The organism is Halomarina halobia (genome assembly GCF_029338575.1).
GTDB classification, from domain to species: domain Archaea; phylum Halobacteriota; class Halobacteria; order Halobacteriales; family Haloarculaceae; genus Halomarina; species Halomarina halobia.
In genome coordinates this window covers 2,139,823-2,252,321 of record NZ_CP119992.1, presented here as the reverse complement: position 1 = coordinate 2,252,321, position 112,499 = coordinate 2,139,823, and the positions used below count along the sequence as shown (strand labels likewise).

The 112,499-nt window shown below is 67.6% G+C and carries 99 protein-coding genes, 9 tRNA genes, 3 rRNA genes, 4 pseudogenes and 1 CRISPR repeat array (1 of these 116 running past the window's edge); of the genes and pseudogenes, 60 read left to right on the top strand and 55 right to left on the bottom strand.

Annotation, left to right across the window (positions count from 1 at the left end; translation table 11 throughout):
• Positions 1-1,011: the 3' portion of an MFS transporter gene (locus P1K31_RS11910; RefSeq protein ID WP_276303540.1), read on the top strand. 255 nt of this gene lie to the left of the window's left edge; the window shows 1,011 of its 1,266 coding nt (coding positions 256-1,266); the start codon falls outside the window, past its left edge; its stop codon occupies positions 1,009-1,011.
• 64 nt (positions 1,012-1,075) lie between these two features.
• Positions 1,076-1,450, top strand: a complete 375-nt coding sequence (locus tag P1K31_RS11905; RefSeq protein ID WP_276303539.1) for a DUF7522 family protein — start codon at positions 1,076-1,078, stop codon at positions 1,448-1,450.
• 75 nt (positions 1,451-1,525) lie between these two features.
• On the opposite strand, the gene P1K31_RS11900 is transcribed toward P1K31_RS11905, so the two are convergent.
• The 3 genes from P1K31_RS11900 to P1K31_RS11890 all read right to left on the bottom strand — a co-directional run bounded on the left by P1K31_RS11900 (position 1,526) and on the right by P1K31_RS11890 (position 2,667).
• The gene (locus tag P1K31_RS11900; protein WP_276303538.1) at positions 1,526-1,843 is read right to left on the bottom strand and encodes a hypothetical protein; all 318 of its coding nucleotides are present in this window, start codon (positions 1,841-1,843) and stop codon (positions 1,526-1,528) included.
• A 5-nt stretch (positions 1,844-1,848) separates the two neighbouring features.
• On the bottom strand, positions 1,849-2,037 hold the full coding sequence (locus P1K31_RS11895; protein ID WP_276303537.1) for a hypothetical protein: 189 nt from the start codon (positions 2,035-2,037) through the stop codon (positions 1,849-1,851).
• A gap of 488 nt (positions 2,038-2,525) precedes the next feature.
• A tRNA-Ile gene (locus tag P1K31_RS11890) sits at positions 2,526-2,667 on the bottom strand.
• 162 nt (positions 2,668-2,829) lie between these two features.
• Between P1K31_RS11890 and P1K31_RS11885 the strand changes: the two genes are divergently transcribed.
• Positions 2,830-3,426, top strand: coding sequence for an arsinothricin resistance N-acetyltransferase ArsN1 family B (locus tag P1K31_RS11885; RefSeq protein WP_276303536.1), 597 nt, complete (start codon positions 2,830-2,832; stop codon positions 3,424-3,426).
• A 61-nt stretch (positions 3,427-3,487) separates the two neighbouring features.
• Here P1K31_RS11885 and P1K31_RS11880 read toward each other — a convergent pair.
• A tRNA-Asn gene (locus P1K31_RS11880) sits at positions 3,488-3,560 on the bottom strand.
• Positions 3,561-3,742: 182 nt separating this feature from the next.
• On the opposite strand from P1K31_RS11880, the gene cca reads away from it, so the two are divergent.
• Complete coding sequence (gene cca, locus P1K31_RS11875) at positions 3,743-5,092, top strand: CCA tRNA nucleotidyltransferase (protein ID WP_276303535.1); 1,350 nt, start codon at positions 3,743-3,745, stop codon at positions 5,090-5,092.
• Here the strand turns inward: cca and P1K31_RS11870 are convergent.
• The gene (locus P1K31_RS11870; RefSeq protein ID WP_276303534.1) at positions 5,071-6,078 is read right to left on the bottom strand and encodes a histone deacetylase family protein; all 1,008 of its coding nucleotides are present in this window, start codon (positions 6,076-6,078) and stop codon (positions 5,071-5,073) included. The two genes, cca and P1K31_RS11870, sit on opposite strands and share 22 nt — an antisense overlap.
• Positions 6,075-6,509 (bottom strand): histone-like protein, encoded by a 435-nt coding sequence (locus tag P1K31_RS11865; protein WP_276303533.1) that lies wholly within the window; start codon positions 6,507-6,509, stop codon positions 6,075-6,077. The genes P1K31_RS11870 and P1K31_RS11865 overlap by 4 nt, the downstream gene beginning before the upstream one ends.
• Positions 6,510-6,869: 360 nt before the next feature.
• Here P1K31_RS11865 and P1K31_RS11860 point away from each other — a divergent pair, with 360 nt between their 5' ends.
• Positions 6,870-7,142, top strand: coding sequence for a cupredoxin domain-containing protein (locus P1K31_RS11860; RefSeq protein ID WP_276303532.1), 273 nt, complete (start codon positions 6,870-6,872; stop codon positions 7,140-7,142).
• Positions 7,143-7,208: 66 nt separating this feature from the next.
• Positions 7,209-7,319 carry a plastocyanin/azurin family copper-binding protein gene (locus P1K31_RS21880; RefSeq protein WP_368410860.1) on the top strand — a complete coding sequence of 37 codons (111 nt, stop codon included), beginning with the start codon at positions 7,209-7,211 and terminating at the stop codon, positions 7,317-7,319.
• A 39-nt stretch (positions 7,320-7,358) separates the two neighbouring features.
• Here the strand turns inward: P1K31_RS21880 and P1K31_RS11855 are convergent, their stop codons facing one another.
• Positions 7,359-8,819 carry a single-stranded DNA binding protein gene (locus tag P1K31_RS11855; protein WP_276303531.1) on the bottom strand — a complete coding sequence of 487 codons (1,461 nt, stop codon included), beginning with the start codon at positions 8,817-8,819 and terminating at the stop codon, positions 7,359-7,361.
• A 373-nt stretch (positions 8,820-9,192) separates the two neighbouring features.
• Here P1K31_RS11855 and P1K31_RS11850 point away from each other — a divergent pair.
• Positions 9,193-9,265, top strand: a tRNA-Arg gene (locus tag P1K31_RS11850).
• A 338-nt stretch (positions 9,266-9,603) separates the two neighbouring features.
• Here the strand turns inward: P1K31_RS11850 and P1K31_RS11845 are convergent.
• Positions 9,604-9,966 carry a DUF7344 domain-containing protein gene (locus tag P1K31_RS11845; RefSeq protein WP_276303530.1) on the bottom strand — a complete coding sequence of 121 codons (363 nt, stop codon included), beginning with the start codon at positions 9,964-9,966 and terminating at the stop codon, positions 9,604-9,606.
• 413 nt (positions 9,967-10,379) lie between these two features.
• Here P1K31_RS11845 and P1K31_RS11840 point away from each other — a divergent pair, with 413 nt between their 5' ends.
• The 3 genes from P1K31_RS11840 (at position 10,380) to P1K31_RS11830 (ending at position 13,504) form a co-directional block, all read left to right on the top strand.
• Positions 10,380-10,694 carry a HalOD1 output domain-containing protein gene (locus tag P1K31_RS11840; protein ID WP_276303529.1) on the top strand — a complete coding sequence of 105 codons (315 nt, stop codon included), beginning with the start codon at positions 10,380-10,382 and terminating at the stop codon, positions 10,692-10,694.
• Positions 10,695-10,829: 135 nt separating this feature from the next.
• A complete protein-coding gene (locus tag P1K31_RS11835; RefSeq protein WP_276303528.1) occupies positions 10,830-12,827 on the top strand; it encodes a hypothetical protein in 1,998 nt (665 codons plus the stop codon).
• Between the two features lie 56 nt (positions 12,828-12,883).
• Positions 12,884-13,504, top strand: a complete 621-nt coding sequence (locus tag P1K31_RS11830) for a DUF309 domain-containing protein (protein WP_276303527.1) — start codon at positions 12,884-12,886, stop codon at positions 13,502-13,504.
• Between the two features lie 33 nt (positions 13,505-13,537).
• Here the strand turns inward: P1K31_RS11830 and azf are convergent, their stop codons facing one another.
• Positions 13,538-14,278 (bottom strand): NAD-dependent glucose-6-phosphate dehydrogenase Azf, encoded by a 741-nt coding sequence (azf, locus tag P1K31_RS11825; protein WP_276303526.1) that lies wholly within the window; start codon positions 14,276-14,278, stop codon positions 13,538-13,540.
• A 77-nt stretch (positions 14,279-14,355) separates the two neighbouring features.
• Positions 14,356-14,979 (bottom strand): translation initiation factor IF-2 subunit beta, encoded by a 624-nt coding sequence (locus tag P1K31_RS11820; RefSeq protein WP_276303525.1) that lies wholly within the window; start codon positions 14,977-14,979, stop codon positions 14,356-14,358.
• Positions 14,980-15,102: 123 nt separating this feature from the next.
• Here P1K31_RS11820 and P1K31_RS11815 point away from each other — a divergent pair, with 123 nt between their 5' ends.
• The 3 genes from P1K31_RS11815 (at position 15,103) to P1K31_RS11805 (ending at position 17,057) form a co-directional block, all read left to right on the top strand.
• Positions 15,103-15,441 (top strand): dihydroneopterin aldolase family protein, encoded by a 339-nt coding sequence (locus tag P1K31_RS11815; protein ID WP_276303524.1) that lies wholly within the window; start codon positions 15,103-15,105, stop codon positions 15,439-15,441.
• Between the two features lie 73 nt (positions 15,442-15,514).
• Positions 15,515-16,534: a DUF7544 domain-containing protein gene (locus P1K31_RS11810; RefSeq protein ID WP_276303523.1), complete on the top strand. Its 1,020-nt coding sequence runs from the start codon at positions 15,515-15,517 to the stop codon at positions 16,532-16,534.
• Positions 16,535-16,598: 64 nt separating this feature from the next.
• Positions 16,599-17,057 (top strand): DUF5790 family protein, encoded by a 459-nt coding sequence (locus tag P1K31_RS11805; RefSeq protein ID WP_276303522.1) that lies wholly within the window; start codon positions 16,599-16,601, stop codon positions 17,055-17,057.
• Positions 17,058-17,059: 2 nt separating this feature from the next.
• Here the strand turns inward: P1K31_RS11805 and P1K31_RS11800 are convergent, their stop codons facing one another.
• Complete coding sequence (locus P1K31_RS11800) at positions 17,060-17,236, bottom strand: hypothetical protein (protein WP_276303521.1); 177 nt, start codon at positions 17,234-17,236, stop codon at positions 17,060-17,062.
• Positions 17,237-17,283: 47 nt separating this feature from the next.
• Positions 17,284-18,009 carry a creatininase family protein gene (locus P1K31_RS11795; protein ID WP_276303520.1) on the bottom strand — a complete coding sequence of 242 codons (726 nt, stop codon included), beginning with the start codon at positions 18,007-18,009 and terminating at the stop codon, positions 17,284-17,286.
• A gap of 153 nt (positions 18,010-18,162) precedes the next feature.
• On the opposite strand from P1K31_RS11795, the gene P1K31_RS11790 reads away from it, so the two are divergent.
• Entirely contained in the window at positions 18,163-18,477 is a 315-nt protein-coding gene (locus tag P1K31_RS11790) for a DUF5789 family protein (protein WP_276303519.1), read from the top strand.
• Between the two features lie 202 nt (positions 18,478-18,679).
• Here the strand turns inward: P1K31_RS11790 and P1K31_RS11785 are convergent, their stop codons facing one another.
• Positions 18,680-20,614 (bottom strand): ABC transporter ATP-binding protein, encoded by a 1,935-nt coding sequence (locus tag P1K31_RS11785; protein WP_276303518.1) that lies wholly within the window; start codon positions 20,612-20,614, stop codon positions 18,680-18,682.
• Positions 20,615-20,646: 32 nt separating this feature from the next.
• Positions 20,647-21,207 (bottom strand): DUF192 domain-containing protein, encoded by a 561-nt coding sequence (locus tag P1K31_RS11780; RefSeq protein WP_276303517.1) that lies wholly within the window; start codon positions 21,205-21,207, stop codon positions 20,647-20,649.
• An 88-nt stretch (positions 21,208-21,295) separates the two neighbouring features.
• Here P1K31_RS11780 and P1K31_RS11775 point away from each other — a divergent pair.
• Together P1K31_RS11775 and P1K31_RS11770 are read left to right on the top strand one after the other, a co-directional pair.
• Positions 21,296-21,369 (top strand) — tRNA-Val (locus P1K31_RS11775).
• Positions 21,370-21,801: 432 nt separating this feature from the next.
• A complete protein-coding gene (locus P1K31_RS11770; RefSeq protein ID WP_276303516.1) occupies positions 21,802-23,124 on the top strand; it encodes a serpin family protein in 1,323 nt (440 codons plus the stop codon).
• 17 nt (positions 23,125-23,141) lie between these two features.
• Here P1K31_RS11770 and P1K31_RS11765 read toward each other — a convergent pair whose 3' ends face one another.
• Entirely contained in the window at positions 23,142-23,336 is a 195-nt protein-coding gene (locus tag P1K31_RS11765) for a hypothetical protein (protein ID WP_276303515.1), read from the bottom strand.
• 171 nt (positions 23,337-23,507) lie between these two features.
• Between P1K31_RS11765 and P1K31_RS11760 the strand changes: the two genes are divergently transcribed.
• Both P1K31_RS11760 and P1K31_RS11755 read left to right on the top strand, forming a co-directional pair.
• Positions 23,508-23,581 (top strand) — tRNA-Phe (locus P1K31_RS11760).
• 87 nt (positions 23,582-23,668) lie between these two features.
• On the top strand, positions 23,669-25,300 hold the full coding sequence (locus tag P1K31_RS11755; protein ID WP_276303514.1) for a DUF7845 domain-containing protein: 1,632 nt from the start codon (positions 23,669-23,671) through the stop codon (positions 25,298-25,300).
• Positions 25,301-25,567: 267 nt separating this feature from the next.
• Here the strand turns inward: P1K31_RS11755 and P1K31_RS11750 are convergent, their stop codons facing one another.
• On the bottom strand, positions 25,568-26,842 hold the full coding sequence (locus P1K31_RS11750) for an HNH endonuclease (protein ID WP_276303513.1): 1,275 nt from the start codon (positions 26,840-26,842) through the stop codon (positions 25,568-25,570).
• A 647-nt stretch (positions 26,843-27,489) separates the two neighbouring features.
• On the opposite strand from P1K31_RS11750, the gene P1K31_RS11745 reads away from it, so the two are divergent.
• Positions 27,490-28,149 carry a recombinase family protein gene (locus P1K31_RS11745; protein WP_276303512.1) on the top strand — a complete coding sequence of 220 codons (660 nt, stop codon included), beginning with the start codon at positions 27,490-27,492 and terminating at the stop codon, positions 28,147-28,149.
• A gap of 160 nt (positions 28,150-28,309) precedes the next feature.
• On the opposite strand, the gene P1K31_RS11740 is transcribed toward P1K31_RS11745, so the two are convergent.
• Positions 28,310-29,245: a hypothetical protein gene (locus tag P1K31_RS11740; RefSeq protein WP_276303511.1), complete on the bottom strand. Its 936-nt coding sequence runs from the start codon at positions 29,243-29,245 to the stop codon at positions 28,310-28,312.
• Between the two features lie 230 nt (positions 29,246-29,475).
• On the opposite strand from P1K31_RS11740, the gene P1K31_RS11735 reads away from it, so the two are divergent.
• Positions 29,476-30,144 carry a hypothetical protein gene (locus P1K31_RS11735; RefSeq protein WP_276303510.1) on the top strand — a complete coding sequence of 223 codons (669 nt, stop codon included), beginning with the start codon at positions 29,476-29,478 and terminating at the stop codon, positions 30,142-30,144.
• Positions 30,145-30,157: 13 nt separating this feature from the next.
• Here P1K31_RS11735 and P1K31_RS11730 read toward each other — a convergent pair whose 3' ends face one another.
• Both P1K31_RS11730 and P1K31_RS11725 read right to left on the bottom strand, forming a co-directional pair.
• Entirely contained in the window at positions 30,158-30,718 is a 561-nt protein-coding gene (locus P1K31_RS11730) for a DUF8102 family protein (protein WP_379794214.1), read from the bottom strand.
• A 998-nt stretch (positions 30,719-31,716) separates the two neighbouring features.
• A complete protein-coding gene (locus P1K31_RS11725; RefSeq protein ID WP_276303508.1) occupies positions 31,717-32,964 on the bottom strand; it encodes a site-specific integrase in 1,248 nt (415 codons plus the stop codon).
• Between the two features lie 292 nt (positions 32,965-33,256).
• Here P1K31_RS11725 and P1K31_RS11720 point away from each other — a divergent pair, with 292 nt between their 5' ends.
• From P1K31_RS11720 to lpdA, 3 genes are all read left to right on the top strand, one after another.
• Entirely contained in the window at positions 33,257-33,595 is a 339-nt protein-coding gene (locus P1K31_RS11720) for a hypothetical protein (protein ID WP_276303507.1), read from the top strand.
• A 305-nt stretch (positions 33,596-33,900) separates the two neighbouring features.
• Positions 33,901-35,358 (top strand): sulfatase-like hydrolase/transferase, encoded by a 1,458-nt coding sequence (locus P1K31_RS11715; protein ID WP_276303506.1) that lies wholly within the window; start codon positions 33,901-33,903, stop codon positions 35,356-35,358.
• Positions 35,359-35,505: 147 nt separating this feature from the next.
• Positions 35,506-36,930 (top strand): dihydrolipoyl dehydrogenase, encoded by a 1,425-nt coding sequence (gene lpdA / locus P1K31_RS11710; RefSeq protein ID WP_276303505.1) that lies wholly within the window; start codon positions 35,506-35,508, stop codon positions 36,928-36,930.
• A gap of 25 nt (positions 36,931-36,955) precedes the next feature.
• On the opposite strand, the gene P1K31_RS11705 is transcribed toward lpdA, so the two are convergent.
• On the bottom strand, positions 36,956-37,435 hold the full coding sequence (locus P1K31_RS11705; protein ID WP_276303504.1) for an SRPBCC family protein: 480 nt from the start codon (positions 37,433-37,435) through the stop codon (positions 36,956-36,958).
• 149 nt (positions 37,436-37,584) lie between these two features.
• Between P1K31_RS11705 and pheA the strand changes: the two genes are divergently transcribed.
• Both pheA and P1K31_RS11695 read left to right on the top strand, forming a co-directional pair.
• Positions 37,585-38,403, top strand: a complete 819-nt coding sequence (gene pheA / locus P1K31_RS11700; RefSeq protein ID WP_276303503.1) for a prephenate dehydratase — start codon at positions 37,585-37,587, stop codon at positions 38,401-38,403.
• 32 nt (positions 38,404-38,435) lie between these two features.
• Positions 38,436-38,849, top strand: coding sequence for an Hsp20/alpha crystallin family protein (locus tag P1K31_RS11695; protein ID WP_276303502.1), 414 nt, complete (start codon positions 38,436-38,438; stop codon positions 38,847-38,849).
• Between the two features lie 136 nt (positions 38,850-38,985).
• On the opposite strand, the gene leuS (P1K31_RS11690) is transcribed toward P1K31_RS11695, so the two are convergent.
• The gene (gene leuS, locus P1K31_RS11690; protein ID WP_276303501.1) at positions 38,986-41,775 is read right to left on the bottom strand and encodes a leucine--tRNA ligase; all 2,790 of its coding nucleotides are present in this window, start codon (positions 41,773-41,775) and stop codon (positions 38,986-38,988) included.
• 228 nt (positions 41,776-42,003) lie between these two features.
• Here leuS (P1K31_RS11690) and P1K31_RS11685 point away from each other — a divergent pair, with 228 nt between their 5' ends.
• From P1K31_RS11685 to P1K31_RS11670, 4 genes are all read left to right on the top strand, one after another.
• Positions 42,004-42,306, top strand: coding sequence for a DUF433 domain-containing protein (locus P1K31_RS11685; RefSeq protein WP_276303500.1), 303 nt, complete (start codon positions 42,004-42,006; stop codon positions 42,304-42,306).
• 163 nt (positions 42,307-42,469) lie between these two features.
• Positions 42,470-42,655, top strand: a complete 186-nt coding sequence (locus P1K31_RS11680; RefSeq protein ID WP_276303499.1) for a hypothetical protein — start codon at positions 42,470-42,472, stop codon at positions 42,653-42,655.
• A gap of 41 nt (positions 42,656-42,696) precedes the next feature.
• Complete coding sequence (gene leuS / locus P1K31_RS11675) at positions 42,697-45,621, top strand: leucine--tRNA ligase (RefSeq protein ID WP_276303498.1); 2,925 nt, start codon at positions 42,697-42,699, stop codon at positions 45,619-45,621.
• Between the two features lie 39 nt (positions 45,622-45,660).
• The gene (locus tag P1K31_RS11670) at positions 45,661-45,885 is read left to right on the top strand and encodes a DUF7535 family protein (protein WP_276303497.1); all 225 of its coding nucleotides are present in this window, start codon (positions 45,661-45,663) and stop codon (positions 45,883-45,885) included.
• Between the two features lie 47 nt (positions 45,886-45,932).
• Here the strand turns inward: P1K31_RS11670 and P1K31_RS11665 are convergent, their stop codons facing one another.
• The 9 genes from P1K31_RS11665 to P1K31_RS11625 form a co-directional block, all read right to left on the bottom strand.
• Complete coding sequence (locus P1K31_RS11665) at positions 45,933-46,988, bottom strand: ornithine cyclodeaminase family protein (protein ID WP_276303496.1); 1,056 nt, start codon at positions 46,986-46,988, stop codon at positions 45,933-45,935.
• A gap of 293 nt (positions 46,989-47,281) precedes the next feature.
• Positions 47,282-47,731: an Ig-like domain-containing protein gene (locus tag P1K31_RS11660; RefSeq protein ID WP_276303495.1), complete on the bottom strand. Its 450-nt coding sequence runs from the start codon at positions 47,729-47,731 to the stop codon at positions 47,282-47,284.
• A gap of 436 nt (positions 47,732-48,167) precedes the next feature.
• On the bottom strand, positions 48,168-49,838 hold the full coding sequence (gene thsB / locus P1K31_RS11655; protein ID WP_276303494.1) for a thermosome subunit beta: 1,671 nt from the start codon (positions 49,836-49,838) through the stop codon (positions 48,168-48,170).
• A gap of 185 nt (positions 49,839-50,023) precedes the next feature.
• On the bottom strand, positions 50,024-50,431 hold the full coding sequence (locus P1K31_RS11650) for a DUF7383 domain-containing protein (RefSeq protein ID WP_276303493.1): 408 nt from the start codon (positions 50,429-50,431) through the stop codon (positions 50,024-50,026).
• Positions 50,432-50,681: 250 nt separating this feature from the next.
• Positions 50,682-50,762 (bottom strand) — tRNA-Ser (locus tag P1K31_RS11645).
• Positions 50,763-50,888: 126 nt separating this feature from the next.
• Positions 50,889-51,089 (bottom strand): DUF7981 family protein, encoded by a 201-nt coding sequence (locus P1K31_RS11640; protein ID WP_276303492.1) that lies wholly within the window; start codon positions 51,087-51,089, stop codon positions 50,889-50,891.
• 76 nt (positions 51,090-51,165) lie between these two features.
• Positions 51,166-51,549 (bottom strand): Rid family detoxifying hydrolase, encoded by a 384-nt coding sequence (locus P1K31_RS11635; protein WP_276303491.1) that lies wholly within the window; start codon positions 51,547-51,549, stop codon positions 51,166-51,168.
• A gap of 208 nt (positions 51,550-51,757) precedes the next feature.
• Complete coding sequence (ilvA, locus tag P1K31_RS11630; RefSeq protein ID WP_276303490.1) at positions 51,758-52,969, bottom strand: threonine ammonia-lyase; 1,212 nt, start codon at positions 52,967-52,969, stop codon at positions 51,758-51,760.
• Positions 52,970-53,181: 212 nt separating this feature from the next.
• Positions 53,182-53,574, bottom strand: a complete 393-nt coding sequence (locus P1K31_RS11625) for a gamma-glutamylcyclotransferase family protein (protein ID WP_276303489.1) — start codon at positions 53,572-53,574, stop codon at positions 53,182-53,184.
• 141 nt (positions 53,575-53,715) lie between these two features.
• Here P1K31_RS11625 and P1K31_RS11620 point away from each other — a divergent pair, with 141 nt between their 5' ends.
• Positions 53,716-55,095 carry an MATE family efflux transporter gene (locus tag P1K31_RS11620; protein ID WP_276305740.1) on the top strand — a complete coding sequence of 460 codons (1,380 nt, stop codon included), beginning with the start codon at positions 53,716-53,718 and terminating at the stop codon, positions 55,093-55,095.
• A gap of 4 nt (positions 55,096-55,099) precedes the next feature.
• Here the strand turns inward: P1K31_RS11620 and P1K31_RS11615 are convergent, their stop codons facing one another.
• On the bottom strand, positions 55,100-55,621 hold the full coding sequence (locus P1K31_RS11615) for a hypothetical protein (RefSeq protein WP_276303488.1): 522 nt from the start codon (positions 55,619-55,621) through the stop codon (positions 55,100-55,102).
• Between the two features lie 222 nt (positions 55,622-55,843).
• Positions 55,844-56,977, bottom strand: a complete 1,134-nt coding sequence (citZ, locus tag P1K31_RS11610) for a citrate synthase (RefSeq protein ID WP_276303487.1) — start codon at positions 56,975-56,977, stop codon at positions 55,844-55,846.
• Positions 56,978-57,199: 222 nt separating this feature from the next.
• Between citZ and P1K31_RS11605 the strand changes: the two genes are divergently transcribed.
• Entirely contained in the window at positions 57,200-58,447 is a 1,248-nt protein-coding gene (locus tag P1K31_RS11605; RefSeq protein ID WP_276303486.1) for a potassium channel family protein, read from the top strand.
• Positions 58,448-58,513: 66 nt separating this feature from the next.
• On the opposite strand, the gene P1K31_RS11600 is transcribed toward P1K31_RS11605, so the two are convergent.
• Entirely contained in the window at positions 58,514-58,867 is a 354-nt protein-coding gene (locus tag P1K31_RS11600) for a DUF7536 family protein (protein ID WP_276303485.1), read from the bottom strand.
• Between the two features lie 112 nt (positions 58,868-58,979).
• On the opposite strand from P1K31_RS11600, the gene P1K31_RS11595 reads away from it, so the two are divergent.
• From P1K31_RS11595 to P1K31_RS11575, 5 genes are all read left to right on the top strand, one after another.
• Positions 58,980-59,936 carry a succinylglutamate desuccinylase/aspartoacylase family protein gene (locus tag P1K31_RS11595; RefSeq protein ID WP_276303484.1) on the top strand — a complete coding sequence of 319 codons (957 nt, stop codon included), beginning with the start codon at positions 58,980-58,982 and terminating at the stop codon, positions 59,934-59,936.
• Between the two features lie 474 nt (positions 59,937-60,410).
• Positions 60,411-61,463 carry a pyridoxal-phosphate dependent enzyme gene (locus P1K31_RS11590; RefSeq protein ID WP_276303483.1) on the top strand — a complete coding sequence of 351 codons (1,053 nt, stop codon included), beginning with the start codon at positions 60,411-60,413 and terminating at the stop codon, positions 61,461-61,463.
• A 381-nt stretch (positions 61,464-61,844) separates the two neighbouring features.
• Positions 61,845-63,932, top strand: coding sequence for an assimilatory nitrate reductase NasA (nasA, locus tag P1K31_RS11585; protein ID WP_276303482.1), 2,088 nt, complete (start codon positions 61,845-61,847; stop codon positions 63,930-63,932).
• Positions 63,933-63,947: 15 nt separating this feature from the next.
• Positions 63,948-65,231 carry an MFS transporter gene (locus P1K31_RS11580; protein WP_368410859.1) on the top strand — a complete coding sequence of 428 codons (1,284 nt, stop codon included), beginning with the start codon at positions 63,948-63,950 and terminating at the stop codon, positions 65,229-65,231.
• A 366-nt stretch (positions 65,232-65,597) separates the two neighbouring features.
• A complete protein-coding gene (locus tag P1K31_RS11575) occupies positions 65,598-67,361 on the top strand; it encodes a nitrite/sulfite reductase (protein ID WP_276303480.1) in 1,764 nt (587 codons plus the stop codon).
• A gap of 103 nt (positions 67,362-67,464) precedes the next feature.
• Here the strand turns inward: P1K31_RS11575 and P1K31_RS11570 are convergent, their stop codons facing one another.
• Positions 67,465-68,967: a tRNA(Ile)(2)-agmatinylcytidine synthase gene (locus P1K31_RS11570; RefSeq protein WP_276303479.1), complete on the bottom strand. Its 1,503-nt coding sequence runs from the start codon at positions 68,965-68,967 to the stop codon at positions 67,465-67,467.
• A gap of 143 nt (positions 68,968-69,110) precedes the next feature.
• Here P1K31_RS11570 and P1K31_RS11565 point away from each other — a divergent pair, with 143 nt between their 5' ends.
• Both P1K31_RS11565 and P1K31_RS11560 read left to right on the top strand, forming a co-directional pair.
• On the top strand, positions 69,111-70,076 hold the full coding sequence (locus tag P1K31_RS11565) for a transcriptional regulator (protein WP_276303478.1): 966 nt from the start codon (positions 69,111-69,113) through the stop codon (positions 70,074-70,076).
• Between the two features lie 111 nt (positions 70,077-70,187).
• Positions 70,188-70,607: a hypothetical protein gene (locus P1K31_RS11560; RefSeq protein WP_276303477.1), complete on the top strand. Its 420-nt coding sequence runs from the start codon at positions 70,188-70,190 to the stop codon at positions 70,605-70,607.
• 52 nt (positions 70,608-70,659) lie between these two features.
• On the opposite strand, the gene P1K31_RS11555 is transcribed toward P1K31_RS11560, so the two are convergent.
• The 8 genes and pseudogenes from P1K31_RS11555 to P1K31_RS11525 form a co-directional block, all read right to left on the bottom strand.
• Positions 70,660-70,938 (bottom strand): glutathione S-transferase N-terminal domain-containing protein, encoded by a 279-nt coding sequence (locus P1K31_RS11555; protein WP_276303476.1) that lies wholly within the window; start codon positions 70,936-70,938, stop codon positions 70,660-70,662.
• 137 nt (positions 70,939-71,075) lie between these two features.
• Positions 71,076-71,858: a DUF7089 family protein gene (locus P1K31_RS11550; protein WP_276303475.1), complete on the bottom strand. Its 783-nt coding sequence runs from the start codon at positions 71,856-71,858 to the stop codon at positions 71,076-71,078.
• A gap of 42 nt (positions 71,859-71,900) precedes the next feature.
• Positions 71,901-71,987 carry a hypothetical protein gene (locus tag P1K31_RS22075; RefSeq protein WP_438268320.1) on the bottom strand — a complete coding sequence of 29 codons (87 nt, stop codon included), beginning with the start codon at positions 71,985-71,987 and terminating at the stop codon, positions 71,901-71,903.
• Positions 71,988-72,367: 380 nt separating this feature from the next.
• The gene (locus P1K31_RS11545; RefSeq protein WP_276303474.1) at positions 72,368-72,991 is read right to left on the bottom strand and encodes an OapC/ArvC family zinc-ribbon domain-containing protein; all 624 of its coding nucleotides are present in this window, start codon (positions 72,989-72,991) and stop codon (positions 72,368-72,370) included.
• Positions 72,991-73,383, bottom strand: coding sequence for a DUF2073 domain-containing protein (locus tag P1K31_RS11540; RefSeq protein ID WP_276303473.1), 393 nt, complete (start codon positions 73,381-73,383; stop codon positions 72,991-72,993). The genes P1K31_RS11545 and P1K31_RS11540 overlap by 1 nt, the downstream gene beginning before the upstream one ends.
• Positions 73,384-73,387: 4 nt before the next feature.
• Positions 73,388-73,918: pseudogene (locus tag P1K31_RS11535) on the bottom strand (Era-like GTP-binding protein); the annotation flags it as partial.
• 6 nt (positions 73,919-73,924) lie between these two features.
• Positions 73,925-75,313: pseudogene (locus tag P1K31_RS11530) on the bottom strand (LAGLIDADG family homing endonuclease); the annotation flags it as partial.
• A gap of 6 nt (positions 75,314-75,319) precedes the next feature.
• Positions 75,320-75,451 (bottom strand): annotated as a pseudogene (locus tag P1K31_RS11525) (GTP-binding protein); the annotation flags it as partial.
• Between the two features lie 1,346 nt (positions 75,452-76,797).
• Here P1K31_RS11525 and P1K31_RS11520 point away from each other — a divergent pair.
• Positions 76,798-78,711: an AAA family ATPase gene (locus P1K31_RS11520; protein ID WP_276303472.1), complete on the top strand. Its 1,914-nt coding sequence runs from the start codon at positions 76,798-76,800 to the stop codon at positions 78,709-78,711.
• A gap of 232 nt (positions 78,712-78,943) precedes the next feature.
• Here P1K31_RS11520 and P1K31_RS11515 read toward each other — a convergent pair whose 3' ends face one another.
• A complete protein-coding gene (locus tag P1K31_RS11515) occupies positions 78,944-79,705 on the bottom strand; it encodes a S26 family signal peptidase (RefSeq protein ID WP_276303471.1) in 762 nt (253 codons plus the stop codon).
• Positions 79,706-79,813: 108 nt separating this feature from the next.
• Here P1K31_RS11515 and P1K31_RS11510 point away from each other — a divergent pair, with 108 nt between their 5' ends.
• The 6 genes from P1K31_RS11510 (at position 79,814) to endA (ending at position 86,775) form a co-directional block, all read left to right on the top strand.
• Positions 79,814-81,523 carry a DNA-directed DNA polymerase II small subunit gene (locus P1K31_RS11510; RefSeq protein ID WP_379794435.1) on the top strand — a complete coding sequence of 570 codons (1,710 nt, stop codon included), beginning with the start codon at positions 79,814-79,816 and terminating at the stop codon, positions 81,521-81,523.
• A 236-nt stretch (positions 81,524-81,759) separates the two neighbouring features.
• Positions 81,760-82,281, top strand: coding sequence for an orotate phosphoribosyltransferase (gene pyrE / locus P1K31_RS11505; RefSeq protein WP_276303469.1), 522 nt, complete (start codon positions 81,760-81,762; stop codon positions 82,279-82,281).
• A gap of 114 nt (positions 82,282-82,395) precedes the next feature.
• The gene (locus P1K31_RS11500; protein WP_276303468.1) at positions 82,396-83,109 is read left to right on the top strand and encodes a phosphoribosyltransferase family protein; all 714 of its coding nucleotides are present in this window, start codon (positions 82,396-82,398) and stop codon (positions 83,107-83,109) included.
• A gap of 124 nt (positions 83,110-83,233) precedes the next feature.
• Positions 83,234-84,661 (top strand): NCS2 family permease, encoded by a 1,428-nt coding sequence (locus tag P1K31_RS11495; RefSeq protein ID WP_276303467.1) that lies wholly within the window; start codon positions 83,234-83,236, stop codon positions 84,659-84,661.
• 221 nt (positions 84,662-84,882) lie between these two features.
• On the top strand, positions 84,883-85,464 hold the full coding sequence (locus P1K31_RS11490; protein WP_276303466.1) for a DUF7090 family protein: 582 nt from the start codon (positions 84,883-84,885) through the stop codon (positions 85,462-85,464).
• A gap of 261 nt (positions 85,465-85,725) precedes the next feature.
• Positions 85,726-86,775 (top strand): tRNA-intron lyase, encoded by a 1,050-nt coding sequence (endA, locus tag P1K31_RS11485; RefSeq protein WP_276303465.1) that lies wholly within the window; start codon positions 85,726-85,728, stop codon positions 86,773-86,775.
• 15 nt (positions 86,776-86,790) lie between these two features.
• On the opposite strand, the gene P1K31_RS11480 is transcribed toward endA, so the two are convergent.
• Complete coding sequence (locus P1K31_RS11480; RefSeq protein ID WP_276303464.1) at positions 86,791-87,477, bottom strand: class I SAM-dependent methyltransferase; 687 nt, start codon at positions 87,475-87,477, stop codon at positions 86,791-86,793.
• A 256-nt stretch (positions 87,478-87,733) separates the two neighbouring features.
• Between P1K31_RS11480 and P1K31_RS11475 the strand changes: the two genes are divergently transcribed.
• Positions 87,734-89,404, top strand: coding sequence for a tryptophan--tRNA ligase (locus P1K31_RS11475; RefSeq protein WP_276303463.1), 1,671 nt, complete (start codon positions 87,734-87,736; stop codon positions 89,402-89,404).
• A gap of 51 nt (positions 89,405-89,455) precedes the next feature.
• Here the strand turns inward: P1K31_RS11475 and P1K31_RS11470 are convergent, their stop codons facing one another.
• Positions 89,456-90,097: a class I SAM-dependent methyltransferase gene (locus tag P1K31_RS11470; protein WP_276303462.1), complete on the bottom strand. Its 642-nt coding sequence runs from the start codon at positions 90,095-90,097 to the stop codon at positions 89,456-89,458.
• A gap of 323 nt (positions 90,098-90,420) precedes the next feature.
• Here P1K31_RS11470 and pheS point away from each other — a divergent pair, with 323 nt between their 5' ends.
• Positions 90,421-91,926, top strand: coding sequence for a phenylalanine--tRNA ligase subunit alpha (gene pheS, locus P1K31_RS11465; protein WP_276303461.1), 1,506 nt, complete (start codon positions 90,421-90,423; stop codon positions 91,924-91,926).
• Positions 91,926-93,638, top strand: coding sequence for a phenylalanine--tRNA ligase subunit beta (gene pheT / locus P1K31_RS11460; RefSeq protein ID WP_276303460.1), 1,713 nt, complete (start codon positions 91,926-91,928; stop codon positions 93,636-93,638). The genes pheS and pheT overlap by 1 nt, the downstream gene beginning before the upstream one ends.
• A 218-nt stretch (positions 93,639-93,856) precedes the next feature.
• Here the strand turns inward: pheT and P1K31_RS11455 are convergent, their stop codons facing one another.
• The gene (locus P1K31_RS11455; protein ID WP_276303459.1) at positions 93,857-94,912 is read right to left on the bottom strand and encodes a quinone-dependent dihydroorotate dehydrogenase; all 1,056 of its coding nucleotides are present in this window, start codon (positions 94,910-94,912) and stop codon (positions 93,857-93,859) included.
• Positions 94,913-94,915: 3 nt separating this feature from the next.
• Positions 94,916-95,116 carry a hypothetical protein gene (locus P1K31_RS11450; RefSeq protein WP_254542838.1) on the bottom strand — a complete coding sequence of 67 codons (201 nt, stop codon included), beginning with the start codon at positions 95,114-95,116 and terminating at the stop codon, positions 94,916-94,918.
• A 198-nt stretch (positions 95,117-95,314) separates the two neighbouring features.
• Between P1K31_RS11450 and P1K31_RS11445 the strand changes: the two genes are divergently transcribed.
• From P1K31_RS11445 to P1K31_RS11415, 7 genes are all read left to right on the top strand, one after another.
• A complete protein-coding gene (locus P1K31_RS11445; protein ID WP_276303458.1) occupies positions 95,315-95,629 on the top strand; it encodes a non-histone chromosomal MC1 family protein in 315 nt (104 codons plus the stop codon).
• 727 nt (positions 95,630-96,356) lie between these two features.
• A 16S ribosomal RNA gene (locus P1K31_RS11440) occupies positions 96,357-97,825 on the top strand.
• Between the two features lie 95 nt (positions 97,826-97,920).
• A tRNA-Ala gene (locus P1K31_RS11435) sits at positions 97,921-97,992 on the top strand.
• 199 nt (positions 97,993-98,191) lie between these two features.
• Positions 98,192-101,128 (top strand): 23S ribosomal RNA (locus P1K31_RS11430).
• 100 nt (positions 101,129-101,228) lie between these two features.
• Positions 101,229-101,347: ribosomal RNA gene (gene rrf / locus P1K31_RS11425) — 5S ribosomal RNA — on the top strand.
• Together the 16S, 23S and 5S rRNA genes with 2 tRNA genes alongside form the textbook arrangement of a ribosomal RNA operon.
• Positions 101,348-101,539: 192 nt before the next feature.
• Positions 101,540-101,615 (top strand) — tRNA-Cys (locus P1K31_RS11420).
• Between the two features lie 263 nt (positions 101,616-101,878).
• Positions 101,879-103,015 carry a DUF8231 family protein gene (locus P1K31_RS11415; protein WP_276303457.1) on the top strand — a complete coding sequence of 379 codons (1,137 nt, stop codon included), beginning with the start codon at positions 101,879-101,881 and terminating at the stop codon, positions 103,013-103,015.
• Positions 103,016-103,251: 236 nt separating this feature from the next.
• Here P1K31_RS11415 and P1K31_RS11410 read toward each other — a convergent pair.
• Positions 103,252-103,325, bottom strand: a tRNA-Lys gene (locus P1K31_RS11410).
• Positions 103,326-103,412: 87 nt separating this feature from the next.
• Between P1K31_RS11410 and P1K31_RS11405 the strand changes: the two genes are divergently transcribed.
• Positions 103,413-104,678, top strand: a complete 1,266-nt coding sequence (locus tag P1K31_RS11405; RefSeq protein WP_276303456.1) for a M20 family metallopeptidase — start codon at positions 103,413-103,415, stop codon at positions 104,676-104,678.
• A 51-nt stretch (positions 104,679-104,729) separates the two neighbouring features.
• On the opposite strand, the gene P1K31_RS11400 is transcribed toward P1K31_RS11405, so the two are convergent.
• Complete coding sequence (locus tag P1K31_RS11400; protein ID WP_276303455.1) at positions 104,730-105,416, bottom strand: DUF7119 family protein; 687 nt, start codon at positions 105,414-105,416, stop codon at positions 104,730-104,732.
• A 48-nt stretch (positions 105,417-105,464) separates the two neighbouring features.
• A complete protein-coding gene (locus P1K31_RS11395; protein WP_276303454.1) occupies positions 105,465-105,611 on the bottom strand; it encodes a DUF8595 family protein in 147 nt (48 codons plus the stop codon).
• A 311-nt stretch (positions 105,612-105,922) separates the two neighbouring features.
• Between P1K31_RS11395 and P1K31_RS11390 the strand changes: the two genes are divergently transcribed.
• Complete coding sequence (locus P1K31_RS11390; protein WP_276303453.1) at positions 105,923-106,240, top strand: DUF8134 family protein; 318 nt, start codon at positions 105,923-105,925, stop codon at positions 106,238-106,240.
• Between the two features lie 87 nt (positions 106,241-106,327).
• A complete protein-coding gene (locus tag P1K31_RS11385) occupies positions 106,328-108,076 on the top strand; it encodes a nitrite/sulfite reductase (protein ID WP_276303452.1) in 1,749 nt (582 codons plus the stop codon).
• A 35-nt stretch (positions 108,077-108,111) separates the two neighbouring features.
• On the opposite strand, the gene P1K31_RS11380 is transcribed toward P1K31_RS11385, so the two are convergent.
• Together P1K31_RS11380 and P1K31_RS11375 are read right to left on the bottom strand one after the other, a co-directional pair.
• Entirely contained in the window at positions 108,112-108,306 is a 195-nt protein-coding gene (locus tag P1K31_RS11380) for a hypothetical protein (RefSeq protein WP_276303451.1), read from the bottom strand.
• Entirely contained in the window at positions 108,303-108,467 is a 165-nt protein-coding gene (locus tag P1K31_RS11375; protein WP_276303450.1) for a hypothetical protein, read from the bottom strand. Before P1K31_RS11375 ends, P1K31_RS11380 begins: the two co-directional genes overlap by 4 nt.
• 28 nt (positions 108,468-108,495) lie before the next feature.
• On the opposite strand from P1K31_RS11375, the gene P1K31_RS11370 reads away from it, so the two are divergent.
• Entirely contained in the window at positions 108,496-108,780 is a 285-nt protein-coding gene (locus P1K31_RS11370; protein ID WP_276303449.1) for a DUF6360 family protein, read from the top strand.
• Here P1K31_RS11370 and P1K31_RS11365 read toward each other — a convergent pair.
• Positions 108,777-109,205 carry a hypothetical protein gene (locus P1K31_RS11365; protein ID WP_276303448.1) on the bottom strand — a complete coding sequence of 143 codons (429 nt, stop codon included), beginning with the start codon at positions 109,203-109,205 and terminating at the stop codon, positions 108,777-108,779. The two genes, P1K31_RS11370 and P1K31_RS11365, sit on opposite strands and share 4 nt — an antisense overlap.
• Positions 109,206-109,345: 140 nt before the next feature.
• Positions 109,346-110,159: direct repeats of the CRISPR family, unit length 30 nt; unit sequence GTTTCAGACGAACCCTTGTGGGGTTGAAGC.
• 257 nt (positions 110,160-110,416) lie between these two features.
• Here P1K31_RS11365 and P1K31_RS11360 point away from each other — a divergent pair.
• Entirely contained in the window at positions 110,417-111,700 is a 1,284-nt protein-coding gene (locus P1K31_RS11360; protein WP_276303447.1) for an MBL fold metallo-hydrolase, read from the top strand.
• A gap of 51 nt (positions 111,701-111,751) precedes the next feature.
• Here the strand turns inward: P1K31_RS11360 and P1K31_RS11355 are convergent.
• Both P1K31_RS11355 and P1K31_RS11350 read right to left on the bottom strand, forming a co-directional pair.
• A pseudogene (locus P1K31_RS11355) lies at positions 111,752-112,048 on the bottom strand (WNWW family protein); the annotation flags it as partial.
• 40 nt (positions 112,049-112,088) lie between these two features.
• Positions 112,089-112,409: a hypothetical protein gene (locus tag P1K31_RS11350; protein ID WP_276303445.1), complete on the bottom strand. Its 321-nt coding sequence runs from the start codon at positions 112,407-112,409 to the stop codon at positions 112,089-112,091.
• Positions 112,410-112,499: the final 90 nt, after the last annotated feature.

Below are 112,499 nucleotides of genomic sequence, written 5' to 3'. Positions count from 1 at the left end.
GGCGTCGGCGTCGCTGCCTACGTCGCCTTCCGGTTCGTCTCTGGGAGCCTCGGCGTGGTCGCCGCGCGCGTCCTGCAGGGGCTCTCCGCGACCGCGACCGGCGTCCTCTCGCTGGCGCTCGTCGGCGAACTCGCGCCTCCGGACGAGCGGGCGAACCGCATCGGGCGGGCCAACGCCGCCCGGCTCGCGGCGGGCATCGGCGGCGCGCTGGGGGCCGGCTACCTCTACCAGCGGTACGGCTTCGCCGCCGTCTACGACGCGCTCGTCGCCCTCCTCGCGGTGACCTTCGTCGCCGTCCTGCTGTTCGTCGAGCCGGACAGGTCGCGCGTCCGCGGGAACCCCTTCCGCGGGCTGGCGCTCAACCGCCGCCTGTGGACGCTCACGAGCTTCCGCGCGCAGTACGCCGTGTCGGTGACGCTCGTTCGGAACTTCGTCCCGGTGTACGCGGGCCTGTCGGCCGCGAAGGGCGGCCTCGGCTACGCCGCGTTCGCCGTCGGCGCGGTCATCGTCGCGGAGAAGGTGGCGAACATGCTCTGTCAACCCTACAGCGGGGCCCTCTCCGACCGCCACGGGCGGGCGCTGTTCGTCTTCCTCGGCGGCGGCGCGTACGGCCTGGTCGCGCTCGGCGTCCCGTTCGCGCCCGCGGTCGGGGGCGCGCTCGGCCTGACGGCGACGCTCCCCTACCTCGGCGACCTCTCGGCCGCGTTTCTCCCGCTGGTGGCGCTCAACGCCCTGCTCGGCGTGGCCGACAGCGTCCGCGAGCCCGCGAGCATGGCGCTGTTCGCCGACGAGGGGACCGACGACGGGAGCGTGGCGAGCAGCTTCGGCGTGCGCGAACTCGTCTGGCGGCCCGGTAGCGTCGTCGCCCCGCTACTCGCGGGCGTGCTCATCGACTCGGTCGGCATCGACTGGGTGTTCTACCTCGGCGGAGTCGCGGCGCTGATCGCGGTCGCGACGTTCTTCGGCGCGCTCGCGCACTACCACGGGCCGCGCGCACTCAGCGAGTGGTGACGCCGCCGGGGAAAGACCGAAGCGAGAGGAGGGACTATCTCCTCGGCGCACGTATTCGCGAACCATGAGCACGCTACTCACGGAGGAACGACGCGAGACGCTAGTGAGCGCCGCCCGCACCGCCATCGGCGAGGACCTGCGCAGCCTCGTCTACTTCACGCCCGACGACTGGGAGCAACTCTACCTCAGGAGGGACCTCGAACGCGGCGCGGATCTGGAGCGCTTCGCGGACAACGAGCGCCTCGGGTTCACCGACTCCCGGACCTACGGCGAGACCGAACTCGGCGGGTACGAGTTCACCATCCGGGCGTTCTCCAAGGGCTACGTCGTCCGCGTCATCACGGACGACGAGGGTGCGTTCGCCACGACCGACGAGATACCGATCACCCTCTTCGAGGAGGTGGCGACGGCGCTCCGGAAGACGCTCGCTCAAGGGTGATCGCCGGCGACCCGAGTCGGCCCCGTGCGCTCGGAGGGTGCGTCGGCCGCGGGACCGCGGCGGTAGGAGGCCCGGTCAGTCGGTCCCGGCGTGTCGATAGTACCGGACCGTCGCGCCGCCCCGTTCGACGGTCCGGACCGCGACCTCCCCGCGATCCGCGAGCGCGTCCAGCGCGACCGCGCAGCGATCGTCGATCGGTTCCGACTGCGAGGTGACCGCCTCCGGCGTCCAGAAGACGCCGAGGACGGTGGCACCGCGGGACGCGGAGAGCGCCTGTGCGACCTCCGAGGCGGTGTACGCCGTCTCGTCGTGGTCGGCGAGGTACGCCCGAACTCGGGTCCTGAGCGAGTCTGCCGGCGTCGCCACGGTCCACTCGTCGGGATCGAGCGGCACGGCGATCACTCCCCGGGGCCGCCCCCCTCGGCCCCGGTCCGCCCGGCGGTCTCGTCGCCTTTCTCCTCCACCCGATCGCCGTGCGGCGTCGCCGCGCCGACGTCGCGTCGCGCGTTCGGGTGGTCGGTCGCCGTCGACTCGCCCGCCTCGGGTGCGCCGCCCGGGGCGATCGCTGGAGTCGTCTCGTCGGACATGCGTTACTAAACTAGTGTTCAAAATTAATAAATTGTCGTGGTTCGTGGTCCTCCGACAGCGAGACGGACCGCAGCGGTACCGATCCGTGACCGTCCCCTGCGACTCGTTGTCCCGGATTCGGCATATCGATCGTGGTGTTTCCAGTCGAAATGGAGGGATTCGGGCCTCCCGCTCGTGTCCGGATGTACGGGTTCGACGCGACCCACTCGCCGGGGCGGTAGTCCTCGAGCCACGACGCGACGACCGCGCTCACCGCGCCGGTCGTGCTACCGAGGGTGAGGAGCTGGTACCCCGACTCCGCCTTCTCGTTCGCGTCGCTCCTTGCTTCAAATCCCGCGGGGTGCAGTTCGGTCGCTCGCTGTCGCTCGCGACCCTCACATGGGCCCTGCCGGATTTGAACCTCGGTCGTTCCACTCGCTAGCGCTCGTTTCACTCCCTGTTTCAAATCGTAGCGGTGATTCGACACGGCGCTACCGCGCCGGTCTCATGGGCCCTGCCGGATTTGAACCAGCGACCGCCCGGTGTCCCATCGCACCTCCTTCGGAACCGAACGCCGGGCGTCGGCCTCATTCAACCCGAAAGGGATGAAATTATGAGCCGGGTGCTATACCAGACTAAGCTAAGGGCCCACGAAAACGAGTCATCCCCCGGACCTCTTTAGCCTACCGGGTCGAAGCCGCGAGGCGACCCCCGCAGTACCCCGGCAAGCGTCGCGCGGGGCGCAACGGGTTTGCGCCGGCGGCCGAACGGGGGGGCATGACGAGTCGAACGACGACCGGACGGAGGGGACCGTGACCGCCGCGCTCCGCCTCGCGACCGCCGCGGACGCGCCCGCCGTCCGCGCGATCTACGCGCCGTACGTCGAGGGGACGAGCGTCACGTTCGAGCGGACGCCGCCGAGCGCCGAGGAGGTGGCCGAGCGCATCGAGGGGAAACTGGAGCGCTACCCGTGGCTGGTCTGCGAGCGCGACGGCGAGGTGGTCGGGTACGCCTACGCCGGCCCGGTCCGCTCGCGGGCGGCCTACCGCTGGTCGACCGAGAGCTCGGTGTACGTCCGCGAGGACGCGAAGCGGGAGGGGGTCGCCGGGGCGCTCTATTCCGCGCTGTTCGCCCTGCTCGCCGGACAGGGTTACTGCGGCGTCTACGCCGCGGTGACGCTCCCCAATCCGGCGAGCGTCGCGTTCCACGAGGCGACGGGCTTCGAGCGGATCGGCGTCTGGGAGGCGGTCGGGTTCAAGCACGGTGCGTGGCACGACGTGGGGTGGTTCCGCCGCCCGCTGGGCGAGCGCCCCGCGGAACCCGATCCGCCGCTGTCGGTCGCGGCGGCGCGGGAACACGAGTGGTGGGACGAGGCGCTACGGACGGGCGAGGCGGAGCTACGGCGCTGAAGGAGAGAGAACGTACGCGCGTCGGTCCCGCTTCGCTCGTCGCGTGACGCGTACGGAGAAGCGCCGCCGCCAGGGCTCGAACCTGGGACAACCTCGTTAACAGCGAGGTGCTCTACCAGCTGAGCTACGGCGGCTCGCTAGGGAGTAAAGCGATTCGCCAAATAGGGCTTTCGTTTCTACGCCCGTCCGTCCGCGTGTAACCACACCGCACGGCCGGGGGCGGGGGCAGTGCCTCGACCGTCGCCGCGCGAACGGCTCGACCGCGAGCGAACGCCTCGACCGTTACCCTTTCGCCCGCACGGTGGGACCTCCACACATGGACGAGTTCGAGGCCGTCACGGAGGGGGTCGCCGCGCGCGTCGTCCCGGACGACGCCGAGCGCGAGCGCCTCGCCCGGACCGCGGCGCGGGTCGTCGCCGACGCCGAGGCGGCCGCGGCCGACCTCCCGGTGGAGGCGGACGTCGTGCAGGTCGGCTCGACGGCGCGGGGGACGTGGGTCAGCGGCGACCGCGACATCGACGTGTTCGTGCGCTTCCCACCGGATCTCCCCCGGCGCGAGCTGGAGCGCTACGGGCTGGAGGTGGGCCGCGCGGTGCTCCCGGACGGCCACGAGGAGTACGCCGAGCACCCCTACGTGAAGGGCACCAGGGGGGGGTTCGAGGTGGATCTCGTCCCCTGCTACGCCGTCGAGGACGCGACGGCGATCCAGTCGGCGGTCGACCGGACGCCGTTTCACACCGCCTACCTCGCCGAGCGCCTCGACGACGACAGCGCCGAGGAGGTCGTGCTGACCAAGGCGTTCCTGAAGGGCGTCGGCGTCTACGGGAGCGACCTCCGGACGAGGGGGTTCTCGGGCTACCTGACCGAACTGCTCGTGCTGGAGTGCGGCGGCTTCCGCGCGTTTCTCGAGGCGGTCCGCCGGTGGCACCCGCCGGTCGAACTCGACCCCGAGGGCCACGCCGCGCGCGAGTTCGACGACCCGCTGGTGGTCGTCGATCCGACCGATCCGGAGCGCAACGTCGCGGCCGTCCTCTCGGCGGGAAACGTCGCGCGGCTCGTCCACCACGCGCGGGCGTTCCTCGACGAGCCGCGCGTCGAAGCGTTCGAGCCGCGCGACCCCGACCCGCTCGACGCCGACGCGATGGCCGCCCACCTGGAGCGTCGGGGGACGACGCCCTTCGCCGTCCGCTTCCCCGCGCCCGACCTCGTGGACGACCAGCTCTACCCGCAACTCGAGAAGTCGCTCTCGGGCGTGGTCGGCGAACTCGACCGCCGCGGCTTCGACGTGCTCCGGGCGGCGACGTTCGCCGACGGGACGGCCGTCCTCTTCGTCGAGTGCGAGGTCGCGGAGCGCCCCCGGATCGCCCGCCACGAGGGACCGCCGGTGTGGGTCGATCGGCACGCGACGGGGTTCTACGGGAAGTACGCCGACGGCGACGCGTACGGGCCGTTCGTCGACGGCGAGCGCTACGTCGTCGAGCGCGAGCGCGGACGCGCCACCGCCCGCGAGTGGCTGGAGAGCGACGACCTCCTCGACGTCTCGCTCGGCGTCGCCGTGGCGGAGGCGCTGCGCGATGGCTACGAGGTGCTCGAGGGCGAGGAGACGACGGCGCTCGCGGCGGAGTTCGGCGTCGAGCTGGCGCGCTACTTCGACCCGAGGCCGTGATGGTCGCGGGCGGTCCCGACGACCGTCCGCGCCCTCTCGGTCACCTCGCCCTCCGGTTCGACGGGGTCGCGTCCCTCGAACACCTCGTGGACGGTGGCGACGCTCTCGGCGAGCGACTCGAGGCCGTAGCCGCCCTCGAGGACGAACGCGAGCGGCGCGTCGAGGTCGTCGGAGAGCGCACGGACCCGATCGGCGAGCATCGCGTAGCCCTCCGAGGAGACGCGCATTCGGGAGATGGGATCGCGCTCGTGGGCGTCGAAGCCGGCGCTCACGAGCAGCAGGTCGGGGTCGAACCGTTCGAGCGCGGGACGGAGCGCCTCGTCGACCGCGTAGGCGTACTCGACGTCACCGCTCCCCGCCGGGAGAGGGAGGTTGAGCGTCGTCCCCTCGCCGTCGTCCCGGCCGATCTCGTCCGGGTGGCCGGTCCCGGGGTAGAGGCCGCGCTCGTGGATCGAGGTGTAGTGGACGTCCCCGCGCTCGTAGAAGATGTCCTGGGTGCCGTTGCCGTGGTGGACGTCCCAGTCGAAGATCGCGGCGCGGTCCACGCGATCGAGGGCGGACTGGGCGGCGACGGCGGCGTTGTTGAAGAAGCAAAAGCCCATGGCGTCGTCGTAGACGGCGTGGTGGCCCGGCGGGCGGCCGAGCGAGAAGGGCGTGTCCCAGCCGTCGGCGCCGTCGAGCGCCTCGTGGGCGGTCCAGCGCGCGATCCCCGCGCTCGCGAGCGCGGCGTCCCACGTCGCCTCGACGGCGACCGTGTCGGGGTCCCACTGACCGCCGCCGTCCGCGCAGAACTCCCGGACGGACTCGACGTACGCGTTGTCGTGGACGGCAGAGACCTCCTCGACGGTGGCGGCGTCCGGGTCGGCGTAGGTGACGCTGTGCTGGCGGGCGAGCGCCCGCCGGATGGCGCGCAGGCGGTCGGGGCGCTCTGGGTGGCGCGGGCCAGCGTCGTGGGAGAGACAGACGTCCCGGTAGCCGAACCTCATTCGAAGTACGGTGCGAGTTCGAAGTACGTCTCGATGTCGTCCTCGATGACGGTCCGTCGGTCCGCGTGCCGGGCGAGGACCGCCGCGGCCGCGGCGACGGCGTCCGCCTCGGCTTCGAGGATGGTGGCGAGGGCGATGCGCGCGTCCATCGAGACGCGGTACCGGTCGTCGATGTCGAGCCTGGCGATCCGATCGACGGGGGCGATGGGGAGTTCGAGCGACGCCTTGTCCCCGGTCGTCCCGAAGTCCTCGGCCATCAACGTCTTGCGGCCGTCGTCGGTCGCGCGCGCGGCCGCCTCGACGGCGAGCGCCGCGCCGCGGGCCTGGATGTGACGGGCGAGCGCCTCGGCGGCGTCGGCGCTCACCCGGAGGTTACCAGCGTTCCGCCGGATGATAGCGTCGACCGGCGCGAACGGTAACTCGACACTCATACCGTGACACGGGACTGTTTCGGGCTTAAGCGTTCCGCGTCACTCCGCCGTTCGACGGCCCGCAGATCGGGGGCGGTGCGCCGGGACGACGGGTCGATCCCGCGTTCGAATCGACGACGGGATTCGGGATGACCGATCGGCCGGTACCGGCGACCGATACCGGCGGCCGAACGTCGAGAGCCCCTCGAACGGCGGCGGAGATAACCTCCGAGATGATCCCGAGATCTCGAGAATCGGACACAAGTACGTATCAGTCGTACGTGTCGTTCGAGGTGGATATCACATGCCCGCACCACGCATCACGACCCGTCGCACCGTCCTCGCCGCGTCCGCCGCGGTCGGCGGCGGTCTGCTGGCCGGTTGTCTCGGCCGCGGTTCCGAATCGAGCGATCCGTCGAACTCGTCGGGGGGCCCGACGGAAATGGAGCCGGACAGTACGTCGACTACGACGGCTGGCTCCTCGACGCGAACGGCAGGGACGGCTCCGGTAGCACCGTCGACAGGCGCGGGGAGGAGGCGGTGACCATCGAGGTCGGCGCGGGCGAGGACGGGCTGGCGTTCGATCCCGTCGCCGTCCACGTCGATCCCGGGACGAGGATCGTCTGGGAGTGGGCCGAAACGGAGATCGTCTAGGACGGAACGGAACGGGTCGGCTCGCACAACGTCGCGGCGCAGGAAGGCGCTGACTTCGCCTCGGACATCCGGTCCTCGGGCACCTTCGAGTGGACCGCTCGCCGCGGTCCACTCGTCAAATACCAGTGCGATCCCCACGCCGGCACGGGGATGCGGGGCGTCCTGGTCGTCGAGTAATCGACCCCACGCCCACTCCCGATCCGGAACCCGTCCTCCTCAGAAGACCTCGTCGGCCTCCAGGCGACCGTCCACCAGTCGCCCGCGCACCGTGATCTCCTGGCCCAGCCGGACGTCCTCGTCCGTGAGGACGGTGACCGTCTCGCTGCCGTCGTCGAGCATCACCGGTTCGCCCGTCTGGACGACCGTCCCGGTGAACTCGACGGGGCCGTCCTCCGCCTCGGCGTCGGGGGTGACATCGGCTTCGCCCCCCGTCCCGGTCTCGCCCTCCGCCTCGGCCGTGGTCGCCGCCGTCCCGTCGCCCGACCCGCCGCTCGCGAACGCGTCGAGGCCCGTCGTGCCCGCTGCCGACGCGCCGTCGTCGGCAGCGTCGGCGGAGCCGCCCCGCGAGGCGCTCGCGCTCCCCGGATCGAGGACGGAGACGGTCGAGCGCCAGCCGGCGGAGGCCTCGATGTCCTCCTGCCAGCCGTCCTTGATCTCGACGTCGGCGAACAGCACCTCGTCGCCGGGACCGACGTCGGCGTCCGCCTTCTCGCCCCACATCGCGACGCGGATGTCGCCGGTCCTGTCCTGCACGCGGACGTTGCGAACCTGTCCCTCGCTCCCGTCGTCGCGGTCGAACGTGCGCTTCGGGTCGGCCGATCGGATGACGCCCGCGATGTCGACGGTGTCGCCGAGTTCGAGGGCCTCGATGTCCGTCGTCTCGGGGACGTAGGTCACCTCCTCGTCGAGTTCCTCCACCTTCCCGCGCGAGCCGACGTGGAGTTCGAGCGCGCCGTCGCGCTCGCGGACGTATCCGTCGACGACCTCGACCGAGACGCCCTCCGCGAGTTCGGTGGCGCGGTCGGCCCGCTCGTCCCAGAGCGTCACGCGCACGCGACCTGTCTCGTCGCCGAGGACGAGGTTCGAGACGCGCCCCTCGCTCCCGTCGTCGCGGTCGAACGTCCGCACCGGTTCGGTGCCGAGCACCTTCCCGCGCACGTTCACGTCGCTCTGCCCGAGCGAGAGCGCCGCGATGGTCCCCTCCTCCGCGACGTCCACCTCGATGTCGGCGTCCTGGTCGCCCTCGACGCGGCTCGCGCTCACCTCGAGCCCGTTGTAGCCCTCCTTCGGGCGGCCCTTGATGCGCAGCACGTCGCCGGGGTCGAGTTCAGCCGCGCCCGCCGCGGCCTGCTCGTCCCAGAGCGCGACGCGCACGCGACCCGTCTCGTCCGCGACCTCGACGTTCAGCACCTGCCCCTCGCCGTCGTCGCGCTCGAAGGTGCGGACCTCGCCGACGCTCATCACCTTCCCGAGGAACTTCACCTCCTCCATGCCGGCGTCGATGTCCGCGATGCCGTTGATCTCCTCGTCGGTGAGTTCGTGCGCGACGAGCATCGCGGCGGTCTCCTCGTCCGCGAGCCCGTCCATCTGCTCGACCTTCGTCGCGACCGCCTCACGGAACTCCTCCTCCGTGATTTCCGCGTCGAGGTCACCGTAGATATCCTCGATCGTGCCCATTATCTCGGACATGGGTGCACCGCTGTTAATCCTTGTCGGTCGCGCGAACGGTCCGGCATACCGACGCTGGTCCCCCTCTCCTACTTGAAGGTTCGGCCCCGCTTCGGTACTGTTCAGATACGAGTAATCGAGTCGGACTCACCGACGTGACGACCTCGAACGCCCCCTCCCGCTCGACGGCTGCGAACCACGCTGCGCGCGCCTCGCGGCGTGCTTGCGGGTTCTCGCTCGCCGAGCGGTCGGCCCCGTTCAGTCCCACCACCCGTGGGTGCTCGTCCGGCGGCCGCTCACGGAAACACTGCCCGTGTCGACGGTCGGCACGGCGGGGGCGAACCGTAACCCACTTATCCCGAAGCGGGAAAGGAGTAGATGAGTCCTGGTAGGGTAGTGGACTATCCTCTTGGCTTGCGGAGCCAGGGACCGGAGTTCAAATCTCCGTCAGGACGCTCACTTCGCGAACCGCAGAGCGGTTCGATCGTTCGCGCCCTGACGTGCCTCACGCTCGTTTCACTCGCGTGAGACTCCGTCAGGACGTTTCTCTGCAGCGCAACACCGGCGAGCGTAGCGAGGCGGTCGCGCTGCAGGAACGGACGTGACGGAGATTTGAGCAGACGAGTCGCAGCCCGCGCAGCCGAGCACGGCGAGGCGAGCAGGACCGTCTCGGCGAGTTCGGATCACACTCGACGGTAGACGGCTCTGCAACTCCCCGCACCCGCTACATCGTCCGGACGCGAACGAAACACGCGGTGCAAACCAGTCGTGGTCGGGGAGGCCCGCGGATCGCTCAGAGGAACTCGCCGGGGAGCGCGTGAGCGTTCGCGACGAGCAAGCGAACGGCCGGTTCGATCTCCTCGAACTCCGGCCCCCGCGAGACGGTCCCCGTCTCGCGGTCCCACTCGATGACGCCGGCGTCCACCAATTTCGGCAGGTGGTTGTGGTGCAACTGGAAGGTGAGCGGGTGTGCGGACCCCTCGTCGAGCGACGGCGTCTCTCGAGGCAGGGAATCCGACGACGGAACGGGTTGGGCCTGCCCTCGCACGAGTAATCCATCGGGCACCTGAACCGAGTCGACGTCGCACAGGGCGACGAGGAGACGGCGGCGGACGTCGGCGGTCAGCAACTCGAACAGGGTCGAGACGTCAGACATACGCAAGACATACGCAGATGAGAATATCAATCTTCCCGATTGAATTAGTAGTGTGCGTTTAGATATATTTACGACAGGTGTGGTAATCAACGGACGTCGTCCGATCATCGACGCCGTGTAGGCAACCGACGACCGCGAAACCCGCCACCGGTCGAACGTGTCCCACCCTGGAACGTGTCGCCGGCGAATCGGACGCGTACCCCTTCGAGTGCGTCGGCGCGACCTGAAACGCCGTCGGGCCGCCTCTCCGCTGGCGCAGCACCGCCGACGGCGATCTCGCCGGTCGTACGTTATATCCGATGGACGCGGTGTGCCAACGACCGACACTGTTTATCACGGGTCGTAGCCTAGTCGGTAGGGTAGCGACGGGGACGTGCGCGGCGCGGAGCGTCGCCGGACGCTCTCAGCCGAATATGCCGTCCACCGACGACCCCCCGGATCCTCTCCCGGCCGTGTATACGGCGTCGTACGATCCCGGCGAGACGCCCCCCAGCGTCGCCCTCGTGTTGGCCGTCGCGGAGGTCGAGGGCGTCGACCCGCTCGAACTGAACGACTCGCTGTACGCGTCCGTCGATCCCGAGTGCCTCGACGGTCTCCTGCGCCCGCGATTCGACGGGACGCTCCGCCTCGACGGGCACGTGTCGTTCCGGTGTTGCGGATACCACGTAACCGTCGCCGGTGACGGGAGCATCACCGTGTCGTCCGCCGGGTGCGGGTGCCCGGAGTAGCGCGACGCGCACGCCGAGCGACGCGGCCGTCGACGGCCGTGTCCCGGACTAGCACGCCGGCGGACAGGTTCATACGGACGGAGTAAGTACCACACCCGTAACGAATGCGACCGACGGAACGCGCGGGGGACGACGATGGCTGACGGCGAGGACGGCGGCGTCTCGCGCCGACGGATGCTCATCGGCGCGGGCGGCGTCCTCGGCGCGAGCGTCGCGAGCGGGTACGCCGCCTACCGCTGGGCGGACGACCGGCCGTCGATGGACGGCTGGGCGGACGTGCCGTACCCCGACGCGGGGCCCGCCGAGTCGCGGACCGACTTCCTGTGGGCCGAGAGCCCGCTCTGGTCCGACGAGCGCCTGCGGCGGAACATGTACGCGTTCGCGCGTCAGCACGACCTGGCGGTGGTGCTGGCCGCCGCCGCCGCGCAGCTCGACGGCGGGAAGCGGGTCGCCCCCGCGCTCCGACAGGCCCGCGAGACGGGCCTCGAGGCGTGGGTGAACGTGGGCGTCCTCAAGCGCATCGACGCCGAGACGTTCGCGACGAACCCCAGGGAGCGCCAGCGCCACCTCGACGGGCTGCGGGCGGTCGCGGAGCGCTACCGCGAGTTCGCGCCCGGCGGGAAGCTCGTGATCTGGCAGGAGGCGCCCGTCGGCGGGGAGTGGATCCCCGGCGGGGCGTGGAACAGCCGCTCGGTCGACAACCTCTCGAAGTACGGCCCGGACATCTTCACCGCCCAGCGGCGGGCGATCAAGGGCGTGAGCGAGGACCTGGACGTGGGGATCTTCCTGCACTTCCCCTACGTCATCGAGTCGCGCCAGCCGGAGGTGTTCGCGGGGCTGATGGACGACCTCCGCTCCCGCGACGCGATGCCGGACTTCGTGTTCACCGACTTCTACCGGGGCTGGTACGAGAAGGACGCCGGACCCGAGGTGGCGAACGACGCCGTCCGCAGCCTGATCGCTAACTCCCGACGGTACTCCGGCGACCGACCGGTCTACTACCTCGGCGAGAGCCACACCATCGACCCGCAGTACACGCCGAGCAAGCAGGCGATGCGGCTCGACCTCAGGGCGTCCGTCGGCGCGGGGGCCGACGGCGTCGGCTGGTACGCCCGGACGCAGTACACCCCGACGAAACTGGGGTTCGATCCGTTCGTCCCCAACCGCGCCGACCCCGGGTCGCTCGACGACGGGCTCCCGGCCGACACGATCACCGTCGCGCGGGACCGCTACTTCTACGCCTGGGCGGCGACGTTCGCCCGCGACCCGGCGTACGCCCCCGACCGCCGGTTCGACCTCTGGCTCGACGGGCGGGACGCGGGGTTCATGGAGTACGGCCTCTGGCTCGACGGCGGCGACGGCTGGGAGTTCGTCGGCGACTTCGGCGGCTACCACCCGCAAGCGCAGCCGCACGTGGACCCCGACGGCCGCCACGCGAGTGTCTTCCGGGCGCTCGACGCCGAACGGTTCCTCGACGGCGGCCCGCTCCGGGTCCGGATCGAACCGCGCGGCGACGGTGGTGCCCGCCTCGACCGCGTGGTCGCCGTCCCGTTCGACCTCGGGGCGTACTGCACCGAGCGGGAGGCGACGCGATTGCTGGCGGAGGCGGACCTGGAACCGTACAGCCGCGTCTTCGACCGGGAGACGCGGCGGCTTGACGGCGAGACGGAGTTCGAGCTCGCCGTCCGCTCCGACGCGCCCGAGCCGCTCGACGAACTCGTCGCCCCGGCGGTCAGCGGGGTGCGCCGGGCGGTGGCGCGCGCAGAGCGCGGGGACTCGTTCGACGCCGGGGCGTACGTCGATCTCTGGCTCCGGGGACGGGGGCTCGGCGACCTCGACGCCGAGACGGCCGCCGACCGACTGCTCGACGGCCTCCCACCGGCGGGCGTCGCGTCGACCGACCGCGCGGCGCTCCTGTTCGGCGTCGAGCGCGACCGGTTCTTCGCCGACGGGCGCGCGAAGGCGATGCGGGCCCTCCTCGACCGCGGCGACGGGGAACCGGGGATCGAGGTCGCCTACGCCCTGCCCTACTTCGGCAGCGGCAACCTGCCCGCGCCGTCGCACGCCGCCCGGCTGATGGACCGCCAGCACGGCGAGGTGGCGAACTTCAGCGTCGTCTGGCAGGAGCGCTGACGGGACGACGGGCCGCGACGGGAAGACACATCGGGCTGGACGCGAAACGAAGGGGCATGGACGGCGTCGAGTGCCACCTCCGCGCGGGGGTCGCGATCTACAACGCGGGCGAGTACCACGCCGCCCACGACGCGTGGGAGGAGCCGTGGCTCGAACTCGATGCCGGCCCGGAGCGGGACTTCCTGCAGGGGCTCATCCAGTTCACCGCCGCCGTCCACCACGCCGTCGAGGGGAACGCTGCCGGAGCGACGGGCCTCGCGGCGAGCGCCCGCGGGTACCTCGACGGCCTCGGCGCGGCGTTCCAGGGCGTCGCGCTCGACCCCGTCCGCGCCTACCTGCGCGACCTCGAGGTCGACCCGACGCTCGTTGAGCGCAACCCTCCGCTTCGACTGGAGATCGAGGGGCGCACGCTCGGACCCGCCGACCTCGACTTCGAGGAGTCGGTCGTCGCGGCGCGGATCCTCGCCGAGGAGCACGGCTTCGACCCCGAACTGATCGACCGGGCCGCCCGCTACGGCCGCGCGGACCTCGACGCGGGCCGGGCGACGAGCCCCTTCGTGTCGCTGGTGATGGACTTCGCGCGGGGGCGCAACCGCGGACTGGTCTACCGACGGCTCTCGGAGCACGCGGCGAAGCGGGACCACGAGGAGCGGGACGTGAACGGGCTGTTCGGGTGACGACTGCCAATCGGCGACAGACGACTAGACCGCTCAGTCGTGTTCGGCGGAGTTGTCCTGCGGGTCGTAGCCCAGCACCTCGCGGGCGCGCTCGATGGAGTAGTACTTGCGGTCGTTGTCCGAGATGCCGTAGACGATCTCGTAGCCGTAGTCGGCGGTGAGACAGCAGTCGAAGAGGTGCGCGCAGTCGCGGTAGGAGAGCCACATCGCCTGCCCGCGCTCGTAGTCGATCGGCGGGTGGCCCTTTGTCAGGTTACCGATGCGGACGCAGACCACCGAGAGGTCGTACACGTCGTGGAAGTACCGCCCGAGGGTCTCGCCGGCGGCCTTGCTTACGCCGTAGACGTTCTTCGGGCGGGGGAGTTCAGTTCCGTCGAGCACGAACTCGGATTCGGTCCGGTAGATGTGCGGATCGCGGCCGAACTCGTACGCGCCGACGGCGTGGTTCGAGGAGGCGAAGACGAACTTCTCGACGCCCGCGTCGGCCGCCGCCTGCATGACGGTGTGGGTCCCGTCGATGTTGTTCGCGAGGACGCTGTCCCACGGGGCCTCGGGGCGGGGGTCCCCGGCGAGGTGGACGACCGCGCCGACGCCCGCCATCGCCTCGCGGACGGCGTCCCCGTCGGTGATGTCCGCGACGACGTACTCGTGGTCGGGTTCCTCCGTGGGCGGGTTGTGATCGAGCAGTCGCCACGCGTATCGCTCGCCGATGCCACCGAGGATGGCGCGGCCGACGCGACCGGCGGCCCCCGTGAGTAAGACCGGGTCGTCCATTCAGGAGGAGAGAGGGGTAACCCGATCAAGAATCACGCGGTTTCGCGCGGCGATGACGGAGCACGGAGCGGGCGGCGTCAGTTCTGCTTCGATTCGAGCCGGGCGAACGCGAGCGATCCGCTCACGTTCTCGATGTACGCCTCGACGACGTCGCCGCGCTGCGCGCCGGGAACGAAGATGGTGTACTCGCCGCGCTCGGCGACGCCGTCGCCCTTGCGACCGGTCGAGGTGATCTCGAGCGTGTAGGTCTGGCCCTCCTCGACGGCGTCCCGCTGCTGGGCCTGCTGCTGGGGGCTGCGCTGCTTGGAGACGGGACGGAACGCGCCGCAGGCGTCGCAGCGGAGCATCGGCGTCCGATCCTCGGTGACGAGGCGGGTGTCGGGGAGACCGCACTCGCCACAGAGGACGTACGTCTCGACGTACTTCTCGACGCTCTCGTCGAAGTCGCGCCCGGAGAACGTCCCGTTGTACCGGCCGACGCCGTCCTCGAGCTTGCCGTTGGTCCCGAGGTCGCGCTGGACGAAGCGGTGGAGGTGGTCGGGATCGCGCGAGACGGTGTCCGCGATCTCGGAGAGATTGGTCAGCCGGGTGAACGCCCCGTCCTTCTGTGCGTGCGCGTCCGGAACGCTCAGCCGTTCGCCGCTGGTGTCGATGTCGGGGACGTTGTCCATGGCTCGATCGAGACTCGATTCGTAATCCATGGGTGAAAGGAGGTGACTCGCGCCTAAACCGGTTACGAGATGTGTCTCGCCATACCACCCGTCGAGACGGCCCCTCCGGGTCGAACCCGGCGGGCTTTAGTTCGACCCTCGGGGAGAGGGCGTATGGACCCCACGGAACGGGAGGTCGCCTGCTTCGAGGCGGGGATCAAGTTCGGCGCGCTCTACCACCAGTTCGCGGGAACGCCCGTCAGCCCCGAGAGCGCGGCGAGCCTCGAACGGGCCATGGAGGAGGCCATCGAGAACCAGCCGCACTGCGCGTCGGTCGACGTGGACGTCCTCGCCGAGAGGCTCGACACGAGCCACGGCTACGCCGAGTTGACCGGCGAGTACATGGAGGTGCGCATGCGCATCGAGTACGCCGACACCGTCGTCCACACGGAGATGCGCATGGAGGAGGGCTATCCGATGATGCGGGTCGTGGACGTGGTGGAGCGACCCTGATCTCGCGACGACCGGCCTCGAACGATCCCGACCGCACGAGACCGTTTTATCGTCGCACTGCCTACAGGAGAGGATGACGCTGTACGCACTGGACGACCTCGACGACGCGCTCGACGCGACGCGGTCGTTCCTCCTCCCGTTCGACGCGCGCCGGTGGCTCAAGCTCGCGCTCGTGGTCTTCTTCGTCGGCGGCCTCGGCGCGAACGTCCCGGCCGGCGGAAACGTGAACGTCGGCGACGCGTCGTCGATCGACGTCGGGGCGCTCCCGGCGCTCCCCGCGGACGTGGTGACGCTCGCCGTCGCCCTCGCGGCCGCGGTGCTCGTCGTCGCGCTCCTGTTCGCGCTCGTCGGCTCGGCGATGGAGTTCGTCCTCCTCGAGGCGCTCCGGAGCGACGAGGTCGCCGTCCGACGCGACGGGCGGCGACACCTGGGAAAGGCGCTCGGACTGTTCGGCTTCCGCCTCCTGCTCGCGCTGGTCGGCCTCGCGCTCGCCGCGCTCGCGCTCGCGCCCGTCTGGCTCGCGCTGACCGGCGGCGGAGCGTTCGACCCGCGCGCGCTGGTCGCCGGACTCGCCCTGCTGCTTCCCGTCGCGGCGTTCGTCGGCGTCGTCCTCGGCGTCGTCAACGGCTTCACGACCGTGTTCGTCGTCCCGATCATGCTCCTCGAGGATCGGGGCGTGCTGGCCGCGTGGCGGCGCTTCTGGCCGACGCTCGTCGGCGCGTGGCGGCAGTACGTCGTCTACGCCGTCGCGGCGTTCGTGCTCAACGTCGTGGGCGCGACCGCCGTCGGTATCGTCGCCGGTCTCGGCGCACTCGTCCTGTTCGTCCCGTTCGGCATCCTCGGGTGGACGCTGTTCGGGGGCGCGCTCGCCGCCGGGACGCTCTCGACGGCCGGGTGGGTCGCCCTGGCCGCCCTCCTCGTCGCGTTCGCGCTCGTCGCCGCGGCGGTCTTCGCGGTGGTGCAGGTGCCCGTCCAGACGTATCTGCGCTACTACGCGCTGTTCGTCCTCGGCGACACCGACGCCGAGCTGGACCTCATCCCCGACCGTCGCAAGACGGTGCGAAGCGGCGAGGACGCGATCCCGAGCGCCTGAGGCGCTCGTTTTCACTTTCAGTTTCGGGCGGGTGTTTATAAACCGTGCCGACGAACCCCGGGGCATGAGTCAACAGACCCTCAGCGACGACGAGCTCTTCGGCGAGGCGGCCTCCGAGATGCGCGCCGACGTCGAGGAGAGTCTCGCCGCCGCTCGCGCCGAGCTTCCGACGGCAGACGCCGTCTGGAACGTCGAGTCGGAGAACACCCTCGGCGTGCTCAACAGCCTCCGCAGCGCCCTCGACGCGGGCGAGGCCGAGGAACACCTCCGCAACGCCAAGAAGTGGTACACGATGGGCGAGCGGGCGGACGCCTTCGAGGACGCGGAGGACCTCCGTGAGGCGATCGAGCAGCTCGACGACCTGATCGCGGAGATCGACGACGCCCACGGACAGGTCGGCGAACTCGCGAGCACCATTCCGCAACTCCGCGGCGCGCTCCAGGAGGCCGAGGCCGACGGCGGAACCGACGACGCGGGAGAAGCCGAGGCCGAAGACGACGAGAGCGAGGAGGACGAGGAGTAACGCTATCGATCCAACCGACGGCCGAGACCGCCGACACCGACTGGCTCGCCGTCCGCGACGACGTAGAACGCCGCCGTGCCGTCCCGAACGCCATCCGTCGGGAGTCCGTTCGCCGAGAGCAGCGACTCGACGTAGTCGAGGTCGGCGCTCGTCGCGCGGCGGCGGGTCACGTCGGGCATGGTGTCGCGTGCGCGCCGGACCGAGATGGGTCTAATGAGCCCACCCGTTACCCGTTACGCTCCGCGCGTTCGTCGACGGCGGTCGCGACGGCGGCGAGGCGCTCCGCTGCCGCCGCGAGCAGCGCCTCGCCGTCCGCCGCGCTCCCCGCGCCCGGATCGCCGACGACGCCGTTCCCCGAGAACTCGTCGGAGTCGTAGGCGAGGTTGACGCCGGCCACCCACTCCCCCCAGCGGTCGGCGGCCCCCTCGCGCGCCGCCTCGACGCGGTCCTCGCGGACGAGGTCGGGTGCGACGTGGCGCAGGAGCGCCGTCTCCCGCGCGCCGCCGTGGCCCATCGGGAGGTCGGGGGAGCCTCCAGCGAACCACGTGAACGGGACGGCACGGGCGGTGCCGTCGCGGGTGACGCGCGCGCAGACCTCCTCGAGCGCGTCGACGTTCCCCCCGTGGCCGTTGACGACGACGACGCGGTCGAGATCGTGGTACGCGAGGCTCTCGATCACCTCACGGACGTACCGTCTGAAGGTGTCGGGCGTCACCCAGAGGGTGCCGTCGAACGAGCGGTGCTCCTCCGCGATCCCGACGGGGATCGTCGGCGCGACGACGGCGTCGCCGTCGAGGACGGCCGCGCCCGCCTCCGCGACGGCCTCGGCGGTCGTCGCGTCGGTCCCGAGCGGCGCGTGCGGTCCGTGCTGTTCCGTGCTGCCGGTCGGCAGGAACGCGAGACGCGCGTCCGCCTCGGCAACGTCGGTCCACGTCTGCTCTGCGAGTCGCATGGCTCACGGTACACTGTCGGCCGTACCGCCGTGAAGATAGCGGGCGCTCGGGGTACCGCCTCCGTTCGATGGTGGAGGACCGACCGCACGCTCGGCCGGGGGCGAAGTAGGCACAAGCCGTTTCCCGTCGGCCCGCGTTGGTCGGAACGAACCATGAGCGAGACCGACGACGACCGGACGCTTGGCGTCGACTTCGGCGACCTCGACGAGCGCCTCGAATCCCACGACTATCCGGCGGACACCTCGGATATCCGCGAGGAGTACGGAGACGCCGAGATCGGCCTCGAGGACGGTTCCACGACGCTCGGGGAGGCGCTCGAGGGGTACGAGGAGGAGTTCCAGTCCGCCGACGACGTGCGACAGGCGGTGCTCAACATGGTCGGCGGGGGGGCCGTCGGTCGGGAGCACTACTCCGACCGGGGCGACCAGGCCGAGTCGGCCCAGGACCACGAGGAGGAGTCCCTCTGAACGGACCGGCGGAGCGACGAACCGAGTGGCGAACAGGCGACACGAACCGGCGGGATTCTCGCGGGCGGTCGTGTCGCACAACCGCGGGACGCCCGCGAGCGATCGTCAGCGCACGGTGACGCTGGCCGCGTTTCCGTACATAAACGTTCGGCGAGAGGTGAGGGGCGAGAGGTGAGGGAAGTGCTCCGTCGAAGGGCGGTCGTCAGTCGTCGGCCTCTCCGGGGTCCGACTCCGTGCGCGCCTGCCGCCTGGCGGCGCGCTCGATGAACTCCTGGGGGAGTTCGTCGATCTCGCCGGCCTGGACCCCCCAGAGGTGGGCGTAGAGGCCATCTGCGGCGAGGAGGTCCTCGTGAGTGCCGCGCTCGACGACCCGGCCGTCCTCCAGCACCACGATCCCCTCGGCGTCCCTGATCGTCGAGAGGCGGTGGGCGATGGCGAACGTGGTGCGGTCCGCCGTGAGGCGGTCGAGCGAGCGCTGGATGAGCATCTCCGTCTCGGTGTCCACGTCGCTCGTCGCCTCGTCGAGGATCAGGATCTCGGGGTCCTTGAGGATCGCGCGGGCGATGGAGATGCGCTGGCGCTGGCCGCCCGAGAGCTTCACCCCGCGCTCGCCGACCATCGTGTCGTAGCCGTCGGGGAGGTTCCGGACGAAGTCGTGGGCCTCGGCGGCCCTCGCCGCCGCCACCACCGCCTCGTCGTCCGCCTCGAACGTCCCGTACGCGATGTTCTCGCGCACCGTCCCGTAGAAGAGGAACGTGTCCTGACTCACGTACCCGATGTGCCGGCGGAGGCTCCGCAGCGAGACGTCGCGGAGGTCCTGCCCGTCGATCCGGATCGCCCCCTCGTCCACGTCGTACATGCGCAGCAGGAGCTTCAGGACGGTTGACTTCCCCGCGCCCGTCGGCCCGACGAGCGCGAGCGTCTCGCCGCCCTCGACGGTGAACGAGACGTCGTCGACGATGGTCTCGCCCTCGTCGTAGCCGAACGTGACGCCGTCGTACTCGACGCGCCCGTCGTCGACCGCGAGGTCGGTGGCGTCGGGAGTCTCCCGGATGCGGGAGGGCTCGTCCATCAGCCCGAAGATGCGGGCGGCGGAGGCGTAGGCGCGCTGGTACATGTTGATGATCTGTCCGAACTGCGCCATCGGCCAGATGAACCGCTGGGTGTAGAGGATGAAGATCACGAAGTCGCCGGCCGTGAGCGCGCCCGTCAGCGGACCGGGGCCGCCGGGCGTGATGACCCAGAGCCCGCCGACGAGGAACGTGACGACGAAGCCGACGCCCGCGAGCACGCGCAGGCTCGGGAAGAACTTGATGCGCGTCTCGATGGCGTCCCAGTTGGCGTCGAAGTAGTCCTGTGAGACGTCCTCGACGCGGTCGGACTCGTAGCCCTCCGTGTTCGAGGTCTTGATGACCTGGATCCCGCCGAGGTTGTTCTCCAGCCGGGAGTTGACCCTGCCGACCGACGAGCGGACCTCGGCGTACTTCGGCTGGATCGTCCGGATGAACTGGTAGGTGAACAGCGCGATGAGGGGAACTGGCAGGAGGGCGATGAGCGCGAGCTGCCAGTTCTTTGCGAAGAGGATGACCGCGATGCCGAGCACCATCACGCCGAGGCGGAGCCCGGAGTTCATCCCGTCGTTGAGAAACCGCTCCAGGCGGTTCACGTCGTTCGAGAGCACGGACATCATCTCGCCGGTCTGCTTGTCGGCGAAGAAGTCCATGTTCAGCCGCTGCATCTGGTCGTAGGTGTCCGTCCGCACCTCGTGCTGGATGTGCTGGGCGAAGGAGTTCCACCCCCAGTTTCGCGTCCAGTGGAACGCGGCCCCGCCGAAGAAGGCGACGGCGATGATGGCGACCGAGAGCCACAGCTGGCCCGTCGGCGTCGTCGGCAACCACTCCCGCGGGACGACCCAGAGCGTGTACGGCCTGGTGTCGAAGAAGATCGCGTCGACCGCCAGTCCGAGCACCAGCGGGGGGAGCAGATCGAGGACCCGGGCGACGACGCTCGACAGCAAGCCGACGACGAAGGCGGGCCTGTTGTCGGCCCCGTATTCAAGAAAGAGTCGCTTCATCGGGTTCTCCGCCCGCTCCCGCTGCTCCTCGAACGGGTCGTCATCCTCGGCGGCAACTCCCATCGTCCCGCGTACGGGGGAGCCGGTGAAAAGTGTTAGCAGGCAGTGGTATTCCCTGACACGGCGCTCCGGTTCGACGCGTCGAGGCCCGCCCTCTCCGCGCTGACGCGGTCGCCGACCTCGACGCCGTGTCGCGTCGTCCACTCGTAGTTCACCTCGAGTACGTACTGGCCGCGGCCGGAGTAGCGGAACTCCTCGCCGTCGGCCCCCTCGGGCGGTTTCGGCGCGTGGTGGATCTCCGTGATCGTGCCGTTCGCGGAGACGAACACGATGTCGATACCGAAGTCCATCCCCCGCATGACGTAGGTGAGGTTCTGGGGCTCCTCGTGGACGAACAGCATCCCCTCGTCCTCGGGGAGCGACGACGTGTTGCTCAACCCGGTGTAGCGCTTCTGGAAGGTGTCCGCGACGCGCGCCTCGACGCTGCCGAGTTCGGTGCCGTTCTCGTCGCTGATCGTCACGGTCGTGCGGTTGTAGTCGTCCTCCGCGGGCGGGGAGACGGGCAGCGGAAGGACGCCCGCCCCGACGAGCGCGACGCCCACGAGCGAGAGGACGAGCAGCAGGCCGACGACCGTAGCGACGCGCGCTCTGCGCATGCCTGCCCATCACCTCGTGTGTGGGTAAGCGTTCCGGGGGCGGGGGCTTCGCAAGCGTTATTCTGCACGCGCCGGTGTTCTCGGGTACGGGTCCGTGGTCTAGTTGGTCATGACGCGGCCTTTACAAGGCTGAGGTCGATGGTTCGAATCCGTCCGGACCCACTATCTCTCGCGGCGAACGAACGTGAGCCGCGTGTATCGTGGACTGCGACGGATTCGAATCAGGGAGCGAACGAGGCGAAGCCGAGTGAGCGACCGTGGTTCGAATCCGTCCGGACCCACTATCTCTCGCGGCGAACGAACGTGAGCCGCGTGTATCGTGGACTGCGACGGATTCGAATCAGGGAGCGAACGAGGCGAAGCCGAGTGAGCGACCGTGGTTCGAATCCGTCCGGACCCACTCTCCTGCTGCGAGCGACAGCGAGCAGCGGAGAGTACACGCCGGCGGATTCGAAGCAGGGAGCGGCGCGAGCGTGAGCGAGCAGAGTGACTGCGGTTCGAATCCGTCCGGACCCCCTCTCCCGGCGAACTCTGACGTTCAGCCGTCGTTTGATCCTAGAGAGGGGTCTTATCTCCCGTCGTCGAGGGACGACTATGCCGACTCGCCGTACCCTCCTCGTCCGCTCGGGGGCGCTCGCCGTCGCCGGCCTCGCTGGCTGTCTGGACGGCGGCGCGCCGCCCGCCGCAGGGGCACCGACCGCCCCCGACGTGACCGCGGACGTACCCCGCGCGCCGGGGGACGCCCCTCGGAGCGACGTCGACGTGCTCGTCGCCGGGAACGCCGAGTTCGCGTGCGACCTGCTCGCCGAACTGCGCGGCGAGGAGCCGGACTCCAACCAGTTCGCCTCGCCGCACAGCGTCTCCGTCGCGCTGGCGATGACCTGGGCGGGGGCGCGCGGCCAGACGGAGCGGCAGATGGCCGACGCCCTGCGCTTCGAACTCGATCAGGAGGCGCTCCACCCGGCGTTCAACGCCCTCGGTCGGTCGATCGTGCCGGACGGGGAGACCGACGACGGCGAGACGCCGTTCCGCCTGGAGACCGCGAACGCGCTGTGGGGGCTGGCCGACTACCCCTACCGCGAGCCGTTCCTCGAAACCCTCGCGGCGCACTACGGCGCGGGGATGCACACGGTCGACTTCGTGCGGGATCCGGAGGGCGCGCGAACGCGCATCAACGAGTGGGTGAGCGCGAGAACCGAGGGAAAGATCCCCGAGCTGTTCCCGGAGGACTCGTTCGACGAGCTCACCCGGCTCGTGCTGACGAACGCCGTCTACTTCCGCGCGACGTGGGCGAAGACGTTCGATCCCGACGCGACGGGGGACGCGCCCTTCACTGCACTCGACGGATCGAGTTCGAACGTGCCGACCATGCGCCAGAGCGACCGGTTCCCGTACGCCGAGGCGGACGGCGTGCAGGTCGTCGAACTCCCCTACGTCGGCGGGGAGGTCGGGATGGCGGTGATCCTCCCGCCGACCGGCGAGTTCGAGGGGTTCGAGGCGTCGCTCGACGGGGCGCGGCTGCGCTCGCTGTTCGACTCGCTCGAAGAGACGGATGGGACGGTCGCGCTCCCGCGGTTCACCTACCGGTCGTCGTTCAGCCTCCCCGAGACGCTGCGGGCGCTCGGGATGCCGGTCGCGTTCGACCGGCGGCGGGCGGACTTCGGGGGGATGGTGGACCTCGAAGCCGCGGGCGAAAACGTCTACGTCGACGACGTGGTCCACGAGGCGTTCGTCGCGGTGGACGAGGAGGGGACCGAGGCCGCGGCGGCGACGGGCGTCGAGATGGGGGCCACGAGCGCACCGGCGGACCCCTTCGAGATGATCGTCGATCGGCCGTTCTACTTCGCGATCCGGCACCGCAGAACGGGCGCGGTGCTGTTCCTCGGGCGCGTCGTGGACGCCGCGACGGCGCAGTAGGGCGGGGGCGAGCCCCGTCAGTCGCCCGACCGCGCGAAGCGGCGACGGACGATCGCGACCAGCAGCGCGCCTCCGGCCGCCGCGAGCGCCGCGCTCCGGACGCCCGAGCGGTCGAAGCCGATCACGAGCGTCGTGACGACCGACGTGCAGACGGCCGCGAGGAGGACGAGCGTCGTCCGGAGGCTCTCGGGGAGTGACGACTCGGGGGACATACCCGAGACGGGGAGGCGCGGGGAGTTAGCCGTTGGGGTTTATACCGTCGACCGTACCGGCGCGGCGGTCGTGGACCCCGGGGGCCGCCTCGTCGAACGGTGGACGGCCGGGAGCGTATCACACCCGCGTTTCGAAACGCTTTTTCGGGTCGTCGGCCTCGGTGAGGGTGAGCCGCCTTAGCTCAGACTGGGAGAGCACTCGACTGAAGATCGAGCTGTCCCCGGTTCAAATCCGGGAGGCGGCATACCTGCCTTAGTTTAGTTCCGAACCGGAGCGGGAGCGCTGGGACGGTCAGCCCGAACTCTAGGGGAGCTGCGCGGAGGTGGTCTGCGTGGCACCGCTAATTGAACCGGCGCCGCACGAGTTCGCGGCGAATTTCCTGTTCGACGAGCGCGGGCTCAGACCGTACTTTGCGACGGATGCCGTCGTGAAGGAGTATGGCGGCTCTAAACGGGCCACATTCGACCGCAACGGTGAGTCGTGGACGGTCAAACTCTACTATCAAGACAGTAACCTCGTTCACCCTGGAGCGGAGACACACTCCGGCACGCTGTTCCATCTCGAGACGATTCGGGAGTTCCGCGTGCACGTCGAGTCGCTCGAGGACGATGCGGGACAGCGCAAGTTCAACGCACACCTCACCCCTCGCTGGCAGTGCCAGAAGGCAGAGAAAGCGACAGGGGAGGTCGTCTCAATCAATACTCCAGAAGGATTCGAGGAGGGCGTAAACGTGCGTGTTCAGGGGTCGAATATCCGGTTCACCGAGTACGCGAGTCTTCTTCAGCAGGCGTTCTTGGCAGTCGGCATCAATCGGACGTACTTCCGATCGCCGCATGAGTACAGCAACGTTCAGGACGCCGCACGATACGTTCGGTTAGAGAAATCCGAGAGCGGGCCAATTCACGCTCGGGATGGTCCCTTGGTTCAGTTGGGGCATCTTCTTGAGAGCGACCGTCAAGGCTACCGCAAACTCGTTCAGCAGGACGATGATCAACAGGGCAACAATCTACCGGGGTACTACCACACAGTCACTCTCGGGCCAGAGCGAATTCGCGAAGCATGGCCGGGTCATGAGGTTCCGAAGGAGTTCAAGCACTACTACGCACGACATGCCGCGACGCTTCCAGAGAGCGACCCACTGGCGCATCCGAAACTCGAGGTAGCATACCAGGTTTCCCGGTGGGACAGTAAGATAGGAGTGTCGCAGCAGGAACTCTCGGAGTTGGAACAAGAGCTTGATGAAGCGCTGCTTTCTGTGCTGAACGACGCTGAGATTTCGCTGCTATCCAGTGCAGGAGGGCCGTATCGCTCGGATTCGTACTTTAAGGCGGAAGTAAGCGAGCGCGACTGTGACATAATCGGTTTAGATCTCACTGCGATAAAGAGCCGCCAGGAGAGCGTCGTCGTCCGTTACTTAGCAGGAACGAACGGTCTCTCTCCTGTCGAATGGGATGCTCTTGAAACACTGGTGGCAGACGGTGGCTGCGTCTCGCCAAAAGACATTGCTGCGACGACCGGTAATCATGTAGAGAGTGTCCGGCGCGCATTACGACGAATCGACGATCTCGTACAGCGCAAGTATGGCGAAGTCGCGCTCCGATCGAGCTACATTGCGGAGCTCGTGTACGAGGCAGTCGAGGAAGCCCGTGAGAGCACTCGGAGGGCCGTAGAATTGGGAGCGCGAGCGTTGGACTCCGCAGAACGAGGAATCGATGAGCGAACGAGTGCGTGGCTCGCATGGGCGTCACGCTACTGCGAAGACGTTCGCGATACGCGAAGCGCTCGAATGGAAATTCGGCTTGGAGCAGTTAAGAACTCGCGAGAGATCTATCGGACCCTCAATCAGGGCTATCGGCTCTGGTGTGATGCGAAGCAAGATGAAACTCGGTTCAGGAGCGCACAGGTCGTGTTCGAAGTGAACGGCCGAATCAATCGGTCAGACACCTGGCGATACCTCGAATAGAGATCGCCTAGTGAGTGGCAACACTACCTTCTCATCAGTGTAGGAGCAATTCTTTCCGCTAATTGGCCCAAATTAGCTGAGAAATCTGGCATCGGTATCAGCTATCGAGAGATGTAGTCCATCCAGAGCTCTGAGAACACCACACACCCCGTTGTATTCGCTATTAGAGGTGTGCCTAAGGGCACGAAATAAAAATACTCCTCATACCCCCTCAGCACGAGGCCCGGGGGGCACTTGAGTAGAGAGATCCGGTCGGTGGCTGGCAGTCTATTCGTCCGGCTCGATCTCTGTTCGGAGTTTTTCGATCAACTCGGCGTTGTATTCGCTCCCATCGTCAGCGTGGTGGATGCGCGAATGACACGTTGGACAGATGGCTACGACCGCGTCGGGACTGTCAGCTCCATCGTCGCTGACCTGGAAGACATGGTGGACTTCAAGATACGGATTCCCGGACGGGGTCACGAACGGTGCATTTTCTTCACACCCCTCGCAGATACCGTCTGCACGGGCGAGTGCGTAGTCTTTGACCGCTCGTGAGCGCCTTCGACGGTTAGTAGTCGTGGTCGTCCTCGTAGCCGTCTCCTGGCTGGCGTCTTCGGCACGTTCGCGGAGTTCGTCGAGCGTGAGTTGAGTCTCGTTCTCGATCTCATCAGCGATCCTGTCGGCTGTGTTCTCACTCGGACCAATCGACGATTCATAATGCATATCGATTGTTGTCTGGCCCGTTGCTCCGCCTTCCGCGGCAGAACGAGCCATCGCCTGCTCGATGTATCGCTCCATACTCCCGTACCTACTGTACAAGTCACCCACACGGTGGTTGGCGACGCGGCGGAATCCAAGGGGGAATTCGTCGTCGTACCCGAGGTCGTCGTGGAGCAGCGGACTCCTGATGTTCACCTCGACTGGGTCTGTGAGGTAGAACACATGGGGCCATGAGTCGGCGGCGTCCTGCTTCAGCGTCCCCTCGTAGGGGGTCCAGAGCGCCCGGTCGAGTTCTTTGTTCGTCTCTGTCTCTTTAACGACCGCGATGTGTGAGTACGTGCGGTCACCGACGTAGAATGCGAGGACATCACCTCGCCGAACCTTCTTCCCGACGCTTGTCCCGGTTCCCCAGACACTGAGCGTACCGTTGAACTGATTGGGGATCAAGTCTCGATGCTCGTCGACATTGACGCCGTTCAGGAGGGTCTTGTCGAAGTGCTTGAGTGCCTGCTCGTTCGCAGTCGGACAGAGGAATAACTGGCGACGACCGTCTGCCGTGACATCGAATCCGCTCAGCGAGGTCTCTTCGGCGTCGGTACTCTGCCGCTCAACTGAATCGTCGAGCAAATCGAGCGTCCTTTGGACCTTCTGACGACGCTGGGAGATGCGGCGCACGTACTCGTTGACGGTGCTGCGAGAGATGCCGAGTTCCTCGGCGATCTCCGCTCGAGAGAATCCGTACTCTTCGAGCGCGAAAACGCGTGTCTCTTGCTCGCTGAGGACGGTATTTTCGGCCAGTTCGTCGATTCGCTGCTGAACAGTAGGATCTTCGACTGACATGGGCTACTTCTGTGTAGCCAAGGGCGTTATTTAAACCTACTACATATTTGTAGCCAATTGCGACAGGAGATATCTGGCTTACGGTCAAGTGAGTTGACAGAATTGTAGAACTGCAAAACCCCCTCACCACGGAGTCACTCGCCGGGGTAGTTGCTCCTCCCGAATATGCATACAACCGACTCAAACCGCGTGTACCAGAAGCATCTCGTATTCGCGAGTAGCGCGATTCAGATTCGTTTAGGTCGTAGGATCAGTTAAACTGCGAGTACTCAGAGTTAGATAGAGAAATTAGGAACCAAGAAGACGGTGAATTCAAATCAGGCCTTCTAAATTAGGGTGGAATTATACGTTCCCCAAAATAACACTTATATTTATATTTTATATGGGGATTGTTTCGAGTTCAATATTATCTTGGGTGAATCTTGCGGTGCCACCTGTCTTATATCGCTGTTTCTCCGGTATCCACTAATTACTCTGAGACTCGTTTGACTCCATAGTGATAAGATAAGTAATAACGGCGTGAATTTTGGGTAGACGGATATAATATGATTAAACGAGATATTCACGAAGATGGTACTGGGATACTACTGTAGTACCTGCCCACCCTGGGCGTAAGAGCTAGGTTTTATTAGCACGTTACTGTGGGCATGAGCGTTGCCTGCTATGTTCGGGTCTCAACCGCGAAACAAAACCTTGACCGACAATTGAACGCAACCACAGAGTACGTCCAAGAGCGACTCGGAACTGGTCTCGGCAATATCGAGTTCTATCGCGATAAAGCGACTGGAACATCGACAGTAGCCCGGTCAAGTTACCAACGTCTTATGGACGATATCGCTACTGGCGATGTAAATATCGTCGTTGCACATGAGGTGTCGCGTATTGCTCGTTCTATCTCTGATCTAGAGCGAACCGCCGATCGAATGCGTGAAGCTGGTGTAGAACTCCATATCGTCGCTGAGGGACTCGTTATCCGTCCTAGGGAGGAAGATCCCTATCAACGAGCATTATTTCAACTTCTCGGTGTATTCGCCGAGTTGGAGGCGAACATTAAGCGACAGAACATCCGTGAGGGAATTGCTGCTCGGCAAGAGTCCGATCAATACCATCACGGCCCCGCACCGCTTGGATTTGTAAAGCGAGACGGCAAGCTCGTTGAAGGAGCGAACTATCACCAAGTTATCGAGGTACTTGACCAGGTAGCCCGAGGAGACCTTAGCAAGCGGCAAGCGGCTTTAGAGCTAAATTCGTCGCGTCGTACGATTCGGCGTGCAATCGAAGAACGAGCGGAACTCTATGGGGTCTGATATTCCGAATTGAAAGGTAAATGAGGGGTGTATACACTCAAATCTCTGGATAGAGGCTCGGTTGAAACCCTCGTAGCGTGATAGGAATGGCATGTTGTATACAGGGCGCAAATTCATCATGTTCCTTTATGAGAAAAGTATTAGATATCAACTCTTCCCATTACCATTTACTATGCCCTTCTGTGCCATCTATCTCAGTCTTGTAGCGTTTGGCCGCTTCGTAAGCAGCACCAACGGATTCCGCATCGGCCACGTCTTTGGTTCCACCCTTGGCTGCCTCGCGGATCAATCTGAGACGGACCCCTAGTGCCATCACGAGGCCCAGTTTAGCTTTCCACAGACCCTTCCGTTCGGTGCGGTATAGCCTGAGCTTGATGAATGCTTCTTCGTAACTCGAAATAATTGCCAACGGAAAAACAAGTATCAGTACCCAAATTCCCAGTAATATGGGCCAAACCGCTTGGAGCGCAAAAAGTTCCCAGTCCACCGTTTGTCGCGTTGAGTACAGGATTCGGATGGTGTGAGCCAAGGTGACGATTCCAAGAATCGCAAAAAACCAAATCCTTCCCCGATGCCATGCCTCTCGCTGTTCAGGATCATCAACGATAATTGGGGCAACTAAAAAAATGAATATGAGTGGCTGTATGATCAACTCGCTCCAAAACGAAAAACTAGCAAAATTTACAATATACTCAAAAATCACTATTATACTAACTATCTTGAGGAGTTCTTGTCGAAAATATCCGAGATTCTTGGCCTCCGGAAACCCAACAAGCAATGCGAGGCCCGCCGTTACGCTCCACACCACTGTGTCCTTAGTCAGGATAGCCCGCCAGAGTCCGACCCAAGCCGAAATCAGTACAAATGACATAATCCATAGAACATAAACAATCCATATTACGGTTAATTTGGGAGAAAAAGTCATTCTAAGAACTTGATATAGACTAGACCGTATTTTCTGCTTCAACACCGCCAATACAATGATCAATACGACCATTGCAACAAGCCAAGCTATGCCTGCCAACTCTCGATTGGTAAACTCGAAACCATAAGTCGAGAGCCATGATGACATGCACGTGAGGGCGCGTTGAACCATCTCCTTGCGACTACCTCATAGAACTCACCTAGCGAGAACGCTAAAACTCTTAACCCTAATATTAACACGAATGATTGAACGATGTATGCTTTGTATTCAGTACACCCACCCCAAAGTGTCACTGGCTAATATTTTTATTAGAGTCCTTTAACCCAAAACCAATGGATTGCGTTAACTCGGTTAACGTTACTGCAAGTTAATCACTTATTCAGTCAGGGCTAAATCGAGATATGGATCGGATATGTCCGTACTGTGGTCAGGAGTGTCGTGCGCTCAAAAATCATGTTCGGCTTACTTCCGATGACGACCACGGCCCCAGTGGACAGTACCCCGAGGATTTCAACAGTAGTATCGACTCCAAGTCTTTTGACAGTAAACGCCTAAACAAAAATAACGACGACGCAGAGAATACTGTTACCGACGACACCTCCGAGACGGTAAATTGGTCTCCGAGGAATTCTGATGACCTTGAAATAAAAATCGAACGTGAAGAAGACGAATTTAGACATATCGACAGCAGAGTTGAGTCAGAAAAGCCCACTGTTGAGGAGAAGGGGTCGAGCTGGACCGGAGTTGACGAGAAAATCAGCCCAGAAAATTGCCCCGAATGTGGTGAGACGCTATCGCCTGTTCGTGAACGGTCGGAGTTCTTCACGCAGGAGGGCAAGCAAATAATGCTTGAGGACTCGGATGACTTGTGTCTCTCTTGCGGACTCATTGTTGAAGACAATGGCAATGTTATACACATTAATCGATATGGAGGCCACATGGGCAGCATGGGTGGGATGATACTCCTTGGTTTCATCGGTCTCGTTACTTTGGTGCTGAGCGCAGTAACGGAGGATAACTCTGAGGAGACTCACCAGGGGATCGAGATAGAAGAACCTCCCATACTCTAGTTACTACGTTCAATCATTCCTCTCTGTTATCCTCGGCTAGTTTACGGAAATCACTTTCATCAAATATATCACTCTCTACTAGAACACGGAATTCAGCGTCAGTGAGGTCATCGCCTCGCTTCCATCGCTCTTTCAGTTGACGAGGGTGGTATATCCTATCGTACTCGTACTGAATATCCACGTCAACGCCTACAACGAACTTCGCTGGTAAGGCATCTTCCTCACCCGATACCAAATCAGATCGGGGCTCAAAGGTGGCGATCTCAAGCGCTTCCTCTAACAAAGACTTGAAAGGGAGTCCCGCTTCGTCACAAGCGTGTTTCGATAACGCTACTCCGTTAACAAGCCCCCAATAGAGGTCGTCCCCGGCTTGTATGTCACCAAACACCTTTCGACGCTCCTCGGGTGGGAGAAATCGAATATATGGGAGATCGAGGAGCCCTCGTCTGATTCGGTCTCTTGCCCCCTTCTTGCGCTCATAGCGTGCTTGCCGAGACTCTGGAAGGACATGATGTCCTAAGTATCGACGGTCCTTCTCGGTGAGTATGCCGGATTCACGTTCAATACCTGCCATTGTCAATGCCTGTATCGTTACATACTGGTCGGAGAATATTTACATGTTTGGTACTAACGGTGAAGCGTAGGTAATAGAAAGTATGTCGACCGCAACTGAAACGCGCATTCCGGTTTCCAAGGAAACACGCGATCTCGTGAAGTCCTATAAACGAGGGGGAGAGACCTACGATGCCCTCATCCGGCAGATGGTGGCTCAGTACGATCCGTCGGAGCCGAAGATCTAATAAAGAGGGTCGATAGATGGGCCTCAAAAGCATAAGAAACGCCCCACAGGGCCAAGGTCTTGGTCGGCCGGCCCCGTGGAAGCAAGGACGCACTGTGGAAGGTGCTATCCGTGGGATAGGAGAGGACCTCCGAACAGAAAATCGTTTCGGGCGTCGTCAAGGACCTATCGTTTACATCTTCCTTAGCCGTCTGAGTTGGACTCAACCCAACAGCAACAACGACGTTGCACAACGAACACGACAATAAGGAACCAACGAGCACTGAGGCGTGGTTTACCAGCCCCACCTCGGGGACACTAAACACGGACGTGTGCGAGATGAACGGATGTCGAACCATCGAGCATCTTGCTCAATTCCGTCACAGTGGATTTAGAGCGCGAATCAGCTGCCCAACCCACCTGCTTGGTATCATTAGGCGAGAGGTGGACAATGCTTGAACGATACGGTCACGACAAACTACGGCTACTGGAGTGCCCAGCTTGTGGGGCGAACCTCCGGGGCAGTAATCCCTCCGAGCATATTGCTTCTCACATTCCCAGAGACTTCGGACTCTCACCCCGAGGTGGTGGGGAGTGAATTTGGCCGATGACCCAGACCGCTATGTCCGTGAGCACCGCGATACACTTGTCCACATTATCCGTCATGGCGATGACGAATTCGTCCGGGCCCTAGCACTCGCGGCTATCGTACGATACGGTAGTAAACCTCTTTTGGAGGAAGTTGAGCGCGATCTCCAGCGTGCCAAGGGGAAAGAACTGTGAATGTCAGCACGTCAGTCAGCACTCGCATTGACGAACGCCTGAGCGTCCGACAGGAGACCGGGATCAGCGTCGGTGAGATTGATAAGAGCCTGCATTCGTTCGAGTTCGTTCAAGAGGTCGGGGTCATCACGTGCGAGACGGAGGAGTTCCGTGCGCTTCTCTCGTTGCTCCTCTTCAATGGCTTCGACTGCCCTGTGCTCAACAGCCTGCCCGCACCAGACACAGCAGGGTTCCTCGCGGGGGGTGTCCCGATTGCAGCGGGGACAAGTCAAGGGCGCGATCGGGTCCTGCTCATCCGCTTCGACATCAAGCCCGTGAGCGCGGGCGATTTCGCGGTCGTTCGCCTCGGCAAACACAGCGATATACCGGGCAGCGACGTCGCTCCCCCGCTTCCAGCCATGATGGTTTTCGAGATGAGCCTGCGAGACGCCCTGGCTCGCGAGGTAGCTTGCACTGCTCTTTCGCATTCGAGTGAACGTGACGCTCGTATGGGAGACACCGGCTTTCCGAGCAGGCTTCTGGAGCATCTTCAGCTTCATCTGGTACGAGACGTCGACAGGGTCGTCAAGCTGGCACCACAGAGGGGCCTCACCCTCATCTGGCGCTGGATGAACGTTGAGCCACTGGCGGAGATAGGGGACGCTTGGGATGAGCGTGACCGAGCGCTGACCTGTCTTTCCGTCAACGGTGATCGAGAGACCGTATTTGTGGTCGGTGACATCGCCGACGGTGAGTTCGGTGAGTTCGCCGCTCCGCGCACCCGAATCCCATGCGACAGCGATGAGCGCCTTGTCACGGGCGAACCGAGCCTTACGGAGCATCGGCTGGACGTGTTCGTCCCAATCAAGCATCTTCGCCGGGTCCGGCATAGGGTTGTAGTTCTTCGAGGTCGTCGCCGAAATCCAATCGAGGCTTTCGGGCACCTCGTTCTCGTCGGATACACGCTTGCCGAACATCCGGAGAGCAACCCGGTAGTCCCGGTTCGATTCCTCATTCGGGTAGTTGTCGTGGATGTAGAGGACCAACTCCTCGGCAGCGGTCTTCTCTTCGAGTGCGTCGGCGAGGCCGCCAACATTCTCGGCGAGGCGTGTACAGTGGTCGAGGAGTTTGTGACGGCGATTGTCACCGTAGGTGCTCCGGAGGAGGCGCATCTCCCGATCGAACGCGAGGAGCGCCTCACGATCGGCGTCAGCGATGTCCTCGCTCGACTCGATCCGATCGAGGAGGAGTTCGAGGCGGCGGTCGACGTTGACGGTCATCCATCTATCCAATGGCATAGGAGGGATGTAAACCACCAGTGGAATCCTGGGAGGCGGCACTTTTCACTGTGAACAAATTCGTGAGCGGTGAAAAGGCGTGACCCCTCCTCGATCCGCGATCACGACCGGGCGACGTCGGACGTCGACGCTACCGTCCGTAGCCCGGTAGCCCCGAACCGGGGGCCAGTCAGTCGTGCCCCGACACCCCGAGTGCGTCGTCGTCACGCGACGCACGACTGGCGGGCGGCCACGTCGCTTACGTCCGCGCCGTTCGTAGTCACGAGCGCGAGCCATGACGGACTACGAGGTGCACGAACCCGACTATTCGGGGACGACCACCGAGGAGTGGAGCGCGCCGCGGGAGGAGGACTTCGACACCGACGACCTCTCCGAGATCGACGGCCACTTCCTCCTCTCCGCCTCGGGTTTCCCGCCGGAGGCGTTCACCGACCTGAAACTACCGGTCGTCGACCCGGACGGCGACCTCAACGAGAACGCGCTCCAGACCGCGCACGGGGGAGCCCACGGCGTCGAGGCCGTCGACGACATCGACGACGACACCGTCGAACGCGTGCGGGACCTCATAGAGGACCTCTCGCAGAGGGAGTTCGACGAAGACATCGGCGACTGAGACCCGCGAGCGTCGGCCGCGCCGGTGGGGGATCGTCTCGCCGGCGAGACGATCCCGGCCTTCACATCACCGTCCCGAACTATCACGAGGGGTAAGTAACGGCGACGGATAGCGACTGTCTTCGACGGGCGAGCGCTCCTCCGGGCGCGTTCTCGGCGCTTCGCGCCGAACCGTTCGCAGGTGCAAGGCAAAATTTGTTGCCGAGTAGCCGACTAGATTATATTATGTCACATAGTGGCACAGTTTACCGTTCCGATTCCGCGGTTCCGGCGCGGGCGCCTCGGGCGGGATCGGGGGGATGAACCGTGCGCAACGTCGTCCTCATCGTGCTCGATACGGTCCGGAAGGACGTGTACGACGAGTACGCCCCGCGACTCCGGACGGCCGCCGACGCCTCGTTCGAGCAGTGCCGCGCCGCGAGTTCGTGGAGCGCGCCGAGTCACGCGAGCATCCTCACCGGGAAGCTCCCGCACCAGCACGGCGTGCACGCCGAGGGCTTCGGCTCCGACTTCAGCTTCTCGCGGTTCGACCGGGACGACCTGTTTCTCGGGGAACTCCCCGAGCACGCGACGATCGGGCTGAGCGCCAACCCGTACGTGAGTTCGGCGTTCGACTTCGACGTCCTCTTCGACGAGTTTCACGACTTCTCGATCGGCTCGCAGGCGCAGCCGGCGCTGTTCACCGAGGGGCTCACCGTCCAGGAGTACGTGAAGCGGTCGGACCACCCGGACGCCGTGAGGCGGTACCTCGGCTTCCTCCGGGCCTGTCTCGGACACGACGAGCCGCTCAAGAGCCTCGCGAACGGCCTGTGGGTGAAGGGCGGTTCGGCGGCGACGCGGCTGCCGATCCCGGAACTCGTCGACGACGGCGCGAGGAACATCGCCGACACGGCGGTCGAGCGCGCCGCGGCGGTCGACGAGCCGTGGTTCCTCTTCGCGAACTTCATGGACGCGCACACGCCCCTGCGGAACCTCCGGCAGTACGACCAGTCGCTCCACTCGGTGCCGAACGACTGGAGCTCGACCGAGTTCAGCAAGTGGGAACTGAACGCCGACGGGGCCGCGACCGAGGAGTACACGCGCAACTACCGGCAGCTGTACGCGGCGGCGGTCGATTATCTCGACCGCGTCGCCTCTGACCTCGTCGGCCGACTCCGGCGCGTCACCGACCGCGAGACGACGGTCGTCGTGATCTCCGATCACGGCCACAACCTGGGCTATCCCGCGGACGACGGGCTGTTCCACCACACGAGGAGCACGACCGAGGGCGTCCTCCACACCCCGTGCGACGTGATCAACCCGCCCGCGGGCTATCCGGCCGCGGTCACCCGGTACTTCTCGCAGCTCTCCCTCGGCGACCTGCTCGTCGGCCTCGCCCGCGACGAGCCGTTCGACGAGGGGCTCGTCGACGAGCGGATCCCGGCCGAATTGATCGGCGTACTCGGGGGCGGCGAGAGTTCCATCTGGTACCAGCCCGAGGAGGACGCCGACTTCTGGAACCGGATGGTGCGGTGCGTCTACGACGGCGAGGGCACCCGGAAGTTCCAGTGGGACTCGCTGGGCGCGAGCGAGGAGTACGAACTCGATCCGGACAGGCCCTCGTGGCAGCGAAGGGTGGCGACCGGCGTCGAGATCCCGGCGGCCACGAAGGACCTCTTCGACGTGGAACTGACCGAGTACAAGGAGCGGGCGGCCGCCACCTCCCGGGAGATGGACTTCGACGCGGCCGTCGAGGAACAACTGGACGAGCTCGGTTACCTGTGACCGCTCCCCGCCGCCCCGCGGGGGGATCGGTGAGATCGGAGCCGGCCGAACCGCTCGGTACGACCGAACTGCTCCACACGATGCCACTCCGCCCTCCGTGAGGAAACCCATACAGCCTTACCCCGCGCGGCAAATACTGCTCACGTCATGGTCGTCGGAGACATCGCGACTGGAACCGAGGTCGTCGTCATCGGTGCCGGGCCGGGCGGGTACGTTGCCGCCATCCGCGCCGCGCAACTGGGCCTCGACACGACGCTGATCGAGAAGGACGCCTACGGCGGGACCTGCCTCAACTACGGCTGCATCCCCTCGAAGGCGCTGGTGACGGCGTCCGACGTCGCCCACGCCGCCCGGGAAGCCGAGGAGATGGGCATCCACGCCGACCCCGCCGTGGACATGAAGGGGATGGTGTCGTGGAAGGACGGCGTCGTCGACCAGCTCACCAGCGGCGTCGAGAAGCTCTGTAAGGCGAACGGCGTCAACCTCGTCGAGGGCACCGCGGAGTTCGCCGACGAGAACAAGGTGCGCGTCGCCCACGGCGGCGACGGCCAGGGCTCGGAGTCGATCGAGTTCGAGCACGCGATCGTCTCGACCGGCTCGCGGCCCGTCCAGATCCCGAACTTCGAGTTCGACGGCGAGTACGTCCTCTCCTCCCGGGACGCCCTCGCGCTCGACACGCTCCCGGAGAGCCTGGTCGTCGTGGGCGCGGGCTACATCGGGATGGAACTCGGCACCGTCTTCGCCAAGCTCGGCACCGACGTCACCGTCGTCGAGATGCTCGACTCGGCGCTGCCCGGCTACGAGGACGACGTGGCGCGGATCGTCCGGGACCGCGCGGAGGAACTCGGCATCGAGTTCCACTTCGGCGAGGCCGCGAAGGACTGGGAGCGCTCGGGCGACGGGATCACCGTCCGCACGGAGGACGGGGACGGCACCGTGAGCGAGTTCGGCGCGGAGAAGGTGCTCGTCGCGGTCGGGCGCACTCCGGTCACGGACACCGTGAACCTGGAGGCGGCTGGCGTCGAGACCGACGAGCGGGGGTTCGTCCCGACCGACGACCGCGCGCGGACCAACGTCGAGCACGTCTACGCCATCGGCGACGTCGCGGGCGAGCCGATGCTCGCACACAAGGCGATGAAGGAGGGACAGGTCGCCGCCGAGGTGATCGCGGGCGAGCCGTCGGCGCTCGACTACCAGTCCGTCCCGGCGGCGGTGTTCACCGACCCCGAGATCGGCACCGTCGGCATGACGGAGGCGGAGGCCGATGAGGCGGGCTTCGAGCCCGTCGTCGGCCAGATGCCAATGCGCGCGAGCGGGCGGGCGCTGACGATGAACGAGTCGGACGGCTTCGTCCGCATCGTCGCCGACGGGCCGAGCGGGTTCGTCCTCGGCGCGCAGGTCGTCGCGCCGGAGGCCTCCGAACTGATCGCCGAACTCACCCTCGCCGTCGAGATGGGCGCGACCCTGGAGGACGTCGCCGCCACCATCCACGTCCACCCGACGCTCTCGGAGGCGGTGATGGAGGCGGCCGAGAACGCGGAGGGGCAGGCGATCCACACGCTGAATCGGTAGCTCACGCCCCTCTCATCAGTCTCTCCTACTCCCCGAGGTACCCGCGCCACCGGTTCGTCTCGGCCGCGTACCGCAGTTCGGCGTTGACCCGTTCGAGCAGTTCTCCGAGGTATCCCTCGAGGTAGACGCTGTCGGCGACGTCGCCGAGCGGTCCGAGGGGCGACTCGAAGGTGTAGACGTCGCGGAGGAGCGTCCCGCCCTCCTCGCGGGGTTCGAAGAAGCGGTCGTGGAGGAGGCGCTCGAAGGGGCCCTCGACCATGCGCTCGCGGAAGTGCCGGGGGCGGCTGTACGTGACGAGCTTCATCGTGTAGGAGACGGGGACGCCGAAGAAGCGGACGCTCCAGGCGATGGAACTCCCCGGCCGCTGCAGGTCGCCGGTCACGCCCGCGGTGGCGCGGAGGTGGTACGACTGCAGGGCGTTCTCCCGGAGGGTGACGGACCGCGCGAGGTCGAACACCCGCTCCGCCGGCGCGTCGATGGGCGTCTCTAGCCGGATAGTCGTCATCGCCCGCGCGAGCCCTCCGTCGATCCGGAGGCGGCAGTCGTCGGTACCCCGATCAATGGTAAGAGAAACCGACCACGGGGGAAAAAGCGTTGCGACGCGCCGCGATCACCGCCGACGCGTTTTTACCGTCCTCTCGACAATCAGGGCGCATGAAGGCCATCACGCTCGGTCCCGAGGGGACGTACTCCCACCGGGCCGCGCGCGCGATCGCCGACGAGGTCACGTTCGCCGAGTCGGTCACCGACATCGTCGAGGCGGTCGCCGAGGGGCGCGTCGAACGCGGCGTCGTGCCGATCGAGAACAGCATCGAGGGGAGCGTCACCGAGAGCCTCGACGCGCTGGCGACCCACGACGTCGCCGTCGTCCGGGAGATCGTCACGCCGATCCGGCACGCGCTGCTCGCCCAGGGGGAGGACTTCGAGGTGGTGGCCAGCCACGCCCAGGCGCTGGCGCAGTGTCGCAGCTACCTGGAGGATAACTACCCGCACGTGGCCCGGGAGGCGGTCGCGAGCACCGCCCGCGGCGTCGAGCAGGCGCGCGAGGACCCGTCCGTCGCCGGTATCGGGCACCCCGACAACGCGTCCGAGGAGTACGGCGGGGGGCTGCGCGTACTCGCCGAGAACATCCAGGACCGCACGTCGAACGCGACGCGCTTCGTCGTCGTCGCACCCGAGACCGAGCGCAGCGACGCGGGCGGGAAGACCTCGCTCGTGGTCTATCCGAACACGAACTACCCCGGCCTGCTGTTGCGCCTGCTCGAACCGTTCGCCGAGCGGGACATCAACCTGACGCGCGTCGAGTCCCGACCCAGCGGCGAGCGCCTCGGCGACTACGTGTTCCACGTCGACGTCGCGGCGGGCCTGTACGAGGAGCGCACGCGGGAGGCCGTCGAGGTCGTCGAGGGGATCGTCGAGGACGGATGGGTCCGTCGCCTCGGGTCGTACGACACTCGGCACGTGCTGTACTAGAATTTATCCGGTATGGAGGCGTACTTCCTCGTATGCCCCGTCGAAACCCGTTCGAGGAGATCGAGCGCATGTTCGAGGAGATGAACGAGGGACTGCGCGCCTTCGACACCGGCCTCACGCAGGGCGTGCCCATCGACGTCGTCGAGACCGACGACTCGTTCGTCGTCACCGCCGACCTCCCCGGCTACGAGAAGTCGGACATCGACGTGCGACTGTCGGGGTCGACGCTCGTCGTCTCGGCGGAGCGCTCCGCCGAGGAGGAAGAGGAGGCAGAGGAGGGAAGCTACGTCCGCCGCGAGCGCACGCGAGAGTCGGTCACCCGTAGCGTCCGCCTGTCCGAGCGGGTCGATCCCTCCTCGACGAACGCGAGCTACAACAACGGCGTCCTGACGGTCACGCTCGCGAAGGAGAGCACCGACAGCGGGGAGTCGATCCCCATCGAGTGATCCCCGTCGGGCGATCAGGACAGCGCGGCGATCGCGTCCGCGGTTCGGGCGGCGAGCGCCCGCCACCCGTCGGGGCGCGCCGCGCTTCGGCGAACGCGAAACGTATTTCGACGATCTAAAGCCGACCGCCTTTCATTCAGTCGATCCGGATCGCCGGCCGGCCGGGGTGGGCCTTGCCGGCGAGGTCGTCGCTCGCGTCCCCGGCGCGGGTGACGCGAACCTCGGCGTCGAACTCCCGTTCGAGCAGCCACGCCGCGCGCCGGAGCGCCTCGTACTCCCGCTCGGGTGCCAGCGCGGGCGTGAGCGACTGTCGCTCGTCCTGGAGGTCCTGACCGTAGGACGCGGCGGCGTCCCCCTGCGCCCGGATCTCCTCGTCGCCCATGATCTCGCCGATGACGTTCGGCGCGTCGCTCTCGATCGCGATGGAGAGCGCGCGGTGCTTCCACTCGGGCGCGACGACCACCTCGATGCGCTCGGGGTCGTCGATGCCCGCCACGTCGACGATCTGGCGGACGTCGCTCCGGGTGTTCTCCACGAGGCGGCGCTCGCGTTCGTGGTCCGCCGTGTCGCGCTCGGGTTCGGGCCACGGGGCCTCGGCGACGAAGCCCTCGGCGTCGAGTTCGCGCCACAGTTCCTCGCTCACGTGCGGGGCGACCGGCGCGAGCAGCCGAACGACGGCGCGCAGGCCGCGCTCGAACGTCTCTCCGTGGGGCGGCGCGTGCTCGCGGTACCGTCGCAGCAGGCCCGCGAGCGACCGCGTCTCGCGGATCGCGGTGTTGAACGTGAGCGTCTCGAAGTCCTCGGTGGCCGCCGCGACGGTGGCGTCGATCTCGCGGGCGACGTACGCCGCGACCTCGTCGCGCTCCCCGGTCGCCTCCGCGGGATCGAACGCCTCGACAAGCTCGGCGAGCCGCTGGAGGAAGGCGTGGGCGGACTGGACGCCCTTGTCGGACCAGTCGAAGTCGCGCTCGGGCTGGGCGGCCTGGAGGGTGAACAGGCGGGCGGTGTCCGCGCCGTAGCGCTCGACGATCTCGAGCGGCGAGATGCCGTTGCCCTTGCTCTTCGACATCTTCTCGCCGTCGGCGAGCACCATCCCCTGCGTGACGAGGTTCGAGAACGGCTCGCGGTGGTCAAGCAGGTCGAGGTCCGCGAGGACCTTCGTGACGAACCGCGAGTAGAGCAGGTGCATCACGGCGTGCTCGATGCCGCCGACGTACCGATCGACGGGCATCCAGTCGTTCGCGCGCTCGACGTCGTAGGGCGCGTCGGTCGCGTCCGGCGAGACGTAGCGCAGGAAGTACCACGAGGAGTCCATGAAGGTGTCCATCGTGTCCGTCTCGCGCTCCGCCTCGCCGCCGCACTCGGGGCAGGTCGTGCGGACGAACTCGTCGACCGCGGCGATCGGGTTGCCCGTCGTGGGGACGAACTCGGGCAGCTCGACGGGCAGGTCCTCCTCCGGGACGAGGACGGGACCGCACTCCGGGCAGTGGACGACCGGGATCGGCGTCCCCCAATAGCGCTGCCGGGAGATGCCCCAGTCGCGCAGGCGGTACTGGACGTGCTCCTCCGCGCCCTTCACGTCGGCGATCAGGCGCTCGCGCGCGGCGTCGCTCTCCATGCCGGAGTACTGCCCGCTGTTCACGAGCACGCCGTCCTCGGTGTAGGCCTCGTCGGAGACGTCCGGGATCTCGATGTCCCCGGCCGATCGGGCGCGCTCGTCCGCGCGCCCGTCCGCGGGTGCGATTACCGGAACGATGTCGACGCCCTGCGCCTCCGCGAAGGCGTGGTCGCGCTCGTCGTGGCCCGGCACGCCCATCAGCGCGCCCGTGCCCACGTCCGAGAGGACGAAGTCCGCGACGAAGACGGGCACCTCGTCGCCCGTGACGGGGTTCCTCGCGGTGAGGTCGGTGCGCACGCCCTGCGGGGTGTCGCCCTCTGGGTCGGCCACCTCCTCGACGAAGCGACGTACGTCCTCGTCCTCCTCGGCGAGTTCCCGACTGATGGCGTGGCCCGGCGCGAGCGCGAAGAACGTCACGCCGTGGACCGTGTCGATGCGCGTGGTGAACACCTCCACGGGGCCGTGGTCCTCGACCGTGTCGGCTGTGCGCCGACCCGTCCCGTGGATCTCGAATTCGAGGCGAGCACCCGGCTGGCGGCCGATCCAGTTGCGCTGCATCTGCCGGACGTTGTCCGGCCAGCCGTCCAGGTCGGAGAGCGCCGCCTCGAGTTCGTCGGCGTACTCGGTGATCTTCAGGAACCACTGGTCCAGTTCCCGCGGCTCGACGGGCGTGTCGCAGCGCCAGCAGACTCCGGCGGCTTCACCGCCTCCGTGAGACCCCTCCGTCGTCTCTCCGCCCTCTACTTGCTCGTCGGCGAGCACCGTCTCGCAGGAGGGACACCAGTTGACCTCGCTGGCCTTCCGCTCCACGAGGCCGGCCTCGAAGAAGCGCTCGAAGAGCCACTGGTTCCAGCGGTAGTACTCGGGGGTGCAGGTGGCGATCTCGCGCTCCCAGTCGTAGCCGAAGCCCATCGCCTGCATCTGCTCGCGCATCCGCTCGATGCAGTCGAGCGTCCAGTCCCGGGGGTTGGTGTCGCTCGCTCGCGGCTCGTCGCCGCTCGCGTTTTCCGCGGAACTGCGTTCCGCGCTCTCTATCGCCGCGTTCTCGGCGGGCAGGCCGAAGGCGTCCCACCCCATCGGGTGGAGCACCTCCTCGCCCCGCATGCGCTCGAACCGCGCGTAGGCGTCCGTGATGGTGTAGTTCCGAACGTGGCCCATGTGCAACTCGCCGGACGTGTAGGGGAACATCCCGAGCACGTAGGTGGGGTCCTCGACGTCGTCCGGCGTGCGGTAGACCCCCGCGTCGGCCCACCGCGCCTGCCACCGCTGTTCTACCTCGGCGTGGTCGAATCCTCGTTGTTCCTGCATAGATGGAGAGGGAGTTACCTCGTCTAATCGGTCAGGGGTTCTGTAGGTTGTCATTTGGCGGTGGGGGAGTGGTAGAGAGACAAACGATGTAGCGAGAGGATTACTCATGTCCGTCTCCCGTGAACGACTACGACCCGCACGCCGTCGTAAGCGACGTGGCGCGGGCGTGGGTCGGTTCTTGACGACCCAATAACGCTTAACGACGCCCGAAGCGAACTTCGGATGGAGATGCCCCAGCAACGTGCTCGTATCGTCAAAGCGCCCGACGTAATGGGCGGTGAGCCGCGCGTCGACGGGCGGCGCATAACCGTTCCGGATATATACGAGCAGGTGGAGGGGCGAGGGCTCGAACCGCAGACGGTCGCCGACAAGTACGACCTCGACGTCGCGGGCGTGTACCGGGCGCTCGCGTACTACCGCGAACATCCAAAGGAGATGAACGAGGTCAGGGAGGGGCGTCGGGGGATCATCGAGAAGGGGAGGAAACGATCGCCAACGCCCGACGGCCTCGATTCGAATCGGGGAGAATGACAGAGCCGTCGCTCTCGGTCCTTCTGGACGAGAACGTCGAGCGGCAGGTCGTCTCGTACCTCGAACACGAGGGGCACGAGGAGAGGGGAAGCACGTCGCGGAGGCGCTCGGTGCCGGGGTCGACGACGCGACGGAAATCGCGCCGTACACCGGGGAGAACGACATGCTCATCCTGAGGAAGGACGCCGACTTCCTCGCTCTGGACGAACCGGCGCACGCCGGCGTCCTGTTCATCGTGCATCACCGCCGCTCGGCGTACGAAATCGCCTCCGCCGTCATCGCCATCGCGGAGGCATTTCCGAGCCGGGATCACCTGCGGGACGTCGTGTACATCGACGATTGGCTCTGACAGCGTCTAGTTCTTTTACGCTGGCCCGTCTCTCCTACCCCATGAGCGACTACGACCCGCACGCCGTCGAGGAGAAGTGGCGCGAGCGGTGGGCGGAGGAGGGGACCTACGAGGCCGACCCCACGGACGACCCCGATCCGACGTTCGTCACCGTCCCCTACCCCTACCCGTCGGGGGGGATGCACATCGGGCACGCCCGGACGTACACCGTGCCGGACGTGTACGCGCGCTACCGCCGCCTGCGGGGGGACACGGTGCTCTTTCCCATCGCGTGGCACGTGACCGGCACGCCGATCGTGGGGGCCGTAGAGCGCCTGAAGAGCGGCGAGGAGAAGCAGCTCTCGGTGCTCCGGGACACCTTCGGGGTGCCCGAGGAGACGCTGCGGGAGCTGGAGACGCCGATGGGGTTCGCCCGGTACTTCATCGAGAACCACTACAAGCGGAACATGAGGGCGCTTGGGCTCTCGGTCGACTGGCGTCGGGAGTTCACCACCAACGACGAGCGCTACTCGAAGTTCGTCGCCTGGCAGTACGAGACCCTGCGCGACCGCGGGTTGCTCGAGAAGGGACTCCACCCGGTGAAGTACTGCACCCGCGAGAACAACCCCGTCACGACCCACGACCTGCTGGAGGGCGAGGAGGCTGAGTTCCAGGACTACACGCTGATCGAGTTCGAGTGGGAGGCGCCCAGCGCCTCCGAGACGAGCGAGGTGGGTCGAGCGGCGGTCGTCCCGATGGCGACCCTGCGCCCGGAGACGGTGTACGGCGTGACGAACGCGTTCGTGAACCCCGACGCGGAGTACGTCCGGGCGAGCGTGGACGGCGAGCCGTGGGTCGTCTCCCGGGAGGCGGTCGAGAAGCTCCGCCTGCAGGCCCGCGAGGTGGCGGTCGAGGAGGCGTTCGCGGGCGAGCGGCTGGTCGGCGAGCGCGTCGCGAACCCCGTGACGGGCGAGGCGGTGCCCGTGCTCCCGGCGTCGTTCGTCGACCCGGACAACGCGACGGGCGTGGTGATGTCCGTCCCGGCGCACAGCCCCGACGACTGGGTGGCGCTGCGGGAGGCCAAGGCCGACGCCGAGCGGATGGCGGCCCACGGCCTCGACCCCGAGGCGGTGCGGGCGATCGAACCCCGCGCGATCCTGACCGTCGAGGGGTACGGCGAGTTCCCGGCCCGCGACGCCGTCGAGGAGCGGGGCATCGAGTCCTCGGACGACCCGCGGCTGGCGGAGGCCACCCGGGAGGTGTACAACCGCGAGTTCCACGCGGGCGTGCTCGGCGAGCAGTACGGCGAGTACGCGGGCGAGGTCGTCGAGGACGTCCGCGAGGCGCTGAAGCGGGAGTTCGTCGACCGCGGCGCGTTCGCCTCGATGTACGAGTTCACCGAGGAGGTGATCTGCCGTTGCGGCGGGGAGGTCGAGGTGGCCGAACAGGAGACGTGGTTCCTGCGGTACGACGACCCCGACTGGAAGGCGAAGGCCCACGAGGCGGTGGCCGACCTGACGGCGATCCCCGAGAACACCCGCGAGCAGTACGACCACACGATCGACTGGCTGAACGAGTGGCCCTGCATCCGCAACTACGGGCTGGGTACGCGCCTGCCCTGGGACCCCGACTTCGTCATCGAACCGCTGTCGGACTCGACGATCTACATGGCCTACTACACGATCGTCCACCGACTGCGCGATGTCCCGCCCGAGGACCTGACGCGGGAGTTCTTCGACGCGCTGTTCTACGGGAGGGGAGCCGTCGAGAATCCGGACGACCGCGCGCTCGCCCTGCGCGAGGAGTGGGACTACTGGTATCCCGTCGACGTCCGCTGTTCCGCGAACGACCTCATCGCGAACCACCTGACGTTCTACCTGTTTCACCACGCCGAACTGTTCGACCGTCCGAACTGGCCGCGGGGGATCACCATCATGGGACTCGGCCTGCTGGAGGGCGAGAAGATGTCCTCCTCGAAGGGCCACGTCGTCCTCCCGGCGGCGGCCATCGAGGAGTACGGCGCGGACACGGTCAGGTTCTTCCTGCTCAACAGCGCCGAACCGTGGCAGGACTACGACTGGCGGGCCGAGGCCGTCGGCGACGTGCGCGATCAGCTGACGCGCTTTTACGCCCGCGCGGAGGCGGTGATCGAGGCCGACGTACCCGACGAGCGTCCCGACCTGCGCGACGTCGACCGCTGGCTGCTCTCGAAGCTCGCGACGACCGTCGCGGACGTGACCCGCGCGATGGACGGCTTCGAGACGCGCACCGCGAGCCAGGCGGCCTTCTACAACTTCGAGGAGCACCTGCGGTGGTACCGCCGTCGGACGGGCTCCGGGGAGAACGGGATCGCGGATCTCGACCGCGCGGGAGCGCGCTGGACGCTCCGCGAGGTACTCCGCACCCGCCTCTGCCTGCTCGCGCCGTTCGTCCCGTTCCTGGCGAACGAACTCCACGAGCGGCTGACGGGCGAGCCGGCGACCGAGTGGCCCGCGGTGGACGAGGCGTGGCGCGACGAGCGAAGCGAGTTCCGGGAGGCGCTGATCGCCCGGCTCGTCGACGACGTACGCGACATCGTGGAGGTGACGGGCACCGACCCCGAGCGCGTCCGGATCGCCGTCGCCGACGACTGGAAGTACGACGTGTTCGACGCCGTGGCCGAGCGGGCGCTCGCGGACGACGCCGACCGCGCGACGGCCCCCGACGTCGGCGCGGTCATGGGCGAGGTGATGGAGGATCCCGACCTGCGCGAGCGCGGCGAGGCGGTGAACCGGCTCGTGGGCGACCTGGCGGAGGTGGTCCGCGGGCGCGAGGCGGCGGCGGTCGACGCCATGCGCGGGATCGACGAGCGGGCGGTCTACGCCGACGCCTCTGACTTCCTCGAACGCGAGTTCGACGCGGAGATCGAGGTGACCGTCGAGGCGGACGCCGACTTCGAGCGGGCGGGACGGGCGACGCCCTTCCGCCCCGCGATCCACATCGAGTGAGCGAACAGGGATTTATTTCCGCGCGGCGTATCGGCAAGCATGAGCCAGGACCCGAACGAACGGCAGGGCCTCGCCGCGCGGATGCGAACCGTCACGCCGGAGTACTTCGGCCGGCCGGACGCGGAGATGAGCGCCATCGGCTGGGCGCTCTTTCTCGGCATGGTGATACTGCTCGTGCCGCTGCTGCCGTTCATCGCGATCGTCTGGGTCGTCTCGAAGCTGTTCGAGCGCGGCGCGGACCGACGGGCGCGACGGCGGGAGTAGCGGAGGAGAGCGGGGACGAGCGGGACGGAAGCGAGGCCGGTCCCGCCTCACCGAACGCGCGTGTCCACGAGGTCGAACGGGTAGCCCGCGCCCGTCTCCTTCGCGTGCTCGTAGACGACGTGCGCGGTCGCGATGTCCTGGATGGCGAGGCCGGTCGAGTCGAAGACGGTGACGCCGGTGTCGGCGGTGCGCCCCGGCCGCTTCCCGACGACGATCTCGCCGATCGCGGCGTGGATGTCGTCGTCGGTCAGGACGCCACGCGAGTAGGGGACGTTGATCTCGCCGGAGTGGGTGGTCTGGGCGTGGTCGTCGATGACGAGCGTCGCGTCGAGCAGGATCTCGTCCTCGAGTTCGTGCTTGCCGGCGGCGTCCGCGCCCATCGCGTTGACGTGCGTGCGCTCGCCGACCCACTCGCGCCTCACGATGGGCTCCTCGACGGGCGTGACCGTCGAGAGGACGTCGCAGGCGGCGGCCTCCTCGACGCTCCCGGCCCGCACGTCGAAGTCGTCGCCGAATCGCTCGCGGAAGGCCGCGACCCGCTCCGCGTCGATGTCGCTCACGACGACGCGCTCGACGGGCCGGATCTCGCTTATGGCCTCTAACTGGGTGTACGACTGGACGCCCGCGCCGACGATCCCGAGCGAGGTCGCGTCCTCGACGGCGAGGTAGTCGGTGGCGACGGCGGCCGCCGCGCCCGTACGCAGGCGCGTGACGCTCGTCCCGTCCATCACGGCGAGGGGGAAGGCGTTCCGGGGGTCGGAGTAGATGATCGTGCCGAGCACGGTCGGCAGGTCGAACCGATCGGCGTTGTCGGGGTGGACGTTCACCCACTTCACCCCGGCGGCGTCCCAGTCGCCGGCCCCGTCCGAGTTCGGAACCGAGTCGGACTCGCCCGAGTGCCCGTACTCGCTCTTTCGTACGTCCAGATAGGCGGGCATCGAGCGGAAGTCCCCGTTGTACTGCGGCAGGTCGATGTAGGACTTGGCGGGCATCTGCGCGTCGCCGTGCTCGTAGGCGGCGAAGGCGTCCTCGACCGCCGCGATGACCTCGGACGTCCTCGCGTTGGCGAGGACGTCCTCCGAGTTCAACAGCAGCGTCTCCATGGCGGCAATACTTCCCCCCCGGTACTTAACGCATCTGAAGCGTTCGGCGGGGAAGTATACGACCCGGAACGCGGCCGCGAGATCCGCGAGTCCGCGTCGAGTTCGTCGTCCGCGAGGACGGCTTTACCGAGAAGTGCGTCGAGACGTACGCGCGCGCGTCGGGGGCGACGGAACCGTCCGCCACCGCGAAGCGTACCGCTACACCGACCGCGGAACGACCGAGGTGCCGCGGCCGGCGTGGCTGGACGAGGCGGCGAACGAAACCGACGGGCGGGCGATCGCGGACGACCGACTCAGGCGCGCTCGCCGAAGCCGATGACGACGCGGCCGTCCCGAACGACGACGCGCACCGTTCGTCCGCCGTCGCCGCTGAGAACGATAGCCTCCCGCCGGGGAGGACTACCGTCTACGGCGACGGCGACCGCGAAGTCCGTCATCCCCGCGGCTGCGAGCGGGAGCGTCTCAGTGTAGCGTTTCGTCGCCCCCGGGTCGAGCGTGACGTCGGCGTCGAAGAGCGACTCCCCCTCCGAGTCCGCGATTCGGAGGCGGACGGTACGGGCGACGTCGTCCGCGTTGACGAGCACGATCGCGGCGTACTCGTCGGGGCGTTCGCTCGCGAAGTCGTCACCCGAAGCGGGAGGCGAGGGGTCGGCGTCGCCCGGCGACGCGACGCAACCGGCGACCGCGAGCGCGGCCGCCGATCCCAGGCGACGGACGACGGTTCGACGGGAGGAAAGGCGCATGCCCGTCGGCTACTCGACGACCCACGATATATCTTTCCGTAGTTTAATTCACGTATTAAAAAGGGTGTTCGGATCAGTCGGGCGCGGTGTGGTACGGATCGGCGCGGCGCGAACCCATCGCAGTCGCGCGGTTCGTCGAGCGGTTCGAGGCGGAGGGGCGGTCGAGCGGTAGCTACGGCTAGGTGATCGAAAACAAAGAAGACGTGTTCGGCGGGCGGTTCACCGACGCGCTCACCGCGAGCACCGCGGAGCGGTGCGAGCGGGCCGACGACTGAGCGGAGAGCCGCGAAGCGGCTCGAAGCGAAGGAGGAGTGCTTTTGATCGAGCTTTTGCCGAGCGCAGGGCCGCTAGGCCCGAGCGCAGGGCAAAAGCTCGTTCTACATCGGCGGGCCGAACGGAGTTCGGCTGCCTATGTGAACGTCGGCTGAACCGACGTTCACATAGCACCGCCCATGCCGCCCATACCGCCCATGCCGCCCATGCCGCCGGGCGCGCCGCCCATCTCCTCGTCGTCGTCGCCGCCGGTGGACAGGTCGCCCGCGGCGATGATGTCGTCGATCTTGAGGACGAGGTTGGCGGCCTCGGTGGCCGAGGAGAGCGCCTGCTCCTTCGCGTGGGCGGGTTCGACGACGCCCGCGTCGAAGGTGTCCTCGACCTGGCCGGAGAAGACGTTGAGGCCGGCGCGGATCTGGCCGTCCTCGTGGGCCGCGCGGAGGTCGACCAGCGTGTCGATGGCGTCGAGGCCGGCGTTCTCGGCGAGGACGCGCGGGACGAGTTCGAGCGAGTCGGCGAACGCCTCGACGGCGAGCTGCTCGCGCCCCTCCACGGAGTCGGCGTAGTCGCGCAGGCGGCGGGCGAGTTCGACCTCGATGGCGCCGCCGCCGGCGAGCACGCGGCCGTCGGAGACGGTCTGGGCGACGACGTCGAGCGCGTCGGTGATGCCGCGCTCGAGTTCGTCGACGACGTGGTCGGTCGAGCCGCGCAGCAGGAGCGTCACGCCGTGGCTGTCCCCGCCCTCGACGTAGAACAGCTCGTCGGCGTCGTCGCGGCGGACGCTACCGGTGCCGAGGTCCTCCTCGGTGGCGCTGTCGAGGTCGCTGACGATGCGCGCGCCGAGGACCTCCTTCAGGAACTTGATGTCGGACTTCTTCGCGCGGCGGACGGCGAGGATGCCCTTCTTCGCGAGGTAGTGCTGGGCGAGGTCGTCGATGCCCTTCTGGCAGAAGACGACGTTCGCGCCCGTGGCCTCGATCTGCTCGACCTTCTCCTTGAGCTGGGCCTCCTCGTTGTCGAGGAACTGCTGGAGCTGGTCGGGGCTGTCGACGGAGAGCTGGGTATCGACGTCGGCCTCCTCGATCTCGATCGGCTCGTTGATGAGCATGACCCGCGCCTCCTCGACGGTGTCGGGCATGTCCGGGTGGACCGGGTCCTTGTCGATCGCCGCGCCCTGGAGGAGTTCGGACTCGCCGGCGGCGCGCCCGGTCTGGGTCTCGATCTTCACGTAGTCGAGGTCGACGACGTTCTCGCCCTCGGGGCCCTCCACGGTGACCTGCCTCACCGCGTCGACGATGAGCTGACCGAGCAGCTCCTTGTTCAGCTCCGCACCCTTGCCGGTCATGGAGGTCTCGGCGACCTTCCGCAGGAGCTCCTCGTCGTCGGTGTCGACGCGCTCGGCGATGTCGTCGACCTCCTCACGGGCCCGCTGGGACGCCAGGTGGAAGCCCTTGATGACCGCCGTCGGGTGGATGTCCTGTTCGAGCAGGTCCTGGGCGTTCTTCAGGAGTTCGCCCGCGATGGCGACCGCGGTGGTCGTGCCGTCGCCGGCCTCGTCCTCCTGGGTCTCCGCGACCTCGACGATCATCTCCGCGGTCGGGTTGTCGATGTCCATCTCCTGGAGGATGGTGACGCCGTCGTTCGTGACGGTGACGTCGCCCATCGAGGAGACGAGCATCTTGTCCATCCCCTTCGGCCCGAGGGTGGAACGTACCGCCTCGGCGACCGCCCGTGCGGCGGAGATGTTGTGGGACTGCGCGTCGCGGTCTTTCATCCGCTGGGAGTCCTCGCCGAGGATGATCATCGGCTGGCCCATGCGTTGTCGCTGGCTCATAATCGAGTCGAACGTTGTTTGTGATTCTATATAAAAGTAGGTGATCTCCGCGGAGGTGTGCTATCACGGAACAATGTACGGCAACGGAATAACCGGCCCACGAGACGTGTGTCGCGCGCGACCGACGAGGAGCGGGGAGCGGACGGGAGGCGTCCTCGGATCGTCGCGACCGCTCGGTTTAAATACTATCGGTCGTCGACCGCCGGTTCGCGCCAGTTCACCCGCACCGTCCCGACGGCGAAGTCGTCGCCGGAGTCGGCGTCCCGGCGGATCCGAATCGTGTTCTCGCCCGCACGGAGCGTCGCCCCCGTGAGCACGTCCATCCAGCACTGCCAGCCCGCGGCGGGCGGGATGTCGAATCCCGAGAGCGCCTCGCCGTTGATCAGGATCTCGTGGCCGTACGTCCCGACGTCGAACGCCTGAACCGTGACGTAGCCGTCCATCGCACCGTCGACGGGGACCGCGAACGCGCGCTCGGTGGACTCGTCGCCGACGAACTCCGCCCACGGGATCTCGAGGGCGTCCGGGTCGTCGCCGAGGTGCTCGCTGAACTCAACGAGCGCGTAGTTGCTCCGGTACCGTGGCTCGTCCATACCGAACCGAACGGGTCGAAACACATAGCGGTCGTGGATTCGACCGGTACGCCGGAATAACAGTCTGATGTTCCACACGAAACGAAGGGGTGCGATGAAACGCACCGCTCACCCGTTCGACAGTGTCAGAACGCCAGGACAGGGATTTGAACGCGCCGAGACGGTCCCTCGCTTCGCTCGGGCGTGCGCCTCGTCTGCTCAGATCCCTTCGTTTGCGATATAGACGCTCACGTCCGTTCGCGTCAAAATACGCCAGGACAGGGATTTGAACCCCGGATCCCAGAGGGAACACGCTTTCCAGGCGTGCGCCTTACCACTCGGCCATCCTGGCTCGCAGGGAATACTACCCCGCAGACTCGTTTAAGTCCTTTCGTTTGCCCCGCGACGCGCGTCGGCGGGGACCGCGGCCGAGGGCCGCCGTCCCCGCCGGAGCCGTCCAACCCGGCGGAGGCGATCCTCACGTCCGCCGGTGGAGGCGGTGTTCGGTCGCGTACGCCGCCGACGCGACGACCGCACCGACGACAGCGGCGAGCGCCAGCCTCGCGGGGAGGCCGACGGGGAGCCGCGCGACCGCGAGGTCGTACCCCTGGACGAGCACGACGAACGCCATCGCGCCCACCAGCCCCCAGAGGAGGCTCGATCGGAGCCGCGGCCTCATACTGTCGGACGTAACTTCGTGAAGATATTCGACATTCCGCGAGTCGACATTCTTCGCGGGCTTACGTCCAACAGTATCACTCCCCCAGCGACGCGACGGCCTCGATCTCGACGCCGACGCCCTTCGGGAGCGCCCCGGCCTGCACCGCGCTCCGGGCGGGCGGCTCCTCGTCGAAGAAGCCCGCGTACGTCTCGTTCATCTCCTCGAAGTCCGCGATGTCCGCGAGGAAGACCGTCGTCTTGAGCACGTCCGAGAGGTCGGCACCCGCCGCCGCGAGGACCGCCTCGACGTTCGTGAGCGCCTGCTCGGTCTGCTCGGCGATGGAGGCGTCGTCAAGCAGTTCGCCGTCGGCCGTGAGGGGGATCTGCCCCGCCGTGAACACGAGGTCGCCGGTGGTCGTCGCCTGGCTGTACGCGCCGACGGCCGCGGGCGCGTCGTCCGTGCTGATGATGCGCTTCATACCCGCCTCCTCCGTCGGGGAGAGCATAAATCCCGGCGGGGCCGAGCGCGCCGGGCGAACGCCGACAGGGTAGTTCGCTCACGACCGACCGCGACTTCGAACGCCTGTGTTCGGACGAGGACGTCCTCGTCCGTGAACCCCGTTCCGGAGGACGTACTCGCGCGGTTCGGCGGAACGGGGACGTGACGCTCGCCGGGCGGAGCGCCGCTCACACCAGCACTTCGACGGGGTAGCCCTTCGACTCCAGCGTCTCGATGAGCCGCTCGACGTGGTCGTGCCCGCGCGTCTCGAGGTCGAGTTCCACCTCCGCGGAGGACATCCCGACGTCGCGGGCGGTGCGGTCGTGCTGGATGGCGTAGATGTTCGCGCGCTCGCCGGCGATGACGCCCGCGAGGTTGCGCAGCGCGCCGGGTTCGTCCTTGAGGACGGTCTTGATGCGCAGGTAGCGCCCGCGCTGGAGGAGCCCGCGCATCAGGACGGTGGTGAGCGTGTTCGAGTCGATGTTGCCCCCCGAGATCACCGGCACGACGACCTCATCCGGTTCGTAGTCGAACTTCTCGCCGAGTACGGCCGCGAGGGGGACCGCACCGGCACCCTCGGCGAGCACCTTCGAGCGCTCGAGCAGGTAGGTGATCGCCATCGCGATCTCCGGGTCGGAGACGGTGACGACCTCGTCGACGCGCTCGCGGATGACGTCGAAGGTCATCTCGCCGGCGTGCGCGACGGCGATGCCGTCGGCGATCGTGTCCACGTCCCCACAGGAGACGACCTCGCCCTTGGTCAGCGAGTCGGCGACGCTCGACGCCCCCTCGGCCTGCACGCCGACCACGCGCACGTCGGGGTCGACCCCCTTCACCGCGGTGGCGACGCCGGCGATGAGTCCCCCGCCGCCGACGGGGACGACGACCGTGTCGACCTCGGGGAGGTCCCGTACGATCTCGAGGCCGATCGTCCCCTGTCCGGCCATCACGTCCGGGTCGTCGAAGGCGTGGAGGTAGAACCGCCCCTCCTCGCGCTCGATCTCGTGGGCGCGGTCCTGCGCGGCGTCGTAGTCGACCCCGTGGAGGACGACCCGTCCGCCGTAGCCCTCGGTCGCCTTCACCTTCGAGATGGGCGCGTTCTCGGGCATGACGATCGTCGCGTCGACGCCGGCCCGCGTGGCGGCGAGCGCGACGCCCTGGGCGTGATTGCCCGCGCTGGCGGTGACGACGCCCGCCTCGCGCTCCGCCGGCGAGAGGGTGGCGATGCGGTTGGTCGCACCCCGGATCTTGAACGCGCCGGTCCGCTGGAACTGCTCGTACTTGAGGTGGATCACCGCGCCGGTGAACTCGGAGAACGTGTGGGAGTAGTCGAGTGGGGTGCGGACGGCGGCGTCACCGATGCGCTCGCGCGCCGCGCGCACGTCGTCGAGCGACAACATATGCTCCGGCGTACCCGGTGGTGGCTGTTACGTGTTTTGAATGGCCGAGGGGGTACCCCGACCCGTGGGGAAAACACAGGTGGTACGTTCCGAACCGATTCGGAACGTGTGACGTCTGTTCGATGAGCCACGAGGGGCATAAACCCTCCCCATCCGTACTGAAAGTGAAACCACACGGCGGCAGTGGCGTTTCTCCGCCGTCAGACGTGCGACTAACGCGCGTCGTCCGCCCGCACCACCACCGGTTGCGATCGGATGAAGTCCCTGACGCGCTCGGGGAACGGCCCGTCGCTCGGCCACTCGACGGGAGCGAACAGCGCCTCCGGATCGCCCACGTACGCCCAGACCGACCCGTCGCGCGTGTCGCTCGGTACGCGGACGCGGGTGTAGAGCCTCCGGTCGACCCCCTCGTAGGCGTCGAGCGCCGTCAGGTCGGCAGTGCGAAGCAGGCGGCCCCGCGTCTCCCCACCGGGGGCGAGCGTCGGATACGTCCCGTCGACGCGGTGGAGTCCCGAGAGCGTCGCCTCGCCGAGGTACTCGTAGTCGTCGAGGACCTCGTCCGCGCGCTCGGGATCGGCCAGCGTCCCGTAGACGAACACGTCCATGCGAACCGTCGCATCCGCGAACACGTAAACCGACCGGCACGCTCAAACGGCGACCGCCCGAACCGTCGGCCCGTGCCGTTCGCGTCGAACCGCCGCGTGCTCGCCGTGTGGCGGCGCGTGTTCGACCTCTCGTGGCCGGTGATGGCCGAACAGACGTTTCGGACGCTGATGCGGACGACCGACGTCGTCGTCACCGCGACCATCTCGCCGGTCGCGGTCGCCGCCATCGGCCTCGCCGACCTCTACGCCCGCGTTCCCCTCTGGATCGGCCTCGGCATGGGCGGCGGGGCCATCGCGCTCTCCAGCCAGGACACCGGAGCGTCGGAGACGCCCCGAACCCCCGATGTAGGGGGCGACGGGGACACCGGCGCTACCGACGCCGGGGTCGCCCGCGCCGACGCGAACCGCGATCAGGCCATCAGCGCGGCGCTCCTCGTCGGCGCGCTGCTCGGCCTCCCGTTTGTCGCCTTCGGCGTCCTGTTCGGCCGCGGGGCCATCGCGCTGCTCGGCGCGCCGCCCGAGGTCGCCCGCCTCGGCGGCACCTACCTCGCGATCGTCTTCGCCACCGCCCCCGCCCGCCACGTCTCGCTCGTCGCCGCCCGCTCGCTGCAGGGGACCGGTGACACCCGGACGCCCATGTACGTTAACGTCGTCGCCAACGGGCTGAACATCGCCGGCAGCGTCGCCCTCGGGCTGGGGCTGTACGGCGCGCCCGACCTCGGCGTGGTCGGCGTCGGCCTCGCCACCGCCGCAGCGAACGTCTTCACCGCCGTCGTGCTCACGGCCGCGCTCCGCACGGGGTGGACCGACGCCGGGGTGGTCCGCCCCTCGGATCCGGTCGTCGCCCGGCAGCTCGTCGCGGTGAGCGCCCCCGCCGTCGCCGAGGGGCTCGCCTCGACGCTCGCCGAGTTCCCGCTCAACGCGATCCTCCTCGGCTTCGGGACGGAGGTGAACGCCGCCTTCCAGATCGGCCGACGGGCCTACCAGCAGGTGACCAGCCCCCTCTCGCGGGGCTACAACGTCGCGGCCAGCGTCGTCGTCGGACAGGCGCTCGGCGACGGCGACCCGATCCGGGCGCGCTTCGAGGGCTGGGCGACCGCCGCGCTCGGGCTCTGCACCGTCGGCGGCATCGGCCTCCTGCTGACCGTCGGCGCGGACGCGTTCGTCGGCGCGTTCACGGACGATCCGGAGACGGCACGGTACGCGGTCGCCTTCGCTCGCGTGTACGGCCTCACGGCGGCGTTCCTCGTCGTCTTCGTCGTGCTGCAAGGGGCGCTCCGGGGCGCGAGCGAGACGCGCGTTCCCCTCGTCGCGCGCACGTCCGGCCTCTTCGGGTTCACGGTCGGATTCACCTACCTCGCGGGCGTCGTCCTCGGCTACGGCGTCGTCGGGGCGTACGCGGGCATCGCGCTGGCGTACGTCTGGATGGCGCTCGTCCTGACGGTCAGCTTCGGACGCTCTGACTGGGCCGGGCGGGCCGCCCGGATGATGGCCGAACGGGGCAGTCTCACCGAGGACTGACCGCTCAGGCGAGCGCGGAGAGCCCGCCGATCAGGCCGACGACCGCGAGCAGGCGGACCACCGTCCCGACGAAGGCGGCGGCGGCGAACTTGAGCGGGCTCGTCTCGACCACGCTGAACGCGTAGATGAGCGCCGTGTCGGGCATCAGCGGGACCGCGAGCCCCGCGGCGAGGCCGAGGGAGCCGTGCCGGCCGACCCGCCTGACGAACGAGCGCTGGCGCTCCGCGATCCACGGCGGGACGCGCCCGTAGACGCGGACGACGGGGTTCGACCGGACCGCGCCATCGCGCACGTGGAGGGCGAGCAGACCCCCCGCGGCCTTCCCGAGGCTGCTCGCGACGATGAGCAGCGCGAGTTCGACGCGCGCGTCGAAGCCCAGGTCGAGCGGGACCGCGAGCACGACCTCGCCGGGGAAGGGGAGGACGGTCGCCACGAGCAGCGAGTAGACGAGGACGACGAGCAGTCCGAGGGGACCGGTGGAGGTCTCGAGCAGCGACTGCACCACCGGGGGGACCGTTTCGTACACGACGTGAGGGGAGTCGTCGGGCGACGTAAGCTTCTTGGCTCGACGCGGCGTTTTACTGCGCTCCCGGAGAGCGACACGCTCCGCGGTCGCTCTCGGTTCGCTGGTAAAACCTCGACCAAAACCGCTTCGGGCTCCCTGCGGTCGCCCTCGCGGCCGCTCGCGCTCCGCGCTCGCGGAATGATACCGCCGTCCTGCCCCGGCCCGATACTGCCGTCGCCGTCTCTACCGCTCGTCGGCCGGCGCGTAGTTCAGGTCCCGGTCGCCCACGTACCGGGCGCGGGGGCGGATGAGGCGGTTGTCCTCGTACTGTTCGAGGACGTGGGCGATCCAGCCGCCGACGCGGCTGACGGCGAAGATGGGGGTGTAGATGTCGATCGGGATTCCCATCTGGTAGTACGTCGAGGCGGAGTAGAAGTCCACGTTCGGCGCGAGGCCCTTCTCCTCCCGGAGGTACTCCTCGATGGCGACGCTGTAGTCGTACCACTTCACCTCGCCCGCCTCGCCGAGCGCCTTCGACTTCTCGCTCAGGATTCGCGCGCGGGGGTCCTTCACGTTGTAGACGCGGTGGCCGAACCCGGGGACGCGGCGGCCGTTGGCGAGCGCGTCGTCGATCCACTGCTTCGGGTCCTTTCCGCTCTCGTCGACCTCCTTCAGCATCTCCATCACGTCCTGGTTGGCCCCGCCGTGGAGGCTGCCCGAGAGCGTCCCGATCGCGCTCGTGACGGCGCTGTGGAGGTCCGACAGCGTCGAGGCGGTGACCATCGCGGCGAACGTCGAGGCGTTGAGCCCGTGGTCCGCGTGGAGCACGAGCGCCATGTCGAACGTCTCGGCGAGCACGTCGTCGGGCTCCTCCCCGTTGAGCATGTAGAGGAAGTTCGCGGCGTGCGAGAGGTCCTCTCGGGGGGCGACCGGCTCGTCGCCGTTCCGGAGGCGGGTGAACGCCGCGAGCGCCGTCGGGAGCTTCGCGGTCAGACGGCGGCCCTTGCGGAGGTTCGCCTCGCGGTCGGTCGGGTCGGCGTCCGCGTCGGGGTCGTACGCCGAGAGGTCCGACGCGATCGTCCGCATCGCGGCCATCGGCTCCTCGTCCGCGGCGGCGAGTTCCCGGACGAGGTCCTGGGTCCCGCCCTCGAGGTCGCGCTCGGTCGACATCGCGTCGGCGAACTCGGCGAGGTCGCCCGCCTCGGGGAGGTCGCCGTGCCAGAGCAGGTAGACGACCTCCTCGAAGCTGGCCTCGCGCGCGAGGTCGTCGATAGAGTAGCCGCGATAGATGAGCCGGCCCGCATCCCCGTCGATGAAGCTCAGCTCGGATTCCGCGACTAGCACACCCTCGAGCCCCTTCTTCAGCTCGTCAGCCATACGCTACCGGTTTCAGAGCCGAGTCTAAAAGGGTTATTATTGAGGTATCTCGCAACGGCCCTGAAATCGCCTCATACGGCGTAATACCGCCGGGGAGGGTAGTGCGAGCGCGAGGTCGCGCGTCGGTCGATCCCGGACGTTCCGCACCCCGACCCCGGCGGGGCGACTCCCGCGTCGCCGTCCCCCGGCAACCCTTTTACCCCGCCGATCGGAGGGACCGGTATGAACGGTGAGGTCGAGTACCAACCGGCCAGCGTGAAGGAGCTCCTGGCGGAGATGAAAGACACCGCCGAACTCCTCATCGACCTCTCCTACTCGGCCGTCCTCCTCGGGAGCGACGACATCGCGGAGGAGGTGCTCACCCTCGAAGATCGAATGGACATCCTCCAGATGCGCGCGCGTATGAGCCTCCTGCTCGCCGCGCGCAACCCGGAGGACGCGGAGGCGCTCGCGCCCGTCCTCGGGGTGGTCGGGGCCGCGGAGAAGATCTCCGACGCCTCGGGCGACATCGCGAAGATCGTCCTCGAGGACATCGGCCTCCCGGAGGCGATGCGCGCCGCGCTCCCCGAGGCCGTGGAGACCCTCGTGCGCGCGACGCTCGTCCCCGACGCGGACCTCGCGGGGCGGACCCTCGGCGACGTCAACCTCGAAACCGAGACGGGGATCCGCGTCATCGCCGTCCGGCGCGACGGCGAGTGGCTCACCAACCCCGGGGCCGACACGCGCCTCACACCGGGCGACGTGCTCCTCCTGCGCGGAAACGAGGAGGCACTCGGCGAGGTCTACGAGCGGGTGACCGGCCGGGCCTACGAGGCCGTCGAGGCCGCGGAGCCGGCGATCGACGACCTCGAGCGCGCGGTCGACTCCATCGTCCTCATGAAGAACATGAGCGAACTCGCGGTCGACCTCGCCTACGGCGCGGCGCTGTTCGACAGCACGGCCGTCGCCGAGGAGGTGCTGGAACTCGAGGCCGAGGTCGACGCCCTGCAGTCGCGCTTCGAGGCGTGGACGCTGCAGGCCGCCGGGCGCGTCGAGGACCCCGTCGCCCTCCGCGGGCTGGTCCACCTGGCGCGCTCGACGGAGGTGATCTCCGACGCCGCCCTCGAGATCAGCGAGGGCGTCCTGCGGGGACTCGGGACCCACCCGGTCGTGGCCGAGGCGGTCCGAGAGTCCGACGAGGTGATCGTTCGGCTCCAGGTCGCGGACGGGAGCGCGCTCGCCGGGGCCACCCTGCGCGACGAGATGGTCGCGACCGAGACGGGCATGCGCGTCATCGCCGTCCGGCGCGGGGCGGTGGCGGGCACCACGACCCAGTCGCGCTTCGGCCGTGCGCGCGGCGAGTGGGTCGTCTCCCCGCGCGCCGAGACGGAACTCCACGCGGGCGACGTGCTCATCGCCAAGGGGACGCGCGCCGGCGCGGGGCGGCTGGCCGAACTGGCGGGCGACGCCCTCGACGAGGACTACGGGTGAGCGGAGCGAGGGCGGGGCGAAGCGGAACGTGAGCGAGGGCGAAACCGCGAGCGCGAGGGCGTGCGGTCAGAGCCGACGGGCCGCCCGCGACGCGGAGACGACCGTGAGCGCGAGCGCGACGAGGAGCGCGACGCCCACGCCGAGGACGAACGCGAGGGCGAGAAAGAGCAGGGGACCGGGGCCGGTACCGGGGACGGGACCGAGCAGTTCGAACACCCGGACCGCGTAGACGAGCGCCGCGACGAGGAACCCGGCGATCGCGCCGAACTTCGCGTTCCGTCGGACCTTCAGCGCCGCGGCAAAGGCGGCCGTTCCGGGGCGTTCGGGGACGTTTCGCGGCTCCGAGGCGTGACCGATGTCGTCGTCTCGTCCGAGCGAACCGGGGGGCGAGTCGTCGTCCACGTCGTCCACGTCGTCCACCACACGATCCGTTCGGTCGTCGCCCACAAAGCGTCTTCGCGACGCGGCGGGGCGCAGTGACAGGGTTCCGATACCGAACCGCCTAAGGCCGTGTACCTACCGCGTATAGGTAATGACGACGCTCGGTACGGCGACTGCCGCTCCCGGGGAGTTAGCCGTCGGGCGACTGACCGTCGGCGAGGCCCGCGACGGAAGCGAGGTCGCGCTGCCCGTCGCGGTCATCAACGGCGCGCACGACGGTAAGACCCTCTACGTGCAGGCGGTCAGCGACGGTGACGAACTCAACGGCGTCGGCGTCCTCCAGCGCCTGATTCCGCAGCTCGACCCCGAAACGCTCTCCGGGCAGATCCTCGTCACCGGGATCGTCAACGTCCACGGGTTCCACGTCGCCGAGCACCGCAACCCGATCGACGACACGAAGATGAACCGGGCGTACCCCGGCGACGCCAACGGCACGTCGAGCGAGCGCATCGCCGCCGCCACGTTCGAGGCGGCCACGCGCGCCGATCTCATCCTCGACCTGCACCAGGGATCGACCAGCCGGATGATCGACGAGACGCGGGTGCGCTGTGGCCACCGCCACCGCCTCCACCGCGAGTGCCTCGAGCTGGCGAAGGTGTTCGGCTGCGGCTACATCCTCGACCAGAAGGGCCCCGACGGTCAACTCGCTCGCACCGCTCCCGACGAGGGGATCCCGACCGTCGACCCCGAGCTCGGCGGAAGCGTCGGCTGGGACGAGGAGAGCATCCGCGTCGGCGTCCGGGGCGTGAAGAACGTCCTCGCGCACTACGGCTTCGTCGAGGGGGACGTGGAGGTCGAACCCCAGACCCGCGCGACCGGCTTCGAGCAGTACGGCGCGCCCGCCGGCGGTCTCGTCGCCTTCCACGCCGACCTCGGCGACGACGTCGCCCGCGGCGACCCCCTCTTCGACGTCACCGACGCGTTCGGCACCGTGAAATCGACCGTGACGGCCGACTCCGAGGGGATCCTCTGGCGCACCCGCCGTCTCCCGCAGGTCGCCACCGGCGAGTACGTCTGCTCCGTGGGGACGGACATCGACGAAGTCTGAAACCCCACGTTTTTAGACGGAGTCCTCCTCGGCGTGGCGGAGCCACGCCTCGTCGAACCCCGCCCAAAAACCTGGACTAAAAAGGCCGCTCGCTCGTTCGCTCCGCTCACTCGCTCGCGGTACGACACGAGCCGAATCGTGCGCGAAAATCCGTTTCCACGAGCGACTGGTAGCGTGCTGGACGAGCGAAGCGAATACAGCAGTGGACCAAAAAAGGCCGCCCCTCGCTCGCTTCACTCGCTCGGGGCGGTGAACCGCGCCGCTGCGCGGCGCGGACGCTCGCCTCCTCGGATGAGGGCCCAGCACGAACGTTCAAATACCGGAACGGGACCAGAGACCCCATCGTCTGAGTACGGCCGCGGGACGGTCGAGGCGGGAGCGCGACGCGCCGTTCCGCGAGGGTGCCACGCGTCGCCTGTTCGCCCCACCGAACGCGACCGAAACCGACAGGTCCGGCGTTCTCCAGCTTCAGGTATGCTCTACTGTCCCGCCTGCGACGCCGAGTACGAGGACCGGTGGCGCTGCGAGTGCGGCGAGCCGCTCGAGTTCGCCGACGAACCGCGACCGGATCGGTACGAACCCGACCCGCGCGAGGGGCTGTGGGCGTACACCCCCTTCCTTCCGGTGGAGAAACGCGTGACGTTGGGCGAGGGGTACACGCCGCTCGTGGACGCGCCGGAGTGGGACGCCGCGTTCAAACTGGAGTACGTCTTCCCGACGGGGAGCTTCAAGGACCGCGGAGCGACGGCGACGCTCTCGCGGGCGGTCGAGGTCGGCGCGGAGCGCGTCGTCGAGGACTCCTCCGGCAACGCGGGCGCGGCCGTCGCAACCTACGCCGCACGCGCGGGGGTCGACTGCGCCGTCTACGTTCCCGCGGCGGTCAAGGAGTCGAAGGTCCGCGCCATCGAGCGCGCGGGGGCGGAGGTGGTGCGCGTCGAGGGGAGCCGCGAGGCCGTCACCGAGGCGTGCGTCGAGGCCGTCGGGGCGGGCGAGGGGTGGTACGCCAGCCACGCGTGGAACCCCGCGTTCTTCGCCGGGACGGCCACGTTCGCCTACGAGGTCGCCCACCAGCGCGACTGGGCGGTGCCCGACGCCGTCGTCCTCCCGCTCGGCCACGGCACGCTCTTTCTCGGCGCGTACCGCGGCTTCCGCGCGCTCCGCGAGGCGGGCTGGACCGATCGGACGCCCCGGCTGCTCGGCGTGCAAGCGGCGGGATACGATCCGATCGCGGGGACGCTCCACGGGTCGTCGGGTACCCGCAACGACCTCGCCGACGGTATCCAGATCCGCGAGCCGGTGCGCCGCGACGAGATCCTGACGGCCATCGAGACGACCGGCGGCGACGCCATCAGCGTCGCCGCCGCGGCCACCGAGCGCGAGCTAGACGCGCTCCACGCGAGCGGCTTCTACACCGAGTCGACGTCCGCCGTCGCGCCCGCCGGACTGCGCGAGTACCGCGAGCGCGGCGTGCTCGACGCCGACGCGGACGTGGTCGTGCCGCTCACCGGAAGCGGACTGAAGACGTGAGCGGGACGATCGATCGGACCCCCTGACTCACCGCGCCGCGGAAGGGACGCGGTGGGAGGACGGTGCGGATCGCCGGCGCGCGGTCGGGTGATCGATCCTCCCACCGCCGCGGCGGTCGCCGACCGCCGGGAGTTTATTTCGTCCAGTTTTCCGGGGACTACCGCCTCGGAATTGGACGAAAAATCCCCTTAGTCGCGTAATAGACGTTGTAGTTTCGGCCGTTCGTCGGTTGTTATATAGAAATTTACAACGTTTGTAAATGGTTGAGACTATAAAGTAGCACTGTGTCAATTTTCTACGCCGAGTACCAATGAAAGACGATCGATATTCGAGATTCACGGACGTTCGTCCACCTCGACTGCGTTCTGCGGTGGTGCGCCGATGAGCGAACAGGTCCCGACGACGTGCATGCGCTGCGCCGTCGGGTGTGGGCACGTCCAGCAGGGCGCGTCGATCGGACACGGCGTCGACGCGGTGCGCGGCGACCCGGCCCACCCCGTCAATCGCGGACTGGCCTGTCGGCGGGGAACGAGCGAGTCGGCCGACCCCGACGGCGAGTGGCTCACCCGCCCGATGGTCAGGCGCGGCGGCGCGCTGGTTCCCACGACCTGGGACGTCGCGCTCGGGGCGGTGATCGCTCGCTTCCGGGCGATCGCCGAGCGGGACCCGAACGGCGTGGCGGTCCTCGGAAGCGGCCAGCAGACCAACGAGGCGGCGTACGCCCTGGGGAAGGTCGCCCGCGGCGGCATCGGGACGCGCAACTACGACGCCAACACGACGCTCTGCATGGCCAGCGCGGTCCGGGCGTACTACGACGCGTTCGGGAGCGACGCGCCCCCGCCGACGTACGACGACGTCCCGCTGGCCGACGTGCACGTGGTCTGGGGGGCGAACCCGGCGGTCGCACACCCGGTGCTCTTCCGCTGGATCGAGGACGGCGCGGCCGACGCCGACCTCGTCGTCGTCGATCCCGTCGAGACGCGGACCGCGGCGCGCGCCGACCTCCACGTCCGACCAGCGCCGGGTGCCGACCTGGCGCTCGCCCGGGCCGTGCTCGCCGCCGCCGTCGAGCGCGACGGGATCGACGGGGCGTTCCTGCGCGAGGCGACGACCGGGTTCGAGGCCCTGCGCGCTCGGCTGCCGACCGTCGAGGCGGGGGCGGCCGCGGCGGGCGTCCCGGCCGGGACGGTCCGCCGACTCGCGGCGCTGCTCGACCGTCGGACGCTGCTCTACTGGGGGATGGGTGTCAACCAGAGCGCGAACGGGACCGCGACGGCGCGGGCGCTGATCGACCTCTGTCTCGCCACGGGGAACCTCGGGCCGGGGAGCGGGCCGTTCTCGCTCACCGGGCAGGCCAACTCGATGGGGACGCGGGTCTGCTCCTCGAAGGGGACCTGGCCGGGGCACCGACCGTTCGACGACCCGGCGGCGCGAGCGGCGGTCGCGGCGACCTGGGAGGTTCCCGAGGCGCGCCTCCCGGACGACGCCGGTCCGGGTCCGGTCGGGATCGTCGAGCGCGTCGGGGGCGAGGTCGAGGCCGTCTGGACGGTGGCGACGAACCCGGTCGCGAGCCTGCCCGACGCGGACCGGGCCGCGGCGCGGCTGGACGAGGCGTTCCTCGTCGTCCAGGACGCGTTCCGCACCGAGACCGTCGAGCACGCCGACGTCGTCCTCCCGGCCGCGACGTGGGGCGAGTCCTCGGGGACGGTGATGAACATGGAGCGGACGGTCTCGCGGGTGCGCCCCGCGACCGGGACGCCCTCGGGGGTCAGGAACGACCTGGACCTGATCGCGACGATCGGAGACGGGATCGCGCCCGGCCTGTTCCCGGACGCGCCGCCGTCGGCCGCGGCGACGTTCGCCGAGTTCGCCGCGCTCACCGCGGGGACGAACGCCGACTGTTCCGGGATCACGTACGAGCGACTCGACGCCGAGCGCGCCGTCCGCTGGCCCGCGCCCGACGCCGACTCGGTCGGCGGCTACCGCTACCGCGACGACGGCGGCTGGTCGTTCCCGACGGCCGACGGCCTGGCGCGCTTCGGCGCGCGGGTCGCCGCCGATCTCGCCGAACCGACCGACGAGGCGTACCCGCTCACGCTCACGACCGCGCGAACGGCCGAGGCGTACAACACGGGGGTCCGCTCTCGCGGCGGTCCCGGAGCGGGCGGTGTGCTGGTCGCGCGCGTCCACCCGGCGACGGTCGAGCGCCACCGGTCGGAGAGCGAGCGCGGCGGGGACGGGGCGACCGCGACGCTCCAGTCGCGCCGGGGGGCGGTCCCCGCCCGCCTCGTTCCCGACGAGGGCGTCCCTGAGGGGGTAGTCTGGGTGCCGATCCACCACCCACTCGCCAACCGACTCACGCTCCCGGCGGTCGATCCGCTGTCGCGAGAGCCGAACTACAAGCAGTGCGCCGTCAGGCTGGTCGCGCCCGAGCAGTCGCGAGGCGTCGGGCTCCCGGAGGTGAGCTGAGTGGGGCTCGTCCGGATGACGAAGTGGCGGACGCTCCTGCTCGCGACCGCCGCGTTCAACCTCTCCTTCCTGATCTGGTTCTCGTTCGCCCCGTTCACCGGCCCCATCGGCGAGGAGTTCGGGCTCACGACGTGGGACGTCGGGCTGCTCGCGAGCGCCGCCATCTGGAGCGCGCCGCCGGGCCGGATCGTGACCGGCTGGCTCTCCGACCGGTTCGGCGCGCCGAAGGTGTTCGCCGCGGTGCTCGCGTACGTCGGCGCGTTCAGCGTCGTCAGCGCGTTCGCCGACTCCTACGTCGCGTTCTTCCTCTCGCGGCTGGTCGTCGCCTCGGCGGGCGTCACGTTCGTCGTCGGCATCCAGCACGTCGCCCAGTGGTTCCCCGAGGAGCAACTGGGAACCGCCGAGGGCGTCTACGCCGGCGTCGGGAACGCGGGAGCCGCCGGGGGTGCGCTCCTGCTCCCGCGGTTGTTCGGGGCCGACTGGCGGAGCGCGTTCCTCGTCACGGGCGTCGCGGCGATCGCGATGGCGGTCGTCTACGTCCTGCTGGGCGAGGACGCGGAGAGCGAGGCGCGGGCGCGCGAGGCGAGCGAGCGCGCCTCGCTCCGGGAGTGGCTCCACGTCGCCACCCGCTACGGCGTCCTCGCTCTCGCGCTGGCCTACGTGATGAGCTTCGGGCTCGAAATTTCGATGAACGGCTGGCTCCCCACGTACTTCCGCGAGGGGTTCGGCTCGGGGCTCGTGGTCGCGAGCACCTTCGCGGCGACCTTCTCGCTCGCCGCGGGGCTCCTCCGCCCCGTCAGCGGGTACGTCAGCGACCGGCTCGTGCGCGAGGGACGCGACGTGCTGCCCGTGTTCGCCGGTCGCCCGCGGGAGCAGTGGACCGTCGTCTGCCTCTCGTGGGTGGTCGTCAGCCTGTTCGGACTGACGCTCGCGGGCGAGACCGGGAGCGTGGGGCTCACCGTCGCCGCCGGCGCGCTCGTCGGCGCGTCGTGCGCGTTCGCCGAGGGCGCGGTGTTCGCGCAGGTCCCGGCGATGTTCCCCGAGCGGACGGGGGCGGCCGCCGGCATCGTCGGCGGGATCGGCACGTTCGGCGGGATCGGCTTCCCGCTCATCTTCGCGTCCGCCGAGACGACTCTCGGGAGCGTCCACGCCGGGTACGCAGCCGTGGCCACCCTGGTGATCCCCATCGTCCTCCTGAACGCGTGGATCGCGCGGCCCGCCCTCGCCCGTCGGGCGCACGCCGCCGGACCGTTCGACCCCTCACCCGCCCGGGATCGCGCCGACGAGAGCGACGACTGAGACCAGCGACCGGCCCCCGACGCGTTCCTCATTCCTCCGCGAACGCGCGATAGAGACGGCAAGCGGTGCGTTCTCGCGCGCGACGCCGTCGCGCGGGGTGGACGCGCCGGCGGGTGAGAACTGGACAAGAGGGCAGTTCTTCGCCCGAGATGCGGGCGGTTTTCCGACGAAGAACCCCCTTATATCGCCTATACACGTACTCAGATTAGACGCTCGTTCCGCCCGACGCGACGTTTTTAGATATTTTCAACGATTACGCTTTTATCCTATTCTGTACCACGCTCATCCGACTTCGAGTGAAACGAAGAATGTACATGAAAAAATCGACCTGCAAAGTAGACGTACGTCTTTACGAGGTGGGCGACGGTGGCGCATAAGAAGGAGGCGTGGAAGGACGAGTGCTACGGCGACGCGGTCCGCGATCGGATCCTCGCGTTCGCCGAGGAGGGCTTCGAGTCCGTTCCGGCGGAGGAGCGCGACGCCTGGTTCAGCCGCTTCAAGTTCTGGGGGTTGTTCCACCAGCGGAGCGGCCAGGAGGGCTACTTCATGATGCGGATCGCGAACGCCGACGGCGTCCTGCGTCCCGGCCAATTGACGGCCATCGCCGAGGTGGCCCGCGACTACGCCGTCGGTCCCGTCGCGAACCCCGAGTTCGGCAACGGGTGGATCGACCTCACCAGCCGCCAGTCGATCCAGCTTCACTGGATCAGGCTGGAGGACGTGCCCGCGATCTGGGAGAAGCTCGAGGCCGCCGGCGTGAGCACCCGCTCCTCGGGCGGGGACGCGATGCGCAACATCACGGGCAGTCCCGTCGCCGGGAAGGACGCCCGCGAGGTGATCGACACCCGGCCGCTGCTCGACCGCCTGTCGACCGACCTCCGGGGCGACGACGCGCTGTCGAACCTCCCCCGGAAGTTCAACATCAGCGTGAGCGGGGTCCCCGACGGTTCGGCCCAGGACGCGATCAACGACGTCGCCCTCGAACCAGCGCGGAGGGAGGTAGACGGCGAGTCGGTGATCGGCTACAACGTCCGCGTCGGCGGCGGCCTCGGGGGGAAGCAACCCCGGGTCGCCCGGCCGCTCGACGTCTTCGTCACCCCCGAGGAGGCCTACGAGGTCGTCCGCGGGTTCGTGCGGCTCTACCGCGATCACGGCGACCGCCAGCGCCGCGCGCGCAACCGCAGTCGCTTCCTCGTCGACGAGTGGGGCACGGACCGGATCCGCGACCTGCTCGAGGCCGAGTACGTCGACTTCGACCTCCGCCCGGCGGGCGAGGACTTCCGCGAGCGGTACGAGTACAACGCCGGAGGGGCGACGGGCGACGCGGACCTCGTGGGCGTGAACCAGCAGCGCGACGGCGACTACTTCGTGGGCCTGACCGTCCCCGTCGGGCGGCTCCCGGCGCGCGACGCGCTGGCGCTCGCCGACCTCGCGGAGGCGTACGGCTCCGGCGAGATCCGGCTCACCCGGCGGCAGAACCCCCTTCTCGTGGACGTGCCCGAGTCGAACGTGGCCGACCTGCTCGCCGAACCGCTCGTGGAGCGCTACCCGGCGGAGCCGACGGCGTTCCAGCGCGGCGGGATGGCCTGCACGGGGACGGAGTTCTGCTCGCTCGCGCTCACGGAGACGAAGACGCGCCTCGCCCGGTTGCTCCGGTGGCTGAACGCGAACGTCGACCTCCCGTCGGACGTGGAGCACCTCCACGTCCACTTCTCGGGGTGCACGGCCGACTGCGGACACGCCCACACCGCAGACATCGGCCTGCTGGGGATGCGCGGACGCAAGGACGGCCAGCTCGTCGAGGCACTCGACGTCGGCGTCGGCGGGGGGATGGGCGAGGAGCCGGGCTTCGTGACGTGGATCCGCCAGCGCGTCCCCGCGGACGAGGTGCCGGGCGCGCTGCGGAACCTGATCGAGGCGTTCGTCGCAGAGCGGAGTGACGGGGAGTCCTTCCGCGAGTGGGTCGCGGCGACCGACGAGGAGGCGCTGACGGCGTTCTGCGAGCCGGAGGAGACGGACTTCGAGGATCCGGCGATGTACGACGCCAAGGGATCGTGGTACCCGTTCGCCGACGACTCGACGCCCACCCGGCCGGTAGTCGACGGGACGCCGACCTCCTCGGACGACTGACGATGTGCCGCGAGCAGTCGCGCGAACGGCGACAGCACGCATCGCTCGACGTCGCGCCGGAACTGTTCGAGCCGGCAGGGAGGAGAGACGTGAACGGGCGTGACTACCGCTCGGGGTGCGTCGGCGCGTCGAACCCGCCGCGGACGAGCGGTTTCGCGATGTGCCGGCGGGCGCACGGTGGCACCTCGTACCAGCCCGGTTCGAGGTCGCGCCCGACGTCCTGCTCGACCTTCTCCGCCGCCGCGGTCCCGCAGTCCCGGCAGCGGTAACCCTGGTCGCGGCCGGCGCTCTTCATCGTCCGGTCGCAGTCGGGACAGTCGGGCGCGACGCGCTCGGTCGCGACGAGGTCGCGGACCGCGAACTTCTCCAGTTTGAGGGTGGGGTCCGCGACAGAGCCGTCGGACCCGTGGGGCCCCCCGGACTCGCTCGTCGGGCGGTCCGCGACCTCCCCGCAGGCGGTGATGCGGTCGCCCGGCCGGAGCGCGCGGACGCGGTCGCGGAAGCGCTTGGTCGGTTCGAAGGCGGCGCACCGGATCTCGTTCCCCTCGTCGGGATCGGCGAGGGCGAAGAAGACGTGTCCCCCCCGCTGCGTCTCCGGACTGGTCGAGACCGTCCCCGAGAGCCGGTAGGCGCGGCCGTCGAGGACGCCGTCGACGGTTCCCGGGGCGAGGTGGGCGTCGGTCCCCTGGTTGGTCAGGAACGTCTCGCGGCGGGCGACGGGTTCGCCCTCGACGGCGCGGGCGGCGCGTTCGACCGCCTCGCGGTCGTCGCCGCGGATCCCGTGGAGGATGGGACAGGGGGTGTGGGGGACGCAGACCGTCTCCCCCTCGACGCGGTCGACCGTGTCCCAGACGGCGGGGTACTCGGCCTCGGCGGCCGCGAAGACGGAGTCGCGGTCGACCTCGCGGTCGGTCCCCCAGCGGTCGGGTTCGCGGTAGGAGATGCACTCGTAGGTCCAGTCGCCGGGGGCGTGCGGGGCGGCCGTCGCGGTCTCGTCTCCCGGCTGATCGTCCGTTACGGAGGGGAGGGACGACGCCGGGGGCCACGCCGCCCACGCGCCCGCGGCGGCGAGCGCGCCGATGCGTCCGCGACCGTCACCCCACGCCGCGCTCCGGTAGCCCGCGTGGTCGATGAGCGCCTCGGCGTCGGCGATCGTGAGGTGCTCGCGGACCGCGGACCGGGCGAAGGCGGCGAGCGCGTCGTGGACGCCGGCGCTCGCGCCGAAGTCGTCGGTCGCGTCGGAACCGTCGAGGTCGCCGAAGTCGTCGGTCGCGTCGGAACCGTCGAGGTCGCCGAAGTCGTCGGAGCCGCCGGAACCGCCGGGGAGGACGACCAGGCCGGGGTTGGTCCGCTCGTCGTCGACCGCGGCGTGGCGTTCGATCGCGTCGCGGGCGACCTCGAAGGCGACCTCGGAGGGAACGTCGGTGTGGATCGCGATGGCGGCGTTGCCGCGGGTCTTGTGCTCGACCGCGGGGTTGAGGCGGACGAGTAGCAGGCGCTCTACGCGCCCCCGATCGCGGAGCAGGTCCGCGACCCGGGCGGCGACGTACGTGGTGCACATACCGCGCTCGCGGGAGTCCGTGTCGTCGAGGCCGACGATCGTCACGTGAAACTGTCGGACAGGGAGTGATTAACCACTTTCGCACGCGCGTGGGGTCTTAAAATCCCGGTTTAGGGACCTCGAAACAGCGGGACTCGGCGCGGCGAGGGGCACAATATATATATCCGGTCAAAGGCTTATGACCAGGTATGTCACGGTCCGCACTGGTCGGCAACGTGACGGCGATGCTCGCCGACGCGGGGTTCCTCGTGAGCGACCGGTGTGCCGTACGCCCAAAGAGCTTCGACGTCGCCGCCCGCCGCGGCGACGACGTGGTCCTCGTGAAGATCCTGGGGAACATCGACTCGTTCGACGGCGCGACCGGCGCGGAGATGCGACGGCTCGGCACGTACCTCGACGCGACCCCGCTGGTCATCGGCCTGCGAACGCGGGACGAGGACCTCAAACCCGGCGTCGTCTACTTCCGACACGGCGTGCCCGTCCTCTCGCCCGACACGGCGATGGACTTCTTCGTCGAGGGCGTCCCGCCGCTCATCTACGCCGCGCCCGGCGGCCTCTACGTGAGCATCGACGGTAACGTCCTCGCCGACGCGCGCAGGAACCGCGAGTGGAGCCTCGGACGTCTCGCCAAGGAACTCGGCGTCTCGCGGCGCACCGTCTCCAAGTACGAGGACGGCATGAACGCGAGCGTCGAGGTCGCCGTCCGGCTCGAGGAGCTGTTCGACGCGCCGCTGACCCACCCGGTCGACGTGTTCGACGCCGAGGAGTACCGCGACGGCGAGCCCACCCCGGACGACCCGGAGGCGGGACCCGACGACAAGCCGCTGGTGGCGGTGCTCACGCGCGTCGGCTTCGACGTCCACCCGACGCTCCGCTCGCCGTTCAAGGCCGTGAGCGAGGACGACGAGCGCCGCGAGGCGCTGCTAACCGGCCACTCCGAGTTCGACCGCACCGCCGAGAAGCGCGCCCGGATCATGAGTTCGGTCGGCGAGGTGACGCGCACCCAGTCGTTCTACGTCGTCGACCGGGCGCGGCGCGACCGCGTCGACCGCACGGTCCTCATCGAGCGCGAGGAGGTGGAACGCATCGACGACGCCGAGGATCTCCGCGACCTCCTGCGCGAACGCACCGAGGACGTCGAGGAACCGGCGTGATGGGGACGACGGGCGGGAGTACCGTGGGCGCGCGGTCGACACGACACTCCCCCTCGGGCGACCGTTGACGCGACCGACCGGTTTATCTGCGTACGTGTGCTGCAGCCTCGCATGACGACGACATCGGGTAGTCGCGTCGCCCCCGGCGATCGCGGCGCGACTGCTCGGCGCGCCGCGCGCGGTTACTTCGACGAGCGGGCGAAGGGTCCGCTCCGAAACGCGGTCGAGCGAACCGTCCTCCCGTGGCCGGGCGTCGAGCGCGCCGTCACCTTCGGCTGTCCGTCCTACCGCGTCGGCGGGGAGCTCTTCGCGTTCGTCTCGAACCAGGGCGTCGTTCTGACCCGCCTCTCGGCGGCGGAGCGCGAGCACCTCCGGGTGCGCCAGCCGGTCGCCCCGTTCGAGGCGAACGGTCGCCCGGTCGACGGCTGGGCGGCCGTCCCGGTCGGGGCGGAGGACGCCTACGCCCTCCGGCCGTACCTCCGGATGAGCTACGAGGCGGTGGCACCGTCGCTAACGACGGCGTCGCCGTAGACCGAAGAAGGGAACGAAGAACCAATCCGACCGCTCCGATTCGAGTTCGGGTTCAGGCGCTCGCGCTCGCGTCCTCGCCCGCGCGCTCGCCGTAGGTCTCCTCGAGGTAGCGGACGATGTCGTCCGACTCGGCCATCCCCTCGACGCCGTGCTCCTCGTCGACGAGGACGGGGACGCCGGTCTGCCCGCTCACCTCCTCCACCTCGGTGCGCTCGGCGTGCGAGCGCGGTACCATGTGCGATTCGTACTCGAGTCCGAGTTCGTCGAGCTTCCGGGTGACCTTCGCGCAGTACGGGCAGCCCTCGAGTTCGTAGAGTTCGATGTTCGCCATCGCCGTCCGATAGGTCCGCGGGGCGTAAGAAATCAGCGGCGGGTGTGCGGCGCGGCTGCACACCGATCCGGAGGGTTCGGGAGGGACCGGCGCGGGCGTCCACTCCCACGGCGACTCGCGTCCGCGGGGCGCTCGACTCACTCCCGAAGTCTCTCGAACGTCTTCCGCGCCCACGCGACGGCGTAGTCGGCCCCGCGCTCGCGGTACGCCGACGTGTCGAGCGCGCCGAACGGCGTCGGGAGGTCGAGGTCGTGCTTGACGCCGGAGCAGGCGAGTTCCGCGGCGGCGGCGAAGTCGGTTCGCCCGATCGCCACCTCGCGAGAGAGGCCGGAGAGGCGCGGCTGGAGTCGCTCGCCCGCGTCCGCCCACGCCGCGTGGAGGCGCGGTCGGTCCGACTCCCAGCCGCGGAACGTCTCGCGGGTGTGGAGCCCGAGGTAGGCGTCATAGAGCGCGGCCGCGAGCTGGTAGGTGTCCACGGGCGGGAGGCGGGCGGCGGCGGCGAGGTCCCGGTACCGCCCCTCGAAGAACCCGAGGAAGTGCTCAGGGAGGCCGAGGCCGGCCTGGACGAGCGCCTCCGCGATCAGGAAGGCGACGAAGTCCTCGGGCGATCCCTCCGTGCGCGCCTTCACGAGGACGATCGGCGGGACGGTCTGACGGGTCCACGTCACGCCGCCGTCGCCGGGCATCCCGACCGTGAAGTCCCGTCCGGCGTAGGCGCGCAGCTGGGCGGGCGCGTCCGGCGGGAGCCACTCTCCGGGGTAGCTCACCGGGTCGAGGGAGTCGACCAGCAGACCGAGGTCCTCGGCCCGCGCGGGCGGAAGCGTCTCGAAGTCCCCCTCGCAGTCGAGGACGAGCGCGCCCGGTGCGTGCGTCTCGCGGACGGCCGCGAGGTCGTCGGGCAGGTCGCGCTGGGAGAACATCACTGGATGGCGTTCGTCACCGGTTGGAGTTCGATCTCGACGTCACAGTACGAGGGTCAGTACCGACACGAACGCGAGCAGTCCGGAGACGAGGATCGTCCCGAGCACGATCTTGGTTGCGTCACTCATGGCCGCGAGTTCGAATACGACGGCTTAAGTTCTATCGGGTTCCGCCCGGAACGCGCTCGGTCGATCCGACGGTCACGGATCGCGGTTCGTCGGTCGCGATCACGGATCGCCGACCGCGGATCGCACGAAACAATCAAGCAATGAGAGGATATCGAAATAGGAAGTTATAATAATACGTGTCTAAAATCCCTGTTCTAAGCTTCCCCCTCCTCGAGGAACCCCTTTGTTTCGACTGGAGAATCGACGGGCGGGAGTAGGATCAATCGATAGAGCAGGTGGCGCGTGGGTGGGATCGACCGCGGGCCGGAAGGCAGTGTCGAGGGGGGAACCGAGCCGATGGTGGAACGACGTCGATGGCCGAACGATGGACGGGCGGTTCGTCAGTCGTCTCGTCCGATCCAGTCCTCCGGCATCTGGATGACGTACCGCCCGTTCTCTTGGAGGGCGATGATGTACTCCTCGCGGTCGTACAGCTCCATGAGGTTGAGTTCGTACTGACCCGGTTCGAGGATCTTGATGCTCTCGAACTGGTCGTTGAGTTCCTCGCGGAGTTCCGAGAGGTCCGGATGCTCGCCGGTGGGCTCGCGCACGGCCTGGCCCTCGCCGGGCGGTTCGTCGTCGACCTCTCGGGCCGGCGGGTCGGGGAGTTCCTCGGGGGAGGCGACCTCCCGCCGGGCGGAGGCCTGCGCCGCGTCCTCGATGGCGGATTCCGCGAGCGTCTCCCGCTCCGACCGGTCGGTCGTTCCAGGTGAATCGAGGGGGTTCGATCGGTCGCCCTGGCCGTGCACCCAGCTACGGACGGTCGTCGTCGCGCGGCCGACCGTCTCGGCCACGCCGCCCCCCTCCGCGTCGGGCGGCGTCGCGTCCGACGGGGGCGCGTCGGGGACGGGGGTCCCCTTCGGGTGGAACTGGAACTTCGTTCCGCCGCACTCGGGACACCCCGACAGCATCTCCTTCGATCCGTCGGCGAACGCGTGTCCGCACTCGGTGCACTGGTGGGGCATTATTTTCTGGTGACGAGCGCGCTGATGAGGTTCTCGTCCTTGTGGAGCGTCTCGATGCGGTTCGCCGGGCCGATGACGGTCAACTTGTTGCCGCCGTCCGAGTCACGACCCATCAGCCTGCCGAGGAAACCGCCGTTACCGCCGCTCGGGCGCGGGTAGGTCTCGATCTCGATGCCGGTGAACTCGTCGGGGCTGATCTCGCTCATCGTCACCTCGATGAGCTTCGACTCCTCGTCGGGTGAGAGCCCCTCCTCGAGAATGACGATGTTCCCCTTGTGGACGCCGTCGAGGATCAGCCGGATCTTCTCCATGGTGCGGAGCTTCGACATCCGCTCGCCACTGATGAGGTCGATCTGGACGCCTTCGCCGTCTGAGCTGGTGTATTCGGGCATGGTATCAGGCGAAGTACTCCGCGATCTTGTCGTAGACCTCGTCCATGTTGTCGCCCTCGAGCGCCGACAGCGGCACGGTCTCGTGCTGGGGGAAGGCATTCGAGATGCGCTGGACGCTCGACTCCTCGAGGTCGATCTTGTTCGCGAAGATGAGCACTGGCAGGTCGCGGCTCTCGATGATGCCGATGAGCATCGTGTTCACCTGCGTGAACGGGTCCTCGGCGCTGTCGAGCACGTAGATGACGCCGTCCACGTCCTCCCGGAGCCAGTGCATGGCCTCGGCGACGCCCTCCGTGGCCTCCCGCGACCGGCGGACGGCGTCCTCCTTCTCCATGTCGTGTTCGAGGAACTCCTTGTAGTCGACCTTCGTCGTGACGCCCGGCGTGTCGACGATGTCGATGGTGACGGTCTTGCCGTTGCGCTTGATCTCGACGTTCTCCTTGCGCCGGGCGCGCCGCGTTTCGTGTGGAACGTGGCTCTCCGGCCCGATGGCGTCGCCGGTCCAGTCGCGAGCTATGCGGTTAGCGAGTGTGGTGTTGTGTACGACGAGACCGTCGCGGGTCGCGAACGTGTGATGCTCCGGGACCGTGAGATCGTAGATGTAGCCGTCGTACTCGACTTCCTCGACGGCGACGACTTCGTCCCAGACCACGTCGGCACCGGCCAGGGCGTGGATCTGTCGCGTCTCGACCGTCTCCGGTAGCGAGGCGGCCATCGACCGGAGACGGTCGGTGGAGATGCTGTTGCGCCGTCGCATCCGGGCGACGTGTTTGCCGTCGCCGTAGAAACTCGCCTGCGTCTTCCCGAGCGATTCCCGAATCGTCTCCAGCATCGGCATGACGGGCAACGAGTGGATCGTCGGGTCCGACCCGGCCGTGCAGAGGTCGTCGAGCCCGGTGGCCTTCTCGGGATCGTCGAACCCGACGTGCTCTCGGAACGCTCGATGCTGGTCGCCCCGACCGATACAGAGTTCGTAGTAGTCGGTCCCGTCGTGTCGCTTCGTACGGATCCTGGCGACGATGTCGAACCTGAGCAGGAGCGTCTGAACCCCGATGACCAGTTCCCGACTGGCGCTCGCCATCGTCACGTATCGGCCGCGCTCGTCACTGCCCGCACCCTGAACGCTTCCCTCACAGTCGAACAGCGCGCGAAGGAACGCACTGACGGTCCTATCGTCAGCCGTGAGGATGGAGGTCGGAACGCGCTTGTCCGCGGACGCCGCCGGGTAGCAGTCGAACTGCTTGAGGTGTTCGACGAGTGATCGGCTGTTCACACGGACGACGGGCGTCTTGTCGTCGTATTCGTACGTGGTCGTATCCACGTCGAATCCCGTTACGGTAGATCGAAACTCCTCGCGCAGCGATGCGTCCTCGTTCGCGAACGCGATGAACCGCTCGGTGTGTTGCGCTTCGGCGATAACGAGCGCGAGGAAGCGGGCGAGTTCAACGTCGATGGTGGGTGTACGCGGTGTTATCGGTTTCGGGTCGTGATACTGCGCGTCGTACGTGAGTGTCCCGCCGTCGGAGGCGAGCGTGGGATTCGGTTCGAGCGTCCACTCGTCCGGCTCGGGGGTGAACGACGAGACGAGCGCGATCCGGCTCCCCTCCGTGACGTTCGCCGCCTCTATCTGACCGACACCCTCGTCCGTCAGGGCGATGAACGGATGTTCGGGGCTGACAGTTACTTCGCGACCGAGTCGCGTTCGGACGCAGTACATCGGTCCGACGTACTGTTGCCTGAAGACGTGCGAAACCGGCGTCGGTTCGATCGAGAGGTCCTCCGTCAGCGCCGGGACTCGAACGTCGAAATCGGAATCAGAGCAGTCGAGCCACCGTTCACGGGGGTCGTCACTGACGTCGGTTGTCTCGCTCGCCTGTGCTTCGGCGAACAGTTCGGCGATCGGTCGATACGTCCCGTCTGCGAGTAGCACCTCTTCATCGGCTGCGAGGCACTTCCCCGCGTTCGGCGGCCCGTAGATACCGATGCGTTTCGGTTCCTGTCCCGGTCCCGCGAAGAGCCGAGAGGTGGCTCGCGAGATGCTATCCCTGAGGTCGGTGAGCAGTCCCATCCTTGTTGTGTCCTCCCACGACCCCACGCACGGGGGCGCGTCTACCCGGTATACCTGACCCGACCTACTTAAGGGTGCGTCAGACACCTGTCAGGAGATTAGGAGTCGGACGGGGCGCGTCTACGGTCCGAGCGGAGCGTATCGTAGGCCTCGGGGTCGCGATCCCGGGAGCTCATCGCGCAGTACGCGCGTGCGCTGTAATTACTGACGCGGTAGCGGGTCGGTGGCCGGACGGGGAAGTGAAGGGATCGTCGGTGATGTCGGTTCGGGAGTGTCGGCGGCCGATCGCTGCCGGAGATCGGTGATACGAGATCGGTTGGGGGGAGACTGCTCGGAATCGGAGGAGAATCGAGGTCGGGGAGGTGCCGAGATTGCCGATAGTCGAAACGGGGATTCTTCGACCCGCCTCGACACGAAACGGGGGGCGATGCCGACGGTCGTGAGGGCCAGCTCCACGACCGGGATCCGCGTAGTCACCCCGACGTGGAGGGGGCGAGTTATCGTGGTGCGTCATCTCACACCAGTGAAGACACCCCCACCCCTTCGTTTCGACTGGAACGGCCCGAGAGAGTGGGTGGCGGTCGGCAGGACGGCCGAACGTGGCGGAACGACGACACGAGTGAAACGGAGAAGTCACTAGGACTAGAAATGAAGGGATACATACGATAAATACAACTAGGAAAATAAATAATTTGACCGTGTTTCGTTCACAGTGCGGATATTGTTTTATCCTCTTCGTATTAGTTGTTTCGTCTCCCCAGGGCCTCCCGTTCCGCCGTCACCCCCTCTCCTCTCGCGCCAGTCTCGACCCGAAACAAAGGGGGTGGGGGGTCCCGCCGACCTCCGTCAGACACGTCCGATCGGAATCGCGCCTTCCGAGCGAGTACGCGCGCTGTACACTGCGTACACCCCCTCGACCGCAGACCTCTCTCCTCCTGGAGATGAAACGGCGCTGGTACACCGACTCCATGAAAGAGACATCCGCTTGCTAGTTTCTCCTCTAGTATGTACTAGCGTCCTCTCGGTACTAGTAGATCCGTATGGGGCGATCGACGGTCCCGGATCGCCCCCTCTCCCGTCAGGACGGTTGATCGACGGACGTCGCCCGCCGAAGGTCCGGTTCGCGTGGATCGGCTCGAACGATATCGCGGTCCGACCGGTCGGCCGACCTGGATCACAATACTTAATTACAATCTGCTCCACGTGTTCGTCTGCATCAACTGGACGCATCCTCGACTCGCTATCCGTGCGAGCGGTCGTAGATCTAGAGTATTCGGCCGCTTGAGACGGCGCGCAGGCCTGACTCCACCTGAAACAAGGGGGTCGTTCCAGGGCGAGCACAACACATGACCGACGAAGACACGGACGGGCCACGATCGAGCGACTCCCGCGGGGAGGGACCCACCGACGAGGGCCCCGTCGACGGGGAATCCACCGACGAGGAATCCGCCGACGAGGAGTCCATCAGCGAGGAATCCACGGTTCACACCGCGAACGCTGATGCCCGCTCGAGCGATCACCGTTTCGAGGAGAAGAACGACCGGTCGGGCGAGACGGACGACGCCGACGAGACGGACGACGTCGCGGCCGACTCGCGTGAGTCGACCGCAGCGGGCGAGTCGGTGATCGAGGATGCCAGCGACGCTGCCGGCGACGCGACCGATGACCCGGCCGACGGTGGTCCGGTCGACGGTGGTCCGGCCGTCGACGAACCTGTCGGCGACGAACCTGTCGGCGACGCGTCGGTCGGTGACGCACTCGACGCGTCGGGGAGGACCGCCGGTGCCGCGGGGACCGTCGACGACTCGCTCTCCTTTCCAGGTACGAGCGGGACGTTCTCCGACGACGCGCTCGCGGACGAGACCGACGAAGCGTCGCCCGGGCTGTTCGACGACCTGCTGAGCGGCGAGCCGATCTTCGAGAACAAGGAGGTACTCCGCCCCTCCTACACCCCCCGCCGCCTCCCCCACCGCGAGGAGCAGATCAACAACATGGCGACGATCCTCGTCACCGCCCTCCGGGGCGAAACCCCATCGAACATCCTCATCTACGGGAAGACGGGGACGGGCAAGACGGCGAGCGCGAAGTTCGTCAGCGAGGAACTGGAGACGACCTCCCAGAAGTACGAGGTCCCCTGCGAGGTCCAGTACATCAACTGCGAGGTGACCGACACGCAGTACCGGGTGCTCGCCCAGCTCGCGAACAAGTTCATCGAGGAAAACCGGAAACGCATCGACGCGCACCTCGACCGGCTCACGAACCTCCGCGACACCGCCGAGGACGACCCGTCAGTCCTCGACGGAACCGACTTTTCCAACCTCGACGCCCTCCGTACGCGCGTCGAGGAACTGCAGGCCGACCGCGAGGGGTTCGAGCCGGTACCGATGACCGGCTGGCCGACCGATCGCGTCTACTCGACGTTCTTCGAGGCGGTCGACTACCAGGAGCGGGTCGTCGTCATCATGCTCGACGAGATCGACAAACTCGTCGAGAAGAGCGGCGACGACACGCTCTACAACCTCTCGCGGATGAACTCCGAGCTCGTGAACTCCCGCGTCTCGATCATGGGTATCTCGAACGACCTGAAGTTCACCGACTTCCTCGACCCCCGCGTCAAGTCGAGCCTCGGGGAGGAGGAGATCGTCTTCCCGCCGTACGACGCGAACCAGCTTCGGGACATCCTCCAGGCGCGCGCAGACGTCGCGTTCAAGGACGGCGCGCTCTCCGAGGACGTCATCCCGCTCTGTGCGGCCTTCGCGGCGCAGGAACACGGCGACGCCCGCCGCGCGCTCGACCTCCTGCGGACGGCGGGCGAACTCGCCGAGCGCGACCGCACGGAGCGGATCAACGAGGAGCACGTCCGGCGCGCCCAGGAGAAGATCGAACTCGACCGCGTGGTCGAAGTCGTGAGAACGCTCCCGACGCAGTCGAAACTCGTCCTCTATTCGGTCATCCTGCTCGAACGTAACGGCGTTCACAACATCAACACCGGGGAGGTGTTCAACATCTACAAGCGCCTCTGCGCGGAGATCGACATGGACGTGCTCACCCAGCGGCGGGTCACCGACCTCATCAGCGAACTCGACATGCTCGGCATCGTCAACGCCGTCGTGGTGAGCAAGGGTCGCTACGGCCGCACGAAGGAGATGAGCCTCTCGGTCCCGCTCGACGAGACGGAGGCCGTCCTCCTCAGCGACTCCAGGCTCGGGGACGTCGAGGACGCCCAGCCGTTCGTCCAGGCGCGCTTCGACGACAACTGAGCCCGTCGGCTCTGGGGATCTCCCGCTCACGCCCCTCCCTCTCCGTCGGCTCTCCTCGATCGCCCCTACCCCCTCGCTTCGTCTGGACGACCGTGATAATCGACTGTCGAGGACAGTCGCCGGACGGTATCCGTACTGGACGACTGATAGTATCAGTACTGGACAGCTGATGCTATCGGTGCTGGACGACTGATAGCGGGCCGAGCGATCGAACCCCTGCCCTTCGCCTCGATCAGTCGCGGGTGAGGAGGCTGACGCCGATCGCACCGAGTCCGGCGAGGGAGACGACGAACGTGGAGACCGTCTCGCCGTCGAAGAACAGATGGGTGAACAGCAGTCGGATGTTGCCCAGCAGCGGGATGCGGAACTCGGCCGTGCCGATGATCCAGTCCGGTGCGACGGGTCGGTCGGCGATGCCGGCCACCTGATCGTACTGGGGGTTCGTCCGCGCGTTGTCGCCCTTCGTGATGAATCCGGCGTTGGGGGCGGGGCAGGCGGGTAGCTCCTCGCAGTTGTCCGCGGTACCGACGTACTCGGGGTTGGCTTTGTCGTACCAGTTCTCGCCCTCGTCGACCCAGAAGCGCGCGCGGTGGATGATCGGCGTCGCGCTGTCGCTCCCGTCGGGTTGATAGACGATGACGTCGCCGGCCTCGCCGAACTTGGTGTACCCGGTTTCCTCGCCGATCCCGTGGGGGACGACGCCCGTGGATCCGCCGTCCGTCGCGACGGCCGCGTCGCCCGCGAAGCGGTGTTCCTCCATCACGAACACCAGATCGCCCTTCTGGATGTGCGGTTCCATGCTCTCGCTCTCGATGGCCACCAGGGGGGGCCACACCCCGCTCACGGTGAACAGGAGGAGTCCGACGAGCAGAACGGCGGCGACGCTTCCGGCGACTTCCCTCATGTAAGCTACGGCCTCGTGGTCTGTGGTGAGAAGCCAGCGAACCCATCCGAACCCGACCGGTCGGTTGCCCTTCTCACCGGAGTCACTCATTGCTCACTGTACCACAGCGCACGGTTTCAACTTTCTGTCTCCTTCGAACGCTACGCTTTTGCCGCTCGTCGTAGACCTCGGCCTGTGCCACTGGAGACGCCGCGACGTATCGTCGCCGAACTCGCGAGTCGGGGGTATAACGCCGAACGAGAGGCGGTGACGCTCCTCTCTCGCGCCTCCGACCCGGCGGTCGCGCTGGAGCGGACGCTCGAAACGGTTCCGGAGAGCGCGCTGAAGCTCTCGGCCGATCACGTTCGCGCCGCGCTCGCCGCCCGCGATCCGGCGCCGGACCCGCCCGGCGCGTCGGAACTCCCTTCCGACGAATCGAACACGGCCGCGCCGACCGCCGGCTCACCGACCGCCGACTCGCCGGCGGCCGGCTCGCAGACCGCAGCGTCGCCGGCCGCCCCGTCGTCTACTTCTTCATCGTCTACCTCTTCGTCGTCTACCTCTTCGTCGTCTACCTCTTCGTCGTCGTCCGCCTCGCCGCCCACTGCACCGGAGAACGCCGAGTCGAACCCCTCTGCTTCCGGTGCGGAACCGTCGACGGGGGGCGACGACGGGAGTGAATCTCCAGTCGAAACGAAGGGGTCTGCTAGGCGTCCCCGTACCCCGCAGTCGGCGGTCATCGCCGGGGACGTCACCGGGCGGAGCACGGGGACCGGCGAGTACGGCGACTTCGTGAAGGTCTTTCGCGACCGCTACGAGCGACTCTCCCGGAAGCTCACGGGTCGCGTGAACCACCGCCCGACGACGGCCGTCTCGAACATGCCCGGCGGCGAGGAGGCGGCGATCATCGGGATGATCAACGACGTGCGATCGACCGCCAGCGGTCACTGGCTCATCGAACTCGAGGACACCAACGGCGTCTTCCCGTGTCTCGTCCTCAAGGACAAGCCGATCGCCGACCTCGTGGAGGAACTCCTGTTGGACGAGGTCATCGCCGTCGAGGGGTCGCTCTCGGGCGACGGGGGCATCCTCTTCGTCGACTCGCTTCACTTCCCCGACGTCCCGCGCACCCACCGCCCGAACACCGCCGACCGTCACGTGCAGGCGGCGCTCGTCTCCGACGTGCACGTCGGCAGCCGGGAGTTCCTCGCCGAGGAGTGGTCGCGGTTCGCCGCCTGGCTCCACACCGAGGAGGCCGAGGCCGTCGAGTACCTCCTGCTCGCAGGTGACATGGTCGAGGGCGTCGGCGTCTACCCGAACCAGGACGAGGAGCTGTCGATCGTGGACATCTACGAGCAGTACGAGGCGTTCTCGGAGTACCTGAAGGAGGTCCCCGGGGACGTGGAGATCGTGATGATCCCGGGCAACCACGACGCCGTCCGCCTCGCCGAACCGCAACCCGCCTTCGACGAGGAACTCCGGGGGATCATGAGCGCCCACGACGCCCGCATCACGGGCAACCCCTCGACCGTCACCGTCGAGGGCGTGAACGTGCTCATGTATCACGGGGTCTCGCTCGACGAGGTGATCGCGGAGCTACCGGAGCACAAGGCCTCCTACGAGGAACCGCACCTCGCGATGTACCAGTTGTTGAAAAAGCGCCACGTCGCGCCGCAGTACGGCGGGCACACCCGCCTCGCGCCCGAGGAACGCGACTACCTCGTCGTCGACGACGTGCCCGACGTCTTCCACACGGGCCACGTCCACAAGCTTGGCTACGGGAAGTACCACAACGTGCTCGCCATCAACTCCGGCTGCTGGCAGGCACAGACCGACTTCCAGCGGAGCGTCAACATCGACCCCGACCACGCCTACGCGCCCATCGTCGATCTGGACACGCTCGACCTCACTATCAGAGATTTCAACTAAAGACCTTTTGCTGCGGTCGCGCGGCAGCGACGCGCTTCGCGGTCGCTCCTGGCTCCCTGGCAAAAGCTCGATCAAAAGCACTCCTCACGGACTTCGTCGCGCCGAGACGCGACTCCGTTCGTTCGTCGGCCCGCTCGCTCGCGGTAAGTGTGCCCGCGCAGGGCGGCTGTTCGGCCCATAGTCGGACCTCCGCGCGCTTCGCGGCGTTTAACACGCCCGTCCGCCCACCTCCAAGCATGACCGACGAGGACCTCATCGCGGCGCTGCGCGAGGCGGACGCCGTCAGGTTCGGGGAGTTCGAACTCTCCCACGGCGGCACGAGCGAGTACTACGTGGACAAGTACCTCTTCGAGACGGACCCGCGCTGTCTCTCGCTCGTCGCGGACGCCTTCGCCGAGCGCGTCGGCGACGCGAAACTGGCGGGCGTCGCGCTGGGGGCCGTCCCGCTGGTGGCGGCGACGAGCGTCCGCGCGGGCAACCCCTACGTCATCGTGCGCAAGCGGGCGAAGGAGTACGGCACCGGAAATCGCATCGAGGGCCGCCTGACCGAGGGCGAGGAGGTCGTCGTCCTCGAGGACGTAGCGACGACCGGGGGGAGCGCCCTCGACGCGGTCGAGGCGCTGCGCGAGGCCGGCGCGACGGTAGAGCGCGTCCTCGTCGTCGTGGACCGCGAGGAGGGCGCGCGCGAACACCTCGCCGAGCACGGGATCGAACTGGAGGCGCTCCTGACCGCCTCCGACCTGCTGGCCGATCGCTGACCGTCGATCGTTGCTCGTCACCGGCGATCGCCGATCGCGGACGCCACCCTCGTGGATACCGCCTCGCCGTTCCGTGTCGAAGTAATCATATTCGTGCATCATCGACTCCGGAGTATGAACCGAGTCGAGAAGACGACCCTGCAGTTGCAGGCCGTCGCCGTCCTCCGGATGTTGAAGGAGACGCGCACGTACGACGAGCTGGCCGCCGAGACGGGGCTCCCGGCGGGCGACCTGAACCGCTACGTCAACGGCCACGTCCTCCCCGGCGAGGCGCGCGCCCGGGAGGTCGTCGCCTCCGTCGGCCGCGAGACGCTCGCGCGCGAACTGGAGGCGCGCATCCGCTACGATCCGGAGGGGTACGTGGACAACTCGGGGGTCGTCTTCGACCAGCCGTTTCTCGACCTCGTCGCGCCGGTCGCGGCCGAGGCGCTCGACGTGGAGCGCCCCGACGTCGTCCTGACCGCCGCCACCGACGGCATCACGCTCGGCGCGGCGATGGCGAGCCACTTCGACGCCCGCCTCGCCTACGCGAAGAAGTCGAAGGAGACCGCGGTCGAGGAGTTCATCGAATCACGCCAGCGCCTCGACAGCGGTATCGAGTTCACCTACTACCTCCCGGCGCGCGCGCTCCGGGCGGGCCAGCGCGTCCTCGTCGTCGACGACCTCATCCGATCGGGCGAGACCCAGGAACTCCTGCTCGACATCGCCGGACAGGCGGACGCGGAGGTGGTCGGCGTCTTCGCGCTCATCGCCGTCGGCGACGAGGGGGTCGAGAGCGCACGCGATCTGACCGACGCGCCCGTCGGGGCGCTCACGAAGATCGAGTGACGCCGACGCTCCGACGACGACGCATCGGTTACAAACCCATATAGATACACGTACTTGCATACCATCTCCGGTAAGACATGGCAATACTTAATTGTGAGAGCACGATTATGCTCGAACGTGCATCATGGGCATTACCGATACTGATACCAAGGGCGGGTACACGGGGCGCGCTCGCCGCTCGCTTCGCGAGTTCTTCGACTTCGAGGAGTACGACGCCGACGTGAAGACGGAGGTCGTCGCCGGTATCACGACGTTCCTGACCATGTCCTACATCGTAGTCGTGAACCCCGCCATCCTGGGGCAGGCGATCTCGATCCCCGGCTACAGCCAGGCGGCGGTCGTCTCCATGCTCACCGTCGTCACCATCGTCGCGGCGGCCGTGGCGACGCTCATCATGGCGCTCTACGCGAACCGGCCGTTCGCGCAGGCCCCCGGACTGGGGCTCAACGCCTTCTTCGCGTTCACCGTCGTACTCACCCTCGGCGTCTCCTGGCAGACCGCGCTCGCCGCCGTCGTCGTGGAGGGGGTCCTGTTCGCCGCGCTCACCGCCGTCGGCGCGCGCAAGTTCATTATCCAGGCGTTCCCCGAACCCGTGAAGTTCGCCGTCGGGTCGGGGATCGGCGCGTTCCTCGCGCTCATCGGTCTGCAGGCGATGGGCGTCGTCGTAGCGGATCCCGAGGGTACGTACATCACGCTCGGGAACGTCGCCAGCAACCCCGTCGCCGTGCTCTCGATCGTCGGCCTGTTCCTCACCCTCGCGCTCTACGCCCGCGGCGTCCGCGGATCCATCCTCGTCGGCATCCTCGCCACCGCGGGGGCGGGCTACGCGGCCGAGGTCGCCGGCCTCGTCGCACCGGGGGTCCTCACGACCCAGTTCACGGCGCCCGTCTACGACATCACGCCGCTCGCGGGTGCGTTCCTCTCCGGGTTCGGCAACGTCGAACCCTTCGGCTTCGCGCTCATCGTCTTCACGTTCTTCTTCGTCGACTTCTTCGACACCGCCGGCACCCTGACGGGCGTCGGGCAGGCCGCGGGCTTCCTCGACGAGGATGGGGACCTCCCGGAGATCGAGAAGCCGCTCATGGCCGACGCCGTCGGCACCACCGTCGGGGGAATCCTCGGCACCTCGACGGTCACGACCTACATCGAGTCCGCGACGGGCGTCGAGGAGGGCGGTCGCACGGGCCTGACGGCGCTCGTCGTCGCGATCCTGTTCCTGCTCTCGCTCGCGTTCGTCCCCATCGCCGCCGCGATCCCCGCGTACGCCAGCCACATCGCGCTGGTCGTCATCGCGGTCGTGATGCTCCAGAACATCACCGCCGTCGACTGGGACGACATCACCCACACCGTCCCCGCCGGCCTCACGATCCTCATCATGCCGTTCACGTTCAACATCGGCTACGGGATCGCGGCGGGCATCATCTCCTACCCCGTCGTGAAAGTCGCCGTCGGCGAGTGGCGCGAGGTCTCCGTCCCCCAGTGGTTCCTCGCCGGCGCGTTCGTCGTCTACTTCGTCGTCCAGACCGGCGGCGTCATGCAGGCCGCGGTCTGACGCGATCCGTCGATCCTCGTCCGCTCCGACCCCCCTCGGTCGTTCACTCGGCCATCCCCCGGCTATCCATCCGCCGTCTTCCGTCTCCGTCCCCCCTTCACCGTCTCGCGTCGCCGTTCTCCCCCTCCACCGTCCTCCTCGCGCCTCTCCCCTCTCCACCGCGACCGCCACTCCGTCGGCGGACCGTGGAGTTATAAGGTAGTCCCGGTTCCTCACCGCGTATGGACTACACGCTCGCCATCGAGGGCGCACCCGAGACCGTGCCGGGGGGGACCGGTATCATGCTCCTGCATCCGAGCACCGGCGAGACGGACCGTCTCGACACCGAGTTCTTCAAGACCGACACCGACCACCTCTTCATCCTCTCGACGCGCACCACCGCCCGCGAGGTCCAGCAGAAACTGGAGTACTACGAGGTCGACGAGTCGAAGGCGGTCATCCTCGACACGCTCTCCATCGAACGGGGCTACTCCCGGCGCGCCGGCGATCACGTCCGCTACGTCTCCTCGCCCGACGACCTCGACGGGATGGTCGAGGACCTCCGCGAGTTCCTGGAGGAGACCGATGGCAAGCGCCGCGTCTCCGTGGACTCGGTCACGGAGATGGCCTACTACGCCGACGAGGAGCGCGCCCGCGCCGCCGTCGAGCGGATGCTCGAACTCCTCCGCGAACACGACGCGATCGGCCTCTTTCACGTCGCCGAGGAGGTCCACGACCGGGAGGTGCTCGACGGCTACCGCGACCTCTTCGACGGCGTCATCCACCTGCGCGAGGACGACAGCGTCACCTGCGACTTTTTTTAACGGGAGCCTCGGCGCGGCTTCGCCGCGCCTCGAACCCCGCCAAAAAACCTCCATTGCGAGACGCTGTGCGTCTCACAGGCTTCCAGAACCGCCACGCGGTTCTGGAAGGACTAAAAAAGCCGGACGCTCACGGGGCCGCTCCGCGGCCTCGTTCGCTCGCGGTGCGACGACGGAGCGTAACGATGGTTGCCGGCGTGAGCGTCGCTCCCCTCGTACGTACGCGACCGGTGGGCACTTGCCCGTCGCCGCGCCAGTGAGCGTATGCACGCGACGCTCGACGGCGACGCGGTCCGGGTCGATCCCCCGGGCCGCGAACGCTTCTACGACTCGCGGGGGTACGGCCGCCCGGACGGCAACGCCCTCGACCTCGCGCCGGTCGAGGCCGCCCACCTGCTCTTCCGCGGCGATCTTGAATCCGTCGACGGGATGGGCTTTCGCGCCTTCCTCGCGGCGACCGACTGCACGCTCCCCTTCCTCGTCTACAAGGACCTCCGCGACCGCGGGTTCTACCTCTCGCCCGCCCGCGAGGGGTGGGCGGACGGGGCGGACGCGCCGGGGACGGGAGCGGCGGGAGAGGCGAGTGAGACGGACTTCGTCGTCTTCCCGCGCGGGAAGGGACCGTGGGACGGCGCGGTCGAGTACCGGGTGCGCGTCCTCGGGGAGCGCGAGACGCTCCGGGCGGCGGCCCTCGCGGACGCGGACACCCTCGCCGTCGTGGACGAGGAGAGCGAACTCACCTACCTGGCGGTCGAGCGCCCCGAACTGACCGGCGAGAGCGCGGACGACCTGCCGACGGGCGTCTCCGCCGCGCTCCTCGCGGACCGCGCGGTGCTGTGGGACCCGCCGCGGGACCTCTACGCGCGGACGTTCTACGGCCAGCCGCTCGACGGCCGGGACGCCGACGGCGCGCTGCAGTGCTCGCTCGTGGAGGCCGCCTACCTCGCCGAGCGCGGCGCGATCCGGGTGGACGCGGGCCGCGAGGGCGTCGTCGAGCGGGGCCGCGCGGTCGAGGGCGAGCGCTTCGACCGCCGGCTCGCCGTCTACCGCGCCCTGCGGGGGGCGGGCGTCGTGCCCAAGACGGGGTTCAAGTTCGGGGCGGACTTCCGCACCTACGCGACGGTGCGATCGGTCGAGGAACTGGGCCACTCCGAGCACCTCGTCCGGGTGGTCGCGCGCGATCACGCGTTCACGCCGCGCGACCTCGCGCTCGACGTGCGGCTCGCCCACGGGGTCAGAAAGCGGATGGTGTTCGCGCTGGCCGATGCGGACGGGGAGGTCGACTGGCTGTCGGTGGGGCGGCTCACGCCCTGACGACGCCCGGGCGACTCACTTCCGGACGTAGACGCAGGGGTTGTCGCGGGCCGTCCACGGTTCGACGGGCGCGTCCACGGCCGACCAGTAGCTCCGCGGGCGCGCGCCGAGTACCTCCGCGATCCGCCGGTACGACAGGACGTTCGCGCCGTCGAGGACGGGCGCGAACCGCTCGCGGAGTTCCTCGAGGGACGACGCCGCGTCGGTACCCCGCTCCCCGAGGTCGCGGCGCAGGTGTCCGCGCGTGAGCCGGTTCGGGTAGTTGAACACCAGACAGCCCCGGGGGGCCACGCGTTCGTACAGCGCCCGCAGCGCGCGCTCGACGTCGTGGACGTAGTGGAGCGCCCCGTAGCAGTAGACGAGATCGAACCGGCCGTCGATCGCGAGGTCGGGGATCGCGCCGACGGCGAACGAGAGGTTCTCCAGCCCGCACTCCGCGGCGCGCTCGCGGTTCGCGTCGACGACCGCCCCGACGGCGTCGTACCCCCTGAACTCGATCGTCGGGTACCGCGCCGCCAGGTCGAAGCAGACGGACGCGGGGCCGCAGCCGACCGACGCGACCGAGGCGGGCTCCCCGATCCGCCGGAAGAACCGGTCGAGCAGGTCCGCCTCGGGGAACGGATCGCCGTTCGCGCCGTCCCGTCTCTCGCCCGCGGCTACAGCCCAGAACGCGTCTCCGTCGGTGGTACCCTCGTTCGCCATGTGGTGAACCACCTCGGTAGCGACCTACCAAAAAACTGTTTACCGAAGCGATTTTCATGGAACGATACTACTTCCTGCGGTTCCGGGTGCTCCCCCGGCGCGCCACGCTTCGCGCGCTCTCGCGCACTCCCTCGCTCGTTCGCCCGGCCGTGGTCGGAAGTTCGCTCGGCCGTGGTCGGAACGGACCGCCGAACCGGGGTCGCCGCAAACGAACGCTTTTTGCGCACGCCGCGGCGACTTCGGGGCGACGACCGTCATGAGCGAGGACAACGAGAGGCGCGACGGGCCGGCGGGCCGCCCGTCCGTCACGGGCGGAGGGAGCGCCGGCCGAGCCGACGGCGCGTCGGAGGCGTCGCTGACCGACGGCGGCGTGAGCGAGACGACCCTCGACCCGTGGGGTTCGTCGACCATCGATGACTACCGCAAGCTGTTCGAGGAGTTCGGTATCGAGGAGTTCGAGGAGGTGCTCCCCGAGGTGCCGAACCCGCACTACCTGATGCGCCGGGGGGTCATCTTCGGCCACCGCGAGTACCGGGACGTGCTCGACGCGATGCGTACGGACGAGCCGGCGGCCGTCCTCTCGGGGTTCATGCCCACGGGCGACCCCCACATCGGCCACAAGCTGGTGTTCGACGAGATCATCTGGCACCAGCGGGGGGGCGCGGACGCCTACGGCCTCATCGCGGACCTCGAAGCCCACGCGGCACGTGGGCTGACGTGGGACGAGATCGACGAGCACGCCCGCGACTACCTCCTCTCGCTGCTCGCGCTCGGGTTCGACCCCGAGGACGGCGAACTCTACCGCCAGTCGACGAACCGCGCGGTGCAGGACCTCGCCTTCGAACTGGGCGCGAAGGCGAACTTCTCGGAGCTACAGGCGATCTACGGCTTCGACGGCGAGACCGACGTCTCGCACATGCAGTCGGTCGTCACGCAGATGGCCGACATCCTCTACCCGCAACTGGCGGAACCGAAGCCCACCGTCATCCCGGTCGGTCCCGACCAGGACCCGCACGTCCGCCTCGCGCGCGACCTCGCCGCCCGGATGCGCTTCTTCAAGGTGACCGAGGCGTACGCCAGCTTCGAGACCGACGACGCGGAGCGCGCGCTGCTCGCGGAGGCGTACGAGGCGCTGAGCGAGGCGCGAAGCGCCTCGAACGAGTCGAACGGGGAGCGGAGCGACCCGCGAGGCCCGGCCGAGAGCGACGGCGAGGGCGAGGCGGACGGCGATGAGCCCGTCCGCTGCGAGGAGGCCGCCGCCTACGTCGCCGCGACCTTCGACGCCCCCGCCCTCGTGGAGAGCCTGGAGAACGCCGGGATGGAGCCGCTTCGCCCCCGCGTGCGCTTTCTCGACCGCAACGCCACGGAGGAGGCGTTCGAGGCGCTCATCGGGAGCGTCGAGGGCGAGAAGCGCGTCTACGAGGGGCACGTCGACGCCTTCGACCTCCCCCGGGAGGAGGCGGCCCGCCTCGCCCGCGAGGTCGAGGTCGAGCACGGCGGCTACGGCTTCTACGCGCCCTCCTCGATCTACCACCGCTTCATGACGGGGCTCACCGGCGGGAAGATGAGTTCGAGCGTGCCGGCGAGCCACATCAGCCTCCTCGACGATCCCGAGGACGGCTACGACAAGGTGACGTCCGCGACGACCGGCGGGCGCGAGACGGCCGAACTCCAGCGCGAACTGGGCGGGAAGGCGGACGAGTGCCCCGTCTACGAGCTCTACGCCTACCTGCTGGCGGGCGACGACGACGAGTTCGCGACGCGCGTCTACGACGAGTGCGTGGGCGGCGAGCGCCTCTGCGGCGACTGTAAGGAGCAGGCCGCGCGGCTCATGCGCGAGTTCCTCGCCGACCACCAGGAGAAGCGGCGGGAGGCCGAGGAACTGCTCGAGTCGCTCGACCTCGAACTGGAGTCGCCGCGACGGTGAGGCATCGAGCAGCGCCTCGGTGACGGACCGGAGGCGGGAACCGACGCGTCGCTACGGCTCCCGCCGCACGTACGCCGTCGGCGCGCGCTCGGCTCCCGGTTCGTCGCCGACGCCGACCGCGGCCCAGTAGTCGCGGGCCTCGCCCCCCGTCGCGCGCGCAACCTCCTCGCGGGTCAGCAGGTTCGCGCCGTCGCGCACGAGGTGGAAGAACTCGTCCCGTCGCCACGGGTCCAGCTCCTCGCGCGCCCACTCGCGGGTGGCCTCCGTCGGGTAGTTGACGACGAGGTACCCGCCGGGGGCGACGCGCGCCCACAGCGCGCGGAGCGCGTCCGCCACCGCCTCGACGAAGTAGAGCGTGGCGACGCAGTAGACGAGGTCGAACCGGCCGTCGGTCGAGAGGTCGGGGAGCGCGTCGACCGCGAACGAGAGGTTGTCGAGCCCGCGCTCCGCGGCCAGCGCGCGGTTGTCGGCGACGACCGTCGCGGAGAGGTCGACCGCCAGCACGTCGAGGTCGGGGTGGCGCTCGGCGAGCGCGAACTCCGTGACGGCGGGGCCACACCCGACCGAGAGGAGCGTCCCCGGCACCCCGACGCGCTCGAAGAAGCGATCGAGGTGATCGACCATCGCCTCGCCCGCGAGGTAGGCGCAGCGGTCGTAGTCGCGCTCGCGGTAGAACGCCTCCCAGTCGGCCATCGACCCCAGTCGCCGGCGCGCGGGCAAGAAGCTTGCGTCGGTCGTGGCCGTCCCGCTCCCCGAAGCCGGGGACGCGAAGACGCGACGCCCTGCTCCGACTCAGAACCCTTTTACGCTCCGGGGGTACAGGGGCAGGTATGGCATCCGAACCCCTGCCGCGGAGTGTCGCACGCCGGTCGTCGAGCGCGGGGTTCGGCTCTTTTAGCGCGTAGGCGTCGGGGGACCGGTCTGGACGGGTCCGGCCGAACAAACCGACGTCGCCGCGCCGTCTTCGATCAGCACGCATACGGACGCCAGCACGAAACTACACACAACGACACACCATGCGATTACCACAGGCACAGGCCGCGGTCCTGGAGGCCGCGAGCGCAACGGAATCGAGAACGGTCGAGGAGCTCGCGGCGGCCCTCGACGAGTCGCCGACGACGGTCACCCGGGCGGCCTTCGAACTGGCCGACGCGGGCCTCGTCGCGATCGAGGAGGAGGCGGCTGAGTCCGTCTCGCTCACCGACGAGGGCGAACGGTACCGGGAGGAGGGCCTCCCCGAGGTGCGCCTCTACCGGGCGGCGATCGACGCCGGGGCAGACGAGGAGCCCGTCCCGATGGGCGAACTGCTCGGGCGGGCGGGCCTCGACGGCCCGGCGGTGAACATCGCCCTCTCTAATTTCGCGCGGAAGGGCTACGGCCGCATCGAGTCCGGCGCGGTGGCGGCGACTCCCGACGCCGACCCCGACGCCGACGAGGAGGCGGCGGCGCTCGACGCCCTCGCGGCGGGCGGAGACGCCCCCGAGGACGCCGTGGAGGAACTGGAGCGCCGGGGGCTCGTCCGGCGCGAGGAGGGAACCGTCCGCTCGGTGACGCTCACCGACGAGGGCGTGACGGGGCTCATGGAAGGGGTCGAGGTGGCCGACGCCGTCGGCGCGGTGACCGCCGACCTGCTCACGAGCGGCGAGTGGCGCGACGCGGAGTTCGCGGCGTACAACGTGGAGGCCGACGCGGAGACGATCTACGGCGGCCGCGAGCACATCCTCCGCCGGACCGCGAACCGCGTGAAGGACGTGCTCGTCGGGATGGGGTTCCAGGAGATGGAGGGGCCGCACGTGGACGCCGACTTCTGGATCAACGACGCGCTGTTCATGCCCCAGGACCACCCGGCGCGCACCCACTGGGACCGCTTCGCGCTCTCGGACCCGCGACGCATCGACGACCTCCCCGAGGACCTCATAGAGCGCGTCCGCCGGGCGCACCTGGAGGGGGTGGGCGACGACGGCGAGGGCTACCACTCGCCGTGGGACGAGGAGTTCGCCCGGGCGCTCGCGTTGCGCGGGCACACCACCTCGCTGTCGATGCGCTACCTCTCGGGGGAGGCGGTCGGCGACCTCGAACCCCCCCAGCGCTACTTCAGCGTCGAGAAGGTCTACCGCAACGACACGCTCGACGCGACCCACCTGCTCGAGTTCTTCCAGATCGAGGGGTGGGTGATGGCCGAGGGCCTCTCGGTGCGCGACCTGATGGGGACGTTCACGGAGTTCTACAGCCGCTTCGGCATCACTGACATCCGGTTCAAGCCCCACTACAACCCCTACACGGAGCCGAGCTTCGAGCTGTTCGGCCGCCACCCCGAGACGGGCGAGATCATCGAGATCGGCAACTCCGGCATCTTCCGCCCGGAGGTGCTCGAACCGCTCGGCGTCGACTGCGACGTGATGGCGTGGGGGCTCGCCCTCGAGCGCCTGCTCATGCTCACCTACGGCTTCGAGGACATCCGGGACGTGCACGGGACGCTCTGCGACCTCGACCTCCTGCGGTCCGTGGAGGTGATGCACTGATGCCCACCGTCGAGGTCGATCCCGACGAACTCCGGCGACTGACCGGCCACGAGGAGAAGAGCGACGACGAACTCGAGGCCGACCTGTTCGCGCTCGGGCTGGAGTACGAGGGGGACACCGAGGACGGCGACATGCAACTGGAGTTCGCCCCCGACCGCCTCGATCGCCTCTCCATCGAGGGCATCGCGCGGTCGCTGCGCTACCAGTACGGCGACGACCGCGGCGTCTACGTCCCCGGGACCAACAGCGCCGAGTGGGTCATCGAGGTCGACGAGTCGGTGCCCGACGAGCGTCCCTACGTGACCGGCGCGATCGTCCGCGGACTGGACGTGACCGAGGAGGGGCTGGAGTCGCTCATCCAGCTCCAGGAGAAGCTCCACCGGACGATGGGCCGGCAGCGGGCGAAGGGCGCGATCGGCGTCCACGACCTGACGATGCTCAAAGGTCGATCCGCCGGCGAGGATCGCCCCAAGACGATCTCCTACCGGGGGATCGAGCCGGACGGCGACCGGTTCGTCCCGCTCGATTCCGACGCGGCGCTGACGCCCGGCGAGGTGCTCTCCGAGCACCCGACGGGACGGACCTACGGCCCGCTGCTCGCTGACTACGGGGCGTATCCGGCCATCTACGACGACATCGGCCTGTTCTCCTTCCCGCCGGTGATCAACGGCCGCCGGACGGAGGTGACCGAGGGCACGCGCGACGTGTTCATCGAGATGACGGGCACCGACCAGTGGACGATCGACCGGATGTGCGCCATCGTCTGCTACGCGCTCGCCGCCCGCGGCGGGCGCGTCGAGGAGGTGCGCGTCGAGTACCCGGAGGAGTCGCTCGTGCGACCCGACTTCGAGATCGAGCACAAGACGGTCACCCACGGGCGGATCGAGCGCCTGCTCGGGATCGACCTCGACCCGGACGAGGTGCTCGACCTGCTCGAGCGCTCCGGGCTGACAGGCGAGGTCGAGGAGGCGGGCGACGAGGTGGTCTACGACGTCTCGATTCCCCCCTACCGCGTCGACGTGCTCCACCCGGTCGACGTGGTGGACGACCTCGGTAGAGCCTACGGGTTCAACGAACTCGACCCGCGGTACCCCGAGGTGGGGACCATCGGCGGCCGCACCGACCGCACCCGGCTGGAGGACGCCGCCCGCGACGCGCTGGTCGGCCTCGGCTTCGAGGACATGCTGAACTTCCACCTCGTCAGCGAGGCGGAGTGCTTCGACCGGCTGGGGATCGACCCCGGGGAGTCGGTCTACGGCGCGGGCGACCCCGCCACCATCGCCGAGCCGTACAGCGAGGACTACACGACCGTCCGCACGTGGGCGCTCCCCTCGCTCCTGATGGTGCTCGAGAACAACACCCACCGGGCGTACCCACAGGACCTCTCGGAGATCGGCCTCGCCGCGCGGGTCGACGGGAGCGAGGAGACGAAGGTCGCGGAGCGGCGAACCGTCGCCGCCGTCCTCGCGCGCACCGACGCGGGCTTCGAGGCGGCGAAGGCGCGCCTGCAGGCGGTCGCCCGCGCGTTCGGGAAGACGCTCGAGACCCCGCCGACCGAGCACCCCACGTTCATCGCCGGGCGGACCGCCGAGGTCGTGCTCGACGACGAGTCCGCGGGCGTGATCGGCGAGATCCACCCCCGCGTGCTCGTCGAGCACGACCTGGAGGTGCCCGTCGCGGCGTTCGAGTTCGACCTCCGGGCGCTGGATTGAGCGAGTGTCAGTGGCGTTCTCGTCGTGGAACGACCTCGAGTGCCCTCGACCCGAATGATCGACGACAACTCTACCGCCTCGAAAGCCCTCGTGGGCTGCGCTCCGACGAGCTCCCGCTCGCCTCATCGCCGGCCGATGGCCGGCTTCCAGCGGGACCGGAGGTCCCGCCCGGCTCGCGGGAACGCCCGTTCAGTCCGCCAGGAATGAAACGTGTCCCGTCAGTTCAGATCCGCCCCGACCGCCTCCTCGACGCCCTCGAAGCCGTCGCGCGCGAGCAGGTCGAGCAGGCCGCGGTTGACGTCGCGGGCGACCGTCGGTCCCTCGTAGACGAGGCCGGTGTAGAGCTGGACGAGCGACGCGCCCGCCCTGATCTTGGCGTACGCGCCCGCGGCGTCCGCGACCCCGCCGACGCCGACGACGGGGACGTCGGTGCGCTCGGCGACGAAGCGCACCGCCCGGGTCGCGCGCTCCTCGATGGGCTTCCCGGAGAGGCCGCCCGTCTCCGCGCGGTTGACGCCCCGCAGGGAGGCGGGGCGCTCGGTCGTCGTGTTGGTCGTGATGACGCCGTCGAGGTCGAAGTCCTCGACCACCGCGAGCGCCTCCTCGACGGCGGCGTCGGTGAGGTCCGGGGAGAGCTTCACGAGGAGCGGCGACGCGCCCGCGTCGACGAGCGCCGCGATGATGCGTTCGAGGTGCTCGCGGTCCTGTAGCTCCCGGAGCCCCGGGGTGTTCGGACTGGAGACGTTCACGACGAAGTAGTCGCCGCCGTCGGCGCACCGCTCGTAGGTGTAGCGATAGTCGTCGTCGGCCTCGGCGAGGGGCGTGACCTTCGACTTGCCGATGTTCACGCCGACGGGGACCGGGACGTCTGCCCGCGCGAGGCGCGGCCCGACCGCGTCCGCGCCGTCGTTGTTGAACCCCATACGGTTGATCAGCGCGCGGTCCTCGGGGAGGCGAAACAGTCGCGGGCGCGGGTTGCCCGGTTGGCCCTCCGCGGTGACGGCCCCGACCTCGACGTGTCCGAAGCCGAGGGCCGCGAGCGCGCGCGGGATCTCCGCGTTCTTGTCGAAGCCGGCGGCGACGCCCACCGGGTTGGGGAAGTCCAGCCCGAAGGCGGTGGTTCGAAGGCGCTCGTCGTCGACGGCCAGTCGCCGCTCGATCGCCGACGTTACGGGCGTCCCCTGGGCGGCGCGGAGTGCCGCGTGAACCGTCTCGTGTGCCGTCTCTGCCGGAAGCTGAAACAGTAGCGGCTTCGCGGCGTCGTAGAGTCGCACGGATCAGAACTCGTGTTCGATCTCCTCGTCTGCGTCCGCCTTCTGGATGATGATCTTGTTGTCGCGAACGCGGACGAACACCTCGTCGCCGATCTCCATCCCGGCGACCGTCAGCTCGTCCTCGTGCAGGTTGAGGTGCACGTTGTGGTATTCGCCGTTTTCGTCTTTGGCGCCACTCGGGCTGAGCTTCTTCTTTCGCACCATCGCGGTATCTTACACCACCCTTCGCCGTACGACATACTTAAGTTTGCCGTGCTCGGGTTCGCCCCCGTCGACCGATCGACTCGAAGTGCGTTACTACGCTGCGTTGTTTGTATATAAACATATCGGGCGTAGTCTCTCGATTTCGGGGATATAGTTATATGTGGTCATGTTTTGCTTTCGCATGGAGGTTCGAAAACCATGGCACGTAGCGATGATGGGAAGCGGAACTTCGCGCTCCGCGATACGAGCGGTAACGAATCGAGCGTCTTCTCCGGGCGTACGCCGCGTCAGGCGGCGCTGAAAGCGGCTCGACGGCTCGACCCCGCTGGGAGCGAGGACGAGGCCGACCGGACCGAGTTGCGGCTCCGGGAGAAGGGTACGAAGAAGGTCCACCACTACGAGGGGTGGGCCTGGAAGGAGACTGCTCCGGACGACAAGCCGGACTGGATGCCGGACCGCATCACCAAGGCGAACGTCTCGAAGAAGGGCATCGAGCACCTCGAGGAGATCTGAGGTCGAAGCGACCGGCTTCTTTGACCGTCGGCGCACGACGAGCGGACGGCGTATTCGATAGTATTTACATTGGGCGTGCGCAAGCGAGCGTGCGCGGCACTCATCCGGCCGGACCGCACGCACGCGCGTGGAATGACGAGCCGATCTCCAGCCGCGCCACACTACCCCTCTCCCGTGTGTCTCCGTACCGTGAGAGGACCGTACCGTGTGAACGTTCTCCCATGAAATCGCTTGACGGAGCGCCGATAGTTCGACGGTCTTAAGTAGTCACCCCCGCTCGAATGGAATGCGAAGAAGCGCGGGGCGCTCCCCGCCGGGGTCACCCGGTCGGGACGTCCCCGTTCCGGTGCCCTTATATATCCAGGGGCACTCCGGAATGATACGCACAGGGCGGCGCCGGAACGCGATTCCGGGCCGGTCTTGGACCGACGCCCTTATGTACTAAGGGTGCCTCGGAATGTATGCGAACACACAGTAGGTGCGGGACGCTGGATACGTCCCGTACTCGCGGCCTGTCGGGGCGGATTCGAAGGGTTTATGCCCTCGAATCGCCTACGATAGGATCCGAAGGAAATGAGGATTCCACCCCTGCGGTCCGCCGTACACGATGGGATCTGATGTTAGCCTTGGTAGTTCGGTGACACTCGGTCGGTCCGATGTCGCCGACACCCGATAGCGTATATGCAACCTTAATGCATCCGCCTAACCCTCCCCTTCGGGGGAGAACATTCCGGTTGATCCTGCCGGAGGTCATTGCTATCGGAATCCGATTTAGCCATGCGAGTCGCACGAATTAGATCGTGGCGAACGGCTCAGTAACACGTGGCCAAACTACCCTATGGACCTGGATAATCTCGGGAAACTGAGGCTAATCCGGGATAGCGCTCTCTGGCTGGAATGCCGAGAGCGTGAAACGCTCCGGCGCCATAGGATGTGGCTGCGGCCGATTAGGTAGATGGTGGGGTAACGGCCCACCATGCCGATAATCGGTACGGGTAGTGAGAGCTAGAGCCCGGAGACGGACTCTGAGACAAGAGTCCGGGCCCTACGGGGCGCAGCAGGCGCGAAACCTTTACACTGCACGACAGTGCGATAGGGGGATTCCGAGTGCGAGGGCATACAGTCCTCGCTTTTGTGTACCGTAAGGTGGTACACGAATAAGGGCTGGGCAAGACCGGTGCCAGCCGCCGCGGTAATACCGGCAGCTCAAGTGATGACCGATATTATTGGGCCTAAAGCGTCCGTAGCCGGCCATTCAGGTCCGTCGGGAAATCCACTCGCTTAACGAGTGGGCGTCCGGCGGAAACCGTCTGGCTTGGGACCGGGAGATCTGAGGGGTACGTCTGGGGTAGGAGTGAAATCCTGTAATCCTAGACGGACCATCGGTGGCGAAAGCGCCTCAGAAGAACGGATCCGACGGTGAGGGACGAAAGCTAGGGTCTCGAACCGGATTAGATACCCGGGTAGTCCTAGCCGTAAACGATGCTCGCTAGGTGTGACGCAGGCTACGAGCCTGCGTTGTGCCGTAGGGAAGCCGTGAAGCGAGCCGCCTGGGAAGTACGTCCGCAAGGATGAAACTTAAAGGAATTGGCGGGGGAGCACTACAACCGGAGGAGCCTGCGGTTTAATTGGACTCAACGCCGGACATCTCACCAGCTCCGACAGTAGTCGTGACGGTCAGGTTGATGACCTTACTCGAGCTACTGAGAGGAGGTGCATGGCCGCCGTCAGCTCGTACCGTGAGGCGTCCTGTTAAGTCAGGCAACGAGCGAGACCCGCACCTCTAGTTGCCAGCAGCATCTCGCGATGGCTGGGTACACTAGGGGGACTGCCGCTGCCAAAGCGGAGGAAGGAACGGGCAACGGTAGGTCAGTATGCCCCGAATGAGCTGGGCAACACGCGGGCTACAATGGTCGGGACAATGGGACGCTACCCCGAAAGGGGACGCTAATCTCCTAAACCCGATCGTAGTTCGGATTGCGGGCTGAAACTCGCCCGCATGAAGTTGGATTCGGTAGTAATCGCGTGTCAGAAGCGCGCGGTGAATACGTCCCTGCTCCTTGCACACACCGCCCGTCAAAGCACCCGAGTGGGGTCCGGATGAGGCCACCGAACGGTGGTCGAATCTGGGCTCTGCAAGGGGGCTTAAGTCGTAACAAGGTAGCCGTAGGGGAATCTGCGGCTGGATCACCTCCACAGACCGGGACCGGACGGAACGTCCGGCCCACCTTGGGGTCGGGTGTCGGCACCTGGCCGACCGAGCACCTCAGAACTACCGAGGCTAACAGGTAGGGCCCATAGCTCAGTGGGAGAGTGCCTCCTTTGCAAGGAGGATGCCCTGGGTTCGAATCCCAGTGGGTCCATATTCGCGGGACGAAACCGGGTTCCTTAAGTGGCATCCGGCGCTCGTTCCGACGAAGACAGATGCACCATCCCGTGTGAACGGGGATGGGAAGGGTCGATGCCGCACCGTCTACCAGCGGGCGCGCAGATGAAGACCGTGTGTACGTGCGATCCAGGCGCTCACTGGACCCGTTCATCGAGGTCCAGAGCAATCAATATCATTCGTGGCTACTGTGCCACGTGGTGAATGGCTCGGCTCAAGTGCCGACGAAGGACGTGCCAAGCTGCGATAAGCCTGAGGGAGCCGCACGGAGGCGAAGAACTCAGGATCTCCGAATGGGAATCCCCACAGCAATTGCCTTGCGCAATGGGGAACGTCCGGAACTGAAACATCTCAGTACGGACAGGAAAAGAAACCGAATGGGATGTCGTTAGTAACGGCGAGTGAACGCGACGTAGTCCAAACCGAAGCCTGCGAGGTCTTCGACCTCGTTGGCAATGTGGTGTTCGGACTGACCGTAATCGGCCAACCGTCTGCGAGAAGTCTCCTGGAACGGAGCGTGATACAGGGTGACAACCCCGTATCGCGGACGTGCGGTCGTGGGTCTGTTCCCGAGTAGCGGGGGTTGGAAATCCCTCGCGAACCTGGCAGGCATCGACTGCCAAGACTAAACACAACTTGAGACCGATAGCGAACAAGTAGCGTGAGCGAACGCTGAAAAGCACCCCGAAAAGGGAGGTGCAATAGGGCCTGAAATCACGTGGCGATGGAGCGACGGGGCACAAAAGGCCGTCTGCGAAACGACCCGGGGGCGACCCCGCAGTAGGAAGCAGCCGGAGCCGGTGTTCCGTCGTGCGTTTTGAAAAACGAGCCAGGGAGTGTGCCTGTTTGACGAGTCTAACCCGAGTATCGGGGGAGGCGTAGGGAAACCGACAGGGCCGCAGCATCTTCGATGCCAGGGCCGCCGTGTTCAAGCGCGGGGAGTCAGACGGGCACTACCCGAATCCGAGCGATCTACACGAGGGCAGGGCGAAGCATGGCGAAAGCCATGTGGAGGCCCGTTAGGGTTGGTGTCCTACAATACCCTCCCGTGACCCGCGTGTAGGGGTGAAAGGCCCATCGAGCTCGGTAACAGCTGGTTCCAACCGAAACATGTCGAAGCATGACCTCTGCCGAGGTAGTTCGTGGGGTAGAGCGACCGATTGGGGTGTCCGCCTCCGAGAGGAGTCGGTGCCCCTGTCAAACTCCGAACCTACGAACGCCGTGGACGCAGGGAGTCCGGTGTGCGGGGTAAGCTTGTGCACCGTGAGGGAGACAACCCAGAGCTGGGTTAAGGTCCCCAAGTGTGGACTAAGTGCGATTTAAAGGTGGTCCCGAGCCCTAGACAGCCGGGAGGTGAGCTTAGAAGCAGCTACCCTCTAAGAAAAGCGTAACAGCTTACCGGCCGAGGTTCGGGGCGCCCAAAATGATCGGGGCTCAAGTCCACCACCGAGACCTGGCGGCACGCCTCACAGCGTGTTCCCGTAGGTTGGCGCTCCGATCGGGTGGAAGCACGGGCGAGAGTTCGTGTGGACCGATTGGTGACGAAAATCCTGGCCATAGTAGCAGCGATAGTCGGGTTAGAATCCTGACGGCCGAACGGACAAGGGTTCCTCAGCAATGTTCGTCAGCTGAGGGTTAGCCGATCCTAAGTGCTGTCGTAATTCGAGCAGCACAAAAGGGAAACTGGTTAATATTCCAGTGCCACCGTACATCGAACGCCGACGCTTTGGGGTCACCTGAGCCGGGCTTTCGCCCGGTCGAACCGTCAAAGCCCGTGGAAGCCGTAATGGCACGAAGCGGGTGAACGGCGGGACAGGGAAACTCAGGTCAACCTAGAGCCCGTGAAAAGGCAAGTACGGTGCTCGTACCAAGAACCGACACAGGTGTCCATGGCGGAGAAAGCCAAGGCCTGTCGGGAGCAACCGACGTTAGGGAATTCGGCAAATTGGTCCCGTAAGTTCGCGATAAGGGATGCCTGCCCCGGAAAGGGGCAGGTCGCAGAGACCAGGACGCTCCGACTGTCTAGTAACAACATAGGTGACCGCAAATCCGTAAGGACTCGTACGGTCACTGAATCCTGCCCAGTGCGGGTATCTGAACACCCAGTACAATGGGACGAAGGACCCGTCAACGGCGGGGGTAACTATGACCCTCTTAAGGTAGCGTAGTACCTTGCCGCTTCAGTAGCGGCTTGCATGAATGGATCAACGAGAGCGTCACTGTCCCAACGTTGGGCCCGGTGAACTGTACGTTCCAGTGCGGAGTCTGGAGACCCCCAAGGGGAAGCGAAGACCCTATAGAGCTTTACTGCAGGCTGTCGCTGGGACATGGTCGCTAATGTGCAGCATAGGTAGGAGCCGTTACACAGGTACCCGCGCTAGCGGGCCACCGAGGCGTCAGTGAAATACTACCCGTTAGTGACTGTGACCCTCACTCCGGGAGGAGGACACCGATAGCCGGGCAGTTTGACTGGGGCGGTACGCGCTCGAAAAGATATCGAGCGCGCCCTATGGCCATCTCATCCGGGTCAGAAATCCGGAGAAGAGTGCAAGAGCATAAGATGGCCTGACAGTGTCCTGCCTAACGAGGGACGCTGACGCGAAAGCGTGGTCTAGCGAACCTATGAGCCCGCCCGATGCGGGCCATAGATGACAGAAAAGCTACCTTAGGGATAACAGAGTCGTCACCGGCAAGAGCACATATCGACCCGGTGGCTTGCTACCTCGATGTCGGTTCCCTCCATCCTGCCCGGGCAGCATCGGGCAAGGGTGAGGTTGTTCGCCTATTAAAGGAGGTCGTGAGCTGGGTTTAGACCGTCGTGAGACAGGTCGGCTGCTATCTATTGGGGGTGTTTGGTACCTGACGTGAACGTTCGTATAGTACGAGAGGAACTACGAATGGTCGCCACTGGTGTACCGGTTGTCCGAGAGGGCACGTGCCGGGCAGCTACGCGACAAGGGGTAAGAGCTGAACGCATCTAAGCTCGAAACCCGCATGGAAAAGAGGTACCGCCGAGACCACTCGTACAAGACGAGTTCGATAGACTCGGGGTGTACGCACCGAGGTAACGAGGTGTTCAGCCCGCGGGTACTAACAGGTCGAAGCCACACATTCATCGCACTGGTCCCGTGAACGGGTCCAGGCGTTAACTGGATCGCACGTACGCTTGACCGATGGTGGTCCTTGACGTGGTTCGATTCCACGAATCGGCGTTAAGGCGGCCAGAGCGGCGGGGCAACTCCCGTACCCATCCCGAACACGGAAGATAAGCCCGCCTGCGTTCCAGCGAGTACTGGAGTGCGAGAGCCTCTGGGAAAACTGCCTCGCAAGAGGCTCCAAGTACGGGCCGAGGTCCGTGAACCGTAGTACACGCAGGGTTCGTCCCGGTGGAATCGGTGAGCGGACTGTCGACGCCCGCAACTGGTGGTTCGCCGCCTTTCCATTCATACCTCATATTCGACTCCCCGCAAGCGGTCGCTTCAGACCGCTACGCTTATTCGCGTCCTCCCGGTAGAGTCATCCGCGCCAAGGTGGCAGAGTCTGGCCTTACGCACACGCCTGCAGAGCGTGATCACGCCGGTTCAAATCCGGCCCTTGGCTCTCTTTCGACCGACCGGACGTGAAGATCGCACGAGAATGTAACTTTTGTACTCCGTGTAGCAACGACCAGTGCTACCTCTATTCGGAGCGAGGAGCTTCGCCGGTAACGGTCGCGTCACCTGCTGACGTCGCCGTCCGCGAGCACTTATGCGGATTCCATCCGCACGTCCGTTCGACGGCGCTCTCGCCCGGGTTCGGCGTGTCACTCGCTCGCTCGGCTCCGGAAAGTAATCGTTATACGCGGGGATTCCGTCGGCTCCTGTATGCAACGTCGAGCGGCCGCGGTCCTGTTCGTCTTCTTCCTCGTCATCGGCGCGAGTGCCTACTCCGTCATCGCGGTGGCGGAGGAGCCGGACGTCCAGATCGAGGGACAGACGTACCAGCCCGGCGGTAACTTCACGATCGACGGGCAGGAGTACAACCTCTCGGAGGTCAGCCGACAGGAGGCCTCTAGCGAGGGTGGCGGCGAGGGTGGCCACGGCGGCGGTGGCGGCGGCGAGCCGACCTGGTCCGGTACCCTCGTCTACACGAAGAACAACGCACTCCTCTCGGAGACGTTGGAGAACGGGACGAGCGTCGAGTACAACAACTCGTCGTACCTCGTGACGATCGGTACGGCTCCCGATCCGGGAGCCGCCCCCACCGCGGGCGGTAACGAGTCCGGAGGCGGGAACGAATCGGCGGGCGGTAACGAGTCCGCGGGCGGTAACGCCACCGGCGGTAACGCCACCGACGCCGCCGCGGGGTCGAACACCACCGCCGGCGATGCTGGGAACAACACGACCGGCGCGCCCGCGGACAGCAACACGACGGAGACGCAGGAGGGTAACGCGACGAACGCGACCAACGGCACCGCGGGGAACAACACGACCGCGATGTCGAATACGCTCGTGTTCACCGAGGAACGCGACGTCACGGCCATCCTGGAGAACGACACGGCGGTCGCAAACGAGACGATCGAGGCGGACGGCCAGACGTACGTCCGGTACCTCGACGACAACAGTCTCGTGCCGCTACAGGAGTACCTCAGCCCGGCGGATCAGCAGACGTTCCGGCCCGGCGATCGCTTCCAGTACAACAATACCACGGTCACGCTGAAGAACGTCACCGACGGTAGTGCGACCCTGGTCTGGCGCGACGACGTCGCGGTGCAGCAGGAACTCGAGGAGGGTGGGAACGTCACGCTCGCGAACAACGAGACCTACGTCGTACACTTCCCAAGCGACAACCCCGAGAACAAGACCGTCATGTTCAGCCAGCAGCGCCAGGCGTACCAGAACGAGATCGACAAGCAGGAGTACTTCCACGAGCGCGTCAACGGGCTCTGGGCGGTGAGCATCATCAGCTGGCTCTCCGCCTTCCTCGTCATCGGGCTGGCGTACATGCCGACCCGGGGCTGAACCGCTACCCTCTCGACGCCGGCCGCTCGCCTCCCGTTTTCACTCTCCGATTCAGATCCCCAGCTGTCGCGCTTCGCTCGTCACGTTCGTCGCGAGAAAGCGGGCTGAGAGGGATGTGAACCACGGTCGCACGGTCCTGCTCACCTCACTTCGTTCGGTTGCGCGGGCTGCGCGCTCCCTGATTCAAACCCACTCGGGAACTCGTTCGGTGCTCGCTGTCGCTCGCACACGACCAGCGGGCTGAGAGGGATTTGAACCCCCGGCCGTCTGGTTAAAAGCCAGACGCTCTGCCTAACTGAGCTATCAGCCCGGTACCGGAGATTCCAGCCCACGTCGCTAAACCGTTACGATTAGCGGGACCGGGAACGCTCTTATCGCCGCCGGGGTAACGTCGCCCGTGAGCGCCTTCGCCACCCGCTACGGCGACGACCTCCGCTCGTTCGTCGAGCGACTCGTCTCCTTCGACTCCACGCCCGGCAACGAAGCGCCGATCCAGCGGTTCGTCCGCGAGCGCCTCGACGAACTCGGCTTCGAGACCGTCGAGTGGACGGCCGACGCCGAACGCCTCGCCGCCCACCCCTCGTTCCCCGACGATCCGGCGGCGATCGAGGTCGCAGACCGCCCCTCGATCGGCGGAATCCTCGAACTCGGTGACCCCGACGCCGGCCCGACGCTCGTGCTCAACGGACACGTCGACGTGGTCCCCGCCGAGGGCGAGTGGACGAGCGACCCCTTCGCGCCGGCGTGGGACGAGGACCGGGACGCCCTCACCGCGCGCGGCGCGGCCGACATGAAGGCGGGGCTCGCGGCGTGCGTCTACGCCGCCCGCGCGCTCGCCGACGAGGCGGAGGCGGGCGCGCTGGACGCGAACGGTCGGGTCGTCGTCGAGGCGGTCGCGGGCGAGGAGGAGGGCGGGATCGGCGCGGCGGCGGCCGCCCTGGATAACCCCTACCCGTTCGAGCGTGACGCCGCCGTGATCGCCGAGCCGACCGAACTGCGGCCCGTCGTCGCGACCGAGGGGAGCCTCATGGCGCGGATCCGCATCGAGGGGCGCTCCGCGCACGCCGCCTCCAGCTGGCGCGGCGAGTCCGTCCTGCCGCACTTCGAGCGCGTCAGACGAGGGTTGGCCGACTTCGAGGCCGGGCGGGCGGCACACGTGACCCACCCGCTGTACGAGGAGTTCCCCGTCCCGTGGCCGGTCGTCGTCGGCACCGTCCGCGCGGGTCGGTGGGCCTCGACGGTTCCCGCGGAACTGACGGCCGAGATCCGCGTCGGCGTCGCCCCCGGCGAGACCGTAGACGGGGTGGAGGCCGAGTTACGCGAGCACCTGGACGCGCTGGCGGAGCGCGACGAGTGGCTGGCCGACCACCTCCGACTCGAGCGGTTCTCCGTGCAGTTCGAGGCGAGCGAGGTCGACCCCGACGAGCCGATCGCGCGGGCGGTCGTCGGGGCGATGGAGGCGGAGGGCCTGTCCGACGCGAAACCGGCGGGCGTCACCTACGGGGCGGACGCGCGCCACTACGTCGAGGCGGGGGTCCCGACCGTCCTGTTCGGGCCGGGCACCGTCGAGCAGGCGCACTTCCCCGACGAGACCGTAGCGTGGGGAGAGGTGGTGACCGCGGGGGCGGTGCTGGAGCGGGCGGCGAGGGCGTATCTGTCCTGACGCCCGCGGCTACCGTCGCCGGGCTATCGCTGCTGGGCTATCGCCGTTCGGCTACCGTCGCCGCGCGCCGGGGGCGTCGAGCGCGTCGAGTGCGTCGAGCGCCGCCGCGACCACGTCCTCCGGTTCGCTGTCCTCGAGGGCGGCCCGACGGCGCAGGTCGCGGTACGTCTCGGGGGGCAGCGAGAGCGTGATCTCGCCGAGGTCGACGCCCACCTCGCGGAGGGCGACCTCGACGGCCGCGCCGTTGTTGATGTCGCTCGCGACGGCGCGCACCTCGCGGACGGTCAGCCCGTGATCGAGGATCGCCCAGGCGAGCTGGTAGCGCGCCTCGCCGTGGACGCGGGCGATGTGCTTCGCCGCGGTGGGGGCGATGCGGCCGGTGGCGACGTAGCGGCGGACCGCGCGCGGCAGGTCGTGGACGCGCGCCCACTTCCGGATGAACGAGACGGTGACGCCGTCGCCCGCCCGCTCGGCGGCCGCCTTGTACGACCCCTCGCCGCGGACGAGCGCGGCGCAGGCGGCCGCGCCGCGCAGTACGTAGACGTTGTCCTCCGACCCGGCGGAACTGTTGGCGAACCGCCGAACCGTGTCGGCGGCCTCCGCGACGCTCTCGGGGTCGCTCGGGTCGAACTGGACGGCGCGCCGCGCGCGCTCGCCGGTGAGCGTCGGGTCCCCCCTGATGACGGGTTGCCCCACCGGCGATTCGCGGTCGGCGGGTGGCTCGTCCGGGTTACTCATCGAGCGAACGCAAGAGGGGGGACAGGAAAAGCGTCTCGGGGTTGTGCGCTACTCACCGCGCTGCTCGGAGAGGTGTTCCCACACCTCCGCGCAGCCGCAGCCGTCCTCGAGTTCGTCCAGGTGGCGGGTGTCTACCGCCTCTTCGTCTTTCGATTCCTCTGCGGACTCGTCGGTTACGGTTGTCGGCTCACTCATCGTCTCTCTCCTCGTAGAGCTCGGGCGCGACGTCCGCCGAGACGTGCTGGCGGGGACCGTCGTCCGGAGACTCCATCAGTACCATCGATTCCCGGTAGGCGAAGGACACGCAAAAGGGCGCGCTCAGCTGTAACGTTGACCCGTACTGCCGCACCGCGGTCGTTTTTGCCGGAACGTGTGACGCTCTCTCCGAGCGAAACCGCCGGAAGGGAGAGAGATCGCGGTCGGAGCGTCGTCACCGAATCCGATGACACGCGGCGGGGTCTGCCCGCATCGCTGGGATTACCCTTCCCAGCGCCGAACCCCCGTTCGTGACGACGGACGTCTACCTCCTCGACGACGGGGCCTGGGTGAGCGTCGACGACCGGCGCGTGTCGGGCGTCGGCGGCCTCTGGCGGCTCGCCGACCACGGCTTCTGCGGGTGCAGACTCGCGGACGTGCTCGCCGAGGGGTTCGTCGAGGTCGGCCTCGCACCCCCCGACGTGGAGGCGCGGCTCTCGGGGCAGTGCATCGCCTGCGGCGAGCAGGGCGTCACGGACTGGCTCGCGGTCGGACGGGTCGACCCCGAGACGGGCGCGTTCCGGGCGGGCGTCCCCGAGAGCGTCCACGTGCCGCACACTCGCAGCTAGCGGGGATACTTGCCGGGGGTCGGAAGCACCCGCCACGCTTGACGCGAGGCGCGGCCGTTTACGTCCGGAGTCCCTCTGTACGCGCAAATGGCGAGCAAGGTCGAGGGTTGGAAGGACGAAGTCTACGGCACGGAGATCCGCGAGCACCTCAATCGCTTCGCGGAGGAGGGATGGGCCGCCATCCCCGAGGACGAGCGCGACGCCTGGTTCGAGCGCTTCAAGTGGTGGGGGCTGTACCACCAGCGCAACGGCCAGGAGAGCTACTTCATGATGCGCGTCGGGGTGCCGGGCGGCCGGCTCACTCCCGAGCAACTGCGGGTCGTCGCCGAGATCGCCGACGAGTACGCCCGCGGCCCCGCGGAGAACCCCGAGTGGGAGGGCGCGTGGCTCGATTACACCACCCGCCAGTCCATCCAGCTCCACTGGATCAAACTCGAGGACGTTCCGGACATCTTCGACCGCCTGGAGGCCCACGGCCTCTCGACGATCCAGGCCTGCGGCGACTCGTGGCGCAACATCGTCGGCAGCCCCGTCGCCGGCCGCGACGCCGACGAGCACCTCGACGTCTGGCCGCTCATCGAGGGGCTGAACGAGGAGTTCAAGGGCAACCCCGCACACGAGAACCTCCCCCGGAAGTGGAAGGTCTCGATCACGGGCGACACCCGCGGCAGCGGGCAGGGCGACATCAACGACCTCGCGTTCGAACCCGCGGTCAAGGAGATCGACGGGGAGGAGGTGAAGGGCTTCAACACCCTCGTCGGCGGCGGCCTCGCCCGGAAGGAGGAGCGCTTCGCCCGCGACATCGACGTGTTCTGCACGCCGGAAGGGATGTACGACGTCGCGGCGGGCGTCTCCGCGCTGTTCCGCGACCACGGCGACCGCGACAACCGGTTCAACGCCCGCATCAAGTTCCTGATGGACGAGTGGGGTCCCGAGAAGTTCCGCCGCGTCCTCCAGGAGGAGTACGTCGACTACGAACTCCCCACCGCGGGCGAGGACCTGCGCGACCGGTACGACTACAACGCCGGGCGGTCGGACGCGCCGGGGGACTACGTCGGCGTCCACGAGCAGAACGACGGGCGGTACTTCGTCGGCCTCTCGGTGCTCGTCGGGCGGATGGGCGCGAAGGACGCCCTCCGGCTCGCCGACCTCGCCGCCGAGTACGGGTCGGAGCTCGTCGGGCTGACCCAGCGACAGAACGTCATCGTCGCGGACATCGACGAGGACGACCTGGAGGACTTCCTCGACGAACCGCTCCTCTCCGAGTACAGCCCCGATCCCCACCCGTTCATGCGCGGCTCCATCGCCTGCACGGGGACGGAGTTCTGCTCGCTGTCGATCGTCGAGACGAAGAACCGCATGGTCCGCTACGCCCACTGGCTGCGCGACAACGTCGAGGTGCCCGACGGCGTGGAGGACTTCCACATCCACCTCTCGGGCTGTACCGCCTCCTGCGCCCAGCCCCAGATCGCCGACGTCTCCCTGCGCGGCATGAAGACGCGCAAGGACGGCGAGCCGGTCGAGGCGTTCGACATCGGCCTCGGCGGCGGGCTCGGCGAGAACCCGCAGTTCGCCGAGTGGGCCAAGATGCGCGTCGCCGCCGACGAGGTGCCCGGGTACGTCCGGAACCTGCTCGCCACCTACGAGGCCGAGCGGGGTGAGGGGGAGTCCTTCCGCGACTTCATCGCCGCCCGCGACGAGGACGAACTGGCCGACCTCGCCGAACCGGAGGAGACGGACTACGAGGACCCCTACATGCACAACACGAAGATGACGTGGTACCCCTACGCCGAGGACGACGCGATGGACAGCGCGCCGGTCCCGGCCGACGACTGAGGGAAGCGAGGCGCGTCGCTGGCTTCGTCAGTTCCTCACTCGCTCCCGTCGCCGTAGAGCACCGTCGGATCGCGCGTCTGGAGCCAGACGTGCCCCTCGCCGGAGAGCCGCGTCACGAACCCCTCGCCGCCGAGTCGGAGGACGGTGAGTTCGCCCGAGGAAGTTCGCCCGAGGAGATGAAAGTTGCTCGCCTCGTTGCCCGCGGTGCCGCGCTCGACGCCCTCGATCACGCGAGGAGGCCGCCGGACTGCACCTTCACCCCCTCGCTGTCGAGGTCGATCCGGGCGGCGTCGCCCAGGTCGTCCGGCGCGAGCACGAGCCGCGAGCCGTCCCACCCCGCCTCCCGACTACGGCCAGTCGTCCCGACTGCCTCCGATCCCCCGACAGGCACATTGGTCCCTGCCGAGTAGCGACGGGCGATGCCCGACCGACTACTCAAGGTGAACGCCTACACCACCTTCGACCTCCTCGACGGCCGCGCCGAGGGGCACGACTTCGAGGAGGAGGCGCTCGCCGTGCTGAACGTCACCGCCCCGCGGAAGGACCCCGATCACGTCACCCTGGAGTTCGAACTGGACAGCGCGCAGCTGGAGCACCTCCCCGCCCACGCGGACCGCGTGACGCTCACGGCCGAGCAGGCGCGGACGCTCGCCGGGGAACTGATCGAGTACGCGGAGCGGGTCGAGGCCGCGCGATCGGACTAGGCGTCCCTCTCCCCGCCCCTCTCGTTCCCGCTCTGATCCCGGTCTCTCGCCCGCTCGCGCCACTCGCGCTGTTGTTCCCGCTCGGTGATGTGGCGCTCGCCGTCGGCGAGGTCGTCGCGGACGCGTCCCTCGAAGGAGCTGAGGTTCGTGAGGAAGTTCTCGTAGAACGTGTCCACGAGCTCGTACGTCCACATGTCCTCGATCGCCCCCGACGGGAGGTGGTCGTCGCGCAGCGCGTCCGCGAACTCGCCGTGTCCCGCCCCCCGGAGCAACCGCTCCGCCTCGTGGAGGCGGTTCATCCCCCTACCGACCTGGTGGTGGCAGTCGAGCAGATCCCCGTACCCCCGGTAGATGTGCTCGATGCCGAGGGTGAGTTCGTGCAGCGCCCGTCGCTCCGTCTCGGTCAATTCCGGATCGTCGGCCATATCACACTACTCGCGGCCAACCCGTGAAACCGTTTCTCCGGCCCGTCGACCCCACGGGGGTGACGGAGGGATTGGGGGTCGACGGAAACGGTTATGCGTGAGCGGGCGAGAGGCGGGTTGTGTGCCTCGAACGGGGCATGGTTTCAGACGAACCCTTGTGGGGTTGAAGACAGCTCCCCGAACTCGATGATGCCCGAGCCGACGAGTTTCAGACGAACCCTTGTGGGGTTGAAGACTCCCCTCCGTCGGCGAGTGCAGGAGCCTCCTCTCGTTTCAGACGAACCCTTGTGGGGTTGAAGAATCTCCGGGGTTACAGTTACCCCGTATGTGTCATCAAGTTTCAGACGAACCCTTGTGGGGTTGAAGATTCGGTTTCCATCGACGAGGTCGTGGAGTCCGGTCTGTTTCAGACGAACCCTTGTGGGGTTGAAGATCGCGGAAGAGTTTGGTCAACAAGTGGCCGATGGCGTTTCAGACGAACCCTTGTGGGGTTGAAGAGACGTCGGCCTCTGCCGCGAGTGCGAGCGCCGTTGGTTTCAGACGAACCCTTGTGGGGTTGAAGAGAGGAGACCCACGACGTCCATATGTATCTCCCCGAGTTTCAGACGAACCCTTGTGGGGTTGAAGACGGACGATCTCGTCGTCGTGCGTGAGGCGCGTCTTGTTTCAGACGAACCCTTGTGGGGTTGAAGACTCTGAGTCAACGTACTTCACCCGAGCGTGCCAGCGTTTCAGACGAACCCTTGTGGGATTGAAGAGCGGGGGAGACCGCCGGGAAGACATAGGAGAGGTTGTTTCAGACGAACCCTTGTGGGGTTGAAGCGACTCTGGCAAGAGGAAGGCGTCATCGGAGGCATGGTTTCAGACGAACCCTTGTGGGGTTGAAGCACCATCCCGGTAGCCATGCGCGTAACCACCCGAATGGTTTCAGACGGACCCTTATGGGGTTGAAGCATCAGAACCGTCTCGGTGGAGAACCGCGTCCTCGAACGCTTCGGGCGTCTCTCACCGGAAGCCATGCGGGAGATCGACGGCGCGATCCGCGTCAGTCTCGGACTCGACTGCGGGTACTAGCCGTCGCCGCCGCTTCGCCGTACGACCGACCACGCTGAATCACTACGACCGACTCGGAGGTTTAGACGCCCCCTTGTAGGATTAAAGCTAACGGGAGACCGACGAGCCCAAACGCCGCGAGCGGCTATCGGACGGCGATGGACCTCCGATTTGTGGGCGGCGTGCGCGAGGTGGGCCGAAGCGCCGTCCTCGTGAACGACGCTCTCCTCCTCGACTACGGGATGGCGACCGGGACTCCTCCGCAGTTCCCCGTGGGCTCGGTCGACCCCGAAGCGGTCGTCGTCAGCCACGGCCACCTCGACCACGTCGGCACCGTGCCGTCCCTCCTGTCGGGGGACGCCCGACCACCGATTCACTGGACTCCCCCCACATACGAGCTCGCGCTCACGCTCGCGCGCGACACGCTCAAACTGCACGGCGTTCCCGGTCGCGGAGCACCGGGCGGCTCGCGGGGGTGGCAGCGCCGCGGCGGTTCGTACAACTGCCCGTTCACCGAGAACGACGTCAAGCGCGTCACGCAGGTCTCTTCGCTCCACGGGTACGGAGAGACGTTCGAGGCCGCCGGTCACGAAGTCACCTTCTACGACGCGGGTCACATCCCCGGGAGCGCTCACGTCCTCGTCGACGACGGCGAGACGCGCCTCCTCTACACGGGCGACTTCCACACCGACGACCAGCGCCTCGTCTCGGGAACGACCGCGCGCCCCGACGCCGACGTCGTCATCTGCGAGAGCACGTACTCGGACGTCGAACACGAGGAGCGAGCGGCGGTCGAAGAGCGATTCGTCGAGAGCGTCAGGACGACGCTCTGGGAGGGCGGGACGGTCGTCGTCCCCGCGTTCGCCATCGGGCGCACCCAGGAGCTGCTGCTCGTCTGCGAGGCCTACGACGTCCCGTGCTACGTCGACGGGATGGGGAAGCAGGTGACCGAGATGCTACGACGGCATCCCGAGTTCGTCAGCGACGCGGACGTGCTCCGGCGGGCGACGTCCCACGCCCGGTTCGTCACCGGCCGCGACGGACAGCGCAAGCGGATCGCCGAACAGAACGCGGTGATCGTCACCACCAGCGGGATGCTCTCCGGTGGTCCCGCCATGACGTACGTCCCCGCGATCCGGTCGAACCCGATCAACAAGATCGCCCTGACGGGCTATCAGGTCGAGGGGACGCCCGGGCGGGAGCTTCTGGAGACCGGGAGCGCCGAGATCGACGGGCGCGTGATGCCCGTCAGCGCGCGGGTCGAGGGGTACGACTTCTCCGCGCACGCGGACCGCGGCGGCCTGCTGGACGTACTCGAGGAGTACCGAGGCAGTCGGGTGCTCGTGAACCACGGCGACCGCTGCGCGTCGTTCGCCGAGAAACTCGTCGGCGAGGGCTTCGACGCGTCGGCCCCCGCGCTCGGCGACGAGATCGCGGTCTGACCGTCCGCGGCCTCGTCCCGGTGGGGGGTACGTCGTCGAACTCCTCTGCGGTCACCGGAGCGCTTCCCAGTCGGGGAACCGGCGCACCCGGAACTCCGCGTAGCCCCCGAAGGCGAGTTCGAGCGATCCGATCCACCAGTTCCAGCGCTCGGGCAGACGCCCGTCGGGGGCGTCTCGGAGGTTCGCCACCACCGCGTCGGGCGACAGCGGCGCGCCCACGTCCGACTCGTAGCGCCCCGAGTCCCCGAGGTCGACCGCCTGCCGCGCGACGACGCGGCGCTCCCCCGGCGAGGGGTCGAACGCTGTCGCGAGCGCCCGGTCCAGTTCGTCCCTGTCCACGGCGGAGCATCGGGTCCCGCGGCAATCAGTGCGGCGGCGGCCGGGCGGCCTAGTCGTCGGAGAACGTGAACCGTCCGTCGGTCGCGAGTTCCTGCATCCCCTCGACGGTCTCCTGCATCTCCTCTAAGCGCTCGCGGATCCGCGCGTAGTCGGGGTCCTCGCGCTCGAGTCGCAGCACCACGTCGGTCCCCTGGCGATGCAGGCGGTCGAAGAGGTGGGGGTACTCGGTGCTCCTGACGCGGTCGAGCGCCTCGTGCGCGAGGTCAGAGACCGCCGCCCACTCGCCGCGGGCCGCGTGCTCGCGCGCGGCGTCGATGACGTACGACGCCCCGTCGTACTCGGGCAGATCCCCCGCGATGCGGTCGGTCATGTGCTCGGCTAGTGCGGCTCTCGTCTGACCCCCCTTTCCGCTACCACCCTAGCCTCGACGGCCCGCACGCCGGCTACATGGAATGCCGTG

Coding starts and splice junctions, on each gene's coding strand:
- P1K31_RS11650 (WP_276303493.1), bottom strand. CDS start 50,431: ATGGACGAGCCACGGTACCGGAGCAACTACGCGCTCGTTGAGTTCAGC.
- citZ (WP_276303487.1), bottom strand. CDS start 56,977: ATGGCTGACGAGCTGAAGAAGGGGCTCGAGGGTGTGCTAGTCGCGGAA.
- P1K31_RS11415 (WP_276303457.1), top strand. CDS start 101,879: ATGCAACGTCGAGCGGCCGCGGTCCTGTTCGTCTTCTTCCTCGTCATC.
- pyrE (WP_276303469.1), top strand. CDS start 81,760: ATGACCGACGAGGACCTCATCGCGGCGCTGCGCGAGGCGGACGCCGTC.
- P1K31_RS11810 (WP_276303523.1), top strand. CDS start 15,515: ATGACGCTGTACGCACTGGACGACCTCGACGACGCGCTCGACGCGACG.
- P1K31_RS11665 (WP_276303496.1), bottom strand. CDS start 46,988: ATGGAGACGCTGCTGTTGAACTCGGAGGACGTCCTCGCCAACGCGAGG.
- P1K31_RS11805 (WP_276303522.1), top strand. CDS start 16,599: ATGAGTCAACAGACCCTCAGCGACGACGAGCTCTTCGGCGAGGCGGCC.
- P1K31_RS11470 (WP_276303462.1), bottom strand. CDS start 90,097: ATGGCCGACTGGGAGGCGTTCTACCGCGAGCGCGACTACGACCGCTGC.
- pheS (WP_276303461.1), top strand. CDS start 90,421: ATGCGATTACCACAGGCACAGGCCGCGGTCCTGGAGGCCGCGAGCGCA.
- P1K31_RS11820 (WP_276303525.1), bottom strand. CDS start 14,979: ATGGATTACGAATCGAGTCTCGATCGAGCCATGGACAACGTCCCCGAC.
- P1K31_RS11670 (WP_276303497.1), top strand. CDS start 45,661: ATGAGCCAGGACCCGAACGAACGGCAGGGCCTCGCCGCGCGGATGCGA.
- P1K31_RS11480 (WP_276303464.1), bottom strand. CDS start 87,477: ATGGCGAACGAGGGTACCACCGACGGAGACGCGTTCTGGGCTGTAGCC.
- P1K31_RS11770 (WP_276303516.1), top strand. CDS start 21,802: ATGCCGACTCGCCGTACCCTCCTCGTCCGCTCGGGGGCGCTCGCCGTC.
- nasA (WP_276303482.1), top strand. CDS start 61,845: ATGAGCGAACAGGTCCCGACGACGTGCATGCGCTGCGCCGTCGGGTGT.
- P1K31_RS11730 (WP_379794214.1), bottom strand. CDS start 30,718: ATGGCAGGTATTGAACGTGAATCCGGCATACTCACCGAGAAGGACCGT.
- P1K31_RS11780 (WP_276303517.1), bottom strand. CDS start 21,207: ATGCGCAGAGCGCGCGTCGCTACGGTCGTCGGCCTGCTGCTCGTCCTC.
- P1K31_RS11835 (WP_276303528.1), top strand. CDS start 10,830: ATGGCTGACGGCGAGGACGGCGGCGTCTCGCGCCGACGGATGCTCATC.
- P1K31_RS11395 (WP_276303454.1), bottom strand. CDS start 105,611: ATGAGTGAGCCGACAACCGTAACCGACGAGTCCGCAGAGGAATCGAAA.
- P1K31_RS11640 (WP_276303492.1), bottom strand. CDS start 51,089: ATGAGGCCGCGGCTCCGATCGAGCCTCCTCTGGGGGCTGGTGGGCGCG.
- P1K31_RS11750 (WP_276303513.1), bottom strand. CDS start 26,842: ATGTCAGTCGAAGATCCTACTGTTCAGCAGCGAATCGACGAACTGGCC.
- P1K31_RS11660 (WP_276303495.1), bottom strand. CDS start 47,731: ATGCGCCTTTCCTCCCGTCGAACCGTCGTCCGTCGCCTGGGATCGGCG.
- cca (WP_276303535.1), top strand. CDS start 3,743: ATGGACGAGTTCGAGGCCGTCACGGAGGGGGTCGCCGCGCGCGTCGTC.
- P1K31_RS11490 (WP_276303466.1), top strand. CDS start 84,883: ATGGACTACACGCTCGCCATCGAGGGCGCACCCGAGACCGTGCCGGGG.
- P1K31_RS11495 (WP_276303467.1), top strand. CDS start 83,234: ATGGGCATTACCGATACTGATACCAAGGGCGGGTACACGGGGCGCGCT.
- P1K31_RS11580 (WP_368410859.1), top strand. CDS start 63,948: ATGACGAAGTGGCGGACGCTCCTGCTCGCGACCGCCGCGTTCAACCTC.
- P1K31_RS11560 (WP_276303477.1), top strand. CDS start 70,188: ATGACGACGACATCGGGTAGTCGCGTCGCCCCCGGCGATCGCGGCGCG.
- P1K31_RS11590 (WP_276303483.1), top strand. CDS start 60,411: ATGCTCTACTGTCCCGCCTGCGACGCCGAGTACGAGGACCGGTGGCGC.
- P1K31_RS11370 (WP_276303449.1), top strand. CDS start 108,496: ATGCCCGACCGACTACTCAAGGTGAACGCCTACACCACCTTCGACCTC.
- lpdA (WP_276303505.1), top strand. CDS start 35,506: ATGGTCGTCGGAGACATCGCGACTGGAACCGAGGTCGTCGTCATCGGT.
- P1K31_RS11870 (WP_276303534.1), bottom strand. CDS start 6,078: ATGAGGTTCGGCTACCGGGACGTCTGTCTCTCCCACGACGCTGGCCCG.
- azf (WP_276303526.1), bottom strand. CDS start 14,278: ATGGACGACCCGGTCTTACTCACGGGGGCCGCCGGTCGCGTCGGCCGC.
- P1K31_RS22075 (WP_438268320.1), bottom strand. CDS start 71,987: ATGAGTGACGCAACCAAGATCGTGCTCGGGACGATCCTCGTCTCCGGA.
- P1K31_RS11765 (WP_276303515.1), bottom strand. CDS start 23,336: ATGTCCCCCGAGTCGTCACTCCCCGAGAGCCTCCGGACGACGCTCGTC.
- P1K31_RS11520 (WP_276303472.1), top strand. CDS start 76,798: ATGACCGACGAAGACACGGACGGGCCACGATCGAGCGACTCCCGCGGG.
- leuS (WP_276303501.1), bottom strand. CDS start 41,775: ATGCAGGAACAACGAGGATTCGACCACGCCGAGGTAGAACAGCGGTGG.
- P1K31_RS11545 (WP_276303474.1), bottom strand. CDS start 72,991: ATGCCCCACCAGTGCACCGAGTGCGGACACGCGTTCGCCGACGGATCG.
- P1K31_RS11685 (WP_276303500.1), top strand. CDS start 42,004: ATGCCCCAGCAACGTGCTCGTATCGTCAAAGCGCCCGACGTAATGGGC.
- P1K31_RS11625 (WP_276303489.1), bottom strand. CDS start 53,574: ATGGACGTGTTCGTCTACGGGACGCTGGCCGATCCCGAGCGCGCGGAC.
- P1K31_RS11400 (WP_276303455.1), bottom strand. CDS start 105,416: ATGAGTAACCCGGACGAGCCACCCGCCGACCGCGAATCGCCGGTGGGG.
- P1K31_RS11350 (WP_276303445.1), bottom strand. CDS start 112,409: ATGACCGACCGCATCGCGGGGGATCTGCCCGAGTACGACGGGGCGTCG.
- leuS (WP_276303498.1), top strand. CDS start 42,697: ATGAGCGACTACGACCCGCACGCCGTCGAGGAGAAGTGGCGCGAGCGG.
- P1K31_RS11540 (WP_276303473.1), bottom strand. CDS start 73,383: ATGCCCGAATACACCAGCTCAGACGGCGAAGGCGTCCAGATCGACCTC.
- pheT (WP_276303460.1), top strand. CDS start 91,926: ATGCCCACCGTCGAGGTCGATCCCGACGAACTCCGGCGACTGACCGGC.
- P1K31_RS11705 (WP_276303504.1), bottom strand. CDS start 37,435: ATGACGACTATCCGGCTAGAGACGCCCATCGACGCGCCGGCGGAGCGG.
- pheA (WP_276303503.1), top strand. CDS start 37,585: ATGAAGGCCATCACGCTCGGTCCCGAGGGGACGTACTCCCACCGGGCC.
- ilvA (WP_276303490.1), bottom strand. CDS start 52,969: ATGTTGTCGCTCGACGACGTGCGCGCGGCGCGCGAGCGCATCGGTGAC.
- P1K31_RS11815 (WP_276303524.1), top strand. CDS start 15,103: ATGGACCCCACGGAACGGGAGGTCGCCTGCTTCGAGGCGGGGATCAAG.
- P1K31_RS11830 (WP_276303527.1), top strand. CDS start 12,884: ATGGACGGCGTCGAGTGCCACCTCCGCGCGGGGGTCGCGATCTACAAC.
- endA (WP_276303465.1), top strand. CDS start 85,726: ATGCACGCGACGCTCGACGGCGACGCGGTCCGGGTCGATCCCCCGGGC.
- P1K31_RS11795 (WP_276303520.1), bottom strand. CDS start 18,009: ATGCGACTCGCAGAGCAGACGTGGACCGACGTTGCCGAGGCGGACGCG.
- P1K31_RS11895 (WP_276303537.1), bottom strand. CDS start 2,037: ATGTCCGACGAGACGACTCCAGCGATCGCCCCGGGCGGCGCACCCGAG.
- P1K31_RS11550 (WP_276303475.1), bottom strand. CDS start 71,858: ATGTTCTCCCAGCGCGACCTGCCCGACGACCTCGCGGCCGTCCGCGAG.
- P1K31_RS11785 (WP_276303518.1), bottom strand. CDS start 20,614: ATGGGAGTTGCCGCCGAGGATGACGACCCGTTCGAGGAGCAGCGGGAG.
- P1K31_RS11385 (WP_276303452.1), top strand. CDS start 106,328: ATGGCGAGCAAGGTCGAGGGTTGGAAGGACGAAGTCTACGGCACGGAG.
- P1K31_RS11735 (WP_276303510.1), top strand. CDS start 29,476: ATGGATCGGATATGTCCGTACTGTGGTCAGGAGTGTCGTGCGCTCAAA.
- P1K31_RS11605 (WP_276303486.1), top strand. CDS start 57,200: ATGAACGGTGAGGTCGAGTACCAACCGGCCAGCGTGAAGGAGCTCCTG.
- P1K31_RS11500 (WP_276303468.1), top strand. CDS start 82,396: ATGAACCGAGTCGAGAAGACGACCCTGCAGTTGCAGGCCGTCGCCGTC.
- P1K31_RS11475 (WP_276303463.1), top strand. CDS start 87,734: ATGAGCGAGGACAACGAGAGGCGCGACGGGCCGGCGGGCCGCCCGTCC.
- P1K31_RS11595 (WP_276303484.1), top strand. CDS start 58,980: ATGACGACGCTCGGTACGGCGACTGCCGCTCCCGGGGAGTTAGCCGTC.
- P1K31_RS11695 (WP_276303502.1), top strand. CDS start 38,436: ATGCCCCGTCGAAACCCGTTCGAGGAGATCGAGCGCATGTTCGAGGAG.
- P1K31_RS11555 (WP_276303476.1), bottom strand. CDS start 70,938: ATGGCGAACATCGAACTCTACGAACTCGAGGGCTGCCCGTACTGCGCG.
- P1K31_RS11365 (WP_276303448.1), bottom strand. CDS start 109,205: ATGGCCGACGATCCGGAATTGACCGAGACGGAGCGACGGGCGCTGCAC.
- P1K31_RS11845 (WP_276303530.1), bottom strand. CDS start 9,966: ATGTCTGACGTCTCGACCCTGTTCGAGTTGCTGACCGCCGACGTCCGC.
- P1K31_RS11790 (WP_276303519.1), top strand. CDS start 18,163: ATGAGCGAGACCGACGACGACCGGACGCTTGGCGTCGACTTCGGCGAC.
- thsB (WP_276303494.1), bottom strand. CDS start 49,838: ATGAGCCAGCGACAACGCATGGGCCAGCCGATGATCATCCTCGGCGAG.
- P1K31_RS11450 (WP_254542838.1), bottom strand. CDS start 95,116: ATGGTGCGAAAGAAGAAGCTCAGCCCGAGTGGCGCCAAAGACGAAAAC.
- P1K31_RS11725 (WP_276303508.1), bottom strand. CDS start 32,964: ATGACCGTCAACGTCGACCGCCGCCTCGAACTCCTCCTCGATCGGATC.
- P1K31_RS11680 (WP_276303499.1), top strand. CDS start 42,470: ATGCTCATCCTGAGGAAGGACGCCGACTTCCTCGCTCTGGACGAACCG.
- P1K31_RS11515 (WP_276303471.1), bottom strand. CDS start 79,705: ATGAGTGACTCCGGTGAGAAGGGCAACCGACCGGTCGGGTTCGGATGG.
- P1K31_RS11635 (WP_276303491.1), bottom strand. CDS start 51,549: ATGAAGCGCATCATCAGCACGGACGACGCGCCCGCGGCCGTCGGCGCG.
- P1K31_RS11565 (WP_276303478.1), top strand. CDS start 69,111: ATGTCACGGTCCGCACTGGTCGGCAACGTGACGGCGATGCTCGCCGAC.
- P1K31_RS11360 (WP_276303447.1), top strand. CDS start 110,417: ATGGACCTCCGATTTGTGGGCGGCGTGCGCGAGGTGGGCCGAAGCGCC.
- P1K31_RS11905 (WP_276303539.1), top strand. CDS start 1,076: ATGAGCACGCTACTCACGGAGGAACGACGCGAGACGCTAGTGAGCGCC.
- P1K31_RS11720 (WP_276303507.1), top strand. CDS start 33,257: ATGACGGACTACGAGGTGCACGAACCCGACTATTCGGGGACGACCACC.
- P1K31_RS11445 (WP_276303458.1), top strand. CDS start 95,315: ATGGCACGTAGCGATGATGGGAAGCGGAACTTCGCGCTCCGCGATACG.
- P1K31_RS11745 (WP_276303512.1), top strand. CDS start 27,490: ATGAGCGTTGCCTGCTATGTTCGGGTCTCAACCGCGAAACAAAACCTT.
- P1K31_RS11840 (WP_276303529.1), top strand. CDS start 10,380: ATGCCGTCCACCGACGACCCCCCGGATCCTCTCCCGGCCGTGTATACG.
- P1K31_RS11865 (WP_276303533.1), bottom strand. CDS start 6,509: ATGAGTGTCGAGTTACCGTTCGCGCCGGTCGACGCTATCATCCGGCGG.
- P1K31_RS11620 (WP_276305740.1), top strand. CDS start 53,716: ATGGCCGAACAGACGTTTCGGACGCTGATGCGGACGACCGACGTCGTC.
- P1K31_RS11855 (WP_276303531.1), bottom strand. CDS start 8,819: ATGGGCACGATCGAGGATATCTACGGTGACCTCGACGCGGAAATCACG.
- P1K31_RS11740 (WP_276303511.1), bottom strand. CDS start 29,245: ATGGTTCAACGCGCCCTCACGTGCATGTCATCATGGCTCTCGACTTAT.
- P1K31_RS11800 (WP_276303521.1), bottom strand. CDS start 17,236: ATGCCCGACGTGACCCGCCGCCGCGCGACGAGCGCCGACCTCGACTAC.